A 115,343-nucleotide genomic window follows, 5' to 3' on the forward strand; every position below is an offset into this window, starting at 1 on the left:
ATGTTGAATTCGGCATTCGGGGTGAAGTTCCCCCGCCCGGCAGAACCGCCCATGATCACCAGACGGCGGATATTGAACGTACATTCCGGAGAGTGCATCAGCAGCAGTGCAATGTTGGTTAACGGGCCAATCGCGACCAGAGTGACCGGTTCCGGGGCGCTCATCAGCGCGTCACGAATGGCGATAAAGGCCGGTTTCGCCAGCGGCTGTCGGTCATGGCCAACAAAATCATAGCCTTCCATACCGGATTCGCCATGAACATCAGCGGCGTCGCGTAACGAACGCAGCAGCGGCTTGGCGGCCCCCTGCGCCAGAGGAACATCGGTATTCCAGAAATGCAGCAGTTGCAGGGCGTTACGGGTGGTTTTCTCCACCGAGACGTTACCGGCGACCGTGGTCATCAGCCGCAGATCAAGCTGAGGGGCAAACAGCGCAGCGGCAATCGCCGCGGCATCATCAATGCCGGGATCGGTGTCGAGAATAATGGGTAGGCGCATATTTTCTCCATAAAAAAATGCCAGACATCAAGTCTGGCATCTTCTCATAATCATCACGTGCAAGATTTACTCTACTTCACGAACATCCACTCGTAACTCTTTCGGCACTTCAAAAACGATGTTCTCTTCACGGCCTTCCAGCGGAATCGCTTCGCCGCCACCAAGCTCCTGCAGACGCGAAATGACATTCTGTACCAGAATATCCGGTGCGGATGCCCCGGCAGTGACGCCAACGCAGGCCGCATTCTTGACCCACGTTTCCTGAATATCGGTCGCATCGTCGATAAGAAATGCCGTTTTCCCCATTCGCTGCGCCAGTTCAGCCAGACGGTTGGAGTTTGAGGAATTCTTTGAGCCGACCACTAACACCACATCGGCCTGTTCAGCCAGCGCACGCACCGCTTCCTGACGGTTGGTCGTCGCATAACAGATATCGTCTTTACGCGGCCCGACGATTTTCGGGAATCGCTTACGCAGCGCATCAATAACGTCTGAGGTGTCATCCACGGAAAGCGTGGTTTGCGTCATAAAGGAGAGTTTGCCCTCATTTTTGACATTCAGCGTCCAGACATCCTCTGGGGACTCGACCAGGTACATCCCCCCTACCGGGTTACTGTACTGCCCCATCGTACCTTCGACTTCCGGGTGCCCTGCATGACCAATCAGGATCGACTCTTCGCCGCGACGGCTGGCGCGCGCCACTTCCATATGCACTTTCGTTACCAGCGGACAGGTCGCGTCAAAAACCGTGAGATCGCGGCTTTTCGCTTCGTTGCGTACCGCCTGAGACACGCCATGGGCAGAGAAAATCAGGATCGCACCGTCCGGTACTTCACTGATTTGCTCAATAAAAATCGCCCCACGCTCGCGCAGGGTGTCCACCACATAACGGTTATGTACCACTTCGTGACGAACATAAATTGGTGCGCCATAAATCGCCAGCGCGTTTTCCACAATGCTGATAGCGCGGTCTACACCTGCGCAAAATCCGCGCGGGTTGGCCAACAGGATCTGCATTTTACGCCTCCAGTGCCGGATCGACTTCCAGCACTTCAATATCAAAATGAACGATACGCCCTGCCAGCGGATGGTTGAAATCAACGGTGATGGAGTCGCCATTAATTTCACGGATCACGCCAGGCATTTCACTGCCGTCCATTGCGGTAAAGAGCATAATTGCCCCGATTTCGGGTTCGCCCGCGTCCATAAATTCCCGGCGCGAGAAATACTGAATCAAATCCGGGCTCGGTACGCCAAAGGCGGCATCCGGCTCCAGAGAAAACGTGGTCTTTTCGCCATTTTTCAGGCCAAGAAGATGCTGCTCCAGTCCTTCAGACAGAGAACCATCACCCAGGCGGAATAGCGCAGGTTTACCATTATTGCGGGTCGACTCTGCGGTGGAGCCATCGTCGAGCTTTAAGGTGAAGTGCACCAGCACCGCACTGTTACTCTGTACTGATTTAGACATGCAGGTTGCTCTTTAAAATTGCTGCCGCCTGTTTGCCCGGTGGCGCTACGCTTACCGGGCCTACAAGGATTGCGATATATTGTAGGCCGGATAAGGCATTTACGCCGCCATCCGGCACAGGTTTGCCTGATGGCGCTACGCTTATCAGGCCTACAGCACCTGATAAGCGCCATCCGGCCATTTTTTATGCGGCTTTTTTCTCTTTCGAAGGCAAAAAGCCTTCCAGCACAATCATCGCCGCGCCGACACAAATTGCGGTATCCGCGAGGTTAAACGTCGCGAAGTGCCAGTTGCCGACGTAGAAGTCGATCATATCGACCACGAAGCCATGCCACAAACGATCAAATAAATTGCCCAGCGCGCCACCGATAATCAACGCATAAGCAATGTTATTCAGCTTTTGCGAAGCTTTTCCACGATACATCATCACCATCAGGATCACGCAGATACCAATGGCAATACCGGCGAAGAACCAACGCTGCCAGCCACCACTATCGGCAAGGAAACTGAACGCCGCGCCGTAGTTACGCGCATAATGCAGATTAAGCGATGGGAACAGCGACACCGTATCCCCCAGAGCAAAATTCTGGAGGATCAGGTATTTGCTGCCCAAATCGATAATCAGCACGATCACCACCAGCCACAGCCAGCGCAGTCCAGTTGAACAGATAGGCTTACTCATCAGGCAAACTTACGTTGTTCGCCATCACCGGCGATATTGCTGACACAGCGTCCGCAGATGTCTGCGTGTTCCGCCACCTGGCCGACATCCGTCGTGTAATGCCAGCAACGCGGACACTTATCACCCTCGGCTTTGCTCAGGGCGACTTTCAGCCCTTTCAACAGTTCGCTCTGCTGTGCGTCAGCAGGCGCACTTGCATACTCCGCAACAACAGCACCGGAGGTCAACAGGACGAATCGTAATTCGTTGCCCAGTGCGGTCAGTTTGGCAGCCAGTTCAGGTTCCGCATACAGCGTCACCGCCGCTTCCAGAGAACCGCCCACTTTCTTGTCCGCACGTGCCTGTTCGATGACTTTGTTCACTTCGCCACGGACTTTCAGCAGTTCGTCCCAGAAGGCGTCGTTCATGGCTTCGGCATCGGCCAGGCCAAACAGGCCGGTGTACCACTCGCCGGTGAAAACGTATTTCTCGCGGGAGCCCGGCAGGTAGCCCCAGATTTCGTCCGCCGTGAAGGACATGATCGGCGCCATCCAGCGTACCAGCGCTTCTGCAATGTGATACAGGGCAGTCTGGCAGCTACGACGCGCCACGCTGTCTGATTTCGCGGTGTACTGACGATCTTTGATGATGTCGAGGTAGAACGAGCCCATTTCAACGGAGCAGAAACGCATCAGGCGTTGTACCACTTCGTGGAAGTCGTAGGCTTCATACGCTTTCAGGATGTCTTCCTGTGCGGCTTGCGCACAGCCAACCGCCCACCGGTCCAACACGACCATCTCTTCCGGTTTCACCATGTCTTTCACCGGATCGAACCCGTTCAGGTTCGCCAGCAGGAAGCGCGCGGTGTTACGGATACGACGATAGCTGTCGGCAGCACGCTTCAGGATTTCGTCAGAAACGGCCATCTCACCGGTATAATCGGTAGATGCCACCCACAAACGCAGGATATCCGCGCCCAGTTTGTTCATCACATCCTGAGGAGAAACGGTATTACCGATAGATTTAGACATCTTGCGACCCTGACCATCCACAGTAAATCCGTGGGTCAGTACCTGGCGGTATGGCGCTTTGCCTTTCATGGCAGTGGAGATCATCAGAGAAGACATGAACCAGCCGCGATGCTGGTCAGAACCTTCCAGATACATATCCGCAGCGTGACCGGAGAATTCAGGGCGCACATCTACCACGGAAGAGTGGGTGGAGCCAGAGTCAAACCAGACGTCCAGCGTATCCGGCACTTTCACATACTGGTCAGCGTCATCGCCCAGAATCTCTTTCGGGTCGAGATCCCACCAGGCCTGAATGCCGTCAACTTCAACGCGCTTCGCCACTTCTTCCATCAGTTCAATGGCGCGAGGATGCAGCTCTTCGGTGTCTTTGTGAACAAACAGAGACATCGGCACACCCCAAGTACGCTGACGGGAGATACACCAGTCAGGACGGTTCGCGACCATAGATTCGATACGTGCCTGACCCCAGTCCGGGATCCACTGTACGCCTTTAATCTCTTTCAGCGACTGCGCGCGCAGGCCTTGCTGATCCATGCTGACAAACCACTGCGGCGTCGCACGGAAGATGATCGGCGACTTGTGACGCCAGCAGCACGGATAGCTGTGCTGCATTTTTTCTACGTGCAGCAGTGCGCCTTTTTCAGTCAGCAATGCAACGACAATATCGTTTGCTTTGAATACGTTAACACCATCCAGCGTCGGGTAAGTACCCGGCAGATATGTGCCATCCGGGCCAACAGGGTTAGCGACTTCCAGACCGTATTTCTGACCAATCACATAGTCGTCAGGACCGTGGCCCGGTGCGGTATGAACGGCCCCGGTACCGGCATCCAGCGTCACGTGATCACCAAGGATCGCCGGGACGTCGAAGCCCATAAACGGATGGGTAAAGCGCAACAGTTCCAGTTCCGCACCTTTTACCGTGCCAAGGATGCTGTAGTTTGCGGCGCCAATACGCTGCATGACGCCTTCAACCAGATCTTTCGCCAGAATCAGCGCCTGATCGTCAATCTGTACCAGCGCATAATCGAAATCAGCCGCCAGAGAAATCGCACGGTTAGCAGGCAGGGTCCACGGGGTTGTGGTCCAGATAACCAGTGAAATCGGACCGTTCACGGAAGTGACGCCGAATTTAGCTTTCACGGCATCCTGAGAGGCGGCGTGGAAAGCCACGTCGATAGACGGAGAGGTTTTGTCGTAATATTCAACTTCTGCTTCCGCCAGTGCGGAACGGCAGTCTACGCACCAGTGCACCGGCTTCGCGCCTTTGTGCAGATGGCCGTTACCGATGATTTTACCCAGCGCACGAATGATGTTGGCTTCGGTTTTGAAGTCCATGGTCAGATACGGATGCGACCAGTCACCCAGCACGCCCAGGCGGATAAAGTCATTACGCTGACCGTCGACCTGCGTCGCTGCATATTCACGGCACTTCGCACGGAACTCCGCCGCAGTGAACTTCTCGCCCGGTTTACCGTATTCCTGTTCAACTTTCAGTTCGATTGGCAAACCATGACAGTCCCAGCCCGGAACATAAGGTGAGTCAAATCCCGTAAGTCCTTTGGACTTCACGATAATGTCTTTCAGAATCTTGTTAACTGAGTGACCAATATGAATACTGCCATTCGCATAAGGAGGGCCATCATGCAGAATGAAGGTTTTTTTGCCTTTTTTGGCCGCACGAATGATGCCGTACAGGTCATCATCAGTCCAACGCGCCAGCATTCCCGGTTCGCGTTTGGCGAGATCGCCACGCATCGGGAACCCTGTTTCCGGCAAATTCAGGGTTGATTTATAGTCACTCATCAGATTCTCGTTTCCGTATTTTTCACGTAGGCTTACGCCGGGTTTGATAGCCCAAAAAATTCGCGGGCCGTTAACTCATCACGCGCGATCTGCGCTTTCAACTCATCAAGAGAAGCGAACCGCTGCTCATTGCGTATCTTTTTACGCAGTATTACATCTATATGGCGACCGTAGAGGTCCATTGCAACGTCCAGCAGATGCACTTCCAACTGTTGACGCACGCCCGCCACCGTTGGGCGAGTACCAATGTTAGCGACGCCGGGTAACGGCGTGTCGCCAAGGCCCATCACTTCAACCGCATAGACCCCTTTAACCGGGGAAACCTGACGACGTAGCGGTAAATTCGCCGTAGGAAAACCGATGGTGCGCCCTAACTCATCGCCGTGGACAACACGCCCGGAGATGGTAAAGGGGCGTCCCAGTAAACTTTCAGCGAGCGACAGGTTGTCATCTGCCAACGCCTGGCGCACCGCTGTACTGCTGATTCGCACACCACCTTCACAGAACGTCTGGGTGCTGGTGATGTCAAAACCATACTCAGCGCCCGCTTTCTGTAATAACAAGAAATCGCCTTCGCGACCAGCACCAAAGCGGAAATCGTCGCCAATGGCAAGAAATTGTACGCCGAGACGCGTTACCAGCAGGTCACTGATAAACATTTGCGCCGTGAGCGCGGCAAACCGCCGGTCGAAACGCACGCACAGCACGTATTCGACGCCACACTCTGCCAGGTAGCGTAGTTTTTCCCGTAGGCGGGTCAGACGCGCAGGCGCCTTTTCAGTCGCAAACAGCTCCAGCGGTTGTGGCTCGAATATCATGACCATTACCGGTAAACCACGCTTGCGCCCTTCTTCCTGCAAGCCCTGCAGCAATGCACGATGGCCACGGTGCACACCGTCGAAATTACCAATGGTCAGCACACACCCATGTGGGGCCTGACTGAGATTATGTATGCCGCGTATCAGCTTCATGTCTGGCTCAAAACAGTGAAAATCGCCAAAGTATACCTTGTACAGCGGTCAAGGTTAACCGGCGATTGATGCAGCGAAACATAAAGAGGTTTGTTTTCATTGTTATGGCCAAATCAATACAAAAAACTGGCCGCCCTGTTCAATTTTTATCGCGGAAAAGCTGTATTCACAGTCCGCAAGCTGGTAGAATCCTGCGCCATCACTACGCAACGAGTGCTGCAATATTAACGGCGCTTATTTGCACAAATCCATTGACAAAAGAAGGCTAAGAGGGCATATTCCTCGGCCTTTGAATTGTCCATATAGAACACATTTGGGAGTTGGACCTTGGCTAATATCAAATCAGCTAAGAAGCGCGCCGTTCAGTCTGAAAAGGCTCGTAAGCACAACGCAAGCCGTCGCTCTATGATGCGTACTTTCATCAAGAAAGTATACGCAGCTATCGAAGCTGGCGACAAAGCTACTGCACTGAAAGCATTTAACGAAATGCAACCAATCGTGGACCGTCAGGCTGCTAAAGGTCTGATCCACAAAAACAAAGCTGCACGTCATAAAGCTAACCTGACTGCACAAATCAACAAACTGGCTTAATCGCCTGAGTGTTGAAGCTTTGTAAAAGAACCCGCGCAAGCGGGTTTTTTTATGTCTGTCCGGCACACTCGCTTTACTTGCTCGCAGGAGCAAAAAGCGTGCTGTAGTCCGCATGACAAATTCGTTGTACCGCAGGATGTTGAATCATCCTCTCCGCAAAAATGGCATGGTACTCTTCCATGACATTCTCTACGCGCCCGATTTCAACAATCGAATCGTCTGCATAAAAATCATTCGCATAGAGCGTTGGAGCCACAAAGATCGCATTGTGAGTCGCGCCAAATGCCTTCATCAACGCCGCATCATCAAACTCACCCAGAATCTCAACGTTTAGCCCCTGGGAGTTAATCCAGTTCAGCAATTTGCGTCCCAGCATTGAACGACGCCCTGGAATCAACACCCGGCGTTCCTCCAGACAGGCAGGAAACGGTTTATCAGGGAGCGGATGAGTACACCAGAAGCTGACGCTGCATTCGCCAATCCTCACAGAGAAGAGTCCTTCCTGCTGCGTGGAGTCTATCGGGCAATCAGAGATGATCATATCCAGCTTATGCTGACTCAGTTGTTCAAGTAACATCTCATGCGTAGATTCAAAGCACCGCAGGTGGATCTGTTCTCCCTCAGCCACAGCGGCATCCAGCACGCTGCTGACCAGACGTTTGGAAAGCGCATCCGCCACGCCAACGTCAAACAGCAGGTTTGACTCTTTGCGGTAATTCACGATATCCAGCATCTCCTGGCTCAGCGTGAACATTTTATCCGCATAGCGAAAAACCAATTCCCCTAACTCGCTGGGCTCCAGGCCACGCCCCTTCCGCTTGAACAATTTTCCCTGTAAACGCTCTTCAAGGGCTTTAATCTGGCCGGTAATAGTTTGTGGGGTCAGATACAGCGCCTCTGCTGCACCAACAACAGAACCTTCTTTATAGACATGCCAGAAGTAATAAAGATGGTTGTAATTAATATGGGGCATGCTCATTTCTCTCCCTGAACAATGTCGCAAAGGGAGCCGCATTTGGCTCCCTTGTCATTCCACGCCCGTTAAACAGGCGTATTTAAGCGGGCACGAAGCCAACTATAACCCACAATCGCCGACAACAACGATCCGATCAGAATTCCCAGTTTTGCCCAGTTAATCAGCTCAGGATCGACATTTCCAAATGCCAGACTGGCGATGAAAATCGACATGGTAAATCCGATACCGCACAAGATCCCGACGGCCATAATCTGCTGGAAGTTCGTCCCTTCCGGTAATTGCGCCAGTTTGAGACGCAGAGCCAACCAGCAGAACACGCTGATACCCAACGGTTTACCGATTAACAGACCCGCAATAATCCCCAGCGGAAGCATGGAGGTCAGTCCGTCCATCGTCACACCCTGTAACGAGACCCCAGCATTGGCAAAAGCGAACAGTGGCAGAATCAGATACGCCACCCACGGATGCAAAACGTGCTCCAGTCGTTTGGCCGGAGAGCGACCGTGCTTCTCCTTGAGCGGAATGAAGAAGCCGACAATCACGCCAGCAAGCGTTGCGTGCACTCCAGACTTCAGCACTGCCGTCCACAACACCATGCCCACCAGAATATAAATACCGGTACGCCTTACCCCGCACATATTCAGGACGGCCAGCACCAGAATCGCAAACGCGGCAACGCCTAACGACATCACGGAAAGGTCACTGGTGTAGAACAGCGCGATAATCACAATCGCGCCCAGATCGTCGATAATCGCCAGCGCCATCAGGAATATTTTCAGCGCCAGAGGTACACGGCTCCCCAACAGCGCCAGCACACCCAGAGCAAACGCGATATCGGTTGCGGCTGGAATGGCCCACCCTTCACGCGTAATGGGATCCGCATAGTTGAACGCCAGATAGAGCAAGGCCGGGACAATCATCCCCCCAATGGCGGCAATGATCGGGAAAGCCGCCTGACGCAAACTGGCCAGCGACCCCTGCATAAGTTCACGTTTGACCTCAAGCCCGATCAACAGGAAAAACACCGCCATCAGTGCATCGTTGATCCACAACAGCATGTTTTTATTGATTTCTAACGCGCCGACCCGCAGTTGTACCGGTGTTTCCAGAAATGCGTGATACCAGCCACTGGTCCATCCCAGGTTCGCCATCAACATAGCCAGCGCAGCGGCGATGATAAGAATGATGCCCCCAGAGGCATCGCTGCTAAAGAAACGGTGCAGATGTTTCACTTTTTATTCTCTCAATCAGGTGAATACTTCGTAATTACTATATTAACCTGCATGATCGATCGTTAAAATTAGATTATTTATGATAAACAATTCGGTTTTTACGATGAAATAAAGTCTTACGCCTTGCCGAATTATATGAATACGTTTAATAAAAAAGGCCTGAGATTTCTCAACCTCAGGCCCTTGTCCGATCTCATGCAAGCAATTAGCGGGTCAAATCATCAAAGAATTTTTTCACGCCGTCGAAAAAGCTTTTTGAACGGGGGCTGTTTTTCTCGCCCGTTGGTCCACCAAAGCTGTCCTGGAGATCTTTCAACAGTTGCTTCTGCTTGTCATTCAGGCCAACCGGCGTTTCGACGACAACACGGCAGAGTAAATCGCCCTGCGCGCCACCGCGTACGGACTTCACGCCTTTACCGCGCATGCGGAACAATTTGCCGGTCTGTGTTTCGCCAGGCACCTTCAGCTTCACGCGGCCATCCAGCGTTGGGACTTCAATCTCACCGCCAAGCGCCGCCATTGCGAAGTTGATTGGCACTTCACAGTACAGGTTGTTGCCTTCACGTTCGAAAATAGGGTGCTGTTTTACCTGCACCTGAACGTACAGATCGCCTGCTGGCGCGCCATGCTCACCGGCTTCACCTTCACCAGAAAGACGAATGCGATCGCCCGTATCCACGCCTGCCGGGATTTTAACGGACAGCGTTTTGCTTTTCTCAACGCGACCGTGACCGTGGCATTTGTTGCACGGATCTTTGATCAGCGTACCGCGGCCCTGACAATGCGGACAGGTCTGCTGTACAGCGAAAAAGCCCTGACGCATCTGTACCTGGCCAGAACCGTGACAGGTTGGACAGGTCTGCGGCTTGGTACCTGATTTCGCGCCGCTGCCGTGGCAAATATCACACTCTTCCAGCGTCGGGATGCGGATCTCTTTGGTGACGCCACGCACGGCTTCTTCCAGAGTGAGATCCATGTTGTAACGTAAATCAGCACCACGTGAAGCGCGCTGACGGCCACGACCGCCGCCAAAGATATCGCCAAACACGTCACCAAAGATATCGCTGAAGTCAGCCCCGCCGCCAAAACCGCCGCCGCCGCCCATACCGCCTTGCTCAAACGCAGCATGGCCGTACTGATCGTAAGCCGCGCGTTTTTGTGCATCGGTCAGGATCTCGTAGGCTTCTTTGATCTCTTTGAATTTGGCTTCGGCCTCTTTATCACCCTGGTTACGGTCCGGGTGAAATTTCATGGCCAGGCGCTTGTAGGCCTTTTTGATTTCACGCTCTTCCGCTGTTTTGGAAACGCCTAAAATCTCGTAATAGTCTTGCTTAGCCATCTCTTTTTATCTGCCCTTAACATGCATAAACGGGCGGAGAGGAAAACCTCTTCGCCCGTGTCAGTAATTACCCAATCAAAGGGCGATTATTTTTTGTCTTTCACTTCTTCAAACTCAGCGTCGACAACATCGTCATCTTTCGCGTTGTTTGCAGAAGCATCAGCTGAACCAGCCTGCTGCTGTGCATGCTGCTGCTGGGCGATTTCCATCAGTTTCTGGGAAACCTGAGCCAGTGCCTGCATTTTCGCTTCGATGTCTGCTTTGTCTTCACCTTTCAAAGATGTTTCCAGCGCAGTCAGAGCAGACTCGATGGCAGTTTTGTCGTCAGCTGGCAGTTTATCGCCTGCTTCTTCAACCTGCTTACGGGTGCTGTGCAGCAGATGGTCACCCTGGTTACGGGTCTGAACCAGCTCTTCAAACTTACGGTCAGATTCTGCGTTCGCTTCTGCTTCGCGAACCATTTTCTGAATTTCTTCTTCGTTCAGACCAGAAGAAGCCTTGATGGTGATCTTCTGCTCTTTACCGCTGTTTTTGTCTTTCGCGGAAACGTGCAGGATACCATCGGCATCAATATCGAAGGTCACTTCGATCTGCGGCATACCGCGCGGTGCCGGGCTGATGCCATCCAGGTTAAACTGACCCAGATCTTTGTTATCAGCGGCACGTTTACGTTCACCCTGCAGCACATGGATGGTTACCGCAGACTGGTTGTCTTCAGCGGTAGAGAACACCTGGCTGTGCTTGGTCGGGATGGTGGTGTTTTTGCTGATCAGCGCCGTCATCACGCCGCCCATGGTTTCGATACCCAGAGACAGCGGGGTAACGTCCAGCAGCAGTACGTCTTTCACATCACCGGTCAGTACACCACCCTGAACAGCTGCACCGATTGCAACAGCTTCGTCCGGGTTAACGTCTTTACGCGGTTCTTTACCGAAGAACTCAGCAACTTTCTTCTGCACCATCGGCATACGCGTCTGACCGCCGACCAGGATAACATCCTGAACGTCAGAAACAGACAGACCAGCATCCTGCAGAGCAACTTTCAGTGGCTCGATGGAACGGTTCACCAGGTCTTCTACCAGGCTTTCCAGTTTCGCACGGGTCACTTTGATGTTCATGTGTTTCGGACCGGTCGCGTCTGCAGTGATGTACGGCAGGTTCACGTCGGTCTGCTGCGCAGAAGACAGTTCGATTTTCGCCTTTTCTGCGGCTTCTTTCAGGCGCTGCATTGCCAGCGGGTCATTACGCAGGTCAATGCCCTGATCTTTCTTAAATTCGTCAACCAGGTAGTTGATCATACGGCTGTCGAAGTCTTCACCACCCAGGTGGGTATCACCGTTGGTTGCCAGAACTTCGAAGGTTTTTTCGCCGTCAACTTCGTCGATTTCGATAATAGAGATATCGAAAGTACCCCCACCGAGGTCATAGACCGCGATAGTACGGTTACCGACTTCTTTATCCAGGCCGTAAGCCAGCGCTGCTGCAGTCGGTTCGTTAATGATACGTTTGACTTCCAGACCTGCGATACGACCGGCATCTTTGGTTGCCTGACGCTGAGCATCGTTGAAGTAAGCAGGTACAGTGATAACCGCTTCAGTTACTGGCTCGCCCAGATAATCTTCCGCCGTTTTCTTCATTTTCTTCAGCACTTCAGCAGAGATCTGCGGCGGTGCCATTTTCTGACCTTTTACATCAATCCATGCATCACCGTTGTCAGCACCGATGATTTTGTACGGCATGATGGCTTCATCACGCTGTACTTCTTCGTCCTGGAAGCGGCGGCCAATCAGGCGTTTAATCGCAAACAGGGTGTTTTGCGGGTTTGTCACTGCCTGACGTTTAGCCGGCTGACCAACCAGAGTTTCACCATCCTGGGTATAAGCAATGATAGAAGGCGTGGTGCGATCGCCCTCGGCATTCTCCAGCACACGTGCAGTAGTGCCATCCATAATCGCTACACAAGAGTTGGTAGTACCCAGGTCGATACCAATAATTTTACCCATCTAAACGTCTCCACTAAAAATTCGGTCATCATGTGGTTGTGAATCTGTAATAAGGGCGAAACGTGCGGTTTCAACTACCCTGAATCGTTTTTTTTCAGACTCACTCACTGCGGTTGACTACAAGATGGGGTCGTAACCCACGTCATCAAGGGGGGCACGAAAATTTTTTTTACCGCGAAGAGAAAATAAACACCAGAAAAGCATAATAGGACGACCGTTCTCCGACCTGAAAAGTGCTTTTATCTCTCTTCTGGCACCTTCATAAGACCGAAATCCAGACAGAACCTTTACGAAAAGCGCAGCGCCACTGTCTCTTGTTGGAGAACCAAAAAGCGCGGCATAAACGGTGTAGACGCTGTGTGATCGGCGTCACTCAAAAGTAAAACGCGCACTTGAGTAAAAAAACTTCATTTTACCCCTGGTAGATCATAGACAGCCCCCATCCCCATGATTATTATGCCGCGCCCCGAACTGATACTGCTTTATCGGGGGAACTATTTCACCATTCAATCAATGATGATTTTGAGGAATTATGGGCAACACTAAGTTGGCTAATCCGGCACCGCTGGGCCTGATGGGTTTCGGCATGACCACCATTCTGCTTAACCTGCATAACGTGGGTTTATTTGCGCTTGACGGTATTATTCTCGCGATGGGAATTTTCTACGGCGGTATCGCGCAGATCTTTGCCGGCCTGCTGGAATACAAGAAAGGCAACACCTTCGGCTTAACCGCATTCACCTCTTACGGCTCCTTCTGGCTGACGCTGGTCGCGATCCTGTTAATGCCGAAAATGGGTCTGACAGATGCACCCAATACGCAGTTCCTGGGCGTGTATTTGGGACTGTGGGGCGTGTTCACGCTGTTCATGTTCATCGGTACGCTGAAGGCTAACCGTGCACTGCAGTTTGTCTTCCTGAGTCTGACAGTGCTGTTTGCCCTGCTGGCTGTCGGCAACATCGGCGGCAATGCAGCGGTGATCCACTTTGCAGGCTGGGTGGGCTTAGTTTGCGGCTCCAGCGCCATCTATCTGGCCATGGGCGAAGTGCTGAACGAGCAGTTTGGCCGCACCATTCTCCCTATCGGTGAAGCGCACTAATTTTTTAATATCCCCCCGACCGGGGGGATATTTTTTACTCTTGCTGCAGTTTTGCCTCATCATGGATGTCGCGGTAATAAATATCCTGACGCAGCCACATTCCTAATCCCAATCCTATCAGAGATAACGCCAGCACATACCAGGCAGGTGCCATCGGCGAAATGCCCATCAGCACGGTAACGAAAATCGGCGTCAGTCCCCCGAAAATCGCATACGAGACATTGTAAGAAAATGAAATGCCGGTGAAGCGAACCTCCGCCGGAAAGGCTCTGACCATGACATAGGGCACCGCCCCTACTACACCGACACACAGCCCGACAACGCCGTAAAGAAAGAATAGCTGCTCCGGATGCGCGCCTGATAAGTGATAGAAGAACCAGCTCGAGCACGCCAACAGCAGGCTTCCCACAATGAAGGTCTTACTGGCGCCAAAACGATCGGCGGCCAGTCCAGCCAGCAAACATCCCACACACAGCATGATGGTTGCGATGCTGTTTGCCTGTAGGGTCAGCGCTGGCGCAAAGCCGTATTGTTTTTGCAGCCAGACTGGCGACATCAAAATCACCACCACAATACCTGCCGACAAAAGCCAAGTCAGCAGCATCGAGACAACCACCGCTTTTCGGTGATTAACCACAACAGATTTTACCGGAAGTTCCTGCGCCAACGCTTTACGCTGCTGCATCTCGAGGAAGATGGGTGTTTCCTGCAACCAGCGGCGTAAATACATCGCCACAAAGCCGAAAACGCCCCCGAGCAGGAAAGGGATACGCCAGCCATAATCGTGAACTGCCTGTTGAGTCATGCTGGTGTTAATCAGCGTAGCAACGACAGAGCCGAGCAGGATCCCTACCGTCAATCCCGCGGTCAGCGTACCGCAGGCGATCCCTATCCGACGTTCAGGAACATGTTCCGCCACAAACACCCACGCGCCGGGGACTTCACCGCCAATGGCCGCTCCCTGCAAAATGCGCATCAGTAACAGCAGCAACGGCGCCAGAATCCCCAGGGAGGAAAAGGTAGGTAACAGACCTATCGCCAGCGTCGGCACGGCCATCAACAAAATGCTCAGGGTGAACATTTTCTTACGCCCCACCATGTCGCCAAAGTGCGCCATGATGATGCCTCCCAGTGGACGCGCCAGATACCCAGCAGCAAAAATGCCAAAGGTCTGCACCTGGCGGAGCCATTCCGGGATATCAGCAGGGAAAAACAGCTCGCCAACGACAGCCGCGAAGAAGACAAAAATAATGAAGTCATAAAACTCGAGCGCACCACCGAGAGCGGCCAGCGTAAGGGTTTTATAATCCTGACGATTCAGAGGTCGTGTGTGTTGTGACATAGCAAACCATGAGTAAAGTGGAGTTATTGATTGGGTTAAGCGATATGTAAATTAAAAATTACTATATCGTAAACAATTCAATACTCCACTCACTTCACCGCTTATGTCACGAAACGGTTAACTTCAGGCGTTTGTATCGCGGATGGCGCTTTTCGGGCGGAATGATGCTACCACGTCGGGTGCAGTTTCCACATACGGGCCATCCAGCAGCTGTATACAATACGGTACACTGGCAAATATCCCCGCCACCAGCGCTTTGCCGTCCGCATCTTTCACCCCTTCCAGCGTTTCTTTGATGGATTTAGGTTGTCCCGGCAAATTGAGGATCAGCGCCTGTTTGCGAATGACGCCCACCTGGCGAGAGAGAATTGCCGTTGGCACAAAGTGCAGACTGATCTGGCGCATCTGTTCGCCAAAGCCGGGCATTTCCCGGTCAGCGACGGCCAGCGTCGCATCCGGCGTAACATCGCGGCGCGCAGGCCCGGTTCCGCCGGTCGTCAGTACCAGGTGACAACTCATCTCGTCGACCAGTTCACACAGCGTTTGTTCAATAATCGCCTGTTCATCCGGTATCAGTCGGGTTTCTACTTCAAAAGGGGTCGTCAGGGCGGCCGCCAGCCACTCTTCCAGAGCCGGGATACCTTTGTCCTGATAAACACCGCTGGAGGCGCGGTCTGAGATGGAAACTAAGCCAATACGTAAGGTGTTCATGATTATTCCGTTTAAACAGTCTCGTTAAACAGAATGATACACTGCGAAGGGACAGACAGACAGGTTTCAGAGGGGTTAGCGTGACCCGTATCAGGGCCACGCTAAAAATGATTACAGCAGGTCGCCGATCATTTTTTCCAGTTTACCCTGGTCTACAGCAAACTTACGGATACCGTCCGCCAGTTTGTCTACAGCCATCGGATCCTGGTTGTGCTGCCACAGGAATTCAGACTCAGTGATGCGTTCCGGACGTGCTTTCACTTCGCCAGAGAAGGACAGTTTGCGCTCAACAGCGCCTTCGCTTTCAGCCAGTTCTTTCAGCAATGCAGGCGCGATAGTCAGACGATCGCAACCCGCCAGCTCCAGAATCTCACCCATGTTGCGGAAGCTTGCGCCCATCACCACTGTTTCGTAGCCGTGCTGTTTGTAGTACTCGTAGATTTCCGTCACGGAAACCACGCCCGGATCTTCATCCGGTGCATACTCTTTCTTGTCGGTATTGGTTTTATACCAGTCAAGAATACGACCTACGAACGGAGAAATCAGGTACACGCCTGCTTCTGCACATGCACGCGCCTGCGCGAAGGAGAACAGCAGCGTCAGGTTACAGTTGATGCCTTCTTTTTCCAGCTGCTCAGCAGCACGAATGCCCTGCCAGGTGGAAGCCAGTTTGATCAGAATACGATCGTTGCTGATACCCGCATCGTTGTAGAGTTTGATCAGACGTTTCGCTTTCGCGATAGACGCTTCGGTGTCGTAAGACAGACGCGCGTCAACTTCGGTAGAGATACGGCCAGGGACCAGTTTCAGGATCTCCAGACCAATGTTCACCGCCAGCTTGTCAGTTGCATCAACCACTTGCTGTGCGCGATCGTTACTCTGCTGTTTAGCCCAGGCAACAGCGTCGTCAATCAGTTTACGGTATTCCGGGATCTGCGCTGCATTCAGAATGAGAGAAGGGTTAGTTGTGGCATCCTGCGGCTGGTACAGCTTCATTGCCGCGATGTCTCCGGTGTCAGCCACCACGGTAGTGAACTGACGAAGGGAGGTCAATTTGTCCGTCATGATAGTGTTTCTCTTTAAACAGCTTGTTAGGGGGATGTAACCGGTCTGCCCTGATGATAACACGACGTACTGACATCGCAACCGAAGACAATGCGGTTATCCGCCCGATGCGGTTTTTAACGCGACATTGACCCTGCACGGCATTACTGACCACGCTCTTGTGTATTATACGATTCTGTTATGAATCATCTTGCAGGGTATATACTGCATATGAATTGGTAACGCTTACACAGGAAAACAGAAGCGTACCGGCATCAACAAGAGGGATGTTAATGCCTGATTTTTTATCATTTATTAATGACGTACTTTGGGGATCGGTAATGATCTACCTGCTCTTTGGCGCAGGGTGTTGGTTCACTTACCGTACCGGGTTCGTTCAATTTCGCTATATTCGCCAGTTTGGCAAAAGTCTGAAAAATAGCCTTACCCCACAACCCGGCGGCTTAACGTCATTTCAGGCACTCTGCACCAGCCTTGCCGCCCGTGTTGGCAGCGGCAATTTAGCGGGCGTCGCCGTCGCGATCACCGCAGGCGGCCCCGGTGCGGTATTCTGGATGTGGATGTCAGCGCTGATAGGTATGGCAACATCCTTTGCTGAGTGCTCGCTCGCCCAACTCTATAAAGAACGCGACAGCAAAGGCCAGTTTCGCGGCGGTCCGGCGTGGTATATGGCGCGAGGGCTCGGCATGCGTTGGATGGGCGTTATCTTTGCCGTCTTCTTACTCATTGCTTACGGTATTATTTTTAACAGTGTCCAGGCGAACTCTGTCGCGCGAGCACTGAATTTTGCCTTTGATATACCTCCCCTCTATTCCGGTCTGGCGCTGGCGTCTCTGGCATTGCTGGTGATCGTTCGCGGGATCAAAGGTGTCGCACGGATCATGCAGTGGTTTGTCCCCGTGATGGCCCTGCTGTGGCTGACCGCCAGTGTGGCGATCTGTGTCTGGCATATCGACCAACTCCCCGGCATCATTATCGCCATCGTGAAAAGTGCCTTGGGCTGGCAGGAAGCGACGGCAGGCGTCGCTGGCTATACGCTCAGTCAGGCCATCACCAGTGGATTTCAACGTGGCATGTTCTCGAATGAAGCCGGTATGGGGTCCACGCCTAACGCCGCAGCGGCGGCAGCATCATGGCCTCCCCATCCTGCCGCGCAGGGCATTGTGCAAATGATCGGTGTGTTTACCGACACGGTGATTATTTGTACGGCCAGCGCCATGATCATTTTACTGGCCGACCACGGCACCGCCTATATGCCGACCGAAGGTATTCAGCTTGTTCAGCGGGCAATGACCTCATTGACCGGAGAATGGGGAGCAGGATTCGTTGCGTTGATTGTGGTGCTGTTTGCCTTCAGCTCGATCGTCGCCAACTATATTTACGCCGAAAACAACCTGATTTTTCTTCAGTTGGACAACGGCCGAAATGTCTGGATATTGCGTATAACCACCGTCTGTATGGTTGTTCTGGGAACGCTGCTGAGTCTGCCGGTTGTATGGCAACTGGCCGACATTATTATGGCCTGCATGGCGATCACCAACCTGACCGCAATACTGTTACTCTCTCCGGTGGTGTATACCCTGGCGGGAGATTACCTGCGTCAGCGCAAACTCGGCGTACGACCCGTCTTTGATCCGCTTCGTTATCCTGATATCGGCCAACAGCTGGCGCCGGGGAGCTGGGAAGACGCGCCTCGTGAGCGGGATGACATAAGGTAATCGCAGCCATCGATCAATTCTGTCGTTTTTTTTGCTAAAGTCGCAGTAAATTTCCCGCAAGGACTGGATATGCTGATTCTCATTTCACCTGCAAAAACGCTCGATTATCAGAGCCCGCTGGCGACTACGCGTCATACCCTGCCCGAGCTGCTGGATCACTCCCAGCAGCTTATCCACGAGGCGCGTAAACTCTCTGCACCGCAGATTGGTAAACTGATGGGAGTAAGCGACAAGCTGGCCGACCTCAATGCCACCCGATTTCACGACTGGCAACCCAACTTTTCCCCCGAGAATGCACGTCAGGCTATTCTTGCGTTCAAGGGCGATGTCTACACCGGACTGCGCGCGGAAACCTTCAGCGACGCGGATTTTGACTTCGCCCAGCAACATTTACGCATGCTCTCCGGTTTGTATGGCGTCTTGCGCCCGCTGGATTTAATGCAACCTTATCGTCTGGAAATGGGGATTCGCCTTGAAAACGCGAAAGGGAAAGACCTCTACCAATTCTGGGGCGATACGATCACTGAAAAGCTCAATGAAGCCCTGAAAGCACAAGGGGATCAGGTTGTCATCAACCTTGCGTCAGACGAATACTTTAAATCCGTGAAGCCGAAGAAACTGAACGCCGAGCTTATCAAACCGGTTTTCCTCGATGAGAAAAACGGCAAGTTCAAGGTCATAAGCTTCTACGCCAAAAAAGCGCGCGGTCTGATGAGTCGCTACATTATTGAAAATCGCCTGACGACGCCGGAGCAGCTCACCGGCTTTAACAGCGAAGGCTATTTCTTTGATGAGGAAGCATCAGGACAGGGTGAACTGGTGTTTAAACGTCATGAGCAGTAATTGAAGCGTGCCGGATGGCGGCTATGCCTTATCCGGCCTACAAAACATAACGACTGTTCCGCAGGCCGGAGAAGACGCTTTCGCGTCGCCATCCGGCACAGTAAAGTAACTAGCTGCGCGTCATCATCAGCTGACGTAGCGCCGCGAAATCGGCGGGCAGATGATGAGAAAGCAGCGGCAGATCGGCGCGGTCCGCCAACTCTTTTGGCAGATCCAACGTTTCGCCGAGAATAGCTTCCACGCTCTCTTTAAATTTTGCCGGATGCGCGGTTCCCAGGAACAGGCCATACTCGCCAGGATGCAATTGATCGCGCAACGCACGATAGGCAACTGCCGCATGCGGTTCTGAAGTGTAACCCACCGCTTTTAACTCACGCATCGTCTCTTGCGTCGTCGCGTCGTCCACCGCCGCGTAACCCAGTTCATTCAGACGCCAGATCTTACGGCGGAACAACTCCTCCACACGCGGCCAGTTATTTGGCTGACTAACATCCATGGCATTCGACAAAGTCGCCTGCGTTGTCTTAGGTGCCCACTGCCCGTCATGCAGGAAGCGCGGTACGGTGTCATTCACGTTGGTGGCGGCGATAAAACGCTTCACCGGCAGACCGAGCGATTTCGCCAGCAGGCCGGCGGTCAGATCGCCAAAGTTGCCGCTAGGAACGGAAACCACCAGCTGATTACGAGCCTCTTGCGGCAGCTGCGCAACCGCTTCGAAGTAGTAACAAATCTGCGCTAACAGACGGCTAATGTTAATGGAGTTGGCCGAGTTCAGACCCAGCGCCTGCTTCAGCGCTTCATCATCAAACGCCTGCTTCACCAGAGCCTGGCAGGCATCAAAATCCCCGTCGATTGCCACGGTTTCAATATTGCCGCCAAGCGTACAAAACAGTTTTTCCTGTAATGGGCTTATCTTACCGCGCGGGTAGAGGATAACGACACGCACATTTTTCAGGCCATAGAAAGCGTGAGCCACTGCCGCACCGGTATCGCCGGAGGTCGCCGTCAGGATGGTGACCGGTTTATCGCCGCTGATATGTGTCAGCATCTGCGCCATAAAACGCCCGCCGAAATCTTTAAATGCCAGCGTGGGTCCATGAAACAACTCCAGACAGCCGACATCGCTTTCTACCTGCGCCACCGGTGCCGGGAACGCAAACGCGGAGCGTACACGCTCTTCAAGGATCTCCTGCGGGATCTCATCTCCTATGAATGCAGAGAGGATCTTAGCGCTGCGGACAACGAAGTCCTGGTTCAGCATCTCATCGATCTCGGTCAGGCTAAATTCCGGGAGCTCGTGTGGAAAGAATAACCCCTGATTTTTGCCCAGTCCCTGCGTGACGGCCTGTGCAAAGCTGACCTGTTCATTGTGATCTTTTAAATTGTAGAGTTTCATTGATTATCCCAGTACTCGTGCGCCCGCCGTGTCCAGACGGCAAATATGAACAAAGCCTTCCTGATTTTGCAGGTAGTGTTTAGTCAGCCAATCCGCTACGCGTTGAGCGGTATCCGGTTTATCGCATAGCGCGAACAGCGTCGGCCCGGACCCGGAAATACCGCTGGCCAGCGCGCCGATCTCCGCCACCGCCTGACGTGCCTGGCTAAAACCAGGCAGCAGACGCGCGCGATAGGGCTCAGCAATCACATCTTTCATCAGCTTTGCAGCAAGCTGCGGCTGACGGGAATAACAGGCATGAATAAATCCGGCCAAGTGCCGCCCGTGGGCAATGCAATCCTGACGACGGTACTGCGCGGGTAAGATCGCGCGGGCTTCCGCCGTGGACACTTTGATCCCCGGATAGGCAAGTACCCATAGCCACTCATCAAAGCCTGGCACCTGTTGGCTGATGATGCCGTTTTCTTCAATCATCAACTGCATGCCGCCCAGAAAACACGGCGCGACATTATCGTAATGAATGCTGCCGGAGATACGGCCTTCCAGCTCCCCCATAATGGCCAGCAGTCGCGTATCGTTCAGCGGTTTACCGCAGTGTTCGTTCATCGCCACCAGCGCAGCAACAACGGAACAGGCGCTGGAACCTAACCCGGAACCTATCGGCATGTTCTTTTCCAGCGTCATCGCCACCGGGATTTGCTTGCCAAGCTCCTGGCAAAAACGCTCCCAACACTGGTAGACAATATTTTCACGCGGCTCTGGCGGCAGTTTGTCAGCAAAGTGACCCCGATTAATCAGACGAAAGCTGTCCGACGCCTCAACGGTGACCACATCACCCAGCAGCGAACCATCAACGGGCGTCACCGCCGCCCCAAGGACATCAAATCCGACGCTCATATTGGCGCTGGAAGCCGGAGCATAAACTTTCACCATCTTAGACTCCTAACTTCCATGAGAGGGTACGCAGCAGATCGGCAAAGACGCCCGCCGCCGTCACGTCGTTGCCTGCACCATAACCGCGCAACACCAGCGGCAACGGTTGATAATAGTGGCTGTAGAACGCCAGCGCGTTTTCGCCGTTTTTCACTTTGAACAGCGGATCGTTGCCATCGACCTCGGCAATCTTCACGCGGCAAACGCCGTCCTCTTCAATGTTGCCCACATAGCGCAACACTTTACCCTCATCACGGGCTTTCGCCACGCGTGCCGCAAACGCGTCATCAAGCTGCGGCAGATTCGTCATAAACGCTGCCACATCGCCAGAATCATCAAACCCTTCTGGTAACACCGGTTCGATCACGATATCGGAAAGCTCCAGTGCCCGACCCGTTTCACGGGCGAGGATCAGCAGTTTGCGTGCAACATCCATCCCGGAGAGATCGTCTCGCGGATCGGGTTCGGTGTAGCCCATCTCGCGGGCCTGCGTGGTGGCCTGCGAGAGGCTCATCCCTTCATCCAGTTTACCGAAGATAAATGAGAGCGATCCGGAGAGAATACCGGAGAATTTTTGCAGCTCGTCCCCCGCGTTGAGCAGGTTTTGCAGGTTTTCAATCACCGGCAGGCCCGCGCCAACGTTCGTGTCATATAAAAATTTGCGCCGCGATTTTTCCGCTGCGAAACGCAACTGATGGTAGTAATCCATCGACGAGGTGTTCGCCTTCTTGTTTGGCGTCACCACATGGAAACCTTCGCGCAGGAAGTCTGCATATTGATCCGCAACGGCCTGGCTGGAGGTGCAATCCACAATTACAGGGTTGAGCAGGTGATATTCCTTCACCAGACGGATTAAACGGCCCAAGTTGAAGGGCTCTTTCGCTTCCGCCAGTTCCGCCTGCCAGTTTTCCAGATTCAACCCATGCACATTGGTCAGCAGCGCCTTTGAGTTCGCCACGCCGCAAACGCGCAGATCGATATGCTTATTCTTCAGCCAGCTCTGTTGGCGTTTGAGCTGCTCCAGTAACGCGCCGCCGACGCCACCGACACCGATGACAAACACTTCAATGACCTGATCGGTATTGAACAGCATCTGGTGCGTGACGCGGACACCAGTTGTTGCATCGTCATTGTTGACCACCACAGAAATAGAACGCTCGGACGAGCCTTGTGCGATAGCAACAATATTGATGTTGGCGCGGGCCAGCGCCGCGAAGAATTTTGCTGAAATGCCACGCAGCGTTCGCATACCATCGCCCACCACAGAGATGATGGCCAGGTGGTCAGTCACCGCCAGCGGCTCCAGCAAACCTTCTTTCAGCTCCAGATAGAACTCATCCTGCATCGCGCGCTGGGCACGTGCGCTGTCGCCCTGCGGCACACAGAAACTGATGCTGTACTCTGAAGAGGATTGCGTGATCAGGACCACCGAAATACCAGCGCGAGACATGGCGGCAAACACACGCGCCGCCATTCCCACCATCCCTTTCATACCGGGACCGGAAACACTGAACATCGCCATGTTGTTAAGATTCGAGATCCCTTTCACCGGCAGATTATCATCATCGCAGCTGGCGCCAATCAGCGTACCGGGCGCTTGCGGGTTTCCGGTATTTTTAATCAGGCATGGGATCTGGAACTGAGCAATAGGGGTAATCGTGCGAGGATGAAGAACTTTGGCGCCGAAGTAGGAAAGCTCCATGGCTTCCTGATAAGACATCGATTTCAATAATCTGGCATCCGGAACCTGGCGAGGGTCGCAGGTGTACACGCCATCAACGTCAGTCCAGATCTCACAACAATCCGCGCGTAAACAGGCAGCCAGGACAGCAGCCGAATAGTCAGACCCGTTACGCCCCAGCACGACCAGCTCACCTTTATCATTCCCGGCGGTAAAACCAGCCATCAGCACCATATGGTCTGCGGGGATACGCCCGGCAGCAATACGACGCGTGGATTCAGCGATATCGACGGTGGACTCGAGGTAATGCCCAACCGCCAGTAATTTCTCAACCGGGTCGATGACCGTTACGTCATGGCCGCGTGCTTCCAGCAAGCCCGCCATAATGGCGATCGACATTTTTTCACCACGGCAGATAAGCGCGGCATTGATGCTGTCCGGGCACTGTCCCAGCAGGCTGATGCCGTGCAGCACATGTTTGATCTGCGCAAATTCTTGTTCGACAAAGGCTTTTAATTGCGCCAACGGAAAGTCCGGCTGCGCGGCAGCGAGTCCCGTCAGAAGTTCGGAAAAGATGCGTTCGGCATCGCTGATATTGGGTAAAGCATCCTGACCACCGATGGTTTTTTCAATCATCGCCACCAGATGGTTAGTAATTTTCGCAGGGGCAGAAAGCACGGTTGCGACCTGCCCCTGCCTGGCATTGCTTTCCAGAATATCGGCAACCCGCAGAAAGCGTTCTGCATTTGCCACTGATGTACCACCGAACTTCAACACTCGCATTGTTGTTACCTCGTTACCTTTGGTCGAAAAAAAAGCCCGCACTGTTTAGGTGCGGGCTTTTTTCTGTGTTTCCTGTACGCGTCAGCCCGCACCGTTACCTGTGGTAATGGTGATGGTTGTAATCATGGTGGTGCTGATGCGTTTCATGGATGTTGTGTTCTCTGTAATTATTATCTGTCTGTGCTGTTGCCTATATTGGTTAAAGTATCTGATGACTTAAGTCAATAAATTTTTAATTTGATCACACTCCGAAACTTGTTCACGAGCTGCTGCTTGCGTCTTTACTTTCAACCAATACAGAGTGAAAACCCCACTTGAAACCAGAACAAAAAACCACACAACCATACTTAGTTGAGATTTTATTTTTCTATATTTTTCTCAATATCATGCAGCAAACGGTGCAACATTGCGGTGTCCCGCTGCCCTAACAGGCCAATGCGTTGCTGTAACCAATCTGCCAGTTTGATGTCGTCAGCCACATCCAGAGAACCCAGTAACCTTACAATCCGTGCGCGTAATGCCTGCAACTGAAACTCATCAGATGTTTCAGTCTCTTTTATGGATTGTTGCATTAAACCTGCTAATTGATAGCAGTAGACCATCACCGCCTGGCCTAAATTGAGCGAAGGGTAATCAGCGACCATCGGAACCCCCGTCAGCACATCCGCCAACGCCAATTCTTCATTTGTTAGCCCTGAATCTTCGCGTCCAAACACCAATGCGGCGTGACGCATCCAGCCGGACTTTTCCTGCAACAAGGGCAACAGTTCTGCTGGCGTTGCATAGTAATGAAATTTCGCGCGGCTACGGGCGGTCGTCGCGACGGTAAATTCAACGTCGTGCAGAGCCTCCTCCAGAGTATTGAAAACACTAATATTATCAATTATATCACCTGAACCATGCGCGACCCAACGCGTGGCGGGTTCAAGGTGGGCCTGACTGTCGACGATACGCAAATCGGTAAAACCCATTGTCTTCATAGCGCGTGCCGCAGCGCCAATGTTTTCCGCTCTGGCCGGGGCGACCAGGATGATTGTTAAACGCATTTATGAGACTCTTTTTGACTGGCCCGCGGGGAATAATGTGATGCATATCATCATATTACGCGGCGCGAATTTACAAATTTTTAACGAAAATCACTGAATCAGCATTTCACATTCAGTAAAAGACGCTAAACTGTTTCCTGTGTTTACAAACGATTATTATGTTAATAAAAGTTGCATATCTTTCTGTTTATTTAGGATAATTTAATTTAAACTGAATCTCATCCATTGGATTCATTACATTTATTAGTTAGGTCGCGCAACTAGTTGGATTGCTGCAATTTTGTGATGAAAGCTAGCATTTAGATACGATGATTTCATCAAACTGTTAACGTGCTACAATTGAACTTGATATATGTCAACGAAGCGTAGTTTTATTGGGTGTCCGGTATCACTTAGCCTGTTATGTTGCTGTTAAAATGGTTAGGATGACAGCCGTTTTTGACACTGTCGGGTCCAGAGGGAAAGTACCCAGACCAAGCTAATGATGTTGTTGACGTTGATGGAAAGTGCATCAAGAACGCAATTACGTACTTTAGTCATGTTACGCCGATCATGTTAATTTGCGACATGCATCAGGCAGGTCAGGGACTTTTGTACTTCCTGTTTCGATTTAGTTGGCAATTTAGGTAGCAAACATGCAGACCCCGCACATTCTTATCGTTGAAGACGAGTTGGTAACACGCAACACGTTAAAAAGTATTTTCGAAGCGGAAGGCTATGATGTATTCGAAGCGACAGATGGCGCGGAAATGCATCAGATCCTCTCTGAATATGACATCAACCTGGTGATTATGGATATCAATTTGCCAGGGAAAAACGGTCTTCTGTTAGCGCGTGAACTGCGTGAACAGGCTAACGTTGCGTTGATGTTCTTGACGGGCCGCGATAACGAAGTCGATAAAATCCTCGGCCTCGAAATCGGTGCGGATGACTACATCACCAAACCGTTTAACCCGCGCGAACTGACTATCCGTGCGCGCAACCTGCTGTCTCGTACCATGAACCTGGGGACTGTCAGCGAAGAACGTCGTAGCGTTGAAAGCTATAAGTTCAATGGTTGGGAACTCGATATCAACAGCCGTTCTTTGATTGGTCCAGATGGCGAGCAGTATAAACTGCCACGCAGCGAATTCCGTGCCATGCTTCACTTCTGTGAGAACCCGGGTAAGATCCAGTCTCGCGCAGAATTGCTGAAGAAAATGACCGGTCGCGAGCTGAAGCCGCATGACCGTACTGTTGACGTGACCATTCGTCGTATTCGTAAACATTTCGAATCAACGCCGGATACGCCGGAAATTATCGCCACCATCCACGGCGAAGGCTACCGTTTCTGCGGCGACCTGCAGGATTAATCCTGACACCTCCGGTATTAAAAACGGCGCTCCTGGCGCCGTTTTTCATTTCTCACCTGTGTTACTTCCAGATACGCAATTCATCATCGCTCGCGGGTTTGGATTCTTTCGCCTTTGGGCGGGAAAGCGAATACCAGTCAAAATGACGCGTCAGGAACATCACCCCGCTCAACGCCAACAGGAGCACGCCGGTTCCCAGCAGCAACGCGCTGTCTGCGGAGTTCAACAGTACCCACATCACCCCATCCAGCGCCAATAACGCCAGGGTAAACACCACGCTATTCCGCCACCCTTTCAGCACCGCCTGCAAATAAACACCGTTCATCAACGCGCCCACCAGACTCGCCGCGGCCCATGCCGCCGTAAAACCAATGTGTTCAGACAGTGCCAGTAATAACAGGTAAAACATGACCAGTGACATCCCGACCAGCAGGTATTGGATGGGATGCAGTCGTTGCGCCGTCAGGGTCTCAAAGACAAAAAAAGCCATGAACGTCAGCGCAATCAGCAAAATGGCATACTTTGTCGCCCTGTCGGTTAATTGATACTGATCGGCGGGCGTGGTGACGGCGACTCTGAACGACGGTAGGCTGTACCAGCCCATTTTTTCGGTCTCTCCGGCCTCGGGAAACTGCTCTCCAAGATTATTGGCAAACCAGCTACTCTGCCATTTTGCGTGAAAACCCGACTCGCTCAGCTCACGGCTGGTCGGTAAGAAATCGCCCAAGAATCTGGGATGGGGCCAGTTGCTGACCAGCGTCATTTCGCTATTTCGCCCCACCGGCACCACGGAGAAACTCCCGGTTCCGCTCAGATTCAGCGAAAACGCCAGACTCAGATTGGTCTTTACCCATTGCGCATCCGGCAGTGGAATATGGAGACCTTGTACCCCTCCGGCAAGTCCGGTGCCGGGTTCAACGGTCAGTGCGGTCCCATTCACCTGCGGCGCATTCACCACACCTATCCCCCGGGCATCGCCTACGCCCACCACGATAAACGGTTTCCCGAGGGTGATATTCGGTCTTTCTAATTCACTCAGGCGAGTAGCATCAAACTCCGCCTTCACTGACAAATCGCTGTGCCAGACCTGAGCGTCATAAATACCGATGTTGCGGGACTCGACGTTCTGATTTCCCTCCACCATCAGGGATTCCGGCAGCCAGAAATGAATGTAGCTGCGCTTATGCTGAACGTCTTTCTCATTCTCCAGAACGGTATACAGCTCTGTCACGGGAATCGCTACCAGCGGGCCGACCACTTTTTGCGACCCACTGGTGCTTTGGCGAATCGCATCCTCGACGGTGCTACGGTAATCCGCTCGCTCTACGATTATCTGTCTGACCATCATCAACGGAATCAACAGCAGTAATATCGCGCCACTTAACGTGACCATTTTCCAGAACAGGGGGGATTTAAACATAGCCTTTCTCCTTTGCAATAACAGCAGAGTAGAGAGGCTATGTGGGGAGAATTTGAAGTTATGTGAAGTGACGGTGAAGTGTCAGCGATGCCTGAACGCCGCCTTCCGGGCGGTTCTTCAAAGCGACCTCTCCTTTGAGTAAACGGGCCACTTCGCTCACGAACGCCAGTCCCAGACCGCTGCTCTTGTGCCCATTCTCACGCGGCAACGAGTAGAAACGTTCAAAAATACGCGGCAGCGCAAAATCGGGAATTCCGCTGCCGGTATCGCAAATCAGGAGTGTGACATATTCCGCATCGGCGTCCGCCTTCAGGAATATCTCCCCCTGCTCAGGGGTAAAATCGATCGCGTTATCAAGCAGATTCCCCAGCGCCTGCTCCAGCAGCTCCGGATCGGCTGAAACCACAAACGGCGAAGGGCTGATATGCAGCGAAATATTTTTTGCCGCCAGCTGGATGCTGCGAGCCTCGCCCACCTGAGCCAATAGCGGGTCGACGGCCACCGGCGTCAACGCAATATCCTGCCTGTTTTCCAGTCGCGCCTGGCGTAGCAGTGTCTCGACCAACGCCTGCATGCGGGCGTTTTGCGTCAGTATATTCCCGGTAAACCGCGCGACCACATCGGGAGGCGGTCCTTCGCGCAAGATCTCCGCTGCGCCGCGAATCGCCGCCAGCGGGCTTTTCAATTCATGGGTTAAGGCATACACATACTGCTCAATGTAGTTTTTACCTTCCAGCTTCAGACGCATGCTTTCCAGCGCCTGCGCCAGTTTACGCAGCTCGCTGCTGCCCAGTTCGGGTAAGGCGACGGGTTGATTTTCCGTCACCGAATCGGCATAGCGCGCCAGTCTGGCAATGGAGCGGTTGATCCACCAAACCATCCCAACGCCAATCACTAATGCGATGCCCAACAATATGGCGCTCGCCCACAATATTCGGCGCTCACTACGCTTAATGACCGGAGCCATCGCCGCATTGGGTTTACCCACGCTAAGTACGCCGATGATATTGCTACCGTCGGTAATCGGCGCGGCGACATACATCACGGTGCTTTCCGGGTCATCCGGATTTTGCGGCGTGCTGCGCGCACCATATTGCCCGCGAAGCGTGAGCCACACATCATTCCAGCGGGAGTAGTCTTCGCCCACCGCTTTGTTTGCGGAATCAAACAGTACCTTGCCCTGAGTATCAGTCATGTAGACATGGTATTCATTGCGCACTTTGTTAATACCGCTGATATTGGCGCGAAAAGGACGGTTCTGTAGATGGCTAAACGCCTTCGCCAGTCGGCCATGTGCAGGATCGCCAGAAAGCACATCATCCCGCGCCAGCGCCGCCAGCAGCGTCGCCGTATCGATCAGCGTCCCTTCCGTTGCCCTGCGCACACCGGGCTTTATCTCCTGCACAAAGATCGACAGCACAAACCAGGCGGCGACGGCCACGATCAGAAAATAGCCGAGCAGCAATCGCATCCCAATGCGCATCAGGCGCTCCTCAGGCTGTATCCCATACCGCGATGCGTATTAATGGGAGAGACTTCCGGATTGATCGCCCGAAGCTTCGCCCGCAACGTTTTGATATGCGTATCGACCGTTCTGTCAAAGGTATCCTGCGCATCGGCCCAAACCAGGTCCATCAGTTGCTGACGAGAGTAAACGCGCCCAGGCGACACCAGCAGCGTTTTCAGTAGCAGAAATTCATAGCGCGTAAGGTTGAGCGGCATGCCGTACCAGGCAATTTGCGCCGCAGGTTCATTCAGCTCAAATTGCCCAATACGCAGAACAGGTGAAGGGGTTGAAAACTTCTTCACGCGCCGGAGCAGTGTGCGCACTCTGGCGCACACTTCCCGTGGAGAAAACGGTTTCGCGACATAGTCATCCGCGCCAATCTCCAGACCGAGCAGCCGATCCACTTCGTCGCTACGTGCGGTCAAAAAGAGGATCGGTAATGCCGGGTGGCGTTCCAGCAATTTTCTACACAACTCAAAACCACTGATATCGGGTAATCCTACATCCAGAATGACGACATCGGGCAGTCTGGAACGTGCTTGTTCCAGTACGGGGAACCCGCGTTCAAACGCCTCGACGGTAAATCCTTCCTGTTGCAGCATGTAGATAAGCGTATCGGCAATCCCTTGCTCATCTTCAACCAGCCAGACCCGTTCCTGTTGCATAGACTTCCTTGTTATTCCCGCCACGGCATAATGGGTACCGCGCTAATGGCATTTTTAGGCGACCCGTCGACAACCTTGTCAGAGTATGCCAGATAGGCCAGCGTGTTGCGTTTCGCATCATAGAAACGGACGACCTGTAATGACTTAAACACCAGCGAAGTCCGCTTCTTAAAGACGACTTCACCTTCCGCCTTACCGTTCTTAATTCTTTCGCTCAGTTCAACCGGTCCAACCTGCTGACACGAAATCGCGGCATCAGAGGTGTCTTCAGCGAGTCCCAGTCCCCCTTTAATGCCCCCGGTTTTTGCACGGCTCACGTAGCAGGTGACGTTTTTGACATCGGGATCATCAAACGCTTCCACGACAATTTTGTGATCCGGCCCCAGTACTTTGAAGACGGTATCGACCGAACCAATCTGCTCTGCATGGGCAACATGTGTCAGCATGAGCAGAATTGAGGATATTACTAAGCTCTTATATTTCATATTGTTACCATTTTTAAATGTTTCACTGTGCAATTATTAAACATTCTAAGATAAAATGTTTACAGATCACAGGATTACAATAATCACGCTTTCGACTGACCAAAAAAAGCATTTATGCGCAAAAAAAACACTGAATGCTAAAACAGCAAAAAATGCTATTATCCGAATACCTGATGTCAGGTACTCGTTGTTGAAAGGATGAGGATATTTTATGGATCAGGCTGGCATTATTCGCGACCTATTAATCTGGCTGGAAGGTCATCTGGATCAGCCCCTGTCGCTTGACAATGTGGCGGCAAAAGCGGGTTATTCCAAGTGGCATCTGCAGAGAATGTTCAAGGACGTGACGGGCCATGCTATCGGCGCTTATATTCGCGCCCGTCGATTATCGAAATCCGCTGTGGCGTTGCGCCTGACGGCGCGTCCTATTCTGGACATTGCTCTGCAATACCGCTTCGATTCTCAACAAACTTTTACACGCGCTTTTAAGAAACAGTTCTCCCAAACGCCAGCGTTGTATCGCCGTTCTCCAGAGTGGAGCTCTTTCGGGATCCGCCCTCCTCTGCGTTTAGGCGAATTTACCCTGCCTGAACATCAGTTTGTCACGCTGGAAGACACCAGTCTGCTCGGCATTACACAGAGCTATTCCTGTTCGCTGGAACAAATTTCCGATTTCCGCCACGAGATGCGCGTTCAGTTCTGGCGAGATTTCCTGAGCCATGCCCCGACGATCCCTCCGGTGCTTTACGGGCTTAACGAGTCGCGCCCAAGCCTTGAGAAAGATGACGAGCAGGAAGTGTTTTACACCACCGCCTTACCGCGAGAGCAAGCCGACGGTTATGTGCAGGCCGGACACCCTGTCCTGCTGCAAGGTGGTGAATACGTGATGTTCACTTATGAAGGGTTGGGCACCGGCGTTCAGGACTTTATCCTGACGGTCTACGGTACATGCATGCCAACGCTGAATTTGACCCGCCGTAAAGGGCAGGATATAGAGCGATACTTCCCGGCAGATGATGCCAAAGCCGGCGATCGCCCTATTAATCTGCGCTGTGAATTCCTGATTCCGATTCGTCGTTAACGCTGCAACTCATCCAACGCAGGGGCGTCCAGATGTGAGATGTCCCCTGCGGTTTCAACAACCCAGCCAGACGCCAGCCACAAACTTTCCTGATAATCGACGCGGGAAATAGAACAGTTACGCAGACGTAACCGACGTTCCGCCCAGGCTGGCAGCCCCAGAATCGTACTCACCAGACAGCCCAGCGCAATACCGTGGCTGACCAGCAGAGGTCGGCTGCCTTGCGGGAGCTCCAGGCAAGACATCAGTGCCGCGTTTACGCGCTCACTCAATTCCTGCATTGATTCGCCATCCGGAATACGGCCATCGACCGTGCCATCAACCAGCTGGCGGCGCCAGTTCTCTTCTTCTTCATTGAGTGAATCGATGTGCCGTTTTTCCAGCACCCCCATATTCAGCTCACGCAGACGAGAATCGAAAGTGATATCACAACCACACGCCTGGGCGATTATCTCTGCCGTGCGACGCGTGCGACCTAAATCACTGCTCACGATATGAGTGATGCCAAGCTCTTTGGCGCGCACGCCCACCTGCACGGCTTGTTGCTCACCTTTAGCGGTCAGCGGGCTGTCAGACTGGCCTTGAATACGTCGCTCGGCGTTCCACTGCGTCTCACCGTGGCGAACAAGGTATACCTGTAACATGCTTTTTATCCGTTATACTGCGATGACATTCTTTTCTGAGTAAATCTGATTATGCACCATGTTGTCTCAGCAACCACCAATCCCGCCAAAATTCAGGCAATTCTGCAGGCATTTAACGAGATCTTCGGTGAAGGATCCTGCCATATTGAATCCGTCTCCGTCGAGAGCGGGGTACCAGAACAGCCCTTTGGAAGTCCGGAAACGCGTGCTGGCGCACGAAATCGCGTAGAAAACGCGCGCGCCCTGCGCCCGCAGGCTGACTTTTGGGTCGCCATTGAAGCGGGAATTGATGAGGGCAGTACATTCAGTTGGGTCGTTATCGAAAACCGCGAACAGCGTGGGGAATCACGTTCAGCCACCCTGCCGTTACCCGCCGTCATTCTGGAGAAAGTACAGGCAGGGGATGCGCTCGGCCCGGTGATGTCTCACTATACCGGCATTGATGAGATTGGGCGTAAAGAGGGGGCGATTGGCGTGTTTACCGCCGGGACGTTAACGCGCGCCAGCGTCTATCACCAGGCGGTGATTCTGGCGTTAAGTCCGTTCCATAATGCGGTGTATCAATAGCATTTTGCCTGATGGCGCACAGCGTTAAGGCCTACAAAATGGCCATATTTCGCCGCAGGCCGCCATCCGGCAATCAACCGTCAGCCGTTTTTCAGCAGTACCTGCTCCAGCCACTGACGCAGTTCAACCGGCGCAGACTTAAGGCTGTTCGAACCGCGCGTGATCGTCGCGATCCCCGCCCCCAGTTCGTTTTTCAGCTCACGCTGGCTCATCTCGCCGCGCAACAGCTCTTCAACGATACGCACGCGCGTTCCCAGCGCTTCACGCTCGTCCGGCGTCATCATCAAACTCAGTAGTGGAAGATGCAGATCTTGCTCATAGGCGCGTTTTAACAGCTCAACAAAACGTAACCATTCCTGGTGACGTTGCTCTGCCATCGCAGCTGAATAGGGAGATTGCTGGGTCATAAAATATCGCCATATTGCTGGGGGAAACGAACTCGCTCCCCCTGATTGTACTCTTTAACGAGTACGATATCATAACACAACCGAAGCGATCAGTAACGGCGCTGCCATTCTGTGTCACTCATCAACGTCGGCTTACCGCCCATGAAGTAGCGATAGTAAGCATCATAAGCGAGAACATTCTTCACATAGCCGCGCGTTTCAGAAAAGGGAATGCTTTCCACAAACGCTACGGCATCAATGCGCCCGGCGCTATTACCAAGCCAGGTGCGTACGCGACCCGGCCCGGCGTTATAAGCCGCCGAGGAGAAGATGCGGTTATTGCCAAACTGCTGGTACACATACTGTAAGTAGCTGGTGCCAATATTGATATTGGTTTCCGGGTCTAACAGTTGGTTCGGACTGCTGTACCCCGGAATGGAGAACATTTTCACCGTATGCGTTGCCGTGCCCGGCATGATTTGCATCAAACCGCTGGCCCCCACCGGGGATTTCACCTTCGGATTCCACGCGCTTTCCTGACGCGCAATGGCCATCGCGTAGCTCTGCGGAACATCTTTGCTGCTGGTATAGCGTGTGAAGAGATCTTTATAGGCCAGCGGGAAACGCTCTTCCAGATGATCCCACAACTTACCGGCGATCGTCGCCTGCACGCTGAGATCCCACCAGTGGTTGTTGAATGCATAACGTGCCAGCTGTGCCTGTTCGGATTTGGTTTTGCTGCTCACCAGATTCGCCCATTCGCTACGCGCGGTGTTGTCCATATTCCAGTACATCAGTTCCCTGACCCGCGCCATTTCTGGCCCCTGCGTCAGCGCCGAATCAACATTATCAGGCGCTTTATCGATTTTCAGGACGTACTCTTCATCTAAACGCTGTGCTGCCACCATGGGGTAGAAACCACGTTGCTGCATCAGCGCATGCAGGATCTCTTTCGCCTCCGCATCGCGGCCCCGCTCCAGCAACAGGTCGGCCTGCCAGTAACGCCACTCGTCTTTTTCCTTGGCTTCCATTGGCAGACGCGCCAGCCAGGTGTTCAGCCCCCGACGATCGCCATTTCCTAACGCCATACGGACACGACGCTCGACCAGCGTCGTCGACTGCGATCGCATAATGGCGTCATCACGCCATTTCGCCTGCTCATCGGTGACATCATTGCCCATCAGTCGCCACGCGACGATGTCACGCAACTCCTGAGTTTGATCCTCATTCAGCTGTTGCGCCTGCACCAGAGAAGGGATCATCAGTCGGGCATTCTCAACATCCTGACGCGCCACGCTGGCAAAGGCGACCGCCGCCATTTGACGGGTAAAATCGGTCGCATCGGTGGTGCGCGCAAATGTCATCACGCTGTTGGGATCATTCGCCAGAGAGATAATGGCAGAGGCAATCGTCTGGTATTCCGCGGGCATCTGTCCGGCCAGCACCGTCACCAGCCCCGTGTTACCCGCCTTCATCGCCAGCCGGATACGCTCTAAATAGGCCAACGGATCCTGCGTGCCGGAAGCCCGCCATACGCTAAATAATTTGTCACAGGCATTCGGCTGGCTTTTTCCCGTCAACCAGAGTTCTTTTGCACCGGTCCATGCCTCTTCGGGTTGTCCGGTATTCCATTTCGCGTAGTAATAATTGCATTGCGCTTCTGTGGTGCCAGGTTTCTCCGGGCTGAATGCCAGAAGCCCTCGCCAGTCTTCACGTCGCGCCAGCTCATTCACAAAACGTGATTGCAACGTGCGGGCCGGAGGCAGCGTCGGATTCGCGCGAACAAAGTTGGTGACCGTCACGGTCGGTTGATTCATCAAATCGTCAGTGATCTGACGGTATTCAAGGTAGGGATATAGCGGGTAATTCTTCAGTCCTGGCATCATCTGATCAACGACATCCATCTGTCGGTTATCCCAGGCCTGTTTAATTTGCGCATAGCGGTTACGCTGTTCGTCCAGTGAATCAGCCCTTGCCACGCTACTCACCGTCAGCAGGCATACGCTGGTCGCCAGAAGACGCCAGGTAAATTGTTTGGCTTTGTCCACAAGCTCTTCCTCTAATCAATGTGCGTCAATGCGGCTTCATGCCACGTAATAAATTTATGCTAACCAGTCATTAGCATTTGCGCCACGTTGAGGACACTTTTTTACTTTTACTGCGAGTGAGATCTGCTAGCTGGGATTGGACAGTGAAAACAGCTACACTTCGCCTTTGAAAACTCTTATTCATCACGATAAACATAGAGGCGAAGTCCAACGTGGCTCAATTCGTTTATACCATGCATCGTGTCGGCAAAGTGGTTCCGCCGAAACGTCACATTCTGAAAAACATTTCTCTGAGCTTCTTCCCTGGCGCTAAGATCGGCGTACTGGGCCTGAACGGTGCCGGTAAGTCGACCCTGTTGCGCATTATGGCTGGCATCGATACCGATATCGAAGGCGAAGCGCGCCCACAGCCTGGCACTAAAATTGGCTATCTGCCGCAGGAACCGAAGCTGAACCCGGAACACACCGTTCGCGAGTCTATCGAAGAAGCGGTTGCCGAAGTGGTTAACGCACTGAAAGGCCTGGATGAGGTGTACGCAAAGTACGCTGAACCGGACGCTGATTTTGACAAGCTGGCTGCGCAACAGGGTAAATTTGAAGAAATTATCCAGGCGCATGATGGCCACAACCTGAACGTACAGCTGGAACGCGCTGCTGATGCACTGCGTCTGCCAGACTGGGATGCGAAAGTGGCTACCCTTTCCGGTGGTGAACGTCGCCGTGTAGCGCTCTGCCGTCTGCTGCTGGAAAAACCAGACATGCTGCTGCTCGACGAACCGACCAACCACCTGGATGCCGAATCCGTGGCCTGGCTGGAACGCTTCCTGCACGACTTCGAAGGCACTGTCGTGGCGATTACCCACGACCGTTACTTCCTCGATAACGTTGCCGGTTGGATCCTCGAACTTGACCGCGGCGAAGGTATCCCGTGGGAAGGCAACTACTCTTCCTGGCTGGAGCAGAAAGACCAGCGTCTGGCGCAGGAAGCCTCTCAGGAAGCGGCTCGCCGTAAATCCATTGAGAAAGAGCTGGAGTGGGTGCGTCAGGGCGCGAAAGGCCGCCAGTCCAAAGGCAAAGCTCGTCTGGCACGCTTTGAAGAGCTGAACAGCGCCGAATACCAGAAACGTAACGAAACCAACGAACTGTTTATTCCACCCGGACCGCGTCTGGGCGATAAGGTTGTTGAAGTCAGTAACCTGCGTAAGTCTTACGGCGATCGCGTACTGATCGACGATCTGAGTTTCTCCGTACCGAAAGGGGCGATTGTCGGCATCATCGGTCCGAACGGCGCGGGTAAATCCACGCTGTTCCGTATGATGTCCGGTCAGGAGCAGCCAGACAGCGGCACCATTACGCTGGGCGAAACCGTGAAGCTGGCCTCTGTTGACCAGTTCCGTGACGCGATGGATAACAGCAAAACCGTATGGGAAGAAGTTTCCGGCGGGCTGGATATCATGAAGATCGGCAACACCGAGATGCCAAGCCGCGCCTACGTTGGCCGCTTTAACTTTAAAGGTGTTGATCAGGGCAAACGCGTCGGCGAACTCTCCGGCGGTGAGCGCGGTCGTCTGCACCTGGCGAAGCTGCTGCAGGTTGGCGGCAACATGCTGCTTCTCGATGAACCGACCAACGACCTGGATATCGAAACCCTGCGTGCGCTGGAAAACGCCTTACTGGAATTCCCAGGTTGCGCCATGGTTATCTCGCACGACCGTTGGTTCCTCGACCGTATCGCTACCCACATTCTGGATTATCAGGATGAAGGTAAGATCGAATTCTTCGAAGGTAACTTCACCGAATACGAAGAGTATAAGAAACGCACGCTGGGCGCAGACGCGCTGGAGCCGAAGCGTATCAAGTACAAGCGTATCGCGAAGTAATCTGAATGGCCCTCTTCGGAGGGCCATTTTTTTATCCCCGCTCGCCCATCAGCTCTTTGACCAGTTCCACACAACGCAGGAACCGCGAGTCATAGTCCGCTTCTTCGACGTGCACAAACTCAATATTGTTCTTCTCAAGCATCGATACCAGTAGCGTCTGAAACTCTTTGCGATCGACCGAACTCCCCAGGCTACGCAAACCGTCAGCCACCCACGGCGTGTTGTTTTCCAGCAGGATCACCAAATCGAAACGGTATTCATCAATCAATGCCTGTACGAAAGGATGTTCGCGTCCCTCATATTTTTTGCAGAACGCCTGGGTCGTGACAAAGTCAGTGTCGACAAACGCCACCTTGTTGGCGTATTTGACAGCAAAATCAATGTATTGTGCGTGGCCAAGGGCAATTTTGTCATAATCGGAATATTGCAACGCCATCTCATCACCGCCGAGGTGAGAAAAGACGTAATCACGCCCATATTCCCATGCACTGGTGGTATTGAAGATGTTGGCAAGTTTATTCACCAGCGTCGATTTACCACTCGACTCTCCCCCCAGTACCGCCACGGTGCGCACAAAAAACGGTTTCACTTCGGTGGGAATGTATTCCCAGTAGCGGAACGGGTTTTCACGAATTTGCGCCCCGCTGATGCTCATAAAGGTGCGTTTCGGATCCACCAGTACGGTTTCAATACCCAGATGCTCAAGAAACCGCGGGGCGTCGTTCTCTTCGGAAGTGTATATCCAGTTAGGCTGAATACCTTTTTCTTCCATGAACGTCTTAATGCCGTTGCTCCAGACATCCCAGCCATGCGGATACGGTTCCATACCCGCCTCATCAAAAGCATGGATACGGATGTTCTTTTGATACTTAAAGGTCTGTAATAACCAACGCAGACGATCGGAAACCGTCGGCTGCTGGGACATCGCGCTATCTTCGAACAAGGCGCGGTCACGCGCGTCGTCATAGCCCATGATGATATGCAGTTCATCCACCTGGCTACAGGCGCGCTGAATCAAATAGATATGCCCGGTGTGCAAGGGGTAAAATTTACCAAACACCACACCGATATTTTTCTGCATACGGGGGAATTCCAGCCCCAGAAAACGATGCAATGCCTCCAGCTTTTGCGCGCTGGGACTTTTAATCTTGGCATTCAACAACTGACTTAAATACCCCTTGGTCATTCCGCTGGAATCGGCCACCTGCTGCAATGTGCAGCCTTTTTGCTTAATGGCGGTTTTTAAGTAGTCGAATGCTGACAAAGGTGCCTCCTGCTGAAAAAAATCGTAGGCCGGATAAGGCATCGTCGCCATCCGGCACTTTCACCACCCCATGCCTGATGGCGCTACGCTTTTCAGACCCGGGAGGTGAGTACATATAGGCAATTATAAGTCGTCAAACACGCTTAACGCATCTGAGAGTTTTTTGACACCGAAGATTTGCATCCCTTCCGGCACTTTTTTCGGGACGTTGGCCGCCGGGACGATGGCGCGGCGGAAACCGTGTTTTGCCGCCTCGGAAATACGTTCCTGGCCGCTCGGCACGGGACGAATTTCCCCCGCCAGACCGACTTCGCCAAACACCACCAGATCCTGTGGCAATGGTCTGTCGCGCAGGCTGGACACCATCGCCAGCAACAACGCCAGGTCTGCGCTGGTTTCCGTCACTTTGACACCGCCCACCACGTTAACGAACACGTCCTGGTCGGCCATCTGCAAACCGCCGTGACGATGCAGGACCGCCAGCAGAATGGCCAGGCGATTTTGTTCCAGTCCAACGGCTACGCGACGCGGGTTTGCCATCATGGAGTGATCGACCAGCGCCTGAATCTCCACCAGCAGAGGACGCGTGCCTTCCCAGACCACCATCACCGAGCTGCCAGAGGTCACTTCATCACCACGGCTTAAGAAAATCGCGGAAGGGTTACTGACTTCCCGCAGTCCCTGCTCGGTCATCGCAAAAACGCCCAGTTCGTTGACGGCGCCAAAACGGTTCTTATGGCTACGCAACGTCCGAAAACGGGAGTCGGCATCACCATCAAGCAACACGGAACAGTCGATACAGTGTTCCAGTACCTTTGGCCCCGCCAGTGAACCGTCCTTCGTCACGTGACCGACCATCACGATAGCGACACCGCGTGTTTTGGCAAAACGTGTCAGATAAGCCGCCGTTTCACGAACCTGCGCAACGCTGCCCGGCGAAGACTGAATATCCGCCATGTGCATCACCTGAATGGAGTCGATGACCATCAGTTTTGGTTGTTCTTCTTCGGCAATCAGGCAGATCTGTTCAATACTGGTTTCCGACAGCATGTTCAGATTCGCCGTCGGCAAGCCGAGCCGATGGGCGCGCATCGCCACCTGCTGCAAAGACTCTTCCCCCGTGACGTACAGGGTTTTCATCTGTTCCGCCAGCTTGCACAGCGTTTGCAGCAGCAGCGTAGATTTCCCCGCACCGGGGTTCCCCCCAATCAGAATAGCGCTACCGGGCACGACGCCACCGCCCAGTACACGGTCAAATTCTTTAAAACCGGTAGAAAAACGTGGCAGTTCCTCAAGACTGATATCCGCCAGCTTCTGCACTTTTGCCACGCCAGCATTACCGGCATAGCCGCTGAGCCGCTCGTTACGCGCCACCGTCGGTGATGCCGCAAGGCGCACCTCAGTGATAGTGTTCCAGGCGTTGCAGGCGCTACATTGCCCCTGCCAGCGCGGATAATCGGCCCCGCATTCATTACAAACAAAGGCGCGTTTTGGAGCTTTTGCCACGGTTTACCTCGTTATTTCTGATTCATGCTGCCGGAGAGAATGCAGAACACCCCCATCAGATCGGCATGACGGATAGTCACTTCCGTCTTTTCATTCACTTTCGGCTTGGCGTGGTACGCAATACCCAGCCCTGCCGCTTTGATCATCGGCAGATCGTTGGCACCATCGCCGATCGCCACGGTCTGCGCTGGCGGAATCTCATATTCCTGCGCAAGGCGTGCCAGCGTATTGGCTTTGTACTGCGCATCAACGATATCGCCAATCACATTCCCCGTGAATTTTCCGTCCATGATCTCCAGTTCGTTCGCCACCACCGCTGACAGGCGTAGCTTGTCGCGCAGGTATTCCGCGAAGAAAGTGAACCCGCCTGAGGCGATAGCCACTTTCCAGCCCAGCGTTTCCAGCTTCAGCACCAACTGTGTCAGACCCGGCATCAAAGGCAGGTTTTCACGAACCTGGCGTAGAATATCGGCATCCGCGCCTTTCAGCGTCGCCACGCGGCTACGCAGGCTGGCGGTAAAGTCCAGTTCCCCACGCATCGCCCGTTCGGTCACTTCCGCCACCATTTCACCCGTACCGGCCAGTTTCGCGATTTCGTCAATGCACTCAATCTGGATCGCGGTGGAATCCATGTCCATCACCAGCAGGCCAGGCTTACGCAAGTGCGGGATCTTACCCAGCGGAGCGACATCCAGTTTTGCATCGTGCGCCAGTTTTGTGGCGCGCGGTGTTAATGAACCCGCCAGACGAATAACCTGATAATCCTCGACGCACCAGGCGGCGACAATCACCATCGCCGCCCCCAGCTTGCTCTGGTATTGCGTCAGGCGCTGCTTGTCCAGCCCACGACCATACAGCAGCCAGCCACTACGGCCTGCGTGGTAATCGAGTGGCATCACCTCGTCACCACTTAATGAGAGGGGCAAACCTGGCCACAGAGAGACATCTTCAGGCAGGTCGCACCAGGTAATGTTAGGCATTAAAGCTCCTGTAAAATCGTACGGGTCGGGAAACATCCAGGGGAAAATAACGCATGAGGCTACCCTGTAACCATCGCTTCTGGCAACATTAAGCCTCAAATTTTCAGCAGGTGGAATATGGCTCGCGCAAAACTCAAATTCCGGCTTCATCGTGCAGTGATTGTATTGTTCTGTCTCGCACTACTTGTCGCTCTGATGCAGGGTGCGTCCTGGTTCAGTCAAAACCATCAGCGACAACGAAATCCGCAACTGGAAGAACTGGCTCGTACGCTGGCACATCAGGTGACGCTCAACATCGCACCGTTAATGCGCACCGAAACGCCAGATGAAAAACGTATCGCCATTGTACTCCGCCAGCTCACTGAAGAGAGCCGAATTCTGGATGCCGGAGTGTACGATGAGCAAGGTGATCTCATTACCCGTGCAGGCGAAAGCGTTAATGTGCGCGACAGGCTGGCGCTGGACGGCAAAAAAGCCGGCGGCTATTTTAGCCAGCAGATAGTCGAACCTATTCAGGGGAAGAATGGCCCACTGGGTTATCTGCGTCTGACGCTCGACACGCACACCTTAGCCACCGAAGCGAAGCAGGTCGATAACACCACCAATATTCTACGCCTGATGCTGCTCTTGTCACTGGCTATTGGCGTGGTATTAACCCGAACCCTTCTGCAGGGCAAACGCACGCGCTGGCAACAATCCCCCTTCCTGCTTACCGCCAGTAAGTCCGTACCCGAAGAGGATGAGAACGAGAAAAAGGATCCGTAAGTCGCGAAAGTGCAGCACCAGTACGTTAGCATTAATATAGACGTCAGTTATAGAAAGGAAATCTGCCATGTCGACACTACGCTTACTTATCTCAGACTCTTACGATCCCTGGTTCAACCTCGCGGTCGAAGAGTGTATTTTCCGTCAGATGCCTGCCACTCAGCGCGTTTTGTTCCTGTGGCGTAACGCGGATACGGTGGTGATTGGCCGGGCGCAAAATCCGTGGAAGGAGTGCAATACCCGGCGCATGGAGGAAGACAACGTCCGTCTGGCGCGCCGTAGCAGCGGCGGTGGCGCAGTATTCCACGATCTCGGCAATACCTGTTTTACCTTTATGGCGGGGAAACCGGAATACGACAAAACCATTTCAACAGCTATTGTGCTGGATGCGCTGAATTCACTCGGCGTTGCCGCCGATGCTTCCGGGCGCAACGACCTGATCGTAAACACCGCCGATGGGGAGCGCAAAGTGTCCGGCTCCGCCTATCGTGAAACCAAAGATCGAGGTTTTCATCATGGTACATTGTTGCTCAACGCCGACCTGAGTCGTCTGGCGAACTATCTGAATCCGGATAAAAAGAAGCTTGAAGCCAAAGGGATTACTTCTGTGCGTGCGCGGGTCGCGAATCTGGTCGAGCTGTTGCCGGGCATTACCCACGCTCAGGTGTGCGAGGCGATAACCGATGCCTTTTTCGCCCACTACGGTGAGCGTGTGGAAGCGGAAATTATTTCGCCGGATAAAACGCCAGATCTGCCAAACTTTGCCGAAACCTTTGCCCGTCAAAGCAGTTGGGAATGGAACTTTGGTCAGGCGCCGGCGTTTTCGCATCTGCTGGATGAACGCTTTCGCTGGGGCGGCGTGGAGCTGCACTTTGATGTTGAGAAAGGCCACATTACCCGTGCTCAGATCTTTACCGATAGCCTGAACCCGGCGCCACTGGAAGCGTTGGCTACTCGTTTGCAAGGCTGTCTGTATCGTTCAGATGTACTGCAACAGGCGTGTGATGCGCTGTTAGTGGATTTCCCGGAGCAGGAAAAATCGTTGCGGGAATTGTCGGCGTGGATTGCGAAGGCTGTTCGATAATGTCAATGCGGTTTTGTAGGCCGGGTAAGGCGAAGCCGCCACCCGGCTTTTTTGCCCGGTGGCGCTACGCTTACCGGGCCTACACTGTCCTGAACGAAAATTACTCTTTATCGCCCAGCAGTACAGATTCCAGCGCAATCTTAATCATATCGTTGAAGGTCGTCTGACGCTCAGCGGCAGTGGTCTGCTCGTGGGTACGGATATGGTCGGATACGGTGCAGATAGTCAGCGCTTTCGCACCAAACTCGGCTGCCACGCCGTAAATACCCGCGGCTTCCATTTCCACACCCAGAATGCCGTATTTTTCCATCACGTCGAACATTTCGCCGTCCGGAGAGTAGAACAGGTCTGCGGAGAACAGGTTGCCGACACGAGCGTCAACGCCCAGGGCTTTTGCTGCGTCAACCGCGTTGCGCACCATGCCGAAATCGGCAATCGCGGCAAAATCATGATCTTTGAAACGGATGCGGTTAACTTTGGAATCGGTGCAGGCACCCATACCGATCACCACGTCACGCAGTTTGACATCAGTACGTACTGCGCCGCAGGAACCGACACGAATGATTTTCTTCACGCCGAAATCGGTGATCAGCTCTTTGGTGTAGATAGAGCAGGACGGGATACCCATACCGTGACCCATGACGGAGATCTTACGGCCTTTATACGTCCCGGTGAAACCCAGCATGCCGCGAACGTTATTTACTTCACGAACATCTTCGAGGAAAGTTTCAGCAATGTGCTTCGCACGCAGCGGGTCGCCCGGCATCAAAACTACGTCTGCGAAATCGCCCATTTCTGCATTAATGTGTGGGGTAGCCATCGTTATATCCTTCTAAATTGTTTATGCCTGATGGCGGCCACGCCAGATCAGGCCTACAAAAATAAGGCCCGGTAAGCAAATGCGACCGGGCGTTCAATTACAGCATATTTTTGCCGTAGTCCATTGCAGACGTGCCGAAATAGCTAGCCAACGTTTGGCCGATATCCGCGAACGTTTCACGGTGACCCAGCGAACCAGGTTTCACTTTCGGACCATAAACCAGTACCGGAATGTGCTCACGGGTATGGTCGGTGCCCTGCCAGCTTGGGTCACAACCGTGGTCAGCGGTCAGGATCAGAATGTCATCTTCCCCTACCAGCTCCATCAGTTCAGGCAAACGGCGGTCGAACAGTTCCAGACCCGCTGCATATCCTGCGATATCGCGACGGTGGCCCCAGGAAGAGTCGAAATCAACAAAGTTGGTAAAGACGATCGTCTTGTCACCCGCTTCTTTCATCTCTTTGAGGGTCGCGTCAAACAACGCGTCCAGCCCCGTGGCTTTCACTTTTTTGGTGATACCGCAGTTGGCATAGATATCCGCGATTTTACCCACGGAAACCACATGACCGTCTTTCTCCTCGACCAGTTTTTGCAACACGGTCGGTGCTGGCGGTTCAACGGCCAGATCGTGACGGTTACCGGTACGCTGGAAGTTGCCCGCTTTGTCGCCGATAAACGGACGCGCGATAACACGGCCAATGTTGTAACCGCCTTCGGTCAGCTCTTCACGGGCGATTTCGCACAGCTCGTACAGACGATCCAGACCAAAAGTCTCTTCGTGACAGGCAATCTGGAACACGGAGTCAGCAGAGGTGTAGAAAATCGGCTTGCCGGTTTTCATATGCTCTTCGCCCAGTTGGTCCAGAATCACTGTGCCGGAAGAGTGGCAGTTGCCCAGGTAGCCCGGTAAATTGCCGCGTTTCACCAGCTTATCCAGCAGTTCCTGCGGGAAGCTATTGTCGTGGTCGCTGAAGTAACCCCAGTCAAATAAAACCGGCACGCCAGCGATTTCCCAGTGCCCCGACGGGGTATCTTTACCGGAAGAAAGCTCATGCGCCCACGCATAGGCACCAATGACTTCTGCGTTGCCATCCATCCCGGCAGCGATTTTACCCGTAGAGCCTTCGTGCGCTTTCGCCAGACCCAGACGGGTCAGGTTAGGCAAATTCAGTGGGCCTTTACGACCATTGTCAGCCTCGCCTTTGGCGCAGGCTTCTGCAATATGGCCCAGAGTGTCGGAACCTACGTCGCCAAAGCGATCCGCATCTTCAGTTGCACCAATACCAAAGGAGTCCAGCACCATAATAAATGCACGTTTCATCTTGTTCTCCATACATCTTGCGCTGCAAAAAAGCGATCAGATCAGTATATCGCTATTCGGTGATTCGACGATACACTGTCGGTGTAATTTCAGGCGCTTCGTTGTCAAGTCTGATTGCCGCTTTGACCGCTTTCGCCGCTTCTTGCCAACTGGCCTCATCTTTCGCGTGGATCACCGCCAGCGGGCGTTGTCCATCAACACTGTCACCCAGTCGCGCCATGTCGGTAAAACCAACACTGTAATCAATAGTGTCCGATGCCTGACGGCGACCGCCGCCCATCGACACCACCGCCATACCGAGCGCGCGGGTATCCATTGCACCAACAAACCCTTCGCTGTCAGCGTACACCGCTTTACTCAGCATCGCTGTCGGCAGGTATTTTGCGTAGTTTTCGACGAAATCAGTCGGCCCTTTCTGCGCCGCAACCATACGACCAAAGATGTCGGCCGCTTTACCGTTATCCAGCACCGCCTGCAGTTTTGCACGCGCGTCTGCATCATCACTGGCCAGCTTGCCGGAGATCAGCATCTCAACGCACAGCGCCATCGTGACGTCAAACAGACGTGGATTGCGATATTCTCCGGTCAGGAACTGCACCGCTTCACGCACTTCTACCGCGTTACCTGCGCTGGAGGCCAGCACCTGGTTCATGTCCGTCAGCAGCGCCGTCGTCCGCACTCCCGCACCATTGGCCACGCCGACGATCGCTTCTGCCAGCGCGGCAGAAAGCTCATAGGTTGGCATAAAGGCGCCGCTGCCCACTTTGACATCCATGACCAGCGCATCCAGCCCTTCTGCCAGCTTTTTGGCCAGAATAGAGGCGGTAATCAATGGGATGGAGTCCACCGTCGCGGTAATGTCGCGCGTGGCATAAAAACGTTTATCCGCCGGTGCCAGCGAGCTGGTTTGCCCAATGATCGCCACACCCACGTCTTTAATAATTTCACGGAAACGGGCGTCATCCGGGAAGATATCAAACCCCGGGATCGCTTCCAGTTTGTCGAGCGTACCGCCAGTATGACCGAGGCCACGCCCGGAGATCATCGGAATGTAACCCCCACAGGCTGCCACCATCGGCCCCAACATCAGGGACGTCACGTCGCCTACGCCGCCGGTAGAGTGTTTATCAACAATCGGGCCATTCAGATTCAGGCTTTTCCAGTCCAGTACGGTTCCTGAATCCCGCATCGCCATGGTCAGCGAGACGCGTTCTGGCATTGTCATATCGTGGAAGAAAATGGTCATCGCCAGGGCGGCAATCTGCCCTTCAGAGATGGTGTTGTCACGAATCCCGTTAATAAAGAAACGAATTTCTTCATCACTCAGCGCGTGGCCATCACGTTTTTTACGAATAATTTCTTGTGCGAGAAACAAGGTAACCTCCATGAGGAAAAGAGTTTGCAGGCGGTTTTGCCGGATGGCGGCTAACGCCTTATACGGCCTACGGTGATATGTCGTAGGCCTGATAAGCGAAGCGCCATCAGGCACTTAGCACCTTAGTAGCTGCTTGCGCTTTTACCGTCGCCGTGGCCGAGTGCTTTCAGCAGGCTCGCCAGCAGGCTGGATGCGCCGAAACGGTAGTGACGAGAGTCAGCCCAGTCAGCGCCAAACAGTTCGTCGGCAATCGCGAGGAACTGCTGTGCGTCTTCAGCCGTACGTACGCCGCCTGCCGGTTTGAAGCCAACCGTTTTGGCAACGCCCATATCACGAATGACTTCCATCATGATGCGCGCGCTTTCCGGCGTCGCGTTTACCGGCACTTTACCGGTAGAGGTTTTGATAAAATCCGCACCGGCTTTGATGGAGATTTCAGACGCTTTACGGATCAACGCTTCTTCTTTCAGTTCACCAGTTTCGATGATCACTTTCAGCAACACGTTAGCCGCCGCGCAGGCATCTTTACAGGCTTTAACCAGATCAAAACCGACCTGCTCATTGCCCGCGATCAGCGCACGGTACGGGAACACCACGTCCACTTCATCCGCACCGTAGGCGATTGCCGCACGGGTTTCCGCCAGCGCGATGTCGATGTCGTCGTTACCGTGCGGGAAGTTAGTCACCGTCGCGATACGGATATCCGGTGTGCCCTGCGCATTCAGGGTTTTACGCGCAACAGGAATAAAACGCGGGTAAATGCAGATAGCAGCCGTGTTACCGACCGGGGTTTTCGCCTGATGACACAGCGCGATCACTTTTTCATTGGTGTCGTCGTCGTTCAGGGTGGTCAGGTCCATCAGTTTCAGCGCGCGAAGGCTGCTTGCTTTTAAATCGGTCATTTGATTCTCCAACGGCATCGCCGTATAAAATTTCACCTTGCGGATTTGTTAGTATTCTAACATTCATCCGCCATTACACTTCGATATACATCACAGTTAATGAAAACTACGTACAAATTTGCATTACTCTAATGAGATCAACTTCAAATAAATGACCTTTTCAGGCCCCACGAGAATGCGACAGGCGCATCAGGATCAAAAGCCATCATGGCGTAACTTTCTACAATGGTGCTAAACCTTCGGTACAAAAAGGAAACGAAGATGCCTGTTTCAAGCGAAACCGCCCTGCAACAACGTTGCCAACAAATCGTGACCAGCCCGGTACTCAGCCCTGAACAAAAACGCCATTTCCTGGCGCTGGAGGCCGAGAACAACTTGCCTTATCCGGCGCTCCCTGCTGAAGCCCGCCAGGCGCTGGATGACGGCGTTATTTGCGATATGTTTGAAGGACATGCACCCTTCAAACCCCGCTATGTATTGCCTGATTATGCGCGTTTTCTGGCTAACGGTTCACAGTGGCTGGAGCTGGAAGGGGCGCAGGATTTAGATGACGCATTATCCTTGCTCACCATTCTGTACCACCATGTGCCCTCGGTAACATCGATGCCGGTCTTCCTTGGTCAGCTTGATACGCTGCTGCAACCATATGTTAGAATTCTAACACAAGAAGAGATCGACATTCGAATAAAACGTTTCTGGCGCTATCTCGACAGAACCCTCCCTGATGCATTTATGCATGCCAATATTGGCCCTGCCGATACCCCTGTCACACGTGCGATTTTACGCGCAGATGCAGAGTTAAAGCAGGTAGCACCTAACCTGACGTTTATTTATGATCCGCAAATCACCCCGGATGATTTGCTGCTTGAGGTTGCGAAAAATATTTGTGAATGCAGCAAGCCCCATATTTCCAACGGCCCCGAAAATGATAAAATTTTCACAAAAAGTGGTTATGGCGTCGTCAGCTGTTACAACTCTTTACCTCTTGCGGGAGGCGGCAGCACACTGGTCAGGCTTAACCTGAAAGCCGTTGCAGAGCGCAGCACTTCTGTCGATGACTTCTTTACGCGCACGCTACCGCACTACTGCCAGCAACAAATTTCCATCATTGATGCCCGCTGTGACTTCCTCTACGAAAAATCACATTTCTTTGAGAATAGCTTCCTCGTGCAGGAAGGGTTGATCGATCCACAACGTTTTGTGCCCATGTTTGGTATGTATGGTCTGGCGGAAGCCGTCAATCTGTTGTGTGAAAAAGCAGGGTTGAAAGCGCGGTATGGGAAAGATGAGGCCGCGAACGCGCTGGGTTATCGCATCAGTGAGCAACTGGCTGGGTTTGTCGAAAAGACACCGGTGAAACACGGCTGGAAGCAAAGAGCGATGCTGCATGCGCAGTCGGGCATCAGTTCAGATATCGGCACCACGCCGGGCGCGCGTCTGCCCTACGGCGACGAACCGGATCCCATCACCCATTTGCAAACCGTTGCCCCGCACCATGCGTGGTATCACTCTGGGATCAGCGACATCCTGACGCTGGATGAAACCATCAAACGTAATCCGCAGGCGCTGGTACAGCTTTGTCTTGGGGCGTTCAAAGCGGGTATGCGTGAATTTACCGCCAACGTCAGCGGCAACGATCTGGTGCGCGTCACAGGTTATATGGTGCGTTTGTCGGACCTGGAAAAATACCGCGCCGAAGGATCCCGTACCAACACCACCTGGCTGGGAGAAGAAGCCGCACGTAATACACGTATTCTGGAACGACAACCTCGCGTAATAAGCCATGAACAGCAGATGCGCTTCGGTAAGTAAGGTTATCCCATTCTCCTGCGTGGACGGGCCAGGCAGTCGTCTGGCCCTGTTTTTACAGGGATGTAATCTGCGCTGTAAAAACTGCCACAATCCGTGGACGATGGGACGCTGTAATGATTGCGCTGAATGTGTCTCTCACTGCCCGCACCAGGCGCTGAGTCTCGTTGCCGGGAAAGTGGTGTGGCAGACTGATGTCTGTAAGCAGTGCGATACCTGTCTGCAGATGTGCCCACAACACGCCACGCCGATGGCGCAGACGATGAGTATTGACGATGTATTACGTCATATCCGCAAAGCATCATTGTTCATCGAGGGCATCACCGTCAGCGGCGGCGAAGCCACAACGCAATTACCGTTTATCCTGCAACTGTTTGCCGCAGTCAAAGCCGACCCGCACCTGCGTCATCTGAGTTGCCTGGTAGACAGTAACGGCATGTTGAGCGAAACCGGCTGGGAGAAATTACTCCCGCTGTGTGACGGGGTCATGCTTGACCTTAAAGCATGGGGTAACGCGTGTCACCAACGGCTCACAGGGCGGGATAATGTGCTTATTAAGCGCAGCATTATGCTGCTGGCAGAGCGCGGTAAACTGGCGGAACTGCGGCTGCTGGTCATTCCCGGCCAGGTTGATTATTTGCAACAGATAGACCCGCTGGCGGCATTTATCTCTACTCTGGGAAATGTTCCCATCCGATTAAATGCTTTCCACGCCCATGGAGTGTATGGCGAAGCCAGAAACTGGCCGAGCGCGACGCCGGACGACGTGGAGGCCCTGGCGAGCGCCTTACAGGATCGCGGCGTGAATAACCTGATTTTCCCGGCGCTGTATCTTTAAATTGCCGGATGGCGACGCAGAGCGTCTTATCCGGCCTACAGGTACAGCGCAATCAAAGATCAAAAAGCGTCGTCGTATTACGATACAGCGCATCGGCAATCACCTCTTCAGGCTCCGGGCGCAATTCGCATAACACCTCAAACACTCTGACGGCCTGTTCCGGACGATTCGGCTGTCCCTGAAAACCGTTCAGCGGCATGTCCGGCGCATCCGTTTCCAGCAGTAAAGCGTCCAGTGGCAGTCGCGCCATGACGTCACGCGTTTTGCTGGCGCGAGGATACGTAATGGTGCCTCCCACGCCAATCTTATAGCCCAGTTGAACAAAGCGCTCGGCCTGTTGCAGGCTACCAGAGAAACCGTGAACCACGCCGGTTCGTGGTAAATTCTGACGCTTAAGATGCATCGCCAGCGTGTCGTGCGTGCGACGGGAGTGGAGGATCACCGGAAGATCATAACGTTTCGCCAGTTTCAGTTGCGCCTCCAGCAGGAACTCCTGCTTTGCGAACTGAGGATCGTCCCGGTAAAGATCCAGGCCAATCTCCCCTACCGCCACCACTTTCTGTGGGCGGTTATCCAGGATCTGTTGTAGCTGATCCAGACAGCCGTGAGCGTGATGTTCAATGACGATAGGGTGCAGACCGAGTGCGGCAAACAGCGGCGGGAACTGTTCCGCCAGCGCCAGCACGCGTGAGAAGTTCGCCGACTCCGTTGCCGGGACGATGATTTTCCCGACGCCAGCATCTGCAGCGCGCTGAATACTGGCCACTTCATCGCCGCAAAAAGGGGGGAAATCAAAATGACAGTGCGTATCGATAAAACACCTGGTCACGCCAGATCCTCACTGTTGAACGATGTGTCATTGGCCTGCGGCGCACCACTCACGGTTTTCACATGCGCATCGTTAGCTACCGGAGCGGCTGGCACCACCACCCTTCCGGGAACCACAATCTTCGGCGTATGGCGGATTAACGGCGGGTTTTCCGCCAGCAGTTTCCCCACCGTCGCCAGGAAATATCGCCCGCAAAGACGCCCGGTTTTGTAATCTTCACGCAGTGCCGGAATGCGACTTCCCAGCGCCATGCTTTGCAAAGGTTTTGGCGGGTAGATCTCAAAGATACGTAATTTTCCTGGCGGCTTTTCAATAAAGCGCTGAATTGCGCTGTAACTGGCTTCGTGATGCTTCACCAGATTGACCAACGGCTGCAAACTGCTTTCCCCCAGCCAGCGTTCCATGCGCTTAAACCACTGTGGCGTATAGTACATCTGCGAGGGGACGGTGCGGATCACCACCAGTGTTTTTGCCCCTTGCTTTGCTGCTTCACGAACAGGGATCGCATCGCTGACGCCGCCGTCCAGATAGCTGATACCATCAAGCTCGACGCCCGTTCGATAGAATCCTGGAATGGCGCTGGAGGCGCGAAGAAGATCGAGCCAGTTTTGTTTCGTTGGCGAAAAATAGACGGGCGAGTAGTCATCGCCGCGACAGGCGCACATGTAAAACTTTTTCCCCATTTCAAACAACTGCGACGCGTTATCCAGTGCCAGAGGCATCTGTCCGGCGCTCGACTCCACCAGCCAGTCGAGATCGATGAGATTTCCCCCGCGCACAAAGCGCACCGGATCAAAGAATTCGCGCTTCGTGGTGTAACGCATAATGATTTTGCGCCCATAGCCGGGCTGATTGCAGAGGTAAGCCGAGAGGTTTTGCGCCCCTGCGGAAGTGCCGAAGTAGAGATCAAAGGGGTTGAACTGCGCGCGCATGAACTCATCCAGCACCCCAGCGGTAAAAATCCCCCGCTGCCCTCCACCTTCGCACACCAGCGCCATGCTGCCCGGGCGGAATGTGTTGATTGTTAACGGCGCTATATTGCCGAGCGTGACGGGTATTCGCTGCCCCACCTCTGCCTTCCTGTTCTTTTTGTATTATAGAGCGACAAAGTAACGCAATTTTGCCTGTGCTAAAACCGTAAAAGCCAGTCCGCTAGACTGGCTTAGTATCAACAAAACGTTACGGATTAAGCGCTAGGGTCGTTTACGGCCCATAAACAGGCTGATCAGGAACAGGATAATCCCTACGACGAAGACTATTTTCGCCGCCCCTGCAGCGGTGCCGGCCAGTCCACCAAACCCCAAAGCGGCGGCAATTAACGCGATAACCAGAAATATAATGCCCCAACGAAACATAAGCCTCTCCTTTACCCTAGTTAATGTCGACCGCTTGAGATGAGCGCTCAGGCTGCTCATTTGCGATAGTTTGAGTGTGGTGCACAGTGCGCCTCCCGACAAAGTCAGGAGGGCAAATTACGAAGAATTACTGAGTTTTCAGATCATTTTTGACGCTTTTCACGCCATCAACCGCTTTGGCGATACTTTCAGCGCGCTCAATTTGCGCCTGAGAATCGACGGTACCGGAGAGCTGAACCACGCCATCGGTGGTCTCGACTTTCACTTTACGGGAGGGAACGGTGTCATCAGCCAGCAGCTTCGCTTTTATCTCGCTGGTGGTTGCCGTATCGCCTGCGTAGCCTTTCACGGAATCTGATTTGCTATCACGAACATGAAGTTTGTCGCTGACGGAGCTCACGCCCTCAATGCCTTTTGCAACTTTGACAGCTTCTTCTGCCTGCGCCTGGCTTTCGACAAACCCACTGAGGGTCACCACTTTCTGGTCGGTTTTGACGGAGATATCGGTGCTCTTAATGCTTTCGTGGTCCACCAGTGCGGCTTTCACTTTCGCAGTGATGGTGCTGTCATCCATGAAATTACCGACTTTATTCATAGAGCTATCGATCTTTTGCCCTGCGCTTTCAGCCCCGGATTGCGCCTTATCCATCGTAGAGGTTTCTGCAAACGCAGAGCCTGTCGCGACAGCGGAGGTCAACATAACGGCCAGCAGAGTTTTAGAAATCTTAAGTCTTGTCATAGTCATCGATTTATTCCTGTATGGTTTGCTCATAATTTGAGCTCAGGCAACACGAGGCTGCATTGCTGAATGTGGTGAAAATCACCCAGTTCAGAAGTCAATGGCAGAGATCACAATCAGCAACTCTTATGATGAAGCTCTGCCCTGGTACCTTCTGAGTCAGTTTTTAATATCGTAATTTAAATTTGTGACAGTTTTAACAACCAACATTCACAAACCAGGCAGTCGTAAAAACCGTAAAAAATGTCATCACTTTGTTAAATATAGATCACAATCGCAAAACCGCTTGCTGAAGCGGTTAAAAAACAGGCAATCATAAGGAAAACAGAGGGATTTAAGAACATTCCGCAACGGGGGAAGAAGAGGGAAAACGTCGCAGAGCGCGGAGATACCGCGCTCTGGAAGGCAGATTAGTGCTCGCGGGTTTTACGGAACCGAACGTCAGGGTAACGTTCCTGCGTCAGGTTCAGGTTGACCATCGTTGGGGCGATATAGGTGAGGTTATCACCACCATCCAGCGCCAGCTGGATTTCGTTTTTACGTTTGAACTCTTCGAATTTCTTCACGTCAGAACATTCGACCCAGCGTGCGGTCGCCACGTTCACCGATTCGTAAATCGCTTCTACGTTGTATTCACTCTTCAGACGCGCAACGACTACGTCAAACTGCAGCACACCGACCGCGCCGACGATCAGATCGTTGTTGGCGATAGGACGGAAGACCTGCACCGCGCCCTCTTCAGAGAGCTGGACCAGACCTTTCAGCAGCTGTTTTTGCTTGAGCGGATCTTTCAGGCGGATACGACGGAACAGTTCCGGCGCGAAGTTCGGGATACCCGTGAACTTCATCATTTCGCCCTGAGTGAAGGTATCGCCAATCTGGATGGTGCCGTGGTTGTGCAGACCGATGATGTCGCCAGGGTAGGCTTCTTCAACGTGTGAACGGTCGCCCGCCATAAAGGTCAGCGCATCGGAGATCACCACGTCTTTGCCAATACGTACCTGGCGCAGCTTCATGCCCTTTTCGTATTTACCTGAAACGACACGCATAAAAGCGACGCGGTCACGGTGTTTCGGGTCCATGTTGGCCTGAATTTTAAAGACGAAACCGGTGAATTTCTCTTCTGAGGCTTCCACCAGACGGGAGTCAGTTTTGCGCGGCATCGGTTGCGGCGCCCACTCCACCAGACCGTCCAGCATGTGATCCACGCCGAAGTTACCCAGTGCGGTACCGAAGAATACTGGGGTGATTTCGCCCGCCAGGAACAGCTCATGATCGAATTCGTGAGATGCGCCTTTGACCAGCTCCAGCTCATCGCGCAGCTGTTGCGCCAGCTCTTCACCGACTGCCGTATCCAGATCCGGGTTATCCAGACCTTTCACGATGCGCACTTCCTGGATGGTGTGACCTTTACCGGTCTGGTACAGATAGGTTTCGTCTTTATAGAGGTGGTAAACGCCCTTGAACAGCTTACCGCAGCCAATCGGCCAGGTAATTGGCGCACAGGCGATTTTCAGCTCGCGCTCCACTTCATCCATCACTTCCATCGGATCACGGATGTCACGGTCGAGTTTGTTCATAAAGGTGAGGATCGGCGTATCGCGCAGACGGGTCACTTCCATCAGCTTACGGGTACGGTCTTCTACACCTTTCGCGGCGTCAATCACCATCAGGCAGCAGTCCACCGCCGTCAGCGTACGATAAGTATCTTCCGAGAAGTCTTCGTGCCCGGGGGTGTCCAGCAGGTTAACGAGGCAGTCATGATACGGAAACTGCATCACAGAGGTGGTGATAGAAATACCACGCTGCTTTTCCATCTCCATCCAGTCTGATTTCGCATGCTGACTGGAGCCACGACCTTTTACCGTACCGGCGGTCTGGATAGCCTGTCCGAACAACAACACCTTTTCGGTGATGGTGGTTTTACCGGCATCCGGGTGAGAAATAATGGCAAAAGTGCGGCGTTTGGCCACCTCTTGCAGATAAGGAGACAACGTCATAGTCAAATCTTCTTAGGTAAGCACGGCTAAGGCCGCGCATGTTGAATACGAAAAATGCGGCTATTTTACCCATCAACAGGGGGGAGGCAATCAGTGTTTACACAGGAGCTGCTCCAGTTCGCTTAATGACGTCACCGTCCAGGTCGGTTCAATGCCTGCAGGCTGGTCACGATGATGTGCGTTCAACCAGCAGGTGGATAGCCCGGAATTGATACCACCCAGAATATCGGACTCTGCGGTATCGCCTACCATCAGCACGCGAGAACGGTCAGGATTGCCCGCCTGCTCCAGCGCATAATCAAAAATACGCGGGTCCGGTTTCGCCACGCCAACCTGCTCAGAAATGACCAACAGATCAAAATAGTCGCGCAGTCCTGTACGCTCAAGGCGAATTTGCTGCAACGCGGTAAATCCATTGGTAATAATGCCAATTTTCGTTTTACCGCGAATGGCGTTGAGCAGCGAGACAGCCCCCGGTAATGGCGAGCAAATTTCCGCCATCGCATTAATAAATGCGTCATTAAGCTGGCCCGACGGCACATTCAAACGTTCAGCCCAGTCCAGGAAACGCGCATGTTGCAACTGTAATGAGGTAATCGCACCGTTTTGATAATCCACCCACAGAGGTTTATTGACGGCCTGGTAGTCCTGAAAATCTTCAGCGGTAAAGGTCACGCTATAGTCGAGAAACATCCGCTGTAAGCCGGTGAAGGAATCGAACGTAAACAGCGTTTCATCGGCATCAAAGAAAATCCAGTCCCACTTCATCATTACACCTTGCCTCTTTTTTACATACTTATAGGAAGTGCCATTATGACGGCGTCCTCACGCCCGTCCGCCGTCGGATAATAGTTGCGGCGGATCGTTGCCTCGTTAAAGCCTAAGCTTTCATACAGCGCGATGGCGGCAACGTTAGAGGCGCGGACTTCCAGCCACAGCGTCAGAATGCCGCGTTTTTCCAGTTCATCAATGAGATGATCCAGCAGCGCCCGCCCCAATCCCCGACGTTGAAAATCCGGGTCTACGGCAATATTGAACAGCGTCGCTTCATCCAGTACGACCTGCGTAATGGCAAAAGCCGCCAGCCTCCCGTCTACCGTCAATTGATAGTTGAGGTAGCGCTCGCCCTGATTGCTGGCAAAAGTGTGTTCGCTCCACGGAAACGCATGGGCGCGTTTTTCAATCTGAAAGGCTGCGGGGAGATCAGTCGGATTGAGGGTAGAAATCGTGTTCATATGCGCAGATTTGTTGCCATAGTGCGGCGCGTGCCGTTGGGTTTACCCGTAATTCATTAAACGCAGGAGTTGAGACCTGTGCGCCTTCCAGTAACAGCGGTTCTTCAGTCCCCAGCCGCCAACTGTTGCAGCGACTTCCCTGCGGCAGCATCGTGACGCGGTCAGGCGCCAGTTGCAGTACCTGGTCCGGGCTGAGGGTCAACGCGCGTAAAATATCACTCACCAGCGGGTCGTTCAGCGCCGGTAAGTCCGCGGCAACCATGACCAGACGAACGTGTGCAGGAATTGAAATCGCGATCTCGCCCTGCAGCGCGCCAGGGCGGCGCAGCGACCACTGCGTAATGCCCAATTGCTGTAACTGCCAGTCTCGTCGGGATGTCATAGCGAAACGCTCCTGTCTGTCAGGGGCGCAAATATAGCAAATTCGTCGAAACTGCGCCAACAAACAACTATAATCGCCGCCTGGAACAATAGAGGAATTTTTCATGTCTGCTTTTACCCCGGCAAGTGAAGTCTTGCTACGTCACAGTGATGATTTCGAACAAAGCCGTATTCTGTTTGCCGGAGATTTGCAGGATGACCTGCCTGCCCGCTTCGAAAGTGCCGCCAGCCGCGTGCATACTCAACAGTTTCACCACTGGCAGGTGTTGAGCCGCCAGATGGGTGACAATGCGCGTTATAGCCTGGTGGCGGAAGCCAGCGATGTCGCCGACTGCGACACATTCATCTACTACTGGCCGAAGAACAAACCGGAAGCGCAGTTTCAGCTGATGAACATATTGTCACTGCTGCCTGTCGGCACGGACATTTTCGTGGTGGGTGAAAACCGTAGCGGTGTTCGCAGCGCAGAGCAGATGCTGGCCGAATACGCGCCGTTGAATAAAGTCGATAGCGCGCGCCGCTGCGGCCTGTACCACGGTCGTCTGGAAAAACAGCCGGTCTTTAGTGCCGACGCATTCTGGGGTGAATATACTTGCGAAGGGCTTACCATTAAAACCCTGCCTGGCGTGTTTAGCCGTGACGGTCTGGATGTCGGCAGCCAGCTTTTGCTCTCAACGTTGACGCCACACACCAAAGGCAAAGTTCTGGATGTTGGCTGTGGCGCTGGCGTGCTGTCTGCCGCATTAGCAAGCCACTCCCCGAAAGTGCGTCTGACCCTGTGTGATGTTTCCGCGCCTGCGGTTGAAGCCAGCCGCGCAACGCTTGCGGCGAACGGCATTGAAGGTGACGTATTTGCCAGCAATGTGTTCTCGGAAGTGACGGGTCGTTTTGACATGATCATCTCCAACCCGCCTTTCCATGATGGTGTACAGACCAGTCTTGACGCTGCACAAACGTTAATTCGCGGCGCCGTTCGCCATTTGAACAGCGGTGGAGAGCTGCGGATTGTCGCCAACGCCTTCCTGCCGTATCCGAAAGTGCTGGATGAGACATTTGGCTTCCACGAAGTCATCGCGCAAACTGGCCGCTTTAAGGTATACCGCACGGTGATGACCCGTCAGGCGAAGAAAGCCTGATTTACTGAATGTGAAGACCGGACCTGATGCTTGCGTCTGTCATCCGGTCGCCACAGGTCAGGCCATTTTTACAGCAATCAATTCATCCCACGTAATTAACTATTGACGAACAGCTGAAAACCACTAGAATGCGCCTCCGTGGTAGTGATTCTTTTTTTAAGAATCGATGGTATGCGAAGGTGGCGGAATTGGTAGACGCGCTAGCTTCAGGTGTTAGTGTCCTTACGGACGTGGGGGTTCAAGTCCCCCCCCTCGCACCATAATCCACGTTGATATTGCTCGCACTGGGCGAAGGTGGCGGAATTGGTAGACGCGCTAGCTTCAGGTGTTAGTGTTCTTACGGACGTGGGGGTTCAAGTCCCCCCCCTCGCACCAACGAGGCAATATCAAAAAGTAAGATAACTGTGCGAAGGTGGCGGAATTGGTAGACGCGCTAGCTTCAGGTGTTAGTGTCCTTACGGACGTGGGGGTTCAAGTCCCCCCCCTCGCACCAATTATCTTATTTCCCGCGCTGTTTTCTTCCCTCTGTGTTTTATCCCTGACTCGCGTTGATCACCACCAGTATAATGCCGCTCACCAGCGCAACACATGATGGCAGCAACACAAAGTGTCGTAACTGCTTGTGATATAACATCAATGAAGTCAGTAGCAATCCTGACACAATCATCGTTTTCCATGCTGCGAGAGACAGATCAGTAAACGCCAGCCCGGTAATAATCATTCCCGGCAACAATATCCCCCATCCACTGCCCAGCGCACGTTGCAACATGGTTTTACCTCTGACACCAATAATGATAATCAATATCATATGATATAATTTCTCATCTGTCAGCATACCGCATTCGTCGCATCCATGAGTTTTACTTAACGATAGATGACATAAATTTGGCAAGGTGATAAATTGCTCGCTGGTTAACTTACGAACACCATAAAACGTATACCTATGTGAGTTTCATCCTCGCACGTTATTTTTCACTTTAGCAATCCACTCAACGTATCCTGCAGATTAATAACGATATTCAGATATGACAGCACAATCCTGGCGATCACTGCGCACCAAGAAATATCAATTTTCACTCCGCCTGTTTCTGTTTCTTAACGCTGCATCGGCACTGTTTGCATTAGCATTTCCTCTTTTTGAGGTCAGCACACTTCCCGCCCCTGCGATTTTTATCGTTGCCGCAAGCACGCTGTTATTGGTCTGGCATGGAAAATACGCCGATAAAAAAATCAGTCTTCCAGTCGTATTCCTGATATTTGGCATACTGTGGGCGAGTCATATTGCAATGAAATACAGGATGTTAGGTCATAGTGATGACTCTTTTTTAATGATTTCCCTGCTGAGCGTGTTATTTATTGGCTCCATTGCTTTTGCTAACAACATCATCGCGTTTACGCTTCACTCGTTACCTTCGGTGTTTGTCTGCTTATGGCTTAATGGCCATGAGCACGGAATACGGATCCTCTATTTAATGGCCTTGCCGATGGCAGGTATTGCCATTCAGAATGTGATCCAAAAGCGCTATGACCGCTTTGCCCAACAGCTGATGTACAAATTGCTGGAAGAGAGGGAGACACTGAACGGTCTGAGCATGCTGGATCCGTTGACCGGTTTGTACAATCGTCGCGGTCTGCAAAATAAGCTGGATACCCTGCTAGCCCTGGACACCCGCGGGCACTACGTCTTACTTCTCGATATCGACCACTTCAAAGCCTACAACGATCATTACGGGCATATGATGGGCGATCAGGCGCTGATTCGCGTCTCTGCGGCTATTCGTGATGCCGTCCGTTCACGGGATATTGTCACCCGTTTTGGTGGCGAAGAATTCATGGTTCTGCTGACTGCTGCGGATCAACAACAGGCGCGAGTCACAGCCGAACAGATTCGCCAAAAAGTCTACGATCTCGAGATCCCGCATATGTTTAATGAGAGTACCGCGACAAATGTCACCATCAGCATCGGCATTGCGCCATTGGTCGATCAGGACATTGATGGCGCGATCTCCCGAGCCGATAAAGCGCTGTATGAAGCGAAAAACCAGGGGCGAAATAATACGCTGGTTTTCGATGAGCTCCCCCTCCCCTGATGGTTTAATCGTGCTACGCCGCAGAGGATAGCGACAAAGCACTTGCCATCGTTTCGCTCTATCGCTAGGATTCGTAATCATTATCATTTAGATTACTATCCAGATATAGCGCTATGGCCTATCGCTCTGCTCCCATTATTGAAGATGTCATCTGGCAAGCTCATCTCCCGTCGGGGGAGCCAACGCTTGCCGATGCTGTGCGTGAAACGATCGCGCAAACCCGCGAGCATCTACTGGAATTTATTCGTCTTGATGAACCCGCCCCGCAAGGCGTCATGACGCTGGCCCAGTGGTCTACTCCCAGCGCGTTAAGCTCTTTGCTGGCGATTTATTCCGATCACATCTATCGCAATCAACCCACACAGCCACGCGAAAATAAACCGCTGATTTCTCTGTGGGCGCAATGGTATATCGGACTGATGGTTCCCCCGCTGATGCTGGCCCTGCTCACTCAGGAAAAAGCCATTGATGTTTCTCCTGAATATGTCAGCGTTGAGTTTCATGAAACGGGACGGGCAGCCTGTTTCTGGGTTGACGTGCACCAGGATCACCAGGCGACGTTGCGTTCTCCCCAGCAACGCCTGGAAACGTTGATTCTTCGAGCGTTAATGCCCATCGTTCAGGCGCTGGAAGCTACCGGAGAGATTAATAGCAAACTCATCTGGAGCAACACCGGGTATTTGATCCACTGGTATCTGACAGAAATGAAACCGTTACTGGGAGAAGAGCTGTTGGCGACACTACGCCAGACCTGCTTTTTCGAGAAAAAGCTATCTGGTGGTGAAGATAACCCCCTGTGGCGAACTGTCGTTCCACGCGAAGGGCTTTTGGTGCGCAGAACCTGCTGCCAGCGCTATCGCCTTCCTGATGTTCAGCAGTGTGGTGACTGTACGTTAAAATAAGCAAGGAGCCATCGCCCCTTGCTTTTTCGCCTTATGCAACCTGCTGACTTTCCTCTTCCGTACGCTGAGCTTCTTCAGCTTCCTGCGCCAGCAACTGTTTCTCGTATACTTTGAAGAACGGGAAATAAATAATAGCGGACACTAACGCCAACACCACCACCAGCACTGCCGCACGATAATCCCAGCCTAATGCCCAGGCAGCCCCTACCGGCGCTGGTGCGGTCCACGGAACAACGGAAATCACGCGTCCAATCAAGTCGAGTTTCATAGCCGCCCAGGCCAGTATCGCGTTAACCATCGGCGCGAGCAGGAACGGAATAAAAAAGACCGGGTTCATCACAATCGGTGTACCGAAAATGACAGGCTCGTTAATGTTGAAAATGCTGGGAACCACACTCAAACGACCAATGGATCGCAGGTGGACAGAACGGCTACGCAGATAGCAAATCACCAGCCCCATTGTCGCACCGGACCCGCCCACAACAATAAAGAACGTCCAGAACGCTTCCATGAAGATGTGCGGCAGCGGTGCGCCCTGCGCCAACGCGGTCTGGTTCATCCCAAGATTGGTCAGCCAGAACATCTGCAGCATTCCGGAGACAATCGCGGCGCCATGTATCCCCGCAAACCACAACAGATGGCCAATCAATACCGCGAGCAAAATTGCCGGCAGGGAGTCAGCCGCTGAGACCAGTGGTTTAAAGATCGCCATGATGGCTTGTGGGATCAACATATCGAACTGCGACTGAATCAGCAGACTCAGTGGGTACAGCGTGAGGACAACCACCAACACCGGAATCAGCAGATCAAAAGAGTTTTTGATCATCGGGGGAACCTGATCCGGTAAGCGAATACCGATATTGTGCGCTTTCAGAAAACGCATCATTTCGACGCAGTAAATCGCCACCAGGATCGCGGTAAAAATACCGGTACCTCCGAGGCTGTCAACCGGCAGGGAGCCTTTCGTTTTTGGGGCAGCAATCAGTAAAAACGCCATGATCGAGAGCATTGCGCACATAAAAGGATCTAACTGATGCGACTTAACGTAGTGTTTCCCCAGGTTGTATGCGATGGCCGCGCAAATGTAGATGGACATGATCCCCATCGTCATATCAAACGGCGTGAGTATCTGACCTTCAAATTGCTTTGCCATATCCAGCCACGCACGGGCAAACCCCCAGGTGGTATCCGGAGAAAAAGGAGGATAGGCAAATACCAGTAGGAACGATCCGACAATCATAAACGGCATTGCCGAGATAAACCCATCGCGGATCGCCATCACGTGGCGCTGTGAGGATATACGCCCGGCAACGGGGCTAACATAGTTTTCAACAAACCGAAAAATCACATTAAACACAGCATGGTTGGTAGACATATCCGCTCTCCAGTCCGTCAAAACAACGTAGATATGCAGGCAGCAGCAACACCGCCACGTAAGAATCCATTACCACTTTTCGCAACCGTGCCGGAATAAATACCCGTGATACAGCGTAGAGAATTAAGTTTCATAGGTGGCTCTTATTATGTGATACAGAGGAAGTGACAATTTTAGTATTAATCTCTCCCACCCGTACCGCAACCGGTTACTGTAACCGGTTTCTGCGATTGTGAAGAGGATCTAATATTTGTGCATGTTACTGGATTGTTACTTTAAAATATTTACAGCGGTACTTTCCTTATGACAAATTACGCCACGCAGTTTTCCAAAGAACAGGGGCTGCTTACACCGCGTCAGGAGGAATGAATGAGTCTGCAATCTGTACGGCAATTTCTGGCCGAATATGCCCCCGATATTGAAATTATCGAATTAGATCAGAGCACAGCAACGGTTGAACTGGCTGCAAGAGCCCATAATGTGGAGCCGGGACAAATTGCAAAAACGCTTTCCCTAAAGGTGAAAGACAACATTATTTTGGTTGTCGCCAAAGGTGATGTCCGCCTGGACAATAAGAAGCTCAAAGAAACATTTGGGGCGAAAGCGCGTATGCTCAGTTTTGATGAGGTGGTGAGTGCAACAGGTCATCCGCCTGGCGGCGTCTGTCCTTTTGGTCTGGAAACGCCTCTGTCAGTCTATTGCGATGTCTCCCTCAGGCATTACACAGAGGTATTGCCTGCTGCTGGCGCAACGAATAGTGCAATAAGAATTGCACCTGAAAGGATGGCCGAGTTGACTTCAGCGACCTGGATTGATGTCTGTCAGTGATCCGCCGTCAAGTCTGAAGGATGCGCCTCGTTCGCCATTTCAGGTACACAGCGCTATGCCGTGTGTAGCGCTGAACGGGGGTCAAGGGCGCGCAGAGACAGCAAGATATCCGCCGCATCCAGCAATCCGGCATCAGAACTCACGCCCAGCTTGGACATCACATTAAATTTATGTGCCCGAATCGTTTTGATATTACGTTCAAGCTGCACGGCTATTTGAACCATCGAATAGCCGTGCGACATAAACCGTAAAATTTCACGCTCAGTAGGACTAATCATACGGCTCTGACTGGTAAACCAAAGATTGCTGCTGCTTTCCGTCACCCGACGTGCGCCATTCAGCGCTAAAGATAACTGTTCTTGTAAACTACTCAGCGGCGATGACTTACTTAATACACCATCCAGTTGCGAGGGTGACAGAGAGCCAATAAGACGGGCTTCATCATCGTCGTCGGCAATGACCAGTCTGCGCATACGCGGGAAATCGATCGCCAGTTCCGTCAGGCACGCTAACCCAACCCGACGATCTTCTCGTATTGCCGAAAGTGAGAAGATAACCGCAGAAAAAGGTGTATTAACCATCGCCGCTTTAAATTCAGACTGATTAGAAAAGAGATGAAGCTGATAGAGACATTCAGGATCTGAATTAAATAAACTCTTAATACCAATACTGCTCATTGCGCACTTTTCTACCAGTGCGACATTTCTCTTGATGATTCTTTTTTCCATTCCGTGGTATCTCCATATACTGAAGGTAAGTTCAGTTCTCTTGCTCCTTGAGAACTGTTAATCCATGCGTACATTTCGGCATTACTGTGTATGGACAAACGACGCATGGCACTGTTTTTCTGAGCACTGATGGTTTTATTACTCTTCTTCAACAACGTCGCTATTTGATTAATTCCCCAGCCTTTTCCGAGAAGCCGTAATACTTTACGCTCCGATAGCGTAAGAACCATCGACTGCCCACCATATTCCGTCATCTCTTGCAGTGTCGGAAACATCAGCGCTTTACTGATTCGCTCAGCGCTATAATTGCCTGAACGAATGGCATTAATCACGCTTTCGACCGGATCCTCATCAGAGAGCAACGTCGTTGCAGGTCCCATCAATAGCTCAACGGCCGAAGGATAGTAAGTGCGGGAAACGAGAAAAATCCAATGAATATCACGATATTGCGTTAATAGCGTATAAAACTGTTCACAAACAACACGAGGTTGATTGCACTCCCCCGTTAAATCAACCAACACCAGTTCAGAGCGGCGCAGTTGCATCAACGTGAGCTCTTCGACTGAACGGCAGAATGTTAACTCATGATCGGGAAAGTGACCCAGAAAGACGCCTCTTAGTCCGGCCTGGATAACGGGTATTTTACTGATAACAATTCCATTTTTGTAGCGTCCTGGCAACATATTCCCTCCATATTCACATCCTTTCTTATTTCCACCTCAATTAATAAACCAAACATATAAATAGCGAGATGAAATTAAAATTAATTAACAATGTGAATTATTCCATTATTTTATTTTTATACATTGTGACTGCGACCATACCAGAACCCACATAGTATAAGATCCTCTGAACATTATCACATAGTGTTTTATAAAAACAATTCCCGCACAATTAAATTAACCAAATTTAATTGTGCGGGAATTTAAGGTGAATTAATTTCGTTTAATAAATTCACAATATGTATTTGGCAACATCTACTTATCTTCCCTTATGAATAAAGAGTAAATCTGCCACATCAGTAATCCCCATATAATCATAATGCTAGCAACAGGCGGGTGCGGAATATCGTCGGTGTACTTCACGTCACCCCTCCTCATTGACACAACCTGATCAATGCACTGCAATGATGAGTCTAATCGCAAAACGGAGGGCGACACGGTTCAAATGTTCAAACCCATCGCCCTGACGTTTTTTTCAACACAAAGATTGATCCGGGCCAGAGCCAACGGACTCATACTTCGTGTTACAAAGAAGACTTTGTCATTTTTACCCGTCTTTTCAATCAGGGCGAGTCATGCAAACAGAGCAGTTGTTACAACGAACGGTTACACGGTTATGTATTCAATGCGGGCTTTTTTTATTGCAGCACGGGGCAGAAAGCGCACTGGTTGATGAACTTTCTACGCGTCTGGGTCTGGCGCTAGGGATGGACAGCGTAGAAAGCGCCATCTCTTCTAACGCCATCGTTCTCACCACCATTAAAGACGGCCACTGTCTGACGTCGACACGGAAGAATCAGGATCGTGGCATTAATATGCACGTTGTCACCGAAGTTCAACACATTGTGATTCTGGCCGAACACAAACTCCTGGACTGCCGGGGAGTCGAGAAGCGTTTTAGCCAAATAAGACCGCTGCGTTATCCGCGATGGCTGGTGGCTCTCATGGTCGGACTTTCCTGCGCCTGTTTCTGCAAATTGAATAAGGGCGGATGGGACGGCGCCGTGATCACCTTTTTCGCCAGTATGGTGGCCATGTATATCCGTCAGTTTCTGGCGCACCGACATCTCCACCCACAAATCAACTTTTGCATTACCGCCTTTGTTGCCACAACCATCTCCGGTCTGTTACTGCGTCTGGATACGTTCAGCCAAACGCCGACCATCGCGATGGCGGCCAGCGTACTGCTGCTGGTACCGGGATTTCCGTTAATCAACTCTGTCGCAGATATGTTTAAAGGTCACATTAATACCGGACTGGCGCGCTGGGCGATCGCCAGCCTGTTAACACTGGCAACCTGTGTAGGCGTCGTGATGGCTTTAACCTTATGGGGGCTTCGCGGATGGGTGTAATTGAGTTCGTTCTTGCTCTTATGCAGGACATGATTTTGTCGGCAATCCCTGCCGTCGGGTTTGCGATGGTCTTTAACGTTCCACACCGGGCGCTGCCCTGGTGCGCCCTGCTGGGTGCACTAGGTCACGGTTCACGAATGGCGATGATGACCGCCGGATTTAACATTGAATGGTCGACCTTTATGGCGTCGCTGTTGGTCGGCAGCATCGGTATCCAGTGGTCGCGCTGGTATCTGGCGCACCCGAAGGTCTTCACCGTCGCGGCAGTTATCCCGATGTTCCCGGGGATCTCCGCCTACACGGCGATGATTTCCGCCGTTAAGATCGGCCATTTTGGCTACAGCGATCCTCTGATGATCACCTTGCTGACCAATTTCCTGAAAGCCTCATCCATTGTCGGCGCGCTCTCCATCGGGCTTTCCGTGCCGGGGCTTTGGCTGTACCGCAAACGCCCACGCGTTTGATTCCCCCTCCTCTGGAATCACTTTGCGAATAAGAGGCGGTGACCCCGCCTCCCTGCCGCTTCTGGTCATCGGTGTGTTACTATAAAAACAGTCTCCCTTCTCGGTTGTTGTTCCGTATTGAGAAACATTATGTCTTGCAGAATTTTAACCCCAGACGTCATCGGTATTGACGCATTAGTCCACGATCACAACGCCGTGCTGGCGAAATCGGCTGGCGGCGCGGTCGCGGTATTTGCCAATAACGTGCCCGCATTTTATGCCGTCACGCCTGCCCGTCTGGCAGAATTGCTGGCGCTGGAAGAAAAACTGTCGCGCCCGGGAAGCGACATCACGCTGGACGCGCAGTTTTACGAAGAACCGCAGGCCGCACCCGTTGCGGTACCGATGGGGAAATTTGCGATGTATCCAGCCTGGCAACCGGACGCCGACTTCCAGCGTCAGGCGGCATTATGGGGCATCGCGTTACGAGAGCCGGCGACAGCGGAAGAGCTGGCGTCATTTGTGGCTTACTGGCAGGCGGAAGGCAAGGTCTTTCACCATGTTCAGTGGCAGCAAAAGCTGGCGCGCAGTCTCCAGATTGGCCGGTCCAGCAATGGCGGGATGCCCAAACGTGATGTGAATAGCATTAGCGAACCTGACAACCACATTCCACCGGGATTTAGAGGGTAACGATGAAAAACGTTGGCGATCTGATGAAACGTCTGCAAAAAATGATGCCGGCGAATGTAGTGCCTGCGTTTAAAACAGGCGAAGAGCTGCTGGCATGGCAGAAAGAGCAGGGCGAAATTCGCGCTGCCGCGCTGGCCCGTGAAAACCGTGCAATGAAAATGCAGCGTACATTCAACCGTTCCGGGATCCGCCCGTTACATCAAAACTGCTCGTTCGAAAACTATCGGGTCGAGTGCGACGGCCAAATGAACGCACTCAGCAAAGCCCGACAGTATGTAGAAGAGTTCGATGGCAACATCGCCAGTTTTATCTTCTCGGGTAAACCCGGCACCGGAAAAAACCACCTTGCGGCGGCAATCTGCAACGAGCTGCTGCTGCGGGGAAAATCAGTCCTGATCATTACCGTCGCCGATATTATGTCAGCGATGAAAGAGACCTTCACGAATCGTGAAACCAGTGAAGAACAGCTGCTCAACGACCTGAGCAATGTCGATCTGCTGGTGATCGACGAAATTGGCGTACAAACCGAATCTCGCTACGAAAAAGTGATCATCAATCAGATCGTCGATCGTCGCTCATCCTCAAAACGCCCTACCGGCATGCTGACCAACAGCAACATGGAAGAGATGAGCAAATTGCTCGGCGAGCGTGTGATGGATCGTATGCGTTTGGGCAACAGTTTGTGGGTAAATTTCAACTGGGATAGCTATCGTAGCCGTGTGACCGGAAAAGAGTATTAAGACCATTCTTAATACGAGCAGCGCTATACTTTCGCTGAAAAGGCACATACGAGTTACCATTATGAAAACAACAAAACGCATTCTGCGCTGCGCGATCGCCGCCAGCGCACTCATCTCCACCAGCATTTTCGCATCATCCTGGCAGGATTCGCTCTCCAGCGCGGCCAACGAACTCACCAAAAGCACCACCTCAGGACAAAGCAGCACGTCGCTTTCCTCCCTCACCAGTCTGTTAAATGGCAGCACTGACGCCTTGAGCGCCAGCAACATGAACAACGCGGCGGGGATTTTGCAGTATTGCGCCAAACAAAAACTCGCGTCCGCGACCGATGCGGAAAACGTCAAAAATCAGGTTCTGGATAAACTGGGCCTGAGCGCAAACGAGCAAAAACAGGATACCAACTATATGGACGGTATTCAGGGTTTGCTGAACACCAAAGACGGCCAGCAGTTGAATCTGAGCAACATAGGCAGCACGCCGCTGGCGGAGCAAGTTAAGACCAAAGCCTGCGATTTGGTACTTAAGCAAGGCATGAGTTTCATTTCCTAATCGCTCCACACGCCGCGTTTTAGCGCCTGGGCAAGAAACGCGGCCTTAATCCTCTCTTTTCTCCCCTCACCCCTTGATACACGCCGGAATCGCGGGAAGTGATGGCGATCAAAATATACGCTTTCTAAACCAATTCTGAATAACAATGTAATTTAATGTCACTAGAATTGCAGCAGTGTAACATCGCAATTACATTGTATACCCCGAAAAAGATTAGCCCTCCTGATATTTAGCCGGGAGGAGCAGGCTATAACTGAGGATCGTTAGTTGTCTGAATTCCTGTCCATCGCCCTGTTTCTCGCCTCTGTGCTGATTTATGCCTGGAAAGCGGGTCGTAACACCTGGTGGTTTGCAGCCACTCTGACGGTGCTCGGTCTTTTTGTTGTCCTGAACATTACACTCTATGCCAGCGACTACTTTACCGGCGACGGCATCAACGATGCGGTGCTCTACACGTTAACCAATAGCCTGACAGGCGCGGGCGTCAGTAAATACATTCTTCCGGGCGTGGGGATCGTCCTCGCGCTGACGCTGGTTTTTGGTGCGCTGGGCTGGGTTCTTCGCCGCCGTCGGCACCATCCCCATCATATGGGGTATAGCCTGCTGGCACTGCTGCTGGCACTGGGTTCGGTAGACGCCAGCCCGGCGTTTCGCCAGATTACCGAGCTGGTGAAATCACAATCCCGCGATGGCGATCCTGATTTTACGGCTTATTACAAAGAGCCGTCGAAAACGATCCCCAACCCCAAACTGAATCTGGTCTATATCTATGGCGAAAGCCTTGAGCGCACCTATTTTGACAACGATGCCTTCCCGGATCTCACTCCGGAACTGGGCGCGTTGAAAAACGAAGGGCTGGATTTCAGTCAAACCATGCAATTGCCGGGCACGGATTACACCATTGCCGGGATGGTGGCCTCTCAGTGCGGTATACCGCTGTTTGCCCCCTTTGAAGGCAACGCCTCGGCATCGGTTTCCAGCTTCTTCCCGCAGAATATCTGCCTTGGCGATATCCTGAAGAACTCCGGTTACCAGAACTATTTTGTTCAGGGCGCGAACCTGCGTTTTGCCGGCAAAGATGTGTTCCTGAAATCCCACGGCTTCGATCATCTCTACGGTGCCGAAGAGTTAAAAACCGTGGTCGCGGACCCAACGTATCGTAATGACTGGGGTTTCTACGACGATACGGTACTCGACGAGGCATGGAAAAAGTTTGAAGAACTCTCTCGCTCCGGCCAGCGTTTTTCTCTGTTTACGCTGACCGTCGACACCCATCACCCGGATGGATTTATCTCGCGCACCTGCAACCGTAAACGCTACGACTTCGATGGCAAACCCAACCAGTCATTTAGCGCCGTCAGCTGCAGCCAGGAAAATATCGCCCAGTTTATCAATAAGATCAAAGCGTCTCCGTGGTTTAAAGACACCGTCATCGTCGTCTCTTCCGATCATCTGGCGATGAACAACACCGCATGGAAGTACCTGAATAAGCAGGATCGCAGCAACCTGTTTTTCGTTCTGCGCGGCGACCAGCCTCAGCAGGAGACGCTGGCGGTCAAACGCAACACGATGGATAACGGCGCGACCGTGCTCGATATTCTCGGCGGGGATAACTTTATTGGGCTCGGGCGCAGCAGCTTGTCCGGCGAATCCATGTCGCTGGTGTTCCTGAACATTAAAGAGAAGGTTCTGGCGTGGAAACCCGACATCATCCGCTTGTGGAATTTCCCCAAAGAGATGAAAACGTTCACCATCGATCAGGATAAAAACATGATCGCTTTCTCGGGCAGCCATTTCCGTTTACCGCTGCTGCTGCGGGTCTCAGACAATCGCGTGGAACCGCTGCCGGAAAGCGAATACTCCGCGCCGCTACGCTTTCAGCTGGCGGATTTTGCCCCACGCGACAACTTTGTCTGGGTCGACCGCTGCTACAAAATGGCGCAACTGTGGTCGCCGGAACTGGCGCTCTCCACCGACTGGTGTGTCTCTCAGGGCCAGTTGGGTGGGGAGCAAGTCGTACAGCACGTGAACAAGGCACAGTGGAAGGGCAAGACGGCGTTTAAGAACACCATCATCGATATGGAACGCTATAAAGGCAACGTGGATACGCTGAAAATCGTCGATAACGATATTCGCTACAAAGCGGACAGTTTCGTCTTTAACGTGGCAGGCGCGCCGGAAGAGGTGAAGCAGTTCAGCGGTATCTCTCGCCCGGAATCCTGGGGGCGCTGGTCCAACGCGCAACTGGGAGAAGAGGTCAAAATCGAGTACAAGACGCCGTTGCCCAAAAAATTCGATCTGGTGATCACCGCCAAAGCCTACGGCGCGAACGCCGATCGCCCCATTCCGGTACGTGTGGGCAAAGAAGAACAAATCCTGCGCTTGGGTAACGACATCACCACGACCATACTGCATTTTGACAATCCGGAAGCGGCCAGCACGCTGGTGATCGCGCCGCCCGACCCGCAATCCACCAACGAGGGCAACATTTTGGGGCACTCGCCACGTAAACTGGGGATCGGTATGGTGGAAATCAAAGTGGTGAATGCCGAAGGATAACCCCGAATGGAGAGTATCGGCCCGATAAGCGTCACGCCACCGGGCCTCTCTTTATCAGTGAAAAAAACAGCGCCCAACACGGCTCCGGGCGCTGCATGGCAACTTTAATCCAGCGCTTTCACCGCTTGACGCATTCCCTGTACCCGTATATTTTCCAGGCTGGCAGTCACTTGGGCGGTAAGCCCTGGCAACAACGTTAAATCCTCGCCCCAGTGTGCTTTATCACTGAGTACGGCATCGACCAGTTCCTGCAACGTCAGTTCTGCGCCCACGCGCGGCCACAGCTGTTGATAGCGTGTGAGCCACTGCTCATCGTCCTGGAGTGGATACGCCTCTCCTGCCCGTTCGCCGCGGTAAAAAGCGATCAACGCCGCAAGCGCAAACGTCAGCCGAACGGGATAGGTATTGCTCTGCTGACCTGCCAGCAACTGAGGCAAAATACGCGTGCGGAATTTCGTCATACCGTTGAGCGCAATAGAAAGTAGCTGATGGCGGATATACGGATTCTGGAAACGTCCTGTCACCGCATCGGCAAATTCACGCAGTTCAGCGGCGGGCAGATCCAGGACCGGAATAATCTCCTGGTGAATCGCCTTTTCCACAAAGCGACGCACATCCTCGTCCTGCATCGCCTCGCCGACCGTTTCCAGCCCGCACAGCCACGCCACCGGAACCAGTGCGGTATGCGCACCGTTGAGAATGGCGACTTTACGCTCTTTATACGGTTTGATGTCGGCGACAATGCGAATATTCAGCGAACATTCCGTCAATTTCAGCGCCTCGGCCAGCCAGGCCGGTCCCTGGATCACAAACAGATAAAAATGCTCGGCGGTGTCGAGAAACGCATCGTGATACCCCAACTGTGCTTCCAGCGCTGGTACCTCCTCGCGCGGATAGCCGGTCACGATCCTGTCCACCAACGTGGAGCAAAATGTGTTTGCCGTTTCCAGCCAGTCGAGAAACGCCGGAGACAACTGCCACTCCTGCGCATAACGCTGAATTAACGCCTTGAGCGCATCGCCGTTATAGTCGATCAGTTCGCAGGGAATCATTACCCAGCCTTTGTCTGGCGCGCCGTTGAAGTGATTAAAACGCTCCAGCAACAGACGTGTCAGTTTCGCCGGGAAACTCACCGGCGGGGCATCATCGATACTGTCACCTTCGTGATAGCCGATCCCTGCCTCAGTGGTGTTAGAAAACACAAAGCGGATATCGGGGTTATGCGCCAGCGCCAGGTACCCGGCAAAATCCTGATACGGGTTGATCTCGTTATTCACCGAGCGGATCAGACGCGCGTCACTAACGGCCTCGCCCTGCTCATTCAGGCCACGGATCACCGTGGTGTACAGGCCATCCTGGATATTGAGCGACGGCGGAAAATCGGTATTAATAGGGCGAACAATGGTGATGCCAGCCTGCAGATCCGTCGTCTCGTTGAGAACATCCAGCTGCCAGTCTACAAACGCCCGCAGAAAATTACCTTCGCCAAACTGGATCACTTTCGTCGGGTAGTTGTGGCCAGGAAAATCCTGTCGATTCAATGTTTTCATTGCTATATCCCTGTCAGAAAGTAATCACGCCTTTGATAAGCTCGTGGTTGTTAATCACATCACTTTCGTAAATCTCCGCCAGCGTGGTGAAGGGATAGCGGTGCGTCAGCATCATGTCTGCGGTCAGCTTACCTTCCGCCATCAGCTGCCCTACTTTGGCGAAATCCTCCGGCGTGGCGTTACGACTGCCCATCATGGTGGTCTCTTTTTTGTGAAACTCAGGGTCGGAAAACTGCAGATCCCCCTTAAACAGCCCAACGAAAACAATGCTGCCGCCATGGCGAATCAGGTTAACGCTATTGTTCATCGCATGCGGATTCCCCGTGGCATCAATGACTTTTAGCGCCAGGGAACCGCCGAATTGCGCGCGTAATTGTGCGTCAAAATCGTCGGCAGAGGGATCAATCACCGGGAGTTCCAGCCGAGAGGTCACATGCTCCCGACGGGCCAGACTGGTATCAGCGACCACCACCTGCGCGCCGTCGGCGTTGGCGATAGCCGCCGCCCCCAGCCCTATCGGACCTGCGCCCACCACCAGTACCTGCTCGCCTGGCGCAATCGCCGCCCGGCGTACCGCATGCGCGCTAATAGCGTAGGGTTCAATCAGCGCCGCCGCCTGCGGATCAATACCGTCAGCCGCCAGCAGGTTAGTCGCAGGTACAGACAAATACTCGCTAAAGCCGCCATCCTGATGCACGCCAATCACCGAAATTTTCTCGCAGCAGTTGGTACGCCCACTGTTACACGCCGGACATTGCTGGCAGGCCACGTAGGGAATCACTGCGACCTGTTGACCCATTTTCAGATGCGAAATATTTTTACCTAACCCGGCAATTTCGCCACATATTTCATGGCCCAACACACGAGGATAACTGAAAAAAGGTTGATTGCCTCCCCAGGCATGAATATCGGTACCGCAAATCCCTACGGATTTAATTTTTATTAATGCTTCATCCTCACCAGGAATAGGAACTTGACGTTCTTCCCAAACTAATTTTTTCGGTTCCTGGCAAATCAGCGTATTCATCGTTGACATGATTCAGCTCTCCTGTTTTTCGTTGCATCAGATATCGATGAAAATAAAAATATCGAAGAGACAGGAAACGGAATTTGTGAATACCGACGCATAAAAATGTTTTAAATCGGGTTTTAATACGCGCAAAAAGGAGAGACCGATGAGCCGCTCGCAAAATTTACGTCACAACGTCATTAACCAGATGATCGATGATATGGCTCGCGGCCATATCCCCTCCCCGCTCCCCTCACAAAGCGCACTGGCAGAGATGTACAACATCAGCCGTACCACGGTGCGCCATATGCTCAGTCATTTAAGCGAATGTGGCGTACTGACGCCGGTTGGCAGCGACTATGTGATCGTCCGTAAGCCCAATAATGACGACGGTTTCGCCTGCACTACCGCCTCACTGGCTGAGCAAAACCGTATTTTCGAGCACGCCTTTTTCACCATGATTAACCAACGGCAGTTACGCGCAGGGGAGACATTCTCCGAACTGCAACTGGCGCGCGCTGCCGGCGTCAGCCCGGTCGTTGTGCGGGAATATCTTTTAAAATTCGGGCGTTACAATCTGATTATCAGCGAACGACGTGGTCTGTGGCGTATGCAACAGTTCGATCAACGCTATGCCGAACAGCTTTTCGAAATACGGGAAATGCTGGAGACCCACGCCCTGCAGCACTTTCTCAATCTGCCGGTTACGGATATCCGCTGGCAGAAAGCGCGAGATTTACTCGATCGTCACCGCGCATTACGTGACACCATCAGCGACAACTATCGTATGTTTTCCCTGCTGGACCGCGATTTTCATAATCTGATTCTCAGCGCCGCCGAAAATGTCTTTTTCGATCAATCACTGGAGATTATCTCTGTTATTTTTCACTTTCACTATCAATGGGATGAGAGCGATCTCAAACAAAGGAATATCGTCGCCGTCAATGAACATATGACCATTCTCAGCGCCCTAATCTGTCGCAACGACCTCAGCGCCACAGCCGCATTACGTCAGCATCTGCAAACCGCCCGGCAGACCATGATCCACTCCATCAATACGACGAGCAGCCACTCTGTGAGATTTTAAAAACCGATTAAAAACAGCAAATCATTACCGTAGCCACAATTCCTTAATAAAAATAACTATCCATTAATAAGACACTTTAGGCTCTGATAAACATTTTAAGATAATCAATACGCATAATAATAAATAGTTTAGAAACTCTGTAATACATCCCGGAAAACCCGGACAAAATAATAACATCCTCAGTACCTACTAAAAAAACGGAGAGTAATAATGAGTCTGATGTCTAAAAAAAGAAATACGTTACTAGCATTCGCTGTTGGCTCTATACTCGCTACTGTCTCATTTAGCAATTCTGCGATAGCCGCTGCCGAATATACGTTGAAAGTTGCCTATGAAAATAATCCAGGAGAACCCTTTGATAAGGCGATCCGTGAATGGGCACGCTTATTTAATGAACAAACCGGCGGTAAAGGCGAGCTCATTGCTTATCCCAGTTCACAATTAGGCTCGAAAAAGGATGTCATTGAGCAAATGAAACTGGGTAGTCCACTGATTACCCTCGCCGATGGCGCATTCTTCTCTGACTATGTGCCTGATTTCGGCATTATGTTTGGTCCTTACGTCGGCAATAGCTATAAAGATATTTTTAAACTCAACCAGTCAGACTGGTACAAGGATCTGGAAAACAAACTGGATGCTAAAGGCCTGCACATCGTCTCTAAAGACTGGCTGTATGGTACGCGCCATATGCTGACCACCAAAATGGTCACCAAACCGGAAGATCTGAAAGGCCTCAAAATTCGCGTACCGAACAATCGCATTCAAATCGAAGGCATGAAAGCGATGGGCGCAACCCCGACGCCACTTCCTCTCGCCGAAGTCTATACCTCGCTGAATCTGAAAGTTATTGATGGCGCGGAAAACCCGATTCCGGTGTTGTACGGACAAAAACATCATGAAGCGGCTAAATACCTGATCCTCACCGGCCATGTCGAAAACGTGACTAACCTGGTGATGGGAAGCAATACCTACAAAAAACTGCCGCCGGAAATTCAGACCGCACTGGTGAACTCCGGCGATCAAGCAGGGAAATACTTGACTGAGCTCGTTCAGAAGGAAGAACAAGAACTGATTGAGAAGATGAAGACAGAAGGCGTCACAGTGGTGGAAGTTGACCGCAATCTGTTCCGCGAAGCGTCAAAACCGTTCTACACAAAATTCCCGGAATGGACGCCAGGATTGTATGAAAAAACACAGGAAATCATCGCACAGTAACGGAGAAAACGCGCAGCGCACTGCCTGCGCGTTTCCCTTTCCCTGAAAAAAGTATCGCCGTATAGGAATGACTATGTTTCGGTTTCTCAATAAATTCAGCGATATTCTGGCCTGCCTGCTGGCAGGTGGGATTGTGCTCATTACGGTCGTGGCCGTCCTGATGCGCTGGCTGCTTAACGCCCCACTGATCTGGGGTGAGGAAGCGCTGATTATCTGTTACATCTGGTTGATTATGATCGGTGCGGCCTCAGCAATGGGCCATCGTATGCACGTCAGTATCGATGCCTTCACCTCCATGCTGCCGGAAAACTGGCGTTTATCCTGCGCCATCATCACCCACATGATTGCCATTGTCTCACTGTCTACATTTGGCTATCTCGGCTATGAGCTGTCACTTATCGCCGTCGATAAAATCACCCCTATTCTTGGGGTCTCCTATCTGTACATCGATTTTGCTGTGCCGACAGGCGCTGGGATCATGGTGATGTTTTGCCTGCAACACCTCTGGCAAGACATTCAAAAACTGAAACGCAGGGAGGTCGTATGTCAGTAGCGATCGCGTGTATTGTCTTATTGTTTCTGTTTATTCTGAATACGCCGATATTCATCAGCGTACTGGTCGCAATACTGACTTACTTTTATATGGCGGGCGACATTTCACCGCTGATCGCTGTTCAACGTATTATCGGTGCTGGAGAAAACGTCACTTTACTGGCAATCCCGTTCTTTATCCTGCTTGGTAACCTACTGAATTACACCGGTATTACGCACCGTATGTTGCGATTCACCGGTGTGCTCTCCGGTCACTATCCGGGCGGGCTCGCCCAGTCCAACGTCCTGCTCAGTACCATGATGGGAGGTCTGTCGGCATCGAACCTGGCTGACTGCGCGATGTTGTCAAAAATGCTGGTGCCGGAAATGACTAAACTCGGCTACAGCAAAAGTTTCTCTACTGCCGTCACCGCTGCCGGGTCGCTTATTACGCCGATCATTCCCCCGGGAATCGCCCTGATCATTTACGGTTTTGTTGCCGATGTCTCCATCGGAAAAATGTTTATGGCCGCGATCATTCCGGGACTCTTGTGCTGCGTCGCGCTGATGTTCACGATCTATTTAATCTCGAAAAAACGCGGCTATCTCCCCGCCAGAGCCCATGGCCCAACCTGCCGTGAACTTTGGGAAGCGGGTAAAGGTGCCACTTCAGCACTCATTTTGATTCTGGTGATTATCGGCGGGATCCGTTTTGGGATCTTTACCCCAACAGAAGCAGGCGCTATTGCCGTTGTGTTTGTGATTATTATCGGAGCCGTTTTCTATCGTGAAATGACGGTGAAAGATATCGCGGCATCGTTACTGGAAACTGCACGCTCAACCGCAAGCGTAATGCTCATCATCATGACCTGCTCAGCGCTGGCATGGGTGTTAACGAACGAACAGATTGCGCAAGATTTGGCCGTGGTGATGACTGGATTCTCTGATAATCCTTACATCTTCTTGCTGATCGTGAACCTGGTTCTGTTGTTTCTGGGAATGTTTATTGAAGGAAATGCCGCCATCATCGTACTGGTTCCGCTATTAATGCCAACAGTACGCTTGCTGGGCATCGATCCGATTCACTTCGGCGTGATGATGATCCTCAACCTGGCCATTGGTTGCCTGACGCCACCTATGGGAACGGTCATGTTCGTTGCTACTTCCATCACGGGAACAAAAATTGCTGATTTTCTGCGTGAAGTGCTACCGCTGTTAGCAGCACTGATTGCCGTGTTGCTGATGGTGACGTTTATTCCGGCTCTGACAACCTTCCTGCCCGCGCTGTAAAACGTGTCGCGCCCTGCTCAACAGGGCGCGACAACACATCATTAAAACGTTTCCCAGTTCTCACCGGCATCGGTAACAGCGGCTTTGCGCGGCGGTACCGGCGCAGAAACGCTTTTCGCGGCGACAACGTCACGAGAACGCTGTTGTTCCTGCTGAATACGGAATACGGCGACGGCCTGGGTCAGACGACTGGCTTGTTCCTCCAGCGCGGCTGCGGCAGCTGCGGACTCTTCCACCAGCGAGGCGTTCTGCTGCGTCACGCGATCCATCTCAGCGACAGCCAGACCGACCTGGTCGATACCGCGACTCTGCTCATCAGACGCAGAAGCGATTTCGCCCATGATATCGGTCACGCGGGTGACCGCGTTAACAATCTCATCCATGGTTTCGCCGGCGCTCTCTACCAGCGTTGAACCAACATCCACACGACTGACCGAGTCTTCAATCAGGCTCTTAATCTCACGCGCGGCCTGAGCACTGCGCTGCGCCAGATTGCGCACTTCCCCAGCAACCACCGCAAAGCCACGGCCCTGTTCGCCTGCACGCGCCGCTTCTACCGCCGCGTTCAACGCCAGAATGTTAGTCTGGAAAGCAATACCGTCGATTACGCTGATAATGTCGGCAATTTTCTGCGAACTGGAGGCGATATCACGCATGGTTTGCACCACGTTATCCACCACTTTACCGCCCTTCTGCGCGGTTTCTGAAGCGCTCAGCGCCAGATGGCTGGCCTGACGGGCGTTCTCGGCGTTCTGTTTCACGGTGGCCGTCAGCTCTTCCATGCTGGCCGCAGTCTCTTCCAGGGAGGCGGCCTGCTGTTCAGTGCGGGAAGAAAGATCGTTGTTGCCCATCGCAATTTCGCTGGCACCGCTGTAAATCGCGTTAGCGCCGTTGCGCACATCGCCGACGGTATGCACCAGTTCGCTCTGCATGTGGCGCAGGCTTTCTGCCAGTTGCCCCATTTCGTTAGAGCCTTCTACATCAATACGCTTCACCAGATCGCCACTGGCGATATGACGAATGCTCTCGATCAGGCGGTTCATCGGTTCGATTAAAGAGAACTTAATGCCGAACCAGACGGCGACGATCACCAGCAGCACCGCGATTAACACGCTGACCAGCACCCACATCGCCTGGCTGTAGGAGCTATTATTGTCTTCAACCGCAATGTCATACAGGTGATCGTTCTGCTGCATATAGGCCGTATACGGTTTTTCAAAACCGTCCTGATAGCCCTGCGTCGGTTGATCAAAGAACTCGTTGATCTTACCTGAGCCCAACAACTGGATCAGTTCAGCCAACGCATTGTGATAGATATCGTAGCTACGTTTGATCTCGACGGCCGCAGCCTCGCTCTGACGCGGATCGCGCGGCAGTGCTTCGTAATCGGCCCAGTGTTTTTCCGCCTGCTTCAGGGACGTGCTCGCAATCTGCATCAGATCGACAACGGTGGCGCCGCTGCCGATATTGTTCTGATCCATCATGTAGCGGATACCCGCCCGGTTGAGGGTATTACGTGTTTGTAGCAGCGCAACCCAGCTGGAATTCAGCGTGGACTGCTGCTGGCGAATGGTCTGTAGAACGGTGAAATTTTCTTTGTCATTTTTCAATGAGTTAAAGAACAAACCGCCCGAGGTCAGTTGTAAAAGGCCAAATATTGCCAACACCAGCAGTAAGCTGGTCACAATCTTAATTCGTTTTAACATGTTTTCTCATTCCGCTAGACAGATACTCTGGTTGTCGGCCTGGAATGAGAAAACTTTATACAATAGCGACGTCTGTCACAGGTATTTTGTGCAAAATGCTGGCAAAAAACGCCATGACAGACTACCGCCTGATGACTCTACCTGAGCGCGCAGATGTCATCGTACAACGTACGGGTAATGACCACGCCTTCCTGCTCTGCCTTTTCCCGCGCCACAAAACGCCGCTCGCCAGGCAAACGCGCCCCCTGACTCTGCATCGCATCAAACAGCGTTTCCGCCCGCGCCAGATGAGCATGCGCCTCCTGGCCAAGAAAACGTGTCGGATCAAACGCCAGGATCAGTTCGCCGCCATAAGGCAGTCCTCCGGCACCGTTATCCCAGGCCAGCGACTCCGCGCTGGTCATGTCGCCAATCAACGGTCCGGCCAACAGTTCGACCATCGCCGCAAACGCCGAGCCTTTATGCCCGCCAAAGGTCAGCATCGCGCCATCCAGCACCGCCTGCGGATCGGTTGACGGCTGCCCGTCGCTGTCTACCCCCCAGCCTTCGGGGATCGGTTTTCCGGCGCGTAAATGAAGCTGGATCTCTCCCCGCGCCGCCGCGCTGGTTGCCATATCAAAGATAAACGGCGGCCTTTCGCCACGCGGCCAGCCAAACGCAATCGGGTTAGTGCCAAACAGCGGGCGCGTGCCCCCGGCAGGCGCGACCCAGGCGTGACTTGGCGTACAGGCGTAGCCCACCAGTCCGGCGTCCGTGAGCGGTTCAATATCGGCAAACAGCGCCGAAAAATGAACGCAGCGATTGATAGCCAGCGCAGCGATACCGCAATGCCGTGTTTTCTCAATCAATAACGGTAACGCCTGTTCAAATGCCAGCAGCGAAAACGCGCCGCCGGCATCCGCCTTCACAATCGCCGGGGCGCTGTCGGTCACCACCGGCATGGCGTCTGGCGACACTTTACCTTTGCGTAAGGTGTCGACAATCCCCAACAACCGCCATAAACCGTGGGAAGCGCAGCCATCGCGCTCCCCGTTGGTCACATTGCGCGCCACAACAGCAGCATGTTCTTCACTGAATCCATTCCCGCGTAGCACCTGATGTGCCAGCGAGTAAGCCTCTGTTAACGAGAGGTTTACCATTGTCATTACCTTCTCCTTTACTCTTCTTCGTCTCCAGTAAAGTTAGCTTGTGGTAGACAAGTCCGCTCGCCCCAGTAGTAAATTCCCAGCGACATCACCGCGACAATCACTGTATCCCACGGATGGCCAATCACCCCTGTACCGCCAAAACTGCCTAACCAGGAGAACAGCATAATCAGCGCGTAAAACCCTACCAGCCACAGCGAAGACTTCACCTGCTGAGCCAGACTGACGGTATGCACCGGCACTTTGGATTTACACAGCACATACACCACAAACATGACGATCTGCAGCCCCAACAACCACGAAAGCGTTCCCCAGCCGGACCAAAAGACAATCAGCGCGGAGATAACAAACGACAATGGACCGATAATATGAAATGCGCGAACGCGGAACGGACGCGGAAGATCCGGCGAATTCCGGCGCAGCCCTGCCGCCGTCACCGGCGCAATGGCGTAACTGAGCACCAGCGCGGCGGAGACGACGCTGATCAACTGCTCCCATGACGGGAACGGCAGCGTCCAGAAAATCGATAAACCAAACGTCAGCCACAACGCCGGACGAGGAATACCGGACTCTTTATCAATGTGGGTAAACGCTTTAAAGAAGGTGCCCGCTTTCGCCCAACCGTAAATCACGCGCGGCGTCGCATTCATATAAATATTGCCAGTCCCGCTCGGGGAGACAATCGCGTCACTGACCACCATAAACGCCAGCCAGCCCATTCCCAGCGTAATAGCAATATCGCGATACGGCAAAGAGAACTGCTTACTGACTTCCGCCCAGCCGCCACTCAGCATCTCAGTCGGGATACTGCCCAGAAACGCCACTTGCAACAGCACATAGATAATGGTCGAGAGCACCACCGACAAAATCAGCGCCACCGGAATGGTTCGCTGTGGGTTTTGCACCTCACTGGCAACGGAGATAATCGGCGTTAGCCCCAGATAGGCAAAGATTATCCCGCCTGCGCTTATCGCCGCCTCTACCCCCGACATGCCAAACGGCGCAATCCCCTGCGCGTGCAGGTTTTCGGGTTTAAAGAAGGCAAACAGGGTGATCACCACCACCAGCGGCACGAGGAATTTCAGTACGCTGATGATGTTGTTCGAGCGGGCGAACGTTTTAACGCTGTAGTAGTTCAGCGCAAAGAAAAAGCAGAGCAACAAAAATTGCACCACCCAACCGAGCAACGTCGGGTCGCTGGAACCGGGCTGCGTCAATGCCGGGAACCAGGCCGCGGCATACTGACGCGCCGCGACGATTTCGATGGAGATCAGGCTGGAAAACGCGATAAGCGTAATAAAACCCAGCAGATAGCCCATCAACTCACCGTGAGAAAACACCGGGTATCGAATAATGCCCCCGGCACGCGGCAACGCCGCGCCTAACTCACAATAAACAATGCCCAGCAGCAACACGGCGATACCGCCGATCACCCACGATGCGATACCGGCAGGTCCGGCAATCGAGGCGACATGGCTGGCGGCAAACAGCCAGCCAGAGCCAAAAATCGCCCCCAGTCCAATAAACGTCAGATCCGTTAACGTCAGCTGCTTTTTAAATTTCCCCGACTCAACAACCCGGGTCTGAGATTGAGGTGTAGAGTGAATCGTCATGATTGTGCCCTTCAGTTAACAGAGGGGGAAATCGCTTCCCGGGTCCACTGCCCGTTCACCAGGCGCAGCAGGTTTAATGGATTGGCATCCTGCACGGCAGGCGGTAACAGCGCGCCAGGGACGTTTTGCAAACACACCGGGCGCAGGAAACGCTCGATGGCTTTGGTGCCGACCGACGTGCCGCGCGCATCGGTGGTCGCCGGCCACGGGCCGCCATGCACCATCGCGTCACACACTTCCACGCCGGTTGGGTAGCCGTTAAACAGTACGCGCCCGGCTTTCTCACCCAGCATCGGCAACAGTCGCGCCGCCAGCTGTCGGTCATCCGCTTCGGCATGCACCGTGACGGTGAGCTGTCCCTGGATCACCCGCAGAATGGCGCACAGTTCGGCCTCATCCGCCACGCTCACGAGCACCGCCAGCGGCCCGAACACTTCTTCTTGCAACAACGGATCTTTCGCCAGCAGCAGCGAAGCTGGCGCTTTATACAGGCATGCCTGCGCGCGTCCGACGACGTTCTCATTGCGGCCTGCAATACGTTGAATATTCGGGTGGGCATCCAGCGCGCGAACGCCCTGCTGGTAATGCGTAAGCGTCGTGGCATTGAGCATCACCTGCGCCGGAGTACGCTCCACCGCTTCCACTAACGCGTCGGAGAAACGGCTCTCCCCTTCCCCTTGCATCACCAGAATCAGCCCGGGCTTGGTACAAAACTGACCGCTGCCCAGCGTGAACGAGGCCACCAGATCGTTGGCAAGCGTTGCGCCATTTTTCGCCAGCGCCTGAGGCAGAACAATCAGCGGATTAATGGCGGACATCTCCGCAAACACCGGAATCGGCTGCGGGCGCTGCTGCGCCAGTTGTTGCAACGCTTTCCCGCCACGCAGAGAACCGGTAAAACCGACCGCCTGAATCGCCGGATGGCTCACCAGTTCTGCGCCGATATCGGTGCCAAAAATCATATTGAACACGCCTGCGGGCATGCCGCACGCGTTTGCCGCGCGCAACACCGCCAGTGCGGTGTATTCCGCCGTTGCCATATGTCCTGGATGGGCTTTCACCACCACCGGACAGCCTGCCGCCAGCGCCGCAGCGGTGTCGCCTCCGGCGGTCGAAAAGGCGAGCGGAAAATTACTGGCGCCAAAGACGGCAACCGGCCCGAGCGCCATCTGATACTGGCGCAAATCCGGACGCGGCAACGGCTGGCGGTCAGGTAACGCCGTATCAATGCGCACGCCATGCGTATCGCCGCGACGCAGTACCCCAGCGAACATCCGCAACTGGCCGCTGGTACGCGCCCGCTCGCCCTGCAAACGCGCCAGTGGCAAGGCCGTTTCCTGATGCGCGATAGCAAAGAACGCCTCGCCCAGCGCGTCCAGTTCACCGGCGATAGCCTCCAGAAACCGCGCCCGTGCTTCAGGCGAGGTCTGTGAATACACCGCAAATGCCTGTTCTGCCGCCAGCGCGGCCTGTGCGGCCTCCTCGCGGGTGGCCGACAGGAAACGATAACCGGTGGCTTCGCCATCTTCAGCGCGCAGGCTGAGCAGGGTGGCATCGCCACCCCCAACCCGCTGACCGGCAATAAACTGCAAGCCCTGTTCAGGCTGTCGTAATGTCATGTTCACTCCTGCGTTCAGAGGCCGACATCCGGCAGCTGTGGACGGGTTGCCAGCGCCTGTTCAACCACCGCTACCACCTGTGCGCGGGTTTCACCTTCCAGCGCCAGGCGCGGCGGACGCGTCACCGCGCTACCGCGACCCAGCAGCTCTTCGCACAGCTTGATGCACTGCACCAGATCCGGACGCGCATCGAGATGCAGCAGCGGCATAAACCAGCGGTACAGCGCCATTGCCTCTTCGTAGCGTTGCTGTTTTGCCAGACGGAACAGCGTCTCGCCCTCACGCGGGAAGGCGTTCGACATCCCGGAGATCCAGCCTTCAGCGCCCACCGCAATGCTCTCGACCACCACATCGTCCAGCCCGGCGAACAGCACAAAGCGGTCGCCTACGGCATTACGCAGATCGATAAAGCGACGGGTATCGCCGGAGGAATCTTTAAAGCAGACGATGTTGTCGCAGTCTGCGAGGGTCGCCAGGATGTCTGGCGTGACATCGTTTTTGTAAATCGGCGGGTTGTTGTAGACCATAATCGGCAGGTCGGTAGCGGTCGCTACACTGCGAAAGTGAGCGGCAGTTTCATGCGGTTTTGAAGAGTAGACCAGCGCAGGCATCACCATAATGCCATCGACGCCCACCTTCTCAGCCTCTTTCGCCATCTTCTGGGCAAACGCGGTGGTGAACTCCGCCACCCCGGCAATCACCGGGATCTTGCCGCCAGCGGCGTCTTTCGCCACTTCGATAATTTGTAATTTTTCCTGGGTGGTCAGTGAGGTGTTCTCCCCGACGCTACCGCAAACCACCAGGCCTGAAACACCATCCTTGACCAGGTTTTTCATCACCGTGTGGGTGGCGTCCAAATCCAGTGAGTAATCGCTGCGAAACTGTGTGCTGACGGCCGGAAATACGCCGCTCCAGTGAATAGCTTTTTTGCTCATTTTCGATTCCTTGTCGTCAATTTGTTAAACATTGGTGAATGAATGGTGAATATTCACTGACAGATTGACGGCTAAGGCGTTCGGCGGCTTGTGGGTTTTCCTTTGCAAGGATGACGAAATTAGCACAGTGGCATTTTCCCCCTCTTCCCTGAGGGAGGTCGCAAATGGAAGATCAACCTGCCAGCGTCAGGCGAAAATCCCGTGGCGTAGAGCCGGTCATCGCTTTGAACTGGCGGCTAAAAGCACTGTGATCGGTATAGCCGCATTGCAATGCGATATCGGTGATGGGTGTCGTACCTGCCAGTAATTCGGTGGCTTTTTCGAGGCGGACTTTGTGGATCATCTGACGCGGCGTCAGGTGGAAAATGCGTTTGCAGTAGCGTTCGATCTGCGCCACCGACATCCCGCTCAGCACGGTCAACTCTTCCATTGCGATCGGGCGGTGGTAGTGTTTGCGAATATGATCGTCGACGATCGCCAGCCGTTGCCATGCGGGATGACGCGCCTGCGTCTCCAGCAGATCGTGAGAGATCCCGGCCATCCCGATCACCCGCCCATGAACATCGCGCAGCGCCAGCTTCTGCGTCAGACACCAGCCTCGCTCGCGACCGTTATACAGATGCATCTCCAGCTGATCGCGCAGCGTCACGCCGTCGCGCAGGACCCGCAGATCCTGCTCGGTATAACCCTGTCCCAGTGCAGACGGAAACACATCAGCCGAGGTTTTCCCCAGCAACGACACCACATTCTTGAACCCACAGCGACGGGCAAGCGTCATATTGACCAGCAGGTATCTTGCCTGCACATCTTTGATAAAAAAGACAACGTTAGGAATGGCGTTGAGTAACGGCGCAATCAGCGCCATCGCATTCAGCAAGGTCTGGATGTTTTCCGGGCGCTGGCGGGCCAGCCCCTCACATATCTGGCTGAGTTCACCCACCTCCATCCCCACCTCTTGCGCCGGGGCTTTTCCCGACACCTCTTCATAAGCACAGGACATAACGCTTCCTCACAATAAGTGACGAGGGATATTTATTAACTTTTTGTTAACTCATCAAGCGCCAGTGATGCGTTTTGCGATCCTGCCTGTGGTTTACGATTTCCCCTGTTTCACGCACTGGCGCAGAGGCGTTCTTTGGTTTACCACGGCGGTAATAAAATGATTAATAAGAAATAAATATGAAAATCATGCAAAAACACGCGTATGCACTGTGCTAATTTCGTCATCTCAGGTGGTGAAAGCAGTCAAGCCGGAACGTCAGGGTTGCGCCAGCATTTAGAAACAAACATTTAACGTTTCGGAGATCTCATGACAACGACACAGCAGGAAAGCGAAATCAGAGTGATTGACTCACATACCGGCGGCGAACCGACGCGCCTGGTGGTTGCGGGTTTTCCGGATCTCGGTAACGGCACGATGGCGCAGCGTCGGGAACGCTTTGCCAAAGACTACGATGCGTGGCGCAAAGCCATCATCCTCGAGCCTCGCGGAAATGACGTACTGGTTGGCGCGCTGCTGTGCGAACCCGTCTCCCCCGAGGCCACCGCCGGGGTTATCTTTTTCAACAACGCCGGATTCCTGAATATGTGCGGTCACGGCACGATAGGGCTGATAGCTTCTCTGGCCTGGCTTGGGCGCATCAAACCCGGTCAGCACCGCATTGAAACCCCGGTGGGCGATGTCACCGCCACCCTCCACGACGACGGCAGCGTGTCGGTCGAAAACGTGCCGTCGTATCGCTGGCGTAAACAGGTCAGCGTGGTCACGCAACACGGCACCGTCACTGGCGATATCGCCTGGGGCGGCAACTGGTTTTTCCTCGTTAACGATCATCCCTTCGATATCACGCCAGAGCAGATCCCCGCCCTCACTGATTTTGCGTGGGCCATCCGTGAAGGACTGGAAGCCGCAGGGATCCGCGGCGAAAATGACGGTGTTATCGATCATATCGAGCTGTTTGCCAGTGACGATCGTGCCGACAGTCGCAGCTTTGTCCTCTGTCCAGGAAAAGCGTGGGACCGTTCGCCGTGCGGCACTGGCACCAGCGCCAAACTGGCGTGCCTCGCCGATGACGGCAAACTGCAGCCCGGAGAAATCTGGCGACAGGCGAGCATCATCGGCAGTCAGTTTACGGCAAGTTTTATCCGCACAGGCACTCAGGTCATTCCTACCATCCGCGGTGAAGCGTGGGTGTGCGGCGACAACCGGTTGATCCTCAATGCGGACGATCCTTTCTGCTGGGGGATCACCCTGTGACAGAAAGCGACGTCATTGTCATCGGTGCCGGGATTATTGGCGCAGCCTGTGCCTGGCAACTGGCGAAGCGCGGGCAACGCGTCACCCTTATCGACGACGGGCACGCTGGGGCAACCGCCGCCGGAATGGGACATCTGGTCTGTATGGATGACGATCCCGCAGAACTGGCGCTGTCGGCCTGGTCGCTGGCGCGCTGGCGGGAACTCACGCCGCGGATGCCGCAAACCTGCACCTGGCACGGCTGCGGAACCTTATGGCTGGCGGAAAACGAACAGGAACTGGCCCTCGCCGAGGAAAAACAACAGCGCATGGCGACGCACCAGGTCGCCAGCGAGATGCAGACCCGCGCGCAGGTTGCCGCGCGCGAACCGCTGCTGACGCCGGATCTGGCGGGAGGTTTGTGGGTGCCGGGCGACGGCATTGTTTACGCCCCCAACGTGGCGCGCTGGTTTATTGACGATGCGGCGCAGGCCATCACCTGTGTCAACGAGGGGGCCGTCTCGGTAGATGCCCCCCTGGTGGTGCTGGAGAGCGGAAAACGTCTGCGGGCGCGCGCGATTGTGGTCGCCTGCGGCCTGGGCGCCAATATGCTGTTGCAGGAAAACTGGCTGCGCCCCAAAAAAGGCCAACTGGCGATTACCGACCGTTACGGCGCAACGCTCAACCATCAACTGGTGGAACTGGGCTACGGCGCCAGCGCCCACGCCGGGGGAACGTCGGTAGCGTTTAATGTGCAACCGCGACCCACCGGACAATGGCTGATTGGTTCTTCGCGCCAGTTTGACACCCTCGACCGTGAGCTGGATCTGCCGCTGCTGGCGATGATGCTTAAGCGCGCGCACCATTTTTTACCGGCCATCGCCAGTCTGAACATCATCCGTTGCTGGAGCGGTTTTCGCGCCGCCTCCGAAGACGGCAATCCGCTTATCGGTCCGCATCCTTCTCGCCACGGCGTCTGGCTGGCGCTCGGTCATGAGGGGCTGGGCGTAACTACCGCACCGGCGACCGCCGAGCTGCTCTGTGCGCAGATCCTCGGCGAGCGACCCGCGTTCGCGCCGGACGCCTGGCTGCCCGCACGCCTGATACGCCAGGAGGCCAGCGCATGAAAATTATTACTCTATTTATTGACGGTCTGCCCTGCCAGGTTCCGGTAGGCATCAGCGTCGCCGCTGCGCTGGCGATGAGCGGCAACCCCGTGACGCGCCGCTCGGTTCACGACAGCCCACGCGCCCCGTTTTGCGGAATGGGCGTCTGTCAGGAGTGTCGCGTGACGGTGAATGGACTCCGGGTGCTGGCCTGCCAGACGGAATGCCAGCCGGAGATGAAAATAGAAAGGAGCTGCCATGCGCACACTGCATTGTGACATTCTGATCCTGGGCGCCGGGCCTGCCGGGCTGGCGGCCGCGCTGGCGGCGGCGCAAAGCGGCAAGCAGGTGGTAATCCTGGATGATAACCCCCGACCCGGCGGGCAAATCTGGCGCGACGGGCCACAGGTCGCGCTCCCGCCGCTCGCCAGACGCTACCGTGACGCCGTGGAACGCGAATCGCGGATCACGCATTTGTCCGCTGCCCGTCTGATTGCCCGTCCCTCCTCACACAGCGTGCTGTTTGAAACCGCCGAAAACTGCGGGATTGTCCACTGGCAGCGATTAATTTTATGCTGCGGCGCGCGCGAGCTATCACTGCCCTTTCCCGGCTGGACGCTGCCTGGCGTCACCGGCGCTGGGGGTTTACAGGCGCAAATCAAGCATGGGTTGCCGCTCAACGGCGAACGGGTGGTCATTGCCGGTAGCGGCCCGCTGCTGCTGGCGGTTGCCGATACGGTGCGCAAAGCGGGCGGCAATGTTGTCGCGATCGTGGAACAGGCACCGCGTAGCGCGCTGGTTCGCTTTGCGATGGGGTTGTGGCGCTGGCCAGACAAACTGCGCCAACTTTTTGGTATCGCGCCAGCAGGTTACGCCACCGCAAGCCAGGTCACGCAGGCGCTGGGCGATGACAGACTGCGGGCGGTCACCGTGCGTCAACACGGTAAAATTCGGGAAATCGCCTGTGACCGCCTGGCCATTGGCTATGGGCTGGTGCCCAACCTTGAACCGGCGCTGATTTTTGGTTGTGCGACAGCAAACAATGCCATCACCGTGGATGCGCAGCAGCGCACCAGCCAGCCCGATATTTTCGCCGCCGGAGAGTGTACGGGATTTGGCGGCAGCGAACTGGCGTTGGCAGAAGGGGAAGTTGCCGGATATATCGCGGCACAGCGCCCGGACAGCGCGAGCGAAGCGCTCAAAAAACGCGATCGCTGGCAACGGTTTGCCAACGCGCTCAATGCCACATTTGCCCTGCCCGACACGCTTAAAGAGGTGGTCACGCCGGAAACATTACTCTGCCGCTGTGAAGATGTGCGCTGCGGCGACGTTGCCGAGGCGAAAAACTGGCAAACCGCAAAGCTGGCCTCACGTTGCGGCATGGGTGCCTGTCAGGGAAAAACCTGCGCCACCAGCGCCCGCTGGCTCTATCACTGGCCGCTTCCCCAGCCGCGTGAACCGCTTTCCCCCGCCAGAACCGAAACGCTGATTCATCTGGCGAACCCGGACGCGTAGTTACTCTTCTTCCCCGCGCTCGGCAATATGGCGATTGCCGAGCGCAATAAACTCACCCAGCAGCGCCGTCAGTTGTTGCATCTTCTCTGGCGTGTATTCCGCTTCAATTTGCCGGTACGCCTCTTCCACCTGCGACTGCGCATGTTCATACAGCGCATTTCCGGCTTTCGTCAGCGACACATACAGCTTTCTCTGGTCATTCACCGGTTTTAAACGCAACACCAGTCCATCGCGTTCCATTCGCGTCAGAATGCCGGTCAGGCTCGGGCGCAAAATGCAGGTACGAAACGCCAGATCGTGGAAGTCGATAGACGGGTGCTCCGCCAGTACGCGCACGATGCGCCACTGTTGTTCCGTCAGATTGTGTTGCTTCACGATGGGCCGAAAGTAAGACATTGCCGCTTCTCGTGCCTGCAACAGTGCAATGGTTAAAGAGTCATGCATGGTCTTCCCCTGGAAAAATCATTAACAGATAAACAATTCAATAATGATGATTTTATAAACAACCCGTTTTAGGCGAAAAAGTCTAACAGAAACCACGCCATTTTATTAATTACATGATAAGTATAAACATTAAATTGAATATGTAAATTTATTGTTATTATCATCACAAATATTTCACTTCTATTTGCCAAACGCGCAGCAAAAGCATACAACCGAATCATTAATATATTAATGAAATCACAGTGTGGTATTTCACCCTGAGGAGTTTGTGTATGAAAGGTACTGTTTTTGCCGTCGCGTTAAACCATCGCAGCCAGCTTGATGCCTGGCGCGACGCGTTTACGCAAGCCCCGTATAAAGCACCGCCGAAGACGGCTGTCTGGTTTATCAAACCGCACAACACCGTAATTCGTCACGGCGACGCCATCCCCCATCCACAGGGCGAGAAGGTGCAAAGCGGTGCGACGGTCGCGCTGGTGGTCGGCAAAACAGCCCGCAACGTCCCGGTTGAAGAGGCGGCAAACTATATCGCCGGTTACGCACTGGCCAACGAGGTCAGCCTGCCGGAAGAGAGCTTCTACCGCCCGGCCATCAAAGCAAAATGCCGCGACGGTTTCTGCCCGATGGGCGAAACGGTGGCGCTGAAAAACGTCGATAATCTGACGATTATCACCGAAATCAACGGTCGCGAAGCCGATCGCTGGAACACCGCCGACCTGCAACGCAGCGCGGCCGAACTGCTCAGCGCGCTCAGTGAATTCGCCACCCTGAACCCGGGCGACGCCATCCTGATCGGCACCCCGCAGGCACGCGTGGAAATTCGCCCCGGCGACCAGGTACGTATTCTGGCAGACGGTTTCCCGCCGCTGGAAAACCCGGTGGTGAATGCACGCGACATCACGGAAACCAGAACGCGGACTGCGCTTTCGCACCCAAACGGCACCCTGTTCGCGCTGGGTCTGAACTACGCCGACCACGCCAGCGAACTGGAATTTACACCGCCGGAAGAGCCGCTGGTGTTTATCAAAGCGCCAAACTCATTTACCGGCGACGGACAAACTTCCGTGCGCCCGAACAACGTCGAGTACATGCACTACGAGGCGGAACTGGTGGTGGTGATTGGCAAAACGGCGCGCAACGTCGTCGAAGCCGACGCGATGGACTATGTGGCGGGCTATACGATTTGTAACGACTACGCCATCCGCGACTATCTGGAGAACTACTACCGCCCCAACCTGCGGGTGAAAAGCCGCGACGGTCTGACCCCGATTGCCCCCTGGATCGTCGATAAAGCGGCGATCCCGGATCCGCACAACTTAGCCCTGCGCACCTTCGTCAACGGCGAATTGCGCCAGCAGGGCACCACCGCCGATCTGATTTTCAGCATCCCGTTTTTGATCGCTTACCTGAGCGAATTCATGACCCTGCAACCGGGCGACATGATCGCCACCGGCACGCCAAAAGGGCTGTCCGACGTGGTGCCGGGCGATGAAGTCGTCGTGGAAGTGGAAGGCGTGGGCCGCCTGGTCAACCGAATTGTGAGTGAGGAAACCGCGAAATGAAAAAAATAAACCATTGGATCAACGGCAAAAATGTGGCGGGCACCGACTATTTCCACACCACCAATCCAGCCAGCGGAGACGTGCTGGCGGAAGTGGCTTCAGGCGGTGAAGCGGAGATAAGCCAGGCGGTAGCGGCCGCGAAAGAGGCGTTCCCGAAATGGGCGAACCTGCCGATGAAAGAGCGCGCGCGCCTGATGCGTCGCCTCGGTGACCTGATCGACCAGAACGTGCCGGAGATCGCCGCGATGGAAACCGCCGACACCGGTCTGCCTATCCATCAGACCAAAAACGTGCTGATCCCGCGCGCCTCCCACAACTTCGAATTTTTCGCCGAAGTGTGCCAGCAGATGAACGGCAAGACCTATCCGGTCGACGACAAGATGCTCAACTACACGCTGGTGCAGCCGGTGGGCGTTTGTGCGTTGGTTTCGCCGTGGAACGTGCCGTTTATGACCGCCACCTGGAAAGTTGCGCCGTGTCTGGCGCTGGGTAACACGGCGGTGCTGAAGATGTCTGAACTCTCGCCGCTGACCGCCGATCGTCTGGGCGAGCTGGCGCTGGAAGCAGGCATTCCGGCGGGCGTACTGAACGTGGTGCAGGGCTACGGTGCCACTGCGGGCGACGCGCTGGTGCGTCATCACGACGTGCGGGCCGTCTCCTTTACCGGCGGCACCGCCACCGGGCGCAACATCATGAAAAACGCCGGGCTGAAGAAATACTCGATGGAGCTGGGCGGCAAATCGCCGGTGCTGATTTTTGAAGACGCCGACATCGAACGCGCGCTGGACGCCGCGCTGTTCACCATCTTCTCAATCAACGGCGAGCGTTGCACCGCGGGCTCGCGCATCTTTATTCAGCAGAGCATCTACCCGGAATTCGTCAAACGCTTTGCCGAACGCGCCAACCGCCTGCGCGTGGGCGATCCGAACGATCTGAACACTCAGGTCGGCGCGCTGATTAGCCAGCAGCACTGGGAAAAAGTGTCCGGCTATATCCGCCTCGGCATTGAAGAAGGGGCAACTCTGCTGGCGGGCGGCCCGGACAAACCGACCGATCTGCCTGCTCATCTGAGAAACGGCAACTTCCTGCGCCCGACGGTGCTGGCGGACGTCGATAACCGGATGCGCGTGGCCCAGGAAGAGATCTTCGGGCCGGTCGCCTGCCTGATGCCGTTCAAAGACGAGGCGGAAGGTCTGCGTCTGGCCAACGACGTGGAGTACGGCCTTGCGTCTTACATCTGGACCCAGGACGTCAGCAAAGTGCTGCGCCTGGCGCGCAATATCGAAGCCGGCATGGTGTTTGTGAATACCCAGAACGTACGCGACCTGCGCCAACCGTTTGGCGGCGTAAAAGCCTCCGGCACCGGACGCGAAGGCGGGGAATACAGCTTTGAGGTGTTCGCCGAAATGAAGAACGTCTGCATTTCCATGGGCGACCATCCGATCCCGAAATGGGGAGTCTGATATGGGCACATTAGCGTTAGCCGCAAAAATCACCCACGTCCCGTCGATGTACCTGTCTGAGCTGCCGGGGAAAAACCACGGCTGCCGCCAGGCAGCGATTGACGGGCACAAAGAGATCAGCCATCGCTGCCGCGAGATGGGCGTCGACACCATTATCGTGTTCGACACCCACTGGCTGGTGAACAGCGCCTACCACATCAACTGCGCGGACCATTTTTCCGGCATTTATACCAGTAACGAACTGCCGCATTTTATCCGCGACATGACTTACGACTACGACGGCAACCCGGAGCTGGGTCAGTTGATTGCCGACGAAGCGGTAAAGCTGGGCGTACGCGCCAAAGCGCACAACATCCCGAGCCTCAAGCTCGAGTACGGCACGCTGGTGCCGATGCGCTACATGAACAGCGACAAGCATTTCAAAGTGGTGTCTATCTCCGCCTTTTGTACCGTCCATGACTTTGCCGACAGCCGCAAGCTTGGCGAGGCGATCGTCAGCGCGATTGAGAAATACGACGGCACTGTGGCGGTGCTCGCCAGCGGCTCGTTGTCGCACCGTTTCATCGACGACCAGCGCGCGGAAGAAGGGATGAACAGCTACACCCGCGAGTTTGATCGTCAGATGGACGAACGGGTAGTCAAGCTGTGGCGCGAAGGGCAGTTCAAAGAATTTTGCAGCATGCTGCCGGAGTACGCCGATTACTGCTACGGCGAAGGCAACATGCACGACACGGTGATGCTGCTGGGGATGCTCGGCTGGGACAAATACGACGGCAAGGTGGAGTTCCTCACCGAGTTATTCGCCAGTTCTGGCACCGGCCAGGTGAACGCCGTTTTCCCGCTGCCCGCCTGAGGAGAGAAAATGCCGCACTTTATCGCTGAATGTACCGACAACATCCGTGAACAGGCCGACTTGCCGGGGCTGTTTGCCAAAGTTAACTCCGCGCTTGCCGCCACGGGTATTTTCCCGCTCGGCGGTATTCGCAGCCGCGCGCACTGGCTGGATACCTGGCAGATGGCCGACGGTCAACACGACTATGCGTTTGTGCATATGACGCTAAAAATCGGCACCGGGCGCAGTCTGGAGAGCCGTCAGGAAGTGGGCGAAATGCTGTTTGCGCTGATTAAAACCCATTTCGCCGACCTGATGGCAAACCGCTATCTGGCGCTGTCGTTTGAAATCGACGAGCTGCATCCGACGCTGAATTACAAACAAAACAATGTGCACGCGTTATTTAAGTAACGCGCTTTTTGCCCGGTGGCGCTGCGCTTACCGGGCCTACAACAGCACCAAACCGTAGGCTGGATAAGGCGCAACACCGAGCCATAGGCCGGATAAGGCAAAGCCGCCATCCGACCACAGCAGCACAAAGGAAACTATCATGCTCGATAAACACACCCATACCCTGATTGCACAGCGTCTACATCAGGCGGAACAATCCCGCGAGCAGATCCGCCAGATCTCGCTGGATTATCCGGCGATCACCATCGACGACGCCTACGCCGTTCAACGCGAATGGGTCAGTCTTAAAATCGCTGAAGGCCGCGTGCTGAAAGGCCACAAAATCGGCCTGACCTCGAAAGCAATGCAGGCCAGCTCGCAGATAAGCGAACCGGACTACGGCGCATTACTCGACGACATGTTTTTCCACGACGGTAGCGATATCCCAACCGATCGCTTTATCGTCCCGCGCATTGAAGTCGAACTGGCTTTCGTGCTGGCAAAACCGCTGCGCGGCCCGAACTGCACCTTGTTCGACGTCTACAACGCGACAGATTACGTGATCCCGGCGCTGGAGCTGATCGACGCCCGCTGTCACAACATCGACCCGGAAACGCAGCGTCCGCGCAAAGTGTTCGACACCATCTCGGATAACGCCGCCAATGCGGGGGTGATCCTCGGTGGGCGTCCGATTAAACCCGATGCGCTGGATCTACGCTGGATCTCCGCCCTGCTCTATCGCAACGGCGTGATCGAAGAAACTGGCGTGGCGGCGGGCGTACTGAATCATCCGGCCAACGGTGTGGCATGGCTGGCGAACAAGCTGGCGCCTTACGACGTACAACTGGAGCCAGGGCAGGTAATTCTCGGCGGCTCGTTCACCCGCCCGGTCACGGCAAGCAAAGGCGATACCTTCCATGTGGACTACGGCAACATGGGTTCGATTAGCTGCCGCTTTGTGTAAGGAGACGACCATGCAAAATGTATTCAAAGAGGCGCTGAAAGCGGGCCGTCCGCAAATCGGCCTGTGGCTGGGACTGTGCAGCAACTACAGCGCGGAGCTGCTGGCGGGCGCGGGTTTCGACTGGCTGCTTATTGACGGTGAACATGCGCCGAATAACGTGCAAACGGTACTGACGCAACTGCAGGCGATTGCCCCCTACGCCAGCCAGCCGATCGTGCGCCCGTCGTGGAACGATCCGGTGCAGATCAAACAGTTGCTGGACGTTGGCGCGCAAACGCTGCTCGTTCCGATGGTACAAAACGCCGATGAAGCCCGACTGGCAGTGAGTGCGACACGTTATCCCCCCGCCGGTATTCGCGGTGTCGGCAGCGCCCTGGCGCGGGCGTCGCGCTGGAATCGCATCCCGGATTACCTGCAAAAGGCGAACGATGAAATGTGCGTGCTGGTGCAGATAGAAACCCGCGAGGCGCTGAAGAATTTGCCACAGATTCTGGATGTTGAAGGGGTCGATGGGGTGTTTATCGGCCCGGCGGATCTGAGCGCCGATATGGGGTTTGCCGGTAATCCACAGCACCCGGACGTGCAGGCCGCCATTGAGCACGCGATTACGCAGATTCGGGCAGCGGGTAAAGCACCGGGCATTCTGATGGCTAATGAACAGCTGGCGAAACGCTATCTTGAACTCGGCGCGCTGTTTGTCGCCGTTGGCGTCGACACCACCCTGCTCGCCCGCGCTGCCGAAGCGTTGGCCGCACGGTTTGGCGCACACGTCGACGCCAAACCGGCAGCGCCCGGCGTTTATTAACGCCGGATGGCGCTGCGCTTATCCGGCCTACAACGCATCGCGCTGGCCGGATAGGGCATAGCCGGCAAACATCAGTAGCGAACCGTAGGCCGGATAAGGCATCGCCGCCATCCGGCAAACAGCAGTACCGAAACGCAGGCCGGATAAGGCGCTAACCCCCATCCGGCATAATCCATGTCGTACCCTACAAAATTCCCATTAGAGGAAAAACAATGAGCGACACCTCATCTGCAATCCCTGAGAAACAAAACCCTGCCAGTCAGCATAAACAACTGACGGTGCAGCAACAGTCGGTGATCAATAAGCTGTTCCGCCGTCTGATCGTGTTTCTGTTCGTGCTGTTTATTTTTTCATTCCTCGATCGCATCAACATTGGCTTTGCCGGACTCACGATGGGCCGCGATCTCGGGCTAAACGCCACCATGTTCGGCCTGGCGACCACCCTGTTTTACGCCGCGTACGTTATTTTCGGTATTCCCAGCAACATCATGCTCAGTATTGTCGGCGCTCGCCGCTGGATCGCGACCATTATGGTGCTGTGGGGAATTGCCTCCACCGCGACCCTGTTTGCCACCGGGCCGAACAGCCTGTACATACTGCGTATTCTGGTCGGCATCACCGAGGCCGGTTTTTTACCGGGCATTCTGCTCTATTTAACCTACTGGTTTCCGGCGTTTTTCCGCGCCCGCGCCAACGCCCTGTTTATGATAGCCATGCCCGTCACGACGGCGCTCGGCTCGATTGTCTCCGGCTATATTCTGGCGATGGACGGCCTGTTTGACCTGCGCGGCTGGCAGTGGTTATTCCTGCTGGAAGGGTTCCCGTCGGTTCTGCTGGGCGTCCTGGTCTGGTTCTGGCTGGACGACTCCCCGTCGAAGGCCAAATGGCTCACCGCAGAAGACAAAAAATGTCTGCAAGAGATGATGGACAACGACCGTCTGACGCTGGTGCAGCCGGAAGGCGCCGTGAGTCATCACGCAATGCAACAGCGCAGCCTGTGGCGCGAAATCTTCACTCCGATTGTGATGATGTACACGCTGGCTTACTTCTGCCTGACCAATACCCTCAGCGCCATCGGCATCTGGACGCCGCAGATCCTGCAAAGTTTTAATCAGGGCAGCAGCAACATCACGATCGGGCTGCTGGCCGCCATTCCGCAGGTGTGTACTATTTTCGGGATGATCTTCTGGAGCCGCCATTCGGACAGACGTCAGGAGCGTAAGCACCACACCGCCCTGCCGTATCTCTTCGCCGCCGCGGGCTGGCTACTGGCCTCCGCCACCGATAACAATCTGCTCCAGATGCTGGGGATCGTCATGGCCTCTACCGGATCGTTCTGTGCGATGGCCATTTTCTGGACCACGCCGGATCAGTCGATCAGCCTGCGGGCGAGAGCGATCGGGATTGCAGTGATCAACGCCACGGGTAATATTGGATCGGCGCTCAGCCCCTTTATGATCGGCTGGCTGAAAGATGTCACCGGCAGCTTTAACAGCGGATTGTGGTTTGTGGCCTCGCTGCTGGTTGTCGGTGCCGTCATTGTCTGGTTAATACCCATGCAGTCATCGCGCCCGCGCGCCACACCGTAAGGAGCGAGTATGTGCCAGAGTTCGATCGCCAATATCGACATCAGCAAAGAGTATGACGAAAGCCTCGGCAGCGACGATGTGCATTACCAGTCATTCGCCCGCATGGCGGCGTTTTTTGGCCGGGATATGCAGGCGCATCGCCACGACCAGTTCTTTCAGATGCACTTTCTTGATACCGGGCAGATCGAACTCCAGCTCGACGATCACCGCTATTCGGTACAGGCGCCGCTGTTTGTCCTGACGCCACCCTCAGTACCGCATGCGTTTATTACCGAATCAGACAGTGACGGTCACGTGCTAACGGTGCGGGAAGCGCTGATCTGGCCGCTGTTAGAAGTGCTCTACCCCGGCACGCGGGAGACGTTCGGCCTGCCGGGGATTTGCCTTTCGCTGGCGGACAAACCCGACGAACTCGCGGCGTTAGCCCATTACTGGCGGTTGATTGAGCGGGAATCGACTGAACAACTGCCGGGGTGCGAACACACGCTGGTTCTGTTGGCGCAGGCGGTCTTCACCCTGCTGCTGCGTAACGCCAAACTCGATGACCATGCGGCAAGCGGGATGCGCGGCGAACTGAAGCTGTTCCAGCGTTTCACCCAGTTGATCGACACCCACTTCCACCAGCACTGGAGCGTGCCGGACTATGCCAGCGAGCTGCATCTGACGGAGTCCCGCCTGACCGATATCTGTCGCCGCTTCGCCAACCGCCCCCCTAAACGCCTGATCTTCGACCGGCAATTGCGCGAGGCCAAACGTCTGCTGCTCTTTTCTGACAGCGCGGTCAATGAGATCGCCTGGCAACTGGGGTTTAAAGATCCCGCCTATTTCGCCCGCTTCTTTAATCGGCTGGTGGGATGTTCGCCGAGTGCGTACCGGGCGAGTAAAGTACCGGTATCGTGAATTTTCCCTCACCCCAGGGCGGGTAAGCGCAGCGCCGCCCGCCAAAAAGTCGCACAGATCACAAAACCCAATCCCGTCCGAAAAGTACCTGCCGTTGTCGCAATCGTCCCTTCACGCCGTCGCCTTATCACGCTTCAATTAAACAACAAAAACAAAACATAAATTTAACATTAAAGCCTGAAACGCCCACTGGCGCAGGTTTTCCATCCGATACGAAAAGAGAGTCTGACTATGAAACCTGAAGATTTCCGCGCTGACGCCAAACGCCCCTTAACCGGTGAAGAGTACTTAAAAAGTCTGCAGGACGGGCGCGAGATCTACATCTACGGTGAACGCGTGAAAGACGTCACCACGCATCCGGCGTTTCGCAACGCGGCGGCTTCCGTTGCCCAACTCTACGACGCACTGCACAAACCAGAGATGCAGGACGCCCTCTGCTGGGGCACCGACACCGGCAGCGGCGGCTACACCCACAAATTCTTTCGCGTGGCGAAAAGCGCCAACGACCTGCGCCAGCAGCGTGACGCCATCGCTGAGTGGTCCCGTCTGAGCTACGGCTGGATGGGACGTACGCCGGATTACAAAGCCGCTTTTGGCTGCGCGCTGGGGGCGAATCCGGCGTTTTACGGCCAGTTTGAGCAGAACGCCCGCAACTGGTACACCCGCATTCAGGAAACCGGACTCTACTTTAACCACGCCATCGTCAACCCGCCGATTGACCGCCACAAACCGGCCGACGAAGTGAAAGACGTCTACATCAAACTGGAAAAAGAGACTGACGCCGGGATAATCGTCAGCGGCGCGAAAGTGGTGGCAACCAACTCAGCGTTGACCCACTACAACATGATCGGCTTTGGCTCTGCGCAGGTGATGGGCGAAAACCCGGACTTCGCGCTGATGTTCGTCGCCCCAATGGACGCCGACGGCGTGAAACTGATTTCCCGCGCCTCTTATGAATTGGTGGCAGGTGCGACCGGTTCCCCATATGACTACCCGCTCTCCAGCCGTTTTGACGAGAACGATGCCATTCTGGTGATGGATAAGGTGCTAATTCCGTGGGAAAACGTGCTGATCTACCGCGATTTTGATCGTTGCCGCCGCTGGACGATGGAAGGCGGTTTCGCCCGCATGTATCCGTTGCAGGCGTGTGTGCGTCTGGCGGTCAAACTCGACTTTATCACCGCGTTGCTGAAAAAATCGCTCGAATGTACCGGCACGGCGGAGTTCCGCGGCGTGCAGGCCGATCTGGGGGAAGTCGTGGCCTGGCGTAACATGTTCTGGGCGCTGAGCGACTCCATGTGTTCTGAAGCGACGCCGTGGGTCAATGGCGCCTGGCTGCCGGATCACGCGGCGCTGCAAACCTATCGAGTGATGGCGCCGATGGCCTATGCGAAGATCAAAAACATTATTGAGCGTAACGTCACCAGCGGTCTGATCTATCTGCCTTCGAGCGCACGTGATCTGAATAATCCACAGATCGATCAGTATCTGGCAAAATACGTGCGCGGCTCCAACGGGATGGATCACGTTGAACGCATTAAGATTTTAAAACTGATGTGGGACGCCATCGGCAGCGAATTTGGTGGACGCCACGAGTTATATGAAATCAACTACTCCGGTAGCCAGGACGAGATCCGCCTGCAGTGTCTGCGTCAGGCGCAGACCTCCGGCAACATGGACAAAATGATGGCGATGGTTGACCGCTGCCTGTCTGAATACGACCAGAACGGCTGGACGGTGCCACACCTGCACAACAACAACGATATCAACCTGCTGGATAAGCTGCTGAAATAACGCAGTCGGAGGTCAAAATGCAATTAGATGAACAACGTCTGCGTTTTCGTGATGCGATGGCCAGCCTGTCAGCGGCGGTCAATATTGTGACCACCGAAGGCGACGGCGGACGCTGCGGGATCACCGCCACCGCCGTGTGCTCGGTGACCGATACGCCCCCGTCGGTGATGGTCTGCATTAACGCCAACAGCGCCATGAATCCGGTATTTCAGGACAACGGTAAGCTGTGCGTCAACGTGCTGAACCACGAGCAGGAACTGATGGCGCGCCACTTCGCCGGTATGACCGGGATGGCGATGGACGAACGTTTCAACCTCTCCTGCTGGCAAAAAGGGCCGCTGGCGCAACCGGTGCTGAAAGGCGCGCTGGCCAGCCTCGAAGGGGAGATCCGCGATGTGCAGGCGATTGGCACGCATCTGGTTTATCTGGTTGAGATCAAAAATATTATCCTGGGCGAGGACGGTCACGGTCTGATCTACTTCAAGCGTCGTTTCCATCCAGTGATGACGGAAATGGAAACCACCGTCTAATCCTGTGAAGCCCAACGGGCGGCAGCACTGCCGCCCGCTTTCATTGTGACCCAAATCACACAATTTCCACCGCTTACGCCCTCTCTTTACCGCTCGCTGACACTCCTGACCGCTTAAGCTGACATATAACCACTCGCCTATTTACCTTACTTTACGCGCGCGTTTCTCTGGCAAGATCGTCCCCAGCATAACAGTCATATACCTCCTCAAACACACACTTGAACCCAAACGGCTTCGGCCAATTATTAATCTAAAGAAACCAGGTTTTACTATGGATACCAAAAAGATATTCAAGCACATACCCTGGGTGATTCTCGGAATCATCGGGGCACTCTGCCTCTCGGTAGTGGCATTACGTCGGGGCGAGCACATCAGCGCCCTGTGGATTGTGGCCGCTTCCGTCTCTGTGTATCTGGTAGCGTACCGCTACTACAGTCTGTACATCGCTCAAAAGGTGATGAAACTTGACCCGACGCGTTCCACGCCAGCGGTCATCAATAACGACGGCCTGAACTACGTGCCGACCAACCGCTACGTGTTGTTCGGTCACCACTTCGCCGCCATCGCCGGTGCGGGTCCGCTGGTAGGTCCGGTTCTGGCCGCCCAGATGGGTTATCTGCCGGGTACGCTGTGGCTGCTGGCGGGTGTGGTGCTGGCCGGTGCGGTGCAGGACTTCATGGTACTGTTCATCTCGACCCGCCGTAACGGCGCATCTCTTGGTGAGATGATCAAAGGTGAGATGGGCCGCGTGCCGGGTACCATTGCGCTGTTCGGCTGCTTCTTAATCATGATCATCATCCTCGCGGTACTGGCGTTGATCGTGGTAAAAGCGCTGGCGGAAAGCCCGTGGGGCGTCTTCACCGTTTGCTCTACTGTGCCTATCGCGCTGTTCATGGGGATCTACATGCGATTCCTGCGTCCGGGTCGTGTGGGTGAAGTGTCGGTGATTGGTATCGTTCTGCTGGTTGCCTCTATTTACTTCGGCGGCGTGATTGCCCACGACCCGTACTGGGGCCCGGCGCTGACCTTTAAAGACACCACCATTACCTTCGCACTGATCGGCTACGCGTTTATCTCCGCGCTGCTGCCGGTATGGCTGATTCTGGCCCCGCGTGACTACCTGGCAACGTTCCTGAAAATCGGTGTTATCGTCGGTCTGGCGATCGGTATCGTTATCATCAACCCGGAACTGAAAATGCCCGCCATAACCCAGTACATTGACGGTACCGGGCCACTGTGGAAAGGCGCGCTGTTCCCGTTCCTGTTTATCACCATCGCCTGTGGCGCCGTCTCTGGCTTCCACGCGCTGATTGCTTCCGGCACCACGCCGAAGCTGATGGCCAACGAAACCGACGCTCGCTTTATCGGTTACGGCGCGATGCTGATGGAATCCTTCGTTGCGATTATGGCTCTGGTTGCTGCGTCCATCATCGAACCGGGTCTTTACTTCGCGATGAACACCCCGCCAGCAGGCCTTGGCATCACCATGCCAAACCTGCATGAGATGGGCGGTGAAAACGCGCCGCTGATTATGGCGCAGTTGAAAGACGTGACGGCACACGCCGCCGCGACCGTCAGTTCCTGGGGCTTCGTGATTTCGCCTGAGCAGATCCTGCAAACCGCGAAAGACATCGGCGAACCGTCCGTTCTGAACCGCGCAGGTGGCGCACCGACGCTGGCTGTTGGTATCGCACACGTATTCCACAAAGTGCTGCCGATGGCTGATATGGGCTTCTGGTACCACTTCGGGATCCTGTTCGAAGCGCTGTTCATCCTAACCGCGCTGGACGCCGGTACCCGTGCTGGCCGCTTTATGCTGCAAGATTTGCTCGGTAACTTCGTGCCGTTCCTGAAGAAAACCGACTCTCTGGTGGCGGGCGTTGTGGCAACCGCGGGCTGTGTTGGTCTGTGGGGCTACCTGCTGTATCAGGGCGTGGTTGATCCGCTGGGCGGCGTTAAGAGCCTGTGGCCGCTGTTCGGTATCTCTAACCAGATGCTGGCCGCTGTGGCGCTGGTTCTGGGCACCGTGGTACTGATTAAAATGCAGCGCACCAAATACATCTGGGTTACTGTTGTCCCGGCATCATGGTTGCTTCTCTGCACCACCTGGGCGCTGGGTCTGAAACTGTTCAGCACCAACCCGCAGATGGAAGGCTTCTTCTACATGGCCAGCCAGTACAAAGAGAAGATTGCGAATGGCGGTGAACTGACTGCACAGCAGATTGCCAACATGAACCATATCGTGGTGAACAACTACACCAACGCAGGTTTGAGTATTCTGTTCCTGATTGTGGTGTACAGCATCATCTTCTACGCCATCAAAACCTGGATGAACGTGCGTAACGTCAACGGTCGTACCGACAAAGAAACACCGTACGTACCGATTCCGGAAGGCGGCGTGAAGACCTCTTCACACCACTAAAAACCTGGCGGGTGGCGCTACGCTAACCCGCCCTACACAGATCCTGTAGGCCCGGTAAGCGTAGCGCCACCGGGCTTTTTCTATCTGGACGGTATAATGTTTGGTACTTTAGGTCAGGCAAAAAAATATCTCGGTCAGGCGGCAAAGATGTTGATTGGCATTCCGGACTACGACAACTACGTCGAGCACATGAAGACCAACCATCCGGACCAGCCTTATATGACTTACGAAGAATTCTTCCGCGAGCGCCAGGAAGCCCGCTACGGTAGCGGCGGAAGCAGTTGCTGTTAGAAGGAGAAATGAATGACCCCGATTGCAGTTACCCTACTCACCGGTTTTCTTGGCGCCGGTAAAACCACGCTGCTGCGCCATATTCTCAACGAACAGCACGGCTATAAAATTGCCGTTATCGAAAACGAATTCGGCGAAGTTTCCGTTGACGATCAGCTGATTGGCGATCGCGCCACCCAGATCAAAACCCTTACCAACGGCTGCATCTGCTGCACCCGCTCCAGCGAGCTGGAAGACGCGTTGTTGGACCTGCTCGACAACCTCGACAAGGGCAACATCCAGTTCGACCGTCTGGTGATTGAATGTACCGGCATGGCCGATCCTGGCCCGATTATTCAGACCTTTTTCTCGCATGAGGTGCTGTGCGAACGCTACCTACTGGACGGCGTGATTGCGCTGGTCGATGCGGTCCATGCCGATGAGCAGATGAACCAGTTCACCATCGCCCAGTCGCAGATTGGCTACGCCGACCGCATCCTGCTGACCAAAACCGACGTGGCGGGTGAAAGCGAAAAACTGCGTGAACGCCTGGCGCGCATCAATGCCCGCGCCCCGGTTTACACCGTTACCCATGGCGATATCGACCTCGCCCTGCTGTTCAACACCAACGGCTTTATGCTGGAAGAGAACGTGGTCAGCGCCACACCGCGTTTCCACTTTATCGCCGACAAGCAGAACGATATTTCATCGATCGTGGTGGAGCTGGATTACCCGGTCGACATCGGTGACGTTTCCCGCGTGATGGAAAATCTGCTGCTGGAATCCGCCGACAAACTGTTGCGCTACAAAGGAATGCTGTGGATCGACGGCGAGCCAAACCGCCTGCTATTCCAGGGCGTGCAACGCCTCTACAGCGCCGACTGGGACCGCCCGTGGGGCGACGAACAGCCGCACAGCACGCTGGTATTTATCGGGATTCAACTCCCCGAAGACGAGATTCGCGCCGCGTTTGCGGGGCTGAAGAAGTAAACTATCCTGATGCCCGATGGCGCTGTGCTTATCGGGCCAATGCCGATTTGTAAGCCGGATAAGGCGTAGCCGCCATCCGGCATCTACACGCGAGCAGATACTCGCTATTTCTTGTTTTGCTCTCGCAGCATGGCTTCGCGCAAAATAGCATTAAGCCGCGTCTGATACCCTTTCCCCGGACGTTTCAGCCACTCCATGACATCGGCATCAATGCGCACAGAGGCTTGCGTTTTCAATGGGCGAAAAAACTTACCCCGCGCCGCCTCAGACCACTGTTCATCCTCCGAAGAAGGAATGTCGCTGTAATCAATATCCGTGTCGGATTTCATCGCCAGCGCCTTAAGTTCAGCCTCATGCTGAGCACTCAGTGCGGATACGCTGCCGCGTTTATGTTTAACCATGCTCATAACGATTCCTCTCTTTACTGTCTGCCTTTCGGGCGCTAATGATCCGAATGACTTCGCAGCCACTTTCAAAGCGAACGGTGTGGGCAACAAGAATGACAATAATCCCATGCACAAGCCCGAGGGTTTGCCAGCGGTGCTCACCGTTCTCTATGCGATCCTGCCTTGAGAGATGCCGTGGATCATCGAACACAAGAACAGCATCTTCAAAGCGAATGCCATGTTTTATCTGGTTGCTTCTGGCCTTATTAGCATCCCATTCATACTCCATCGGCATAGTATCTATCCCTGATTGTATATACAAAAATGTATAGACAATTATCTTACGAGTATAGCGATATTGCTGGAAATAGCATCACATTTTGCATAAATGGATATGAGTGACAAAAAGCCCTCAGAGCGGTCAAAACGATGCTCTACGCCCGCCAGCGCGAAGTGCAGAATCTCGCCCAGCAGCTGTGTAAGATGAAGATTAAGGTGCAATGGAATCCCTGTTTTGGGTAATACAGAAACTGCCTGCGGATCAACTGCGTGTAGCCGAGGATGACAGTGAAGGTGGCGATGGAATCTACTACAGAGATCCAGTAGCCAGACTGAGACTCTGGAGCCATTCCCAGCAGGGCTACAGGTTTACAGCCATAGATCGGGTGGTGAACTCACGCTTTCTTCTTCGGCAATACGAAATCGACGCGACGGTTTTTCGCCCTTCCGGCGTCGCTATCGTTACTCGCCACCGGCTGGCTTTCACCTTTGCCCTTCTCGCTTAAACGTGATGAATCCACGCCGTGTGCCGTCAGCCATTTGGCGACCGAGCGGGCGCGACGCAGCGAAAGATCGAGATTGTACTTATCGCTACCCACCGAATCGGTATGCCCTTCAATCGTGACTGCACCGTCAGGATCGTCAACGATTAGCTGCGCCACCTGTTTCAGCGTTGGCTCGGCTTTTTTGGCGATCGCATCGCTATCAAAAGCAAACAGCACGTCGCTGCGAATCGACAACGTCACCGCGTCTTTGTCATCGCGAAAAGTGATATCCGCCGACTGCTTCGCCAGATCCGCCGCCTTGCTCTGTAAATCCAGCACCGCGCCGCCGGTATCCGACGGAAAGCCCACCAGATCCAGCGTTGTCGCTTTAAGGTCGAGGATCACTGGCGGCGCATGCGCTGGCGCATCTTCCGCACCAGCGGCAGAACACAGCGCCAGAGCGCTGGCGAACAGGAGTTTATGCAGGCCGCTCATCGCTTAACGATCCGTAATGGCGATGGGCCCGAGCGGCTCAACGTTTTCGATAGTCAAATACACTTCTTCGACGTCTTTCGGCGGCGCCGGGAAACTGCCGTACCACGAACCGACATACGGAACACCGCGGCGCGAGCTAAACATCACGCTATTCGGCGCCAGAGGTACACCGTTCGAGTCGGTCAGTAGCAGATATTTCTTGTTACCCACCAACAAATAGAAGGAATTAGCGAGCGCCTCTTTATCTATTCCGGTATACAGAGATTGCGCAGTCAGGTTATCCGCAAGGCCCTTAAAGCGTACCTTGACGGTCAGGATGTCGCCGTGGCGCACGGCTTCCACCACCTGCGCTTCCGCCGTCCCCGCGCTCACCATACCGGTGGCCAGCGGTGCGGCTGGCGCTTCCTCTGCCAGCACGACGCCCGGGAAAACCAGCGCGGTCAACAGACAGGAGGCAACGAAGTTTTTCATTCGCTTCATGTTGAGGTCCTTATTCTGTAGGGCGCTGTCTTTGTTATCTTATATTTTCAATAACATAGGAAAGTCGCCGGGAGAGTAATGCCCCCGAAGTATAGTAAAACACCCCGGTATCACCCCCATAGCGTGCAAAAACGTTAGCGTGATCACGTTTAATAGGGCGTGACGGCACGCCAGTCCGGACAGGTGTGCTGCGCCGACAAGACCGTCAGTGAACCTCATCACACTTCAACCCTCCCATTTTCCCTGCTCAGTCGCCGGAGTCGCGTGTTCTTCTGTATAACTCCTTGAAATTCCGTCATTCCCATAATTTGCCCATACCATCAATTCAAAAAAACGAATCAATAAGCGCATTTATCCAATTGGATTAGCAATCGTCCGCTTCGCAGAATGTGCATAAACCTACGCATTCAGGAGTTTTTATGTCTCATTCCGTGATTAACGATACCCCGTTCGATGCCGCTAACATCCTCCGTAAAGCGAAGCCGGGCTTTACCCCGCGCATCGCCTTTATTCTCGGATCGGGTCTCGGGGCGCTGGCCGATAAGCTCGAAAACAAGACCGTTATCTCTTACGAAAAACTGCCGGGTTTCCCGGTCAGTACCGTGATTGGGCATGCGGGCGAGGTAGTTATGGGCGCGCTGCATGGCGTGGATATTATCTGCATGAAAGGTCGCGGCCATTTTTACGAAGGCGTCGGGATGGGCATCATGACCCACGCGGTGCGCACCTTTAAACTGCTCGGCTGCGAATTTATGTTCTGCACCAACGCTGCGGGCTCGCTCAATCCGGCTATTCCGGCGGGTAGCCTGGTGGCGCTTAACGATCACATCAACACCATGCCGTCGACACCGCTGGTTGGGCCGAACGATGACCGCTTTGGTCCGCGCTTCTTTAGCCTCGCCAACGCCTACGACAAAGACCTGCGCGAAAAACTGCATCACACCGCCCGCGATCTGGGCCTGAAACTCCACGAGGGGGTGTTCGTCTCCTACCCTGGCCCGAACTTCGAAACGGCGGCGGAGATCCGCATGATGCAGAAAATCGGCGGCGACGTAGTGGGCATGTCGGTGGTGCCGGAAGTGATCGTCGCCCGCCACTGCGGCCTGAAAGTGCTGGCGGTGTCGGCCATCACCAACATGGCGGAAGGCTTAAGCGACGTGGAACTCTCCCACGAACAAACCCTGAAATGCGCGGCGATGGTCACCGACGATTTCATTCGCCTGATTAGCCAGTTCGTGAAGAACTGCCGTTAAGTTCCCGTCCAGCGGCGGGCGTATTGCCCGCCAGGAGAAATGCAGATGTCAGAAAATTACTCTCGCGGCAGTCTGAATGCGATTTCGTATCTGAGCTATTACTTCGTCGGCGCGCTGGTGTCGACGCTCGGGATCGTCCTCGGGCCGCTGTGTGCGGCGTTCAACAAAGACCCGAGCTTTATCGGCCAGGTGTTTACGCTGATGAATATCGGCATGTTCGTACCGATCATGCTCGGCGGGATCCTGATGAAGAAATGGGGCTTGCAAAAGCCGCTGGTGATCGCCGCCGCGCTGACCATTCTCATCAGCGCCCTGCTGTTTGTCACCCCGACGCTGACCATGTTCAGCGTCGCGGTCGCCATTATCGGCGCCTGCGGCGGGATTTTTATGACTATCGGCAGCTACCTGGTGGTGCGCATCAACCCGGACGAAAAGCGCCGCTCGTCGAGCCTGATTTTCACCGACTTTTTCTTCAGCCTGGCGGGCGCGACGCTCTCGTTTCTGTTGGCGTGGCTGTTTAAGCTGGGCGCGAGCTGGATGGCGATGTACGCCATTATGGGTGCGCTGGGGGTGATCATGCTGATCCTCACCCTGCGCAGCCGCTACCCGACGACCGAATCACCGGAACCGACGCATCAGGAAACCGCCAGCAAGGAGCCGTGGGGTCGCTCGGTGTGGCTGCTGTGCGGGGCGCTATTCCTGTTCCTGCTCGCCGAACCGATTTTCACTATGTGGACGCCGGGCTATCTGCAATGGCGCTTCCAGTTGCTGCCGGAGCAGGCGGCGCTGTACACCACCGTGTACTGGGTGACGAAGGCGACAGGGCTATTCCTCAACCAGTTCACCGTCAAGTGGATGAAACTGCGCACCTTCCTGCTCATTTGTACCACCGTCGGCCTGGTGTCGATCGCGCTTATCAGTAACAGCAGCAACACCACGCTGATTTTGATTGCCTGCGGCGCATTTGGCTTCTTCAACTCCGGCCTGTTCTCCGGGTTGATGAGCTACGGTTCGTTGCAGGTCAGCCGCAGTTCGCCGACGCTGATTTCCGCGCTGCTCACCTGCGGTACTGTCGGCACGCTGCTGTTCGCAACGGTTTCTTCGCTGGTAAACAGTCACTTCGGCCTGCACGGCGCGGTGAATGCGTCTACCGTTGCCTACGCGCTGCTGATGGTAACCCTGCTTATGGCGATTGCCTGTAGCAAAGCCGAACGCCTGCATCAGGGCGAGGCGGTCGCGGTTTGACAGCCTTTCAGGAGGGTTGCATGATACCGCCACCCTCCCCCTTCACGGTGCCCTGCATGCTCGATCCTCAGGCCAACAGCCGCATTCGCTTTCGGATGCTACGCTATTTTCAGATCCTTGCCGACGAGCTGCATTTTGGCCGCGCCGCGGCACGGCTGAACATCTCTCAGCCGCCGCTCAGCGTACAAATAAAAGAGCTGGAAGAGATCCTCGGCGTGGAATTGTTCGAACGATCCAGCCGAAAAGTCGCGTTGACCCACGCCGGAAAAGTGCTGAAAGCTGAAGTCGACCGCATCCTCAACGCCACCGAACAGTCGCTGAACTATGTGCGTCAGATTGGTCGCAGCGAAAAGCAGCATATCAATATTGGGGTGATTGGCAGCGCAATGTGGGGACCGTTGCTGGAAAGGATGAAAGCGTTTCGGGAAGCCAACCCCGATGTAAACTGGACGCTGCATGAACTGGGGCAGCACGAGCAAACCGAAGCGCTGCGCGCCCGCACCATTGATATCGCCATCAACCGCAATGTGATCCCGCATCCGGGAGCGAAGATCCGCTGTCAGTTGATCGCCCGTGAAAGGGTGCATGTCGCCGTGCACGAAAGCGATCCGCTGTGCCGTCGCGGAAAAGTCTCGCTGGTCGATCTGGCGGATCGGGCGTTTATTTCACTCTCCTTCACCCGCAGCGATTTTGCCCATCAAGTGTACGAATGCTGTCTCGAACTGGGCGTCTCGCCGCTGATTACCCATCAGGTTTTTGAGCCGCAAACCGCGCTGGCGCTGGTCAGCACCGGCAGCGGCGTGGCGCTGTTGCCGGAAACCTGCGGACTGATCTACTGGCCCGGTGTGGCCTTTCTCCCCCTTGAAGAGACAATCCCGGCCGACCTGTATGCGTTGTGGTACGACGAGCCGTTACCTGAACTGTTCACACGCTTTCTGGAGGCGCTGCGCCCACGGGCCAACGCCGATTTGTAGGCCGGATAAGGCAAAGCCGCCATCCGGCAGAGACACGGCACGCTACGCCTTACGTTCATTAATAAAGTAGTGCGCCAGCAACCCACCGCCCAGACCGGAACTGACCATCAGCATCACCTGGAAGAACGTCTCGACGACCAGTTCCTCGCTGCTGACATCCCCACTCACGGAATACAGGGCAACACATTTTTTCCCGATAACCGCAACGGCGGCGCCTAAATAAATAATGCTGGCCCCTTTCACGTAGGTCTTCTCTTTATTCGCCTTTCGGGTAAACCAGTAAATGACAAAGACATACAATAAAAGCCACAGTACCGATAGCGGGGTGACGTTAATCAGAAAAATAAGCGGGATAAAAAGCATGACACACAGAAAAAGAGCGGCGGGTTTATGCATAGTGCCTCCTGTTAGCGAAACTGAAATATTAAGCGTATGGGATGACAATGCAATATGACGCAATAAACGCAGTGAGTAATAAACAAATCTGACTAAAAATTCAGGATAAAACACGATAATTTATCGTGAGTTCGTTTCATCTTCCTTCGGTTGCTCACTTAAACATTCTCCCTTTACCCTTATGAATAAAATCGGTGAACTCAAACGCGCCAAACCACGTTTCCCGCGTGATGGAGAACCTGCTAGTGGAATCCCTGCACTGCCGTGATCGACAGTGAACAGCTTGTCAGCCTGGAACAATTTAAAAACAATGAGTTATCGCCCAGTCCGATTATGGACTATCTTGTGAAAGATGTATTCATTCATCAGTGTTATTATTCCTGGCGTCGTTAAAACTATAATTTAAAACCATCATGGTTGATGGGGTTCTTTTGCGCAAAATGTAAGGATGTGATCATATAAATTAATTTTTGAGTTATGCTTCGTTTAATTTTATTTATTGTTTTTGTACTTTCCTCTTCAACCACCTTTGCTTTCGAAAAAATCATTCCTGAAGAGTGGGGAGTCGATACTGTTTTTGCTTTTAAATCATCGACTCTGCCAATACGCACTCTAAAAGAAGGGAATTTACAGCAACGTATTATGGATGAATATGCCCAATGGAAAGGCACTCGTTATCGCTGGGGCGGAAATAGTCATAATGGTATTGACTGTTCGGCGTTCACCCGAAGAGTGATACACACCGTCGCTCATCTGAATTTACCGAGAACAGCAGCGGAACAGAGTCATACTGGCTACCCCGTTCAACAGGAACAACTGAAACCTGGAGACCTGGTCTTTTTTATGACAAAACCCAATGTTCGCCATGTCGGTGTCTTTGTCGGTAACGACCAATTTATCCATGCGTCGAGTTCCCGGGGCGTAATGCTCTCTCATTTGTCAGGCAGTTACTGGCAAGAGCATTATCTGACCGCCAGGAGAATGGCCTCGGTACGGGGAATGTCGTAGCGTTCACGTTTGTCGCTGTCAGGCAGGGAATGCAGCAATTTGACGCGCCAGGTTGTTGGCGCTCTCTTTGCTGCTGATAGCGGCGCTGGGTATGTACGAAACGGGGGCAGACACGCTGTGGCTTTGTCATCAACCGTTACGCGTTTCAAAGTACAACGCTCAATAATGCGTTCATGATAATTTTCCGTTCATGATTCATGAACACATTAAAATCGTGAACAGCGTGTCTTACCTCGCTGCCTTTTTCACTTTTCCCCCGCCTCCCTCTATCCTTACCCTTATGAATAAAATCGTTGAACTCAAACGCGCCAAGTTGTTGGCGCTCTCTTTGCTGCTGATGGCTGCGGCAACGTTTGTCATTACGCTCTTTTTGCCGCCCAACTTTTGGGTGCTGGGCATTAAGGCGATTGCCGAAGCCGCGATGGTCGGCGCGCTGGCCGACTGGTTTGCAGTGGTGGCGCTGTTTCGCCGGGTGCCGATTCCGTTTATTTCTCGCCATACGGCGATTATCCCGCGCAATAAAGACCGGATCGGCGAAAATCTCGGCCAGTTCGTCCAGGAGAAATTTCTCGATACTCAGTCACTGGTGGCGCTGATTCGCCGCCACGAACCGGCCAGCCTTCTCGGTAACTGGTTCAGCCAGCCGGAAAACGCCCAGCGGATAGGGCAACATCTGTTGCAAATCATGAGCGGCTTTCTGGAGCTGACCGACGACGCCCGTATTCAACGGCTGATCAAACGCGCGGTACATAAAGCCATTGATAAGGTGGATCTTTCCGGTGCCAGTGCATTAATGCTGGAGAGTATGACCAAAAACGATCGCCATCAGGCGTTGCTCGACACGCTAATTGCCCAGCTAATCGCCCTGCTGCAGCGTGACAGCTCACGGGCGTTTATCGCCCACCAGATTGTGCGCTGGCTGGAGACGGAGCACCCGCTTAAAGCGAAGATTTTGCCGACCGAATGGCTGGGAGAACACAGCGCCGAACTGGTTTCGGAGGCCGTCAACTCGCTACTTGATGATATCAGCCACGATCGCGCCCATCAGATCCGCCATGCATTCGATCGCGCGACGTTTACGTTGATCGACAAGCTCAAACACGATCCGGAAATGGCGTTGCGGGCAGAGAATATCAAAGCGTATCTGAAAGAGGATGAGGCGTTTAACCGTTATCTCGGCGAGCTGTGGGGGGATGTCCGTCAGTGGCTGAAAGCGGATATTAATGCCGAGGATTCCCGGGTGAAGCAGCGGATTGCGCATGCCGGACAATGGTTTGGTGAAACGCTGGTCGCCGACGAAGCGCTGCGTGCATCGCTGAATGGTCATCTGGAACAGGCCGCGCGTAAGGTCGCGCCAGAGTTCGCCGCGTTCCTGACGCGCCACATTAGCGACACGGTCAAAAGCTGGGATGCGCGGGATATGTCGCAGCAAATTGAGCTGAATATCGGCAAAGATTTGCAGTTTATCCGCGTCAACGGCACGCTGGTCGGTGGCTCCATCGGACTGGTGCTGTATCTGCTCTCGCAAATTCCGTCTCTGCTGACGCTGCCGAACCTTTAACGCGGATGTGAAGCCCTGGCTTGCCGGATGGCGCTGCGCTTATCCGGCCTACAGACTGCGCCCTACCCGGCCAAACGGAGCAGGGTTTTGTATGCCGGATAAGGCATTTATGCCGCCATCCGGCAAAAACGCTATCGCGTTGCCTCGAGCCAGTTTCCCTGGTCCATTTCCAGCAACAGCAGCATGGTGAGCGCCTGCGCATAAGGCACCGGGGCTATCGCGATGTCACAGTAATACTGGATATCCCAGCCGAGCATCGTCCCGCGTGAAGCTTCCAGCACCAGACCGCCGTCGTCGATCCGCGCCATTACGGCGTCGAACGCACGCAGCGCACTGGCGCTGACGGAATCATCCAGAATCCCCATCCGCACGCCGCGCAGCATACCGTAGGCAATGCCTGCCGTTGCTGATGATTCCTGCGGTGACAGCGGATCGTCGAGCACCGTATGCCACATGCCGTTGTCGGCCTGCAGCTCGCAGAGCGTGCGTACCTGGCGCGCCACCACCTGCGACAGAAAACGCCGCACGCTGGTGTCGAGATGCTCGCCCATCAGCTCGATAAACTCCGGGATCGCCACGGTGATCCACGCATTGCCCCGCGCCCAGAACGCCCCGGCGTAATGGTGTTTATCCACAAACGTCCAGCCGTGATACCACAGCCCGCTCGCCGGATCGCTGAGATAGCGCGTGTGCAGCAGGAACTGGTATCCCGCTTCATCAATCAGATCCTGACGTTTCAGCGCAATGCCCGCCACGCCAAGGAACAGGCAGGTCATAAACAGCGTGTCATCCCACAGCTGGCCGGTATTGGCCTGCTCTTTCACCACATGCTGAAAACCGCCCTCTTCCGTTTTTGGCAAATCACGCAGAAGCGCATCCGCCCAGTCATTGACGACGGCCAACAGATCCTGACGCTGATGATGTTTCGCCACCAGCGCCAGCGCGATCATCGGCGCCGTGGTGTTGATCTGCATCTCCGGCAAACCTTTGCCGATCTGTGTTTCATACCAGGTGAGGATCGACTGTTGCAGCGCCGTGTCCTGCTGGAAATCCGCAAAACGCCAGAAACCGTACAGCCCCACGCCGATCTCCCACTCCCACTCTTCGAAGTGGATCGAAAATCCGTCGCTGGTACCTACTTCATCAAGGTTTTTCAGACGGCAAAATCCGCGAACCACCTGATCCAACGTTCCCATCAGTGCATCACGATTCATGCCTGGACTCCTTTAATCAGTCTGGCCGCACGATCGCGCAGGCTCGCATCGTCTGCCATGAGGGCGAGAGCAGACAGCCCTCGATAATCAACGGGATAGCTTACGATTGCATTCAATTCAGCCAGCCCCTGCGCTTCAACCACGCTCAGCCAGTTTTCCAGCCGCGCTTTGGCGATCGCCTGCTGCTCGCGCCCTTTGCGGCACGAAGCGATAAACAACTCGTCCGGGAAGCACTGCCCCGCCAGATACTGCGCGGCATGAAAAGCCAGCGCGTGATTCTCGGTGTCGAAACGCATGGCGTCGCATCCGCGCTCATCCCGCCAGTAGCGGTAGCCCATCAGCGTGGATTTTATGCGGCGGAACAGCACCTCAGAAAAGTATTCGCCCTGGTGGCAACGCCAGATTTGCAGCAGTGGCAGCACGGAGAACACTGAAGCCTCTTCGCGCGCGCTGATGTGCTTGAGGGCGCTGTACAGCAGCGCTTCCGCCTGCGGTCCGTATTCGCGCTGTTGCATCAGCGTCAACAGGTGGCTCGCGCAGACGTTGGTATGGGAAACCACCGGATGCTGGGACGCGCATTGATGTTCAGCCAGCACCTGAGTGTGGGGAAACGCCGCGCTCAGCGCTTCCGCGCCCAGATAGACCATCTGCAGAGAGCTGTTCAATTCGCGTTCCGCCAGCTCATCCAGATGGATCAGCAGACTGTTTTTGCCTGCGCGTAACGGGATTTCAACGTCGGTATGCTGCATAAGGTTGCGCGTAAACGGCGTGAAGCAAGCAACCTGAGCGCCCTCACACCAGACTCGCACCCCGCCGCAGGTGCCCAGACGAAACGCGAAGGTCCCGGTGGACGGCGCGTAAAGATCAATCGCCAGCCAGCGCTGAACGTGAAACGGCAGCGGGCGGAAGTCAGGGAAAGAGACCACGCCAAGTTCGTCGGCAATAACGGCTTCATTGCAGGTCAGGGCCACAGCGGGATCGACCGCGCGCTGCGCCAGGTTTTGGCGAAACACGTCGCGACAAAATGATTCACTGGTCGCCGGGTCTGCCCCTTCGCCCGTGTAAAACTCGGCAAAGCGTTCTGTTTTTGCCGCTGAGAACAGGAAACGCGTCAGTGCGTCTCCCTGTACCAATTTCCAGTCACCCTGTGACATATTTGCTCAACTCCAGCAGGATTCATGCGATGGGCGATATTTTCAGCGGGTTTGATTTTTGAGGCGAGCAACCATTTTTGGCAAATATCGGGATATGCCTGACAACTCACAATCCGGAGGATACCAGGGGATGCAGAGTGATCCAGGTCACACTTTATTGAGGGTGATGGCAATGCAGCGTGATGCAGATCACGCTAAATTTGAGACTCACCCCATTTGCGTGATCCGCGTCACATAAAAATTACCCTTTCAGGATTTTAAGTTCTTCGCTCAGGCTGTCTGCCAGCGACCGCACCCGCGAAGCGTCAAACAATACGTGCAGACCAGGCGACGCATCAGCGTGTTTTGCACAGTAA

110 protein-coding genes, 3 tRNA genes, 2 pseudogenes and 1 other annotated feature (2 of these 116 running past the window's edge) are annotated in these 115,343 nt (G+C 54.0%); of the genes and pseudogenes, 51 read left to right on the forward strand and 64 right to left on the reverse strand.

Features of this window, described 5'->3' with window-relative positions; translation table 11 throughout:
- The 7 genes and pseudogenes from rihC to JM656_RS22365 form a co-directional block, all read right to left on the reverse strand.
- Window positions 1-497 carry the 5' portion of a ribonucleoside hydrolase RihC gene (gene rihC / locus JM656_RS18170; RefSeq protein ID WP_203358973.1) on the reverse strand. Its footprint begins 418 nt before the window's first position, so the window shows 497 of its 915 coding nt (coding positions 1-497); the start codon lies at window positions 495-497; the stop codon falls past the left edge of the window.
- Window positions 498-563: 66 nt separating this feature from the next.
- Entirely contained in the window at window positions 564-1,514 is a 951-nt protein-coding gene (gene ispH, locus JM656_RS18175; RefSeq protein WP_203358974.1) for a 4-hydroxy-3-methylbut-2-enyl diphosphate reductase, read from the reverse strand.
- 1 nt (window position 1,515) lies between these two features.
- Window positions 1,516-1,965 (reverse strand): FKBP-type peptidyl-prolyl cis-trans isomerase, encoded by a 450-nt coding sequence (gene fkpB / locus JM656_RS18180; protein WP_203358975.1) that lies wholly within the window; start codon window positions 1,963-1,965, stop codon window positions 1,516-1,518.
- Between the two features lie 184 nt (window positions 1,966-2,149).
- A complete protein-coding gene (gene lspA / locus JM656_RS18185) occupies window positions 2,150-2,647 on the reverse strand; it encodes a signal peptidase II (protein WP_203358976.1) in 498 nt (165 codons plus the stop codon).
- Complete coding sequence (gene ileS, locus JM656_RS18190; RefSeq protein WP_203358977.1) at window positions 2,647-5,463, reverse strand: isoleucine--tRNA ligase; 2,817 nt, start codon at window positions 5,461-5,463, stop codon at window positions 2,647-2,649. Before ileS ends, lspA begins: the two co-directional genes overlap by 1 nt.
- 32 nt (window positions 5,464-5,495) lie before the next feature.
- Window positions 5,496-6,434 (reverse strand): bifunctional riboflavin kinase/FAD synthetase, encoded by a 939-nt coding sequence (ribF, locus tag JM656_RS18195; protein ID WP_203358978.1) that lies wholly within the window; start codon window positions 6,432-6,434, stop codon window positions 5,496-5,498.
- 7 nt (window positions 6,435-6,441) lie between these two features.
- A pseudogene (locus JM656_RS22365) lies at window positions 6,442-6,656 on the reverse strand (DUF2575 domain-containing protein).
- A 105-nt stretch (window positions 6,657-6,761) separates the two neighbouring features.
- Between JM656_RS22365 and rpsT the strand changes: the two are divergent.
- The gene (rpsT, locus tag JM656_RS18200; protein ID WP_003018940.1) at window positions 6,762-7,025 is read left to right on the forward strand and encodes a 30S ribosomal protein S20; all 264 of its coding nucleotides are present in this window, start codon (window positions 6,762-6,764) and stop codon (window positions 7,023-7,025) included.
- 73 nt (window positions 7,026-7,098) lie between these two features.
- On the opposite strand, the gene nhaR is transcribed toward rpsT, so the two are convergent.
- The 4 genes from nhaR to dnaK form a co-directional block, all read right to left on the reverse strand.
- Window positions 7,099-7,998: a transcriptional activator NhaR gene (gene nhaR / locus JM656_RS18205; protein ID WP_203361322.1), complete on the reverse strand. Its 900-nt coding sequence runs from the start codon at window positions 7,996-7,998 to the stop codon at window positions 7,099-7,101.
- A gap of 68 nt (window positions 7,999-8,066) precedes the next feature.
- On the reverse strand, window positions 8,067-9,233 hold the full coding sequence (nhaA, locus tag JM656_RS18210; protein ID WP_203358979.1) for a Na+/H+ antiporter NhaA: 1,167 nt from the start codon (window positions 9,231-9,233) through the stop codon (window positions 8,067-8,069).
- A 205-nt stretch (window positions 9,234-9,438) separates the two neighbouring features.
- Window positions 9,439-10,572, reverse strand: a complete 1,134-nt coding sequence (gene dnaJ / locus JM656_RS18215; RefSeq protein WP_203358980.1) for a molecular chaperone DnaJ — start codon at window positions 10,570-10,572, stop codon at window positions 9,439-9,441.
- Window positions 10,573-10,658: 86 nt separating this feature from the next.
- Window positions 10,659-12,575 (reverse strand): molecular chaperone DnaK, encoded by a 1,917-nt coding sequence (dnaK, locus tag JM656_RS18220; protein WP_192611009.1) that lies wholly within the window; start codon window positions 12,573-12,575, stop codon window positions 10,659-10,661.
- Window positions 12,576-13,107: 532 nt separating this feature from the next.
- Between dnaK and satP the strand changes: the two genes are divergently transcribed.
- Window positions 13,108-13,674 carry an acetate uptake transporter gene (satP, locus tag JM656_RS18225; protein WP_203358981.1) on the forward strand — a complete coding sequence of 189 codons (567 nt, stop codon included), beginning with the start codon at window positions 13,108-13,110 and terminating at the stop codon, window positions 13,672-13,674.
- A 34-nt stretch (window positions 13,675-13,708) separates the two neighbouring features.
- On the opposite strand, the gene JM656_RS18230 is transcribed toward satP, so the two are convergent.
- The 3 genes from JM656_RS18230 to tal form a co-directional block, all read right to left on the reverse strand.
- Complete coding sequence (locus JM656_RS18230) at window positions 13,709-15,016, reverse strand: MFS transporter (protein ID WP_203358982.1); 1,308 nt, start codon at window positions 15,014-15,016, stop codon at window positions 13,709-13,711.
- A 123-nt stretch (window positions 15,017-15,139) separates the two neighbouring features.
- Entirely contained in the window at window positions 15,140-15,727 is a 588-nt protein-coding gene (gene mog, locus JM656_RS18235) for a molybdopterin adenylyltransferase (RefSeq protein ID WP_203358983.1), read from the reverse strand.
- 111 nt (window positions 15,728-15,838) lie between these two features.
- Entirely contained in the window at window positions 15,839-16,792 is a 954-nt protein-coding gene (gene tal, locus JM656_RS18240) for a transaldolase (RefSeq protein WP_203358984.1), read from the reverse strand.
- 272 nt (window positions 16,793-17,064) lie between these two features.
- Here tal and JM656_RS18245 point away from each other — a divergent pair, with 272 nt between their 5' ends.
- Window positions 17,065-18,510 (forward strand): sodium:alanine symporter family protein, encoded by a 1,446-nt coding sequence (locus JM656_RS18245; protein WP_203358985.1) that lies wholly within the window; start codon window positions 17,065-17,067, stop codon window positions 18,508-18,510.
- 69 nt (window positions 18,511-18,579) lie between these two features.
- A complete protein-coding gene (gene yaaA / locus JM656_RS18250) occupies window positions 18,580-19,353 on the forward strand; it encodes a peroxide stress protein YaaA (protein WP_203358986.1) in 774 nt (257 codons plus the stop codon).
- A 109-nt stretch (window positions 19,354-19,462) separates the two neighbouring features.
- On the opposite strand, the gene thrC is transcribed toward yaaA, so the two are convergent.
- From thrC to yjjY, 6 genes and pseudogenes are all read right to left on the reverse strand, one after another.
- The gene (gene thrC, locus JM656_RS18255; protein WP_192611002.1) at window positions 19,463-20,749 is read right to left on the reverse strand and encodes a threonine synthase; all 1,287 of its coding nucleotides are present in this window, start codon (window positions 20,747-20,749) and stop codon (window positions 19,463-19,465) included.
- Between the two features lie 3 nt (window positions 20,750-20,752).
- A complete protein-coding gene (thrB, locus tag JM656_RS18260) occupies window positions 20,753-21,682 on the reverse strand; it encodes a homoserine kinase (RefSeq protein ID WP_203358987.1) in 930 nt (309 codons plus the stop codon).
- 1 nt (window position 21,683) lies between these two features.
- Window positions 21,684-24,146 (reverse strand): bifunctional aspartate kinase/homoserine dehydrogenase I, encoded by a 2,463-nt coding sequence (gene thrA / locus JM656_RS18265; RefSeq protein ID WP_203358988.1) that lies wholly within the window; start codon window positions 24,144-24,146, stop codon window positions 21,684-21,686.
- A 25-nt stretch (window positions 24,147-24,171) separates the two neighbouring features.
- Window positions 24,172-24,292: a sequence feature (Thr leader region), on the reverse strand.
- Window positions 24,228-24,293 carry a thr operon leader peptide gene (gene thrL, locus JM656_RS18270; RefSeq protein WP_192614291.1) on the reverse strand — a complete coding sequence of 22 codons (66 nt, stop codon included), beginning with the start codon at window positions 24,291-24,293 and terminating at the stop codon, window positions 24,228-24,230. It overlaps the preceding feature by 65 nt.
- Before the next feature lie 212 nt (window positions 24,294-24,505).
- On the reverse strand, window positions 24,506-25,192 hold the full coding sequence (locus JM656_RS18275) for a tRNA/rRNA methyltransferase (RefSeq protein ID WP_203358989.1): 687 nt from the start codon (window positions 25,190-25,192) through the stop codon (window positions 24,506-24,508).
- A gap of 400 nt (window positions 25,193-25,592) precedes the next feature.
- A pseudogene (yjjY, locus tag JM656_RS18280) lies at window positions 25,593-25,732 on the reverse strand (protein YjjY).
- 95 nt (window positions 25,733-25,827) lie between these two features.
- On the opposite strand from yjjY, the gene arcA reads away from it, so the two are divergent.
- Window positions 25,828-26,544 (forward strand): two-component system response regulator ArcA, encoded by a 717-nt coding sequence (arcA, locus tag JM656_RS18285; RefSeq protein ID WP_001194359.1) that lies wholly within the window; start codon window positions 25,828-25,830, stop codon window positions 26,542-26,544.
- Window positions 26,545-26,605: 61 nt separating this feature from the next.
- Here the strand turns inward: arcA and creD are convergent, their stop codons facing one another.
- From creD to creA, 4 genes are read right to left on the reverse strand one after another with little or no spacing between them, the layout of a single operon-like run.
- The gene (creD, locus tag JM656_RS18290) at window positions 26,606-27,964 is read right to left on the reverse strand and encodes a cell envelope integrity protein CreD (RefSeq protein ID WP_203358990.1); all 1,359 of its coding nucleotides are present in this window, start codon (window positions 27,962-27,964) and stop codon (window positions 26,606-26,608) included.
- A gap of 58 nt (window positions 27,965-28,022) precedes the next feature.
- On the reverse strand, window positions 28,023-29,447 hold the full coding sequence (gene creC / locus JM656_RS18295) for a two-component system sensor histidine kinase CreC (RefSeq protein WP_203358991.1): 1,425 nt from the start codon (window positions 29,445-29,447) through the stop codon (window positions 28,023-28,025).
- A complete protein-coding gene (gene creB / locus JM656_RS18300) occupies window positions 29,447-30,136 on the reverse strand; it encodes a two-component system response regulator CreB (RefSeq protein WP_203358992.1) in 690 nt (229 codons plus the stop codon). The genes creC and creB overlap by 1 nt, the downstream gene beginning before the upstream one ends.
- 11 nt (window positions 30,137-30,147) lie before the next feature.
- Window positions 30,148-30,621 (reverse strand): protein CreA, encoded by a 474-nt coding sequence (creA, locus tag JM656_RS18305; RefSeq protein ID WP_203358993.1) that lies wholly within the window; start codon window positions 30,619-30,621, stop codon window positions 30,148-30,150.
- Between the two features lie 211 nt (window positions 30,622-30,832).
- On the opposite strand from creA, the gene robA reads away from it, so the two are divergent.
- On the forward strand, window positions 30,833-31,702 hold the full coding sequence (gene robA / locus JM656_RS18310) for an MDR efflux pump AcrAB transcriptional activator RobA (RefSeq protein WP_192610994.1): 870 nt from the start codon (window positions 30,833-30,835) through the stop codon (window positions 31,700-31,702).
- On the opposite strand, the gene gpmB is transcribed toward robA, so the two are convergent.
- Entirely contained in the window at window positions 31,699-32,346 is a 648-nt protein-coding gene (gene gpmB, locus JM656_RS18315) for a 2,3-diphosphoglycerate-dependent phosphoglycerate mutase GpmB (protein ID WP_203358994.1), read from the reverse strand. The two genes, robA and gpmB, sit on opposite strands and share 4 nt — an antisense overlap.
- Before the next feature lie 51 nt (window positions 32,347-32,397).
- Here gpmB and yjjX point away from each other — a divergent pair, with 51 nt between their 5' ends.
- The gene (gene yjjX / locus JM656_RS18320) at window positions 32,398-32,913 is read left to right on the forward strand and encodes an inosine/xanthosine triphosphatase (RefSeq protein WP_192610992.1); all 516 of its coding nucleotides are present in this window, start codon (window positions 32,398-32,400) and stop codon (window positions 32,911-32,913) included.
- Between the two features lie 80 nt (window positions 32,914-32,993).
- Here the strand turns inward: yjjX and trpR are convergent, their stop codons facing one another.
- Together trpR and sltY are read right to left on the reverse strand one after the other, a co-directional pair.
- Window positions 32,994-33,320 (reverse strand): trp operon repressor, encoded by a 327-nt coding sequence (trpR, locus tag JM656_RS18325; RefSeq protein WP_192610991.1) that lies wholly within the window; start codon window positions 33,318-33,320, stop codon window positions 32,994-32,996.
- Between the two features lie 89 nt (window positions 33,321-33,409).
- Window positions 33,410-35,347, reverse strand: coding sequence for a murein transglycosylase (gene sltY / locus JM656_RS18330; RefSeq protein WP_203358995.1), 1,938 nt, complete (start codon window positions 35,345-35,347; stop codon window positions 33,410-33,412).
- A 212-nt stretch (window positions 35,348-35,559) separates the two neighbouring features.
- On the opposite strand from sltY, the gene ettA reads away from it, so the two are divergent.
- The gene (ettA, locus tag JM656_RS18335) at window positions 35,560-37,227 is read left to right on the forward strand and encodes an energy-dependent translational throttle protein EttA (protein ID WP_203358996.1); all 1,668 of its coding nucleotides are present in this window, start codon (window positions 35,560-35,562) and stop codon (window positions 37,225-37,227) included.
- Window positions 37,228-37,258: 31 nt separating this feature from the next.
- On the opposite strand, the gene nadR is transcribed toward ettA, so the two are convergent.
- The 3 genes from nadR to serB form a co-directional block, all read right to left on the reverse strand.
- Complete coding sequence (nadR, locus tag JM656_RS18340; protein ID WP_203358997.1) at window positions 37,259-38,491, reverse strand: multifunctional transcriptional regulator/nicotinamide-nucleotide adenylyltransferase/ribosylnicotinamide kinase NadR; 1,233 nt, start codon at window positions 38,489-38,491, stop codon at window positions 37,259-37,261.
- A gap of 123 nt (window positions 38,492-38,614) precedes the next feature.
- Window positions 38,615-39,997 (reverse strand): DNA repair protein RadA, encoded by a 1,383-nt coding sequence (gene radA, locus JM656_RS18345; protein WP_203358998.1) that lies wholly within the window; start codon window positions 39,995-39,997, stop codon window positions 38,615-38,617.
- Window positions 39,998-40,008: 11 nt separating this feature from the next.
- Entirely contained in the window at window positions 40,009-40,977 is a 969-nt protein-coding gene (serB, locus tag JM656_RS18350; RefSeq protein WP_192610986.1) for a phosphoserine phosphatase, read from the reverse strand.
- A 117-nt stretch (window positions 40,978-41,094) separates the two neighbouring features.
- Between serB and JM656_RS18355 the strand changes: the two genes are divergently transcribed.
- The gene (locus JM656_RS18355; protein WP_192610985.1) at window positions 41,095-41,742 is read left to right on the forward strand and encodes a YtjB family periplasmic protein; all 648 of its coding nucleotides are present in this window, start codon (window positions 41,095-41,097) and stop codon (window positions 41,740-41,742) included.
- A gap of 67 nt (window positions 41,743-41,809) precedes the next feature.
- Window positions 41,810-42,826, forward strand: a complete 1,017-nt coding sequence (gene lplA, locus JM656_RS18360) for a lipoate--protein ligase LplA (protein ID WP_203358999.1) — start codon at window positions 41,810-41,812, stop codon at window positions 42,824-42,826.
- A gap of 100 nt (window positions 42,827-42,926) precedes the next feature.
- On the opposite strand, the gene deoD is transcribed toward lplA, so the two are convergent.
- The 4 genes from deoD to deoC form a co-directional block, all read right to left on the reverse strand.
- Window positions 42,927-43,646 carry a purine-nucleoside phosphorylase gene (gene deoD, locus JM656_RS18365; RefSeq protein WP_203359000.1) on the reverse strand — a complete coding sequence of 240 codons (720 nt, stop codon included), beginning with the start codon at window positions 43,644-43,646 and terminating at the stop codon, window positions 42,927-42,929.
- Window positions 43,647-43,743: 97 nt separating this feature from the next.
- Window positions 43,744-44,967 carry a phosphopentomutase gene (deoB, locus tag JM656_RS18370; RefSeq protein ID WP_203359001.1) on the reverse strand — a complete coding sequence of 408 codons (1,224 nt, stop codon included), beginning with the start codon at window positions 44,965-44,967 and terminating at the stop codon, window positions 43,744-43,746.
- A 52-nt stretch (window positions 44,968-45,019) separates the two neighbouring features.
- Window positions 45,020-46,342 carry a thymidine phosphorylase gene (gene deoA, locus JM656_RS18375; protein WP_203359002.1) on the reverse strand — a complete coding sequence of 441 codons (1,323 nt, stop codon included), beginning with the start codon at window positions 46,340-46,342 and terminating at the stop codon, window positions 45,020-45,022.
- Between the two features lie 122 nt (window positions 46,343-46,464).
- A complete protein-coding gene (gene deoC / locus JM656_RS18380; protein WP_203359003.1) occupies window positions 46,465-47,244 on the reverse strand; it encodes a deoxyribose-phosphate aldolase in 780 nt (259 codons plus the stop codon).
- Window positions 47,245-47,505: 261 nt separating this feature from the next.
- On the opposite strand from deoC, the gene JM656_RS18385 reads away from it, so the two are divergent.
- Both JM656_RS18385 and JM656_RS18390 read left to right on the forward strand, forming a co-directional pair.
- Window positions 47,506-49,056 (forward strand): YjjI family glycine radical enzyme, encoded by a 1,551-nt coding sequence (locus JM656_RS18385; RefSeq protein ID WP_203359004.1) that lies wholly within the window; start codon window positions 47,506-47,508, stop codon window positions 49,054-49,056.
- Window positions 49,028-49,891, forward strand: a complete 864-nt coding sequence (locus tag JM656_RS18390; protein WP_203359005.1) for a YjjW family glycine radical enzyme activase — start codon at window positions 49,028-49,030, stop codon at window positions 49,889-49,891. The genes JM656_RS18385 and JM656_RS18390 overlap by 29 nt, the downstream gene beginning before the upstream one ends.
- 52 nt (window positions 49,892-49,943) lie before the next feature.
- Here JM656_RS18390 and JM656_RS18395 read toward each other — a convergent pair whose 3' ends face one another.
- From JM656_RS18395 to JM656_RS18430, 8 genes are all read right to left on the reverse strand, one after another.
- Complete coding sequence (locus JM656_RS18395) at window positions 49,944-50,720, reverse strand: metal-dependent hydrolase (RefSeq protein ID WP_203359006.1); 777 nt, start codon at window positions 50,718-50,720, stop codon at window positions 49,944-49,946.
- Window positions 50,717-51,790, reverse strand: coding sequence for a patatin family protein (locus tag JM656_RS18400; RefSeq protein WP_203359007.1), 1,074 nt, complete (start codon window positions 51,788-51,790; stop codon window positions 50,717-50,719). Before JM656_RS18400 ends, JM656_RS18395 begins: the two co-directional genes overlap by 4 nt.
- Window positions 51,791-51,913: 123 nt before the next feature.
- A complete protein-coding gene (locus JM656_RS18405; protein WP_162380798.1) occupies window positions 51,914-52,075 on the reverse strand; it encodes a DUF1328 domain-containing protein in 162 nt (53 codons plus the stop codon).
- 127 nt (window positions 52,076-52,202) lie between these two features.
- Window positions 52,203-52,820 carry a molecular chaperone OsmY gene (osmY, locus tag JM656_RS18410; RefSeq protein WP_192610976.1) on the reverse strand — a complete coding sequence of 206 codons (618 nt, stop codon included), beginning with the start codon at window positions 52,818-52,820 and terminating at the stop codon, window positions 52,203-52,205.
- Window positions 52,821-53,224: 404 nt separating this feature from the next.
- On the reverse strand, window positions 53,225-54,814 hold the full coding sequence (gene prfC, locus JM656_RS18415) for a peptide chain release factor 3 (RefSeq protein ID WP_203359008.1): 1,590 nt from the start codon (window positions 54,812-54,814) through the stop codon (window positions 53,225-53,227).
- Window positions 54,815-54,904: 90 nt separating this feature from the next.
- Window positions 54,905-55,582 carry a pyrimidine 5'-nucleotidase gene (gene yjjG, locus JM656_RS18420; protein ID WP_203361323.1) on the reverse strand — a complete coding sequence of 226 codons (678 nt, stop codon included), beginning with the start codon at window positions 55,580-55,582 and terminating at the stop codon, window positions 54,905-54,907.
- A 20-nt stretch (window positions 55,583-55,602) separates the two neighbouring features.
- The gene (gene rimI, locus JM656_RS18425) at window positions 55,603-56,049 is read right to left on the reverse strand and encodes a ribosomal protein S18-alanine N-acetyltransferase (RefSeq protein WP_203359009.1); all 447 of its coding nucleotides are present in this window, start codon (window positions 56,047-56,049) and stop codon (window positions 55,603-55,605) included.
- The gene (locus JM656_RS18430) at window positions 56,018-56,431 is read right to left on the reverse strand and encodes a DNA polymerase III subunit psi (protein WP_203359010.1); all 414 of its coding nucleotides are present in this window, start codon (window positions 56,429-56,431) and stop codon (window positions 56,018-56,020) included. Before JM656_RS18430 ends, rimI begins: the two co-directional genes overlap by 32 nt.
- A 103-nt stretch (window positions 56,432-56,534) precedes the next feature.
- Here JM656_RS18430 and rsmC point away from each other — a divergent pair, with 103 nt between their 5' ends.
- The 4 genes from rsmC to JM656_RS18450 all read left to right on the forward strand — a co-directional run bounded on the left by rsmC (window position 56,535) and on the right by JM656_RS18450 (window position 58,059).
- Window positions 56,535-57,566 carry a 16S rRNA (guanine(1207)-N(2))-methyltransferase RsmC gene (rsmC, locus tag JM656_RS18435; protein WP_203359011.1) on the forward strand — a complete coding sequence of 344 codons (1,032 nt, stop codon included), beginning with the start codon at window positions 56,535-56,537 and terminating at the stop codon, window positions 57,564-57,566.
- Between the two features lie 173 nt (window positions 57,567-57,739).
- Window positions 57,740-57,826: transfer RNA gene (locus JM656_RS18440), tRNA-Leu, on the forward strand.
- A 28-nt stretch (window positions 57,827-57,854) separates the two neighbouring features.
- A tRNA-Leu gene (locus JM656_RS18445) sits at window positions 57,855-57,941 on the forward strand.
- A 31-nt stretch (window positions 57,942-57,972) separates the two neighbouring features.
- A tRNA-Leu gene (locus tag JM656_RS18450) sits at window positions 57,973-58,059 on the forward strand.
- 39 nt (window positions 58,060-58,098) lie between these two features.
- On the opposite strand, the gene JM656_RS18455 is transcribed toward JM656_RS18450, so the two are convergent.
- Complete coding sequence (locus JM656_RS18455; RefSeq protein WP_203361324.1) at window positions 58,099-58,374, reverse strand: DUF1435 domain-containing protein; 276 nt, start codon at window positions 58,372-58,374, stop codon at window positions 58,099-58,101.
- 217 nt (window positions 58,375-58,591) lie between these two features.
- On the opposite strand from JM656_RS18455, the gene JM656_RS18460 reads away from it, so the two are divergent.
- Together JM656_RS18460 and fhuF are read left to right on the forward strand one after the other, a co-directional pair.
- Window positions 58,592-59,656: a GGDEF domain-containing protein gene (locus tag JM656_RS18460; RefSeq protein WP_203359012.1), complete on the forward strand. Its 1,065-nt coding sequence runs from the start codon at window positions 58,592-58,594 to the stop codon at window positions 59,654-59,656.
- A 113-nt stretch (window positions 59,657-59,769) separates the two neighbouring features.
- Window positions 59,770-60,558: a siderophore-iron reductase FhuF gene (gene fhuF, locus JM656_RS18465; protein WP_203359013.1), complete on the forward strand. Its 789-nt coding sequence runs from the start codon at window positions 59,770-59,772 to the stop codon at window positions 60,556-60,558.
- Window positions 60,559-60,589: 31 nt separating this feature from the next.
- Here the strand turns inward: fhuF and JM656_RS18470 are convergent, their stop codons facing one another.
- Window positions 60,590-61,933: a PTS sugar transporter subunit IIC gene (locus JM656_RS18470; RefSeq protein ID WP_203359014.1), complete on the reverse strand. Its 1,344-nt coding sequence runs from the start codon at window positions 61,931-61,933 to the stop codon at window positions 60,590-60,592.
- A 369-nt stretch (window positions 61,934-62,302) separates the two neighbouring features.
- Here JM656_RS18470 and JM656_RS18475 point away from each other — a divergent pair, with 369 nt between their 5' ends.
- Entirely contained in the window at window positions 62,303-62,761 is a 459-nt protein-coding gene (locus JM656_RS18475) for a YbaK/EbsC family protein (protein ID WP_203359015.1), read from the forward strand.
- Between the two features lie 53 nt (window positions 62,762-62,814).
- Here the strand turns inward: JM656_RS18475 and bglJ are convergent, their stop codons facing one another.
- Together bglJ and JM656_RS18485 are read right to left on the reverse strand one after the other, a co-directional pair.
- Window positions 62,815-63,489, reverse strand: a complete 675-nt coding sequence (bglJ, locus tag JM656_RS18480; RefSeq protein ID WP_203359016.1) for a DNA-binding transcriptional activator BglJ — start codon at window positions 63,487-63,489, stop codon at window positions 62,815-62,817.
- Window positions 63,450-64,172 (reverse strand): response regulator transcription factor, encoded by a 723-nt coding sequence (locus tag JM656_RS18485; RefSeq protein ID WP_203359017.1) that lies wholly within the window; start codon window positions 64,170-64,172, stop codon window positions 63,450-63,452. Before JM656_RS18485 ends, bglJ begins: the two co-directional genes overlap by 40 nt.
- 614 nt (window positions 64,173-64,786) lie before the next feature.
- Here JM656_RS18485 and JM656_RS18490 point away from each other — a divergent pair.
- From JM656_RS18490 to opgB, 6 genes are all read left to right on the forward strand, one after another.
- On the forward strand, window positions 64,787-65,563 hold the full coding sequence (locus JM656_RS18490) for a threonine/serine exporter ThrE family protein (protein WP_203359018.1): 777 nt from the start codon (window positions 64,787-64,789) through the stop codon (window positions 65,561-65,563).
- A complete protein-coding gene (locus tag JM656_RS18495) occupies window positions 65,554-66,027 on the forward strand; it encodes a threonine/serine exporter (protein ID WP_162380784.1) in 474 nt (157 codons plus the stop codon). Before JM656_RS18490 ends, JM656_RS18495 begins: the two co-directional genes overlap by 10 nt.
- 129 nt (window positions 66,028-66,156) lie before the next feature.
- Window positions 66,157-66,696: a primosomal protein DnaT gene (dnaT, locus tag JM656_RS18500; protein WP_203359019.1), complete on the forward strand. Its 540-nt coding sequence runs from the start codon at window positions 66,157-66,159 to the stop codon at window positions 66,694-66,696.
- Window positions 66,697-66,698: 2 nt separating this feature from the next.
- Window positions 66,699-67,436: a DNA replication protein DnaC gene (gene dnaC, locus JM656_RS18505; protein WP_192610962.1), complete on the forward strand. Its 738-nt coding sequence runs from the start codon at window positions 66,699-66,701 to the stop codon at window positions 67,434-67,436.
- A 58-nt stretch (window positions 67,437-67,494) separates the two neighbouring features.
- Complete coding sequence (locus tag JM656_RS18510) at window positions 67,495-67,986, forward strand: DUF2501 domain-containing protein (protein ID WP_203361325.1); 492 nt, start codon at window positions 67,495-67,497, stop codon at window positions 67,984-67,986.
- A gap of 267 nt (window positions 67,987-68,253) precedes the next feature.
- Window positions 68,254-70,545 carry a phosphatidylglycerol--membrane-oligosaccharide glycerophosphotransferase gene (gene opgB, locus JM656_RS18515; protein WP_203359020.1) on the forward strand — a complete coding sequence of 764 codons (2,292 nt, stop codon included), beginning with the start codon at window positions 68,254-68,256 and terminating at the stop codon, window positions 70,543-70,545.
- Between the two features lie 104 nt (window positions 70,546-70,649).
- Here opgB and JM656_RS18520 read toward each other — a convergent pair whose 3' ends face one another.
- Both JM656_RS18520 and JM656_RS18525 read right to left on the reverse strand, forming a co-directional pair.
- Window positions 70,650-72,095 carry a tagaturonate reductase gene (locus JM656_RS18520; protein WP_203359021.1) on the reverse strand — a complete coding sequence of 482 codons (1,446 nt, stop codon included), beginning with the start codon at window positions 72,093-72,095 and terminating at the stop codon, window positions 70,650-70,652.
- 13 nt (window positions 72,096-72,108) lie between these two features.
- Window positions 72,109-73,131: a zinc-binding alcohol dehydrogenase family protein gene (locus JM656_RS18525; protein ID WP_203359022.1), complete on the reverse strand. Its 1,023-nt coding sequence runs from the start codon at window positions 73,129-73,131 to the stop codon at window positions 72,109-72,111.
- Between the two features lie 139 nt (window positions 73,132-73,270).
- Between JM656_RS18525 and JM656_RS18530 the strand changes: the two genes are divergently transcribed.
- The 4 genes from JM656_RS18530 to JM656_RS18545 all read left to right on the forward strand — a co-directional run bounded on the left by JM656_RS18530 (window position 73,271) and on the right by JM656_RS18545 (window position 77,227).
- Entirely contained in the window at window positions 73,271-74,191 is a 921-nt protein-coding gene (locus JM656_RS18530; RefSeq protein WP_203359023.1) for a GntR family transcriptional regulator, read from the forward strand.
- 219 nt (window positions 74,192-74,410) lie between these two features.
- Window positions 74,411-75,406, forward strand: coding sequence for a C4-dicarboxylate TRAP transporter substrate-binding protein (locus tag JM656_RS18535; protein WP_203359024.1), 996 nt, complete (start codon window positions 74,411-74,413; stop codon window positions 75,404-75,406).
- Between the two features lie 73 nt (window positions 75,407-75,479).
- Window positions 75,480-75,959: a TRAP transporter small permease gene (locus JM656_RS18540; RefSeq protein WP_203359025.1), complete on the forward strand. Its 480-nt coding sequence runs from the start codon at window positions 75,480-75,482 to the stop codon at window positions 75,957-75,959.
- Window positions 75,950-77,227: a TRAP transporter large permease gene (locus tag JM656_RS18545; protein ID WP_203359026.1), complete on the forward strand. Its 1,278-nt coding sequence runs from the start codon at window positions 75,950-75,952 to the stop codon at window positions 77,225-77,227. Before JM656_RS18540 ends, JM656_RS18545 begins: the two co-directional genes overlap by 10 nt.
- 41 nt (window positions 77,228-77,268) lie before the next feature.
- Here JM656_RS18545 and tsr read toward each other — a convergent pair whose 3' ends face one another.
- The 6 genes from tsr to JM656_RS18575 form a co-directional block, all read right to left on the reverse strand.
- On the reverse strand, window positions 77,269-78,933 hold the full coding sequence (gene tsr / locus JM656_RS18550) for a methyl-accepting chemotaxis protein (RefSeq protein WP_203359027.1): 1,665 nt from the start codon (window positions 78,931-78,933) through the stop codon (window positions 77,269-77,271).
- Between the two features lie 137 nt (window positions 78,934-79,070).
- On the reverse strand, window positions 79,071-80,078 hold the full coding sequence (locus JM656_RS18555) for an Ldh family oxidoreductase (protein ID WP_203359028.1): 1,008 nt from the start codon (window positions 80,076-80,078) through the stop codon (window positions 79,071-79,073).
- A gap of 11 nt (window positions 80,079-80,089) precedes the next feature.
- On the reverse strand, window positions 80,090-81,691 hold the full coding sequence (locus JM656_RS18560) for an APC family permease (protein WP_203359029.1): 1,602 nt from the start codon (window positions 81,689-81,691) through the stop codon (window positions 80,090-80,092).
- Between the two features lie 11 nt (window positions 81,692-81,702).
- Window positions 81,703-83,310 carry an aldehyde dehydrogenase (NADP(+)) gene (locus JM656_RS18565; RefSeq protein ID WP_203359030.1) on the reverse strand — a complete coding sequence of 536 codons (1,608 nt, stop codon included), beginning with the start codon at window positions 83,308-83,310 and terminating at the stop codon, window positions 81,703-81,705.
- A gap of 14 nt (window positions 83,311-83,324) precedes the next feature.
- A complete protein-coding gene (locus JM656_RS18570) occupies window positions 83,325-84,245 on the reverse strand; it encodes a dihydrodipicolinate synthase family protein (protein WP_203359031.1) in 921 nt (306 codons plus the stop codon).
- Between the two features lie 172 nt (window positions 84,246-84,417).
- Window positions 84,418-85,245 carry a helix-turn-helix domain-containing protein gene (locus tag JM656_RS18575; protein ID WP_370552280.1) on the reverse strand — a complete coding sequence of 276 codons (828 nt, stop codon included), beginning with the start codon at window positions 85,243-85,245 and terminating at the stop codon, window positions 84,418-84,420.
- Between the two features lie 309 nt (window positions 85,246-85,554).
- Between JM656_RS18575 and JM656_RS18580 the strand changes: the two genes are divergently transcribed.
- From JM656_RS18580 to JM656_RS18595, 4 genes are read left to right on the forward strand one after another with little or no spacing between them, the layout of a single operon-like run.
- Window positions 85,555-86,502: a 4-hydroxyproline epimerase gene (locus JM656_RS18580; RefSeq protein ID WP_203359032.1), complete on the forward strand. Its 948-nt coding sequence runs from the start codon at window positions 85,555-85,557 to the stop codon at window positions 86,500-86,502.
- On the forward strand, window positions 86,499-87,608 hold the full coding sequence (locus JM656_RS18585) for an FAD-binding oxidoreductase (RefSeq protein ID WP_203359033.1): 1,110 nt from the start codon (window positions 86,499-86,501) through the stop codon (window positions 87,606-87,608). The genes JM656_RS18580 and JM656_RS18585 overlap by 4 nt, the downstream gene beginning before the upstream one ends.
- Window positions 87,605-87,865: a (2Fe-2S)-binding protein gene (locus JM656_RS18590; protein WP_203359034.1), complete on the forward strand. Its 261-nt coding sequence runs from the start codon at window positions 87,605-87,607 to the stop codon at window positions 87,863-87,865. Before JM656_RS18585 ends, JM656_RS18590 begins: the two co-directional genes overlap by 4 nt.
- Window positions 87,846-89,102, forward strand: a complete 1,257-nt coding sequence (locus tag JM656_RS18595; protein WP_203359035.1) for an FAD/NAD(P)-binding oxidoreductase — start codon at window positions 87,846-87,848, stop codon at window positions 89,100-89,102. The genes JM656_RS18590 and JM656_RS18595 overlap by 20 nt, the downstream gene beginning before the upstream one ends.
- Here JM656_RS18595 and hpaR read toward each other — a convergent pair whose 3' ends face one another.
- Complete coding sequence (hpaR, locus tag JM656_RS18600; RefSeq protein WP_192610952.1) at window positions 89,103-89,546, reverse strand: homoprotocatechuate degradation operon regulator HpaR; 444 nt, start codon at window positions 89,544-89,546, stop codon at window positions 89,103-89,105.
- Between the two features lie 272 nt (window positions 89,547-89,818).
- Here hpaR and hpaG point away from each other — a divergent pair, with 272 nt between their 5' ends.
- The 6 genes from hpaG (at window position 89,819) to hpaI (ending at window position 95,562) form a co-directional block, all read left to right on the forward strand.
- Window positions 89,819-91,108 carry a 4-hydroxyphenylacetate degradation bifunctional isomerase/decarboxylase gene (hpaG, locus tag JM656_RS18605; protein ID WP_203359036.1) on the forward strand — a complete coding sequence of 430 codons (1,290 nt, stop codon included), beginning with the start codon at window positions 89,819-89,821 and terminating at the stop codon, window positions 91,106-91,108.
- The gene (gene hpaE, locus JM656_RS18610) at window positions 91,105-92,571 is read left to right on the forward strand and encodes a 5-carboxymethyl-2-hydroxymuconate semialdehyde dehydrogenase (protein WP_203359037.1); all 1,467 of its coding nucleotides are present in this window, start codon (window positions 91,105-91,107) and stop codon (window positions 92,569-92,571) included. Before hpaG ends, hpaE begins: the two co-directional genes overlap by 4 nt.
- A 1-nt stretch (window position 92,572) precedes the next feature.
- Complete coding sequence (gene hpaD / locus JM656_RS18615; protein ID WP_203359038.1) at window positions 92,573-93,424, forward strand: 3,4-dihydroxyphenylacetate 2,3-dioxygenase; 852 nt, start codon at window positions 92,573-92,575, stop codon at window positions 93,422-93,424.
- A gap of 9 nt (window positions 93,425-93,433) precedes the next feature.
- Window positions 93,434-93,814 (forward strand): 5-carboxymethyl-2-hydroxymuconate Delta-isomerase, encoded by a 381-nt coding sequence (locus JM656_RS18620; RefSeq protein ID WP_203359039.1) that lies wholly within the window; start codon window positions 93,434-93,436, stop codon window positions 93,812-93,814.
- Between the two features lie 139 nt (window positions 93,815-93,953).
- Window positions 93,954-94,757: a 2-oxo-hept-4-ene-1,7-dioate hydratase gene (gene hpaH / locus JM656_RS18625; RefSeq protein WP_203359040.1), complete on the forward strand. Its 804-nt coding sequence runs from the start codon at window positions 93,954-93,956 to the stop codon at window positions 94,755-94,757.
- 10 nt (window positions 94,758-94,767) lie between these two features.
- Complete coding sequence (gene hpaI / locus JM656_RS18630) at window positions 94,768-95,562, forward strand: 4-hydroxy-2-oxoheptanedioate aldolase (RefSeq protein WP_203359041.1); 795 nt, start codon at window positions 94,768-94,770, stop codon at window positions 95,560-95,562.
- Between the two features lie 27 nt (window positions 95,563-95,589).
- On the opposite strand, the gene JM656_RS22440 is transcribed toward hpaI, so the two are convergent.
- Entirely contained in the window at window positions 95,590-95,724 is a 135-nt protein-coding gene (locus JM656_RS22440) for a hypothetical protein (RefSeq protein ID WP_255565704.1), read from the reverse strand.
- Window positions 95,725-95,774: 50 nt separating this feature from the next.
- Here JM656_RS22440 and hpaX point away from each other — a divergent pair, with 50 nt between their 5' ends.
- The 7 genes from hpaX to yjiA all read left to right on the forward strand — a co-directional run bounded on the left by hpaX (window position 95,775) and on the right by yjiA (window position 104,057).
- Window positions 95,775-97,151 carry a 4-hydroxyphenylacetate permease gene (gene hpaX / locus JM656_RS18635; protein WP_203359042.1) on the forward strand — a complete coding sequence of 459 codons (1,377 nt, stop codon included), beginning with the start codon at window positions 95,775-95,777 and terminating at the stop codon, window positions 97,149-97,151.
- Window positions 97,152-97,160: 9 nt separating this feature from the next.
- A complete protein-coding gene (hpaA, locus tag JM656_RS18640; protein WP_192610944.1) occupies window positions 97,161-98,051 on the forward strand; it encodes a 4-hydroxyphenylacetate catabolism regulatory protein HpaA in 891 nt (296 codons plus the stop codon).
- 231 nt (window positions 98,052-98,282) lie between these two features.
- The gene (gene hpaB / locus JM656_RS18645) at window positions 98,283-99,845 is read left to right on the forward strand and encodes a 4-hydroxyphenylacetate 3-monooxygenase, oxygenase component (RefSeq protein WP_203359043.1); all 1,563 of its coding nucleotides are present in this window, start codon (window positions 98,283-98,285) and stop codon (window positions 99,843-99,845) included.
- 17 nt (window positions 99,846-99,862) lie between these two features.
- Window positions 99,863-100,375, forward strand: coding sequence for a 4-hydroxyphenylacetate 3-monooxygenase reductase subunit (locus tag JM656_RS18650; RefSeq protein WP_203359044.1), 513 nt, complete (start codon window positions 99,863-99,865; stop codon window positions 100,373-100,375).
- Between the two features lie 271 nt (window positions 100,376-100,646).
- Window positions 100,647-102,797 (forward strand): carbon starvation CstA family protein, encoded by a 2,151-nt coding sequence (btsT, locus tag JM656_RS18655; protein ID WP_203359045.1) that lies wholly within the window; start codon window positions 100,647-100,649, stop codon window positions 102,795-102,797.
- Window positions 102,798-102,893: 96 nt separating this feature from the next.
- Complete coding sequence (locus JM656_RS18660; protein WP_192610940.1) at window positions 102,894-103,088, forward strand: YbdD/YjiX family protein; 195 nt, start codon at window positions 102,894-102,896, stop codon at window positions 103,086-103,088.
- Window positions 103,089-103,100: 12 nt separating this feature from the next.
- Entirely contained in the window at window positions 103,101-104,057 is a 957-nt protein-coding gene (gene yjiA, locus JM656_RS18665) for a GTPase (protein ID WP_192610939.1), read from the forward strand.
- Window positions 104,058-104,161: 104 nt separating this feature from the next.
- Here the strand turns inward: yjiA and JM656_RS18670 are convergent, their stop codons facing one another.
- From JM656_RS18670 to JM656_RS18685, 4 genes are all read right to left on the reverse strand, one after another.
- Window positions 104,162-104,464, reverse strand: a complete 303-nt coding sequence (locus JM656_RS18670; RefSeq protein WP_203359046.1) for a BrnA antitoxin family protein — start codon at window positions 104,462-104,464, stop codon at window positions 104,162-104,164.
- Entirely contained in the window at window positions 104,451-104,738 is a 288-nt protein-coding gene (locus JM656_RS18675) for a BrnT family toxin (protein WP_203359047.1), read from the reverse strand. Before JM656_RS18675 ends, JM656_RS18670 begins: the two co-directional genes overlap by 14 nt.
- Window positions 104,739-105,117: 379 nt before the next feature.
- Window positions 105,118-105,702: an OmpA family protein gene (locus tag JM656_RS18680; protein ID WP_203359048.1), complete on the reverse strand. Its 585-nt coding sequence runs from the start codon at window positions 105,700-105,702 to the stop codon at window positions 105,118-105,120.
- Window positions 105,703-105,705: 3 nt separating this feature from the next.
- Window positions 105,706-106,182 carry a hypothetical protein gene (locus JM656_RS18685; protein WP_203359049.1) on the reverse strand — a complete coding sequence of 159 codons (477 nt, stop codon included), beginning with the start codon at window positions 106,180-106,182 and terminating at the stop codon, window positions 105,706-105,708.
- Window positions 106,183-106,601: 419 nt separating this feature from the next.
- Between JM656_RS18685 and xapA the strand changes: the two genes are divergently transcribed.
- The 3 genes from xapA to JM656_RS18700 are packed head-to-tail and all read left to right on the forward strand — an operon-like array spanning window position 106,602 to window position 109,654.
- Window positions 106,602-107,435, forward strand: a complete 834-nt coding sequence (xapA, locus tag JM656_RS18690; RefSeq protein ID WP_203359050.1) for a xanthosine phosphorylase — start codon at window positions 106,602-106,604, stop codon at window positions 107,433-107,435.
- A 45-nt stretch (window positions 107,436-107,480) separates the two neighbouring features.
- A complete protein-coding gene (tsgA, locus tag JM656_RS18695; RefSeq protein WP_203359051.1) occupies window positions 107,481-108,680 on the forward strand; it encodes an MFS transporter TsgA in 1,200 nt (399 codons plus the stop codon).
- A gap of 20 nt (window positions 108,681-108,700) precedes the next feature.
- The gene (locus JM656_RS18700; protein WP_238929169.1) at window positions 108,701-109,654 is read left to right on the forward strand and encodes a LysR family transcriptional regulator; all 954 of its coding nucleotides are present in this window, start codon (window positions 108,701-108,703) and stop codon (window positions 109,652-109,654) included.
- 42 nt (window positions 109,655-109,696) lie between these two features.
- On the opposite strand, the gene JM656_RS18705 is transcribed toward JM656_RS18700, so the two are convergent.
- On the reverse strand, window positions 109,697-110,050 hold the full coding sequence (locus tag JM656_RS18705) for a hypothetical protein (protein ID WP_203359052.1): 354 nt from the start codon (window positions 110,048-110,050) through the stop codon (window positions 109,697-109,699).
- Window positions 110,051-110,527: 477 nt separating this feature from the next.
- Between JM656_RS18705 and JM656_RS18710 the strand changes: the two genes are divergently transcribed.
- Both JM656_RS18710 and JM656_RS18715 read left to right on the forward strand, forming a co-directional pair.
- Window positions 110,528-111,058 (forward strand): NlpC/P60 family protein, encoded by a 531-nt coding sequence (locus tag JM656_RS18710; RefSeq protein WP_203359053.1) that lies wholly within the window; start codon window positions 110,528-110,530, stop codon window positions 111,056-111,058.
- 280 nt (window positions 111,059-111,338) lie between these two features.
- Window positions 111,339-112,619, forward strand: a complete 1,281-nt coding sequence (locus JM656_RS18715; RefSeq protein WP_203359054.1) for a DUF445 domain-containing protein — start codon at window positions 111,339-111,341, stop codon at window positions 112,617-112,619.
- A 131-nt stretch (window positions 112,620-112,750) separates the two neighbouring features.
- Here the strand turns inward: JM656_RS18715 and JM656_RS18720 are convergent, their stop codons facing one another.
- From JM656_RS18720 to JM656_RS18730, 3 genes are all read right to left on the reverse strand, one after another.
- A complete protein-coding gene (locus tag JM656_RS18720) occupies window positions 112,751-113,833 on the reverse strand; it encodes a glycoside hydrolase family 105 protein (protein WP_203359055.1) in 1,083 nt (360 codons plus the stop codon).
- Complete coding sequence (locus JM656_RS18725; protein ID WP_203359056.1) at window positions 113,830-114,987, reverse strand: hypothetical protein; 1,158 nt, start codon at window positions 114,985-114,987, stop codon at window positions 113,830-113,832. The genes JM656_RS18720 and JM656_RS18725 overlap by 4 nt, the downstream gene beginning before the upstream one ends.
- Before the next feature lie 241 nt (window positions 114,988-115,228).
- Window positions 115,229-115,343 carry the end of a hypothetical protein gene (locus JM656_RS18730; protein ID WP_203359057.1) on the reverse strand. The gene runs 1,559 nt beyond the window's last position, so the window shows 115 of its 1,674 coding nt (coding positions 1,560-1,674); its start codon lies off the right edge, out of view; the stop codon is at window positions 115,229-115,231.

Source organism: Citrobacter sp. R56 (assembly GCF_016811995.1).
Classification (GTDB): Bacteria; Pseudomonadota; Gammaproteobacteria; order Enterobacterales; family Enterobacteriaceae; genus Citrobacter_D; species Citrobacter_D enshiensis.

Coding starts and splice junctions, on each gene's coding strand:
- ispH (WP_203358974.1), bottom strand. CDS start 1,514: ATGCAGATCCTGTTGGCCAACCCGCGCGGATTTTGCGCAGGTGTAGAC.
- fkpB (WP_203358975.1), bottom strand. CDS start 1,965: ATGTCTAAATCAGTACAGAGTAACAGTGCGGTGCTGGTGCACTTCACC.
- lspA (WP_203358976.1), bottom strand. CDS start 2,647: ATGAGTAAGCCTATCTGTTCAACTGGACTGCGCTGGCTGTGGCTGGTG.
- ileS (WP_203358977.1), bottom strand. CDS start 5,463: ATGAGTGACTATAAATCAACCCTGAATTTGCCGGAAACAGGGTTCCCG.
- ribF (WP_203358978.1), bottom strand. CDS start 6,434: ATGAAGCTGATACGCGGCATACATAATCTCAGTCAGGCCCCACATGGG.
- nhaR (WP_203361322.1), bottom strand. CDS start 7,998: ATGCCCCATATTAATTACAACCATCTTTATTACTTCTGGCATGTCTAT.
- dnaJ (WP_203358980.1), bottom strand. CDS start 10,572: ATGGCTAAGCAAGACTATTACGAGATTTTAGGCGTTTCCAAAACAGCG.
- dnaK (WP_192611009.1), bottom strand. CDS start 12,575: ATGGGTAAAATTATTGGTATCGACCTGGGTACTACCAACTCTTGTGTA.
- satP (WP_203358981.1), top strand. CDS start 13,108: ATGGGCAACACTAAGTTGGCTAATCCGGCACCGCTGGGCCTGATGGGT.
- JM656_RS18230 (WP_203358982.1), bottom strand. CDS start 15,016: ATGTCACAACACACACGACCTCTGAATCGTCAGGATTATAAAACCCTT.
- mog (WP_203358983.1), bottom strand. CDS start 15,727: ATGAACACCTTACGTATTGGCTTAGTTTCCATCTCAGACCGCGCCTCC.
- tal (WP_203358984.1), bottom strand. CDS start 16,792: ATGACGGACAAATTGACCTCCCTTCGTCAGTTCACTACCGTGGTGGCT.
- JM656_RS18245 (WP_203358985.1), top strand. CDS start 17,065: ATGCCTGATTTTTTATCATTTATTAATGACGTACTTTGGGGATCGGTA.
- yaaA (WP_203358986.1), top strand. CDS start 18,580: ATGCTGATTCTCATTTCACCTGCAAAAACGCTCGATTATCAGAGCCCG.
- thrC (WP_192611002.1), bottom strand. CDS start 20,749: ATGAAACTCTACAATTTAAAAGATCACAATGAACAGGTCAGCTTTGCA.
- thrB (WP_203358987.1), bottom strand. CDS start 21,682: ATGGTGAAAGTTTATGCTCCGGCTTCCAGCGCCAATATGAGCGTCGGA.
- thrA (WP_203358988.1), bottom strand. CDS start 24,146: ATGCGAGTGTTGAAGTTCGGTGGTACATCAGTGGCAAATGCAGAACGC.
- JM656_RS18275 (WP_203358989.1), bottom strand. CDS start 25,192: ATGCGTTTAACAATCATCCTGGTCGCCCCGGCCAGAGCGGAAAACATT.
- arcA (WP_001194359.1), top strand. CDS start 25,828: ATGCAGACCCCGCACATTCTTATCGTTGAAGACGAGTTGGTAACACGC.
- creD (WP_203358990.1), bottom strand. CDS start 27,964: ATGTTTAAATCCCCCCTGTTCTGGAAAATGGTCACGTTAAGTGGCGCG.
- creC (WP_203358991.1), bottom strand. CDS start 29,447: ATGCGCATTGGGATGCGATTGCTGCTCGGCTATTTTCTGATCGTGGCC.
- creB (WP_203358992.1), bottom strand. CDS start 30,136: ATGCAACAGGAACGGGTCTGGCTGGTTGAAGATGAGCAAGGGATTGCC.
- creA (WP_203358993.1), bottom strand. CDS start 30,621: ATGAAATATAAGAGCTTAGTAATATCCTCAATTCTGCTCATGCTGACA.
- robA (WP_192610994.1), top strand. CDS start 30,833: ATGGATCAGGCTGGCATTATTCGCGACCTATTAATCTGGCTGGAAGGT.
- gpmB (WP_203358994.1), bottom strand. CDS start 32,346: ATGTTACAGGTATACCTTGTTCGCCACGGTGAGACGCAGTGGAACGCC.
- yjjX (WP_192610992.1), top strand. CDS start 32,398: ATGCACCATGTTGTCTCAGCAACCACCAATCCCGCCAAAATTCAGGCA.
- trpR (WP_192610991.1), bottom strand. CDS start 33,320: ATGACCCAGCAATCTCCCTATTCAGCTGCGATGGCAGAGCAACGTCAC.
- serB (WP_192610986.1), bottom strand. CDS start 40,977: ATGCCTAACATTACCTGGTGCGACCTGCCTGAAGATGTCTCTCTGTGG.
- JM656_RS18355 (WP_192610985.1), top strand. CDS start 41,095: ATGGCTCGCGCAAAACTCAAATTCCGGCTTCATCGTGCAGTGATTGTA.
- lplA (WP_203358999.1), top strand. CDS start 41,810: ATGTCGACACTACGCTTACTTATCTCAGACTCTTACGATCCCTGGTTC.
- deoD (WP_203359000.1), bottom strand. CDS start 43,646: ATGGCTACCCCACACATTAATGCAGAAATGGGCGATTTCGCAGACGTA.
- deoB (WP_203359001.1), bottom strand. CDS start 44,967: ATGAAACGTGCATTTATTATGGTGCTGGACTCCTTTGGTATTGGTGCA.
- deoC (WP_203359003.1), bottom strand. CDS start 47,244: ATGACCGATTTAAAAGCAAGCAGCCTTCGCGCGCTGAAACTGATGGAC.
- JM656_RS18385 (WP_203359004.1), top strand. CDS start 47,506: ATGCCTGTTTCAAGCGAAACCGCCCTGCAACAACGTTGCCAACAAATC.
- JM656_RS18390 (WP_203359005.1), top strand. CDS start 49,028: ATGAACAGCAGATGCGCTTCGGTAAGTAAGGTTATCCCATTCTCCTGC.
- JM656_RS18405 (WP_162380798.1), bottom strand. CDS start 52,075: ATGTTTCGTTGGGGCATTATATTTCTGGTTATCGCGTTAATTGCCGCC.
- osmY (WP_192610976.1), bottom strand. CDS start 52,820: ATGACTATGACAAGACTTAAGATTTCTAAAACTCTGCTGGCCGTTATG.
- prfC (WP_203359008.1), bottom strand. CDS start 54,814: ATGACGTTGTCTCCTTATCTGCAAGAGGTGGCCAAACGCCGCACTTTT.
- yjjG (WP_203361323.1), bottom strand. CDS start 55,582: ATGAAGTGGGACTGGATTTTCTTTGATGCCGATGAAACGCTGTTTACG.
- rimI (WP_203359009.1), bottom strand. CDS start 56,049: ATGAACACGATTTCTACCCTCAATCCGACTGATCTCCCCGCAGCCTTT.
- JM656_RS18430 (WP_203359010.1), bottom strand. CDS start 56,431: ATGACATCCCGACGAGACTGGCAGTTACAGCAATTGGGCATTACGCAG.
- rsmC (WP_203359011.1), top strand. CDS start 56,535: ATGTCTGCTTTTACCCCGGCAAGTGAAGTCTTGCTACGTCACAGTGAT.
- JM656_RS18455 (WP_203361324.1), bottom strand. CDS start 58,374: ATGATATTGATTATCATTATTGGTGTCAGAGGTAAAACCATGTTGCAA.
- JM656_RS18460 (WP_203359012.1), top strand. CDS start 58,592: ATGACAGCACAATCCTGGCGATCACTGCGCACCAAGAAATATCAATTT.
- fhuF (WP_203359013.1), top strand. CDS start 59,770: ATGGCCTATCGCTCTGCTCCCATTATTGAAGATGTCATCTGGCAAGCT.
- JM656_RS18470 (WP_203359014.1), bottom strand. CDS start 61,933: ATGTCTACCAACCATGCTGTGTTTAATGTGATTTTTCGGTTTGTTGAA.
- JM656_RS18475 (WP_203359015.1), top strand. CDS start 62,303: ATGAGTCTGCAATCTGTACGGCAATTTCTGGCCGAATATGCCCCCGAT.
- bglJ (WP_203359016.1), bottom strand. CDS start 63,489: ATGGAAAAAAGAATCATCAAGAGAAATGTCGCACTGGTAGAAAAGTGC.
- JM656_RS18485 (WP_203359017.1), bottom strand. CDS start 64,172: ATGTTGCCAGGACGCTACAAAAATGGAATTGTTATCAGTAAAATACCC.
- JM656_RS18490 (WP_203359018.1), top strand. CDS start 64,787: ATGCAAACAGAGCAGTTGTTACAACGAACGGTTACACGGTTATGTATT.
- JM656_RS18495 (WP_162380784.1), top strand. CDS start 65,554: ATGGGTGTAATTGAGTTCGTTCTTGCTCTTATGCAGGACATGATTTTG.
- dnaT (WP_203359019.1), top strand. CDS start 66,157: ATGTCTTGCAGAATTTTAACCCCAGACGTCATCGGTATTGACGCATTA.
- dnaC (WP_192610962.1), top strand. CDS start 66,699: ATGAAAAACGTTGGCGATCTGATGAAACGTCTGCAAAAAATGATGCCG.
- JM656_RS18520 (WP_203359021.1), bottom strand. CDS start 72,095: ATGAAAACATTGAATCGACAGGATTTTCCTGGCCACAACTACCCGACG.
- JM656_RS18525 (WP_203359022.1), bottom strand. CDS start 73,131: ATGTCAACGATGAATACGCTGATTTGCCAGGAACCGAAAAAATTAGTT.
- JM656_RS18530 (WP_203359023.1), top strand. CDS start 73,271: ATGAGCCGCTCGCAAAATTTACGTCACAACGTCATTAACCAGATGATC.
- JM656_RS18535 (WP_203359024.1), top strand. CDS start 74,411: ATGTCTAAAAAAAGAAATACGTTACTAGCATTCGCTGTTGGCTCTATA.
- JM656_RS18540 (WP_203359025.1), top strand. CDS start 75,480: ATGTTTCGGTTTCTCAATAAATTCAGCGATATTCTGGCCTGCCTGCTG.
- JM656_RS18545 (WP_203359026.1), top strand. CDS start 75,950: ATGTCAGTAGCGATCGCGTGTATTGTCTTATTGTTTCTGTTTATTCTG.
- tsr (WP_203359027.1), bottom strand. CDS start 78,933: ATGTTAAAACGAATTAAGATTGTGACCAGCTTACTGCTGGTGTTGGCA.
- JM656_RS18555 (WP_203359028.1), bottom strand. CDS start 80,078: ATGACAATGGTAAACCTCTCGTTAACAGAGGCTTACTCGCTGGCACAT.
- JM656_RS18560 (WP_203359029.1), bottom strand. CDS start 81,691: ATGACGATTCACTCTACACCTCAATCTCAGACCCGGGTTGTTGAGTCG.
- JM656_RS18565 (WP_203359030.1), bottom strand. CDS start 83,310: ATGACATTACGACAGCCTGAACAGGGCTTGCAGTTTATTGCCGGTCAG.
- JM656_RS18570 (WP_203359031.1), bottom strand. CDS start 84,245: ATGAGCAAAAAAGCTATTCACTGGAGCGGCGTATTTCCGGCCGTCAGC.
- JM656_RS18575 (WP_370552280.1), bottom strand. CDS start 85,245: ATGTCCTGTGCTTATGAAGAGGTGTCGGGAAAAGCCCCGGCGCAAGAG.
- JM656_RS18580 (WP_203359032.1), top strand. CDS start 85,555: ATGACAACGACACAGCAGGAAAGCGAAATCAGAGTGATTGACTCACAT.
- JM656_RS18590 (WP_203359034.1), top strand. CDS start 87,605: ATGAAAATTATTACTCTATTTATTGACGGTCTGCCCTGCCAGGTTCCG.
- JM656_RS18595 (WP_203359035.1), top strand. CDS start 87,846: ATGCGCACACTGCATTGTGACATTCTGATCCTGGGCGCCGGGCCTGCC.
- hpaR (WP_192610952.1), bottom strand. CDS start 89,546: ATGCATGACTCTTTAACCATTGCACTGTTGCAGGCACGAGAAGCGGCA.
- hpaG (WP_203359036.1), top strand. CDS start 89,819: ATGAAAGGTACTGTTTTTGCCGTCGCGTTAAACCATCGCAGCCAGCTT.
- hpaE (WP_203359037.1), top strand. CDS start 91,105: ATGAAAAAAATAAACCATTGGATCAACGGCAAAAATGTGGCGGGCACC.
- hpaD (WP_203359038.1), top strand. CDS start 92,573: ATGGGCACATTAGCGTTAGCCGCAAAAATCACCCACGTCCCGTCGATG.
- JM656_RS18620 (WP_203359039.1), top strand. CDS start 93,434: ATGCCGCACTTTATCGCTGAATGTACCGACAACATCCGTGAACAGGCC.
- hpaH (WP_203359040.1), top strand. CDS start 93,954: ATGCTCGATAAACACACCCATACCCTGATTGCACAGCGTCTACATCAG.
- hpaI (WP_203359041.1), top strand. CDS start 94,768: ATGCAAAATGTATTCAAAGAGGCGCTGAAAGCGGGCCGTCCGCAAATC.
- JM656_RS22440 (WP_255565704.1), bottom strand. CDS start 95,724: ATGGGGGTTAGCGCCTTATCCGGCCTGCGTTTCGGTACTGCTGTTTGC.
- hpaX (WP_203359042.1), top strand. CDS start 95,775: ATGAGCGACACCTCATCTGCAATCCCTGAGAAACAAAACCCTGCCAGT.
- hpaA (WP_192610944.1), top strand. CDS start 97,161: ATGTGCCAGAGTTCGATCGCCAATATCGACATCAGCAAAGAGTATGAC.
- hpaB (WP_203359043.1), top strand. CDS start 98,283: ATGAAACCTGAAGATTTCCGCGCTGACGCCAAACGCCCCTTAACCGGT.
- JM656_RS18650 (WP_203359044.1), top strand. CDS start 99,863: ATGCAATTAGATGAACAACGTCTGCGTTTTCGTGATGCGATGGCCAGC.
- btsT (WP_203359045.1), top strand. CDS start 100,647: ATGGATACCAAAAAGATATTCAAGCACATACCCTGGGTGATTCTCGGA.
- JM656_RS18660 (WP_192610940.1), top strand. CDS start 102,894: ATGTTTGGTACTTTAGGTCAGGCAAAAAAATATCTCGGTCAGGCGGCA.
- yjiA (WP_192610939.1), top strand. CDS start 103,101: ATGACCCCGATTGCAGTTACCCTACTCACCGGTTTTCTTGGCGCCGGT.
- JM656_RS18670 (WP_203359046.1), bottom strand. CDS start 104,464: ATGAGCATGGTTAAACATAAACGCGGCAGCGTATCCGCACTGAGTGCT.
- JM656_RS18675 (WP_203359047.1), bottom strand. CDS start 104,738: ATGCCGATGGAGTATGAATGGGATGCTAATAAGGCCAGAAGCAACCAG.
- JM656_RS18680 (WP_203359048.1), bottom strand. CDS start 105,702: ATGAGCGGCCTGCATAAACTCCTGTTCGCCAGCGCTCTGGCGCTGTGT.
- JM656_RS18685 (WP_203359049.1), bottom strand. CDS start 106,182: ATGAAGCGAATGAAAAACTTCGTTGCCTCCTGTCTGTTGACCGCGCTG.
- xapA (WP_203359050.1), top strand. CDS start 106,602: ATGTCTCATTCCGTGATTAACGATACCCCGTTCGATGCCGCTAACATC.
- tsgA (WP_203359051.1), top strand. CDS start 107,481: ATGTCAGAAAATTACTCTCGCGGCAGTCTGAATGCGATTTCGTATCTG.
- JM656_RS18700 (WP_238929169.1), top strand. CDS start 108,701: ATGATACCGCCACCCTCCCCCTTCACGGTGCCCTGCATGCTCGATCCT.
- JM656_RS18705 (WP_203359052.1), bottom strand. CDS start 110,050: ATGCATAAACCCGCCGCTCTTTTTCTGTGTGTCATGCTTTTTATCCCG.
- JM656_RS18710 (WP_203359053.1), top strand. CDS start 110,528: ATGCTTCGTTTAATTTTATTTATTGTTTTTGTACTTTCCTCTTCAACC.
- JM656_RS18715 (WP_203359054.1), top strand. CDS start 111,339: ATGAATAAAATCGTTGAACTCAAACGCGCCAAGTTGTTGGCGCTCTCT.
- JM656_RS18720 (WP_203359055.1), bottom strand. CDS start 113,833: ATGAATCGTGATGCACTGATGGGAACGTTGGATCAGGTGGTTCGCGGA.
- JM656_RS18725 (WP_203359056.1), bottom strand. CDS start 114,987: ATGTCACAGGGTGACTGGAAATTGGTACAGGGAGACGCACTGACGCGT.